The organism is Agrobacterium sp. Azo12 (assembly GCF_029193765.2).
GTDB lineage: Bacteria > Pseudomonadota > Alphaproteobacteria > Rhizobiales > Rhizobiaceae > Agrobacterium.
The window spans coordinates 1,765,533-1,880,875 of record NZ_JARFYO020000001.1 but is presented as its reverse complement, the minus strand read 5'-3'; the positions used below and the strand labels follow the sequence as shown (position 1 = coordinate 1,880,875).

Genomic DNA, 115,343 nt, shown 5'->3' with positions numbered 1-115,343 from the left:
GAAGCGCAGCGCAAATTGAGCATTCCGGTAATTACCTGGACGGTAAGGGATGAAAATGCCCGTGCGATTACCTATAAATATGCAGACCAGATGACATTCGAGGGATTTGACCCTCGCGGTTCTGACCCAAGAGAGAGCCAGTCGGCAAACGCATGAGCGAAGAATACTCCATCCGCATTGAACAATCCTTTGGCGATATCGACCCGGAAGACTGGAACAGGCTTTCCGGCGCGTCGAAAACAATGCGGATGGAACCTTATAATCCGTTCGTCTCCCATGCCTTTCTATCGGCCATGGAACAGTCCGGATCAGCCACCCCAGAAACCGGCTGGCTTGGCCACCATATGCTGCTGGAGCGCGGCGACGGCGTTCTCGTTGGCGCCATCCCCGCTTATCTCAAGAACCACAGCAAGGGCGAATATGTGTTCGACCATGGCTGGGCCGATGCTTTCGAGCGGGCTGGCGGCCACTATTATCCCAAGCTGCAATGTTCAGTGCCGTTCACGCCGGCAACCGGCCCGCGCCTGCTGACGGCAGGTGATGTCGATGCTGCCCGCTTCCGGCCGGTACTGGCCTCGGGTCTTCGTCAGGTTACGGAAAAGATTGGCGTTTCCTCCGCCCATGTCACCTTCACACCGGATGGTGACACACAGGCTCTGACGGATGCAGGTTTTCTGCATCGCACCGACCAGCAGTTCCATTTCATCAATAGTGGGTTCCGCGACCATGCGGATTTTCTGGATGCGCTGTCGTCGCGCAAGCGCAAGGATTTGAGGAAAGAACGCAAGGCAGCGCTGGATAACGGCATCAGCATCGACTGGCTAACCGGCAGCGACCTGACCGAGGAAATCTGGGACCAGTTCTATACCTTCTACATGGATACCGGCAGCCGCAAATGGGGACGCCCCTATCTAACCCGCAGCTTCTATTCGCTGATTGGCGAACGCATGGCCGATGACATTCTGCTTGTCATGGCCAAGCGTGACGGTCGTTATGTGGCTGGCGCCATCAACTTCATCGGCTCCGATGCGCTGTATGGCCGCCATTGGGGCTGCATTGAAGACCACCCCTATCTGCATTTTGAGGTCTGTTACCATCAGGCCATCGATTTTGCGCTGTCGCGCGGCCTGCAGCGGGTGGAGGCCGGTGCGCAAGGCGAACACAAGCTGGCGCGCGGTTATACGCCGGTTACCACCCATTCGGCGCATTTCATTGCCCATGCCGGTCTGCGCAACGCCATTTCCGCCTATCTCGAACGAGAGCGTGAGGAAGTAGAGCAGATCAGCGACTATCTTGACGTCCACAGCCCATTCCGCAAAGGCGAACGGCAGGAGTGAACCTTTAATCTCCAGACCGTCTATTGCCCTTTATTTCATGAGGAGAGCTTCCAATGACCACCGGTTATGACGACAACAACATCTTTGCAAAAATCCTGCGTGGCGAAATTCCCTGCCACAAGGTTTACGAGGATGACGACACGCTGGCCTTCATGGATGTGATGCCGCAGGCACCGGGTCACCTGCTGGTGATACCAAAGACCGGTTCGCGCAATCTGTTCGATGCTGACCCGGCCGTTCTGGCAAAGACCCTGCCTGTCGTGCAGAAGCTCGCCAATGCCGCAAAGGAAGCCTTTGATGCGGATGGCGTTTACGTCGCGCAGTTTAACGAGCCGGCGGCAGGCCAGACCGTGTTCCATCTGCATTTCCACGTCGTGCCACGCAAGGAAGGCATTCCATTAAAGCCGCATTCCGGCACGATGGAGGATGGCGCTGTATTGGCTGCCAATGCACAGAAGGTGCGCGACGCACTGTAATCATCTCGGCGCATATCAATGCGTCTGACAGAAAAACGAAAAGGCAGCTTCCCCCGGGGTAAGCTGCCTTTTTCATGCGCGGTATCAAATTCAGAAACCGATGAACAACAGCCCTGCGGTCAGCAGCAGGATCGACACTGCCACCCCCACCAGCACGCGCTGCCCCAAAAGCAGGAACGCTGCAAAACCGAGGCTGGCGGCACCAATGCGCAACCACATCGGCGTTTGCTCCAGCGTGCCGGTTGGAAACACGATCAGCTTGGCTGTCACGGCCATGACAAGAGCGGTGGCAACCGCCCTCACCCAGTACAGCGCCTCAGAGCCCTCTTTCAGCCTGTTGCCGGCAATCACGCCAAGCCAGCGCCAGATGTCGGTGGCAAGCCACCCGGCAACGGCAATCAACAGATAGGGCCACCAGCCTTCCAGGGCGATCATGGTTCGATCTCCCCGGGTTGCGACTGGATCTTGCGGCGAAACCACCGGCGGTCAATGAAATAAGCCAGCGTGCCGCCGCCTAGTCCAGCGTAGATGATGTCGAATTCCGGTTCGATCATCGCAAAGAGCGGGCCGGCGATCAGGCCGATGATAAAGGCGACCTTGACCACCGAATGGGTGGCAGACGCCCAGATGGAGGCCACGAAGTAGACCGGCGTCATGAAAAACAGCACGCCCGCCACCAGCGGCGGAAAGGACGCAACGATGCCGAAGGACACCGCCACGATTAGCGTATTGACCAGTGTCAGCGTGATGGCAAAACCGGCAAACCACGACGCACGAAACGGACGTGGCACGGAATTGATGTTCTGGGTGGTAAACACCCAGGCGGTAATTGCCACGAAATGCGACAGAAACAGCAAAAGCCAGGTGGGTGTGCGTGAGGTTTTCAGGTCCGGCACGATGGAGGCGACCATCGGCATCATGCGCACGGAAGACAATGTCACCGCCAGGAAACATGCCGCCAGATTGGCGCCACCCAACATCGAACCGATCAGGATCATCTTGGCTGGCAAGGCCCAGACGGTAAAGGTCATGAACACAGCCTGTTCACGGGTAAAACCGGATTCCAGGGCAAAGGCGCTAAAGCCAATGAAGGACGCCATGAGGATCATGGCGGGCAAGGAGAATATCCCCTTCATTCCCTTGGCAAACCACAGGGCATGCGTACCCTGATTTACTTCCGCAGACATTGTCACGCTTTCATGGATCACAACCTGCTGCGCGCAGGTCAAAAACGGTGGCCCGAATGTTTTGTGAACAGTGCCGGGCCCATATAAAAAGTGCCGGGTTTTACCCGGCACTTCGTTGATAACAAGCTGTCGCTTATTTCTTCTTTGGCACCTTCGGCACCGTATTGGCCTTGCGTGGTGCCTTGGTTTCAGACTTTGCCTTTTCCGGCTCGTCCACTACCAGAACCTCGGCTTCTGCCTGCTCGGCCTTGGCCGTTTTGCTGGCAGCCTTGACCTTTGTCTTGGCTGCCTTGGCAGCTTTCAACTCGGCTTCCGGCTTTGGCTTGACCGGTGCGGTTTCTGGATGAGATTCCAGAACCAGACCGTCCTTGCCATCGTCCTTCTTGCCGACGGTCACGGTAACGACACCGCCCTTTTTCAGCTTGCCGAACAGGATCTCATTGGCCAGAGGCTTCTTGATATGTTCCTGAATGACGCGGCTGAGCGGACGTGCGCCCATCTTTTCGTCGTAACCACGCTCTGCAAGCCAGGCAATCGCATCCTCATGCAGGTCGAAAGTAACGTTACGCTCGGAAAGCTGGCTTTCCAGCTGCATAACGAACTTCTGAACCACGCGGTGGATAACGGTGGTCGGCAGCGGCGAGAACGGAATGATCGCATCCAGACGGTTGCGGAATTCCGGTGTGAACAGGCGGTTCAACGCCTCTTCATCCTCACCCGAACGCTTGGACGAACCGAAACCGATTGCCGACTTGGCCATTTCCGATGCGCCCGCATTGGTCGTCATGATCAGAATGACGTTGCGGAAGTCGATCTTCTTGCCGTTGTGGTCGGTCAGCGAGCCGTGGTCCATAACCTGCAACAGGATGTTGTAGATATCTGGATGGGCCTTTTCGATTTCGTCCAACAGCACGACGCAATGCGGATGCTGATCGACGCCATCGGTCAACAGACCGCCTTGGTCGAAACCGACATAGCCGGGAGGTGCGCCAAGCAACCGCGAAACGGTGTGACGTTCCATATATTCCGACATGTCGAAGCGCAGCATCTCCACACCGAGCGACGCAGCAAGCTGCTTGGCAACCTCGGTCTTGCCCACGCCCGTCGGGCCGGAGAAGACATAGGAGCCGATCGGCTTGTTGGGTTCGCGCAAGCCCGCACGGGCCAGCTTGATGGCTGTGGACAGAGCTTCAATTGCCGTATCCTGACCGTAAACGACCGACAGCAGTTCCTTTTCAAGGTTGGCGAGAACCATCTCGTCGTCCTTGGAAACGGTTTTAGCCGGAATACGGGCCATGGTGGCAATCGTAACCTCAATCTCCTTTTCGGTGATCAGCTTGCGACGACGCGACGCTGGCAGCAACATCTGTGCGGCACCGGTTTCATCGATCACGTCAATTGCCTTATCTGGCAGCTTGCGGTCGGAAATGTAACGTGCCGACAGCTCAACCGCCGCCTTGATGGCTTCATTGGTATAACGAAGATGATGGTAATCTTCGAAATATGGCTTGAGGCCCTTCATGATCTCGATAGCATCATCGATCGATGGCTCATTGACGTCGATCTTCTGGAAGCGACGAACCAAGGCCCGGTCCTTTTCGAAGAACTGGCGATATTCCTTGTAGGTCGTCGAACCGATGCAGCGGATGGAACCGGAGGACAAGGCTGGCTTCAACAGGTTTGAAGCATCCATTGCGCCACCGGAGGTCGCACCAGCACCGATAACCGTGTGGATTTCGTCGATGAACAGCACCGCACCAGGAAACTCTTCGAGTTCCTTGACGACCTGCTTCAAACGTTCCTCAAAGTCACCGCGATAGCGTGTGCCCGCAAGAAGCGTGCCCATGTCGAGCGAGAAGATCGTGTCGTTGCGCAGTGCTTCCGGCACCTTGCCTTCCACGATACGCTTGGCCAGACCTTCGGCAATCGCCGTTTTACCGACGCCAGGATCACCCACATAAAGCGGGTTGTTCTTGGAGCGACGGCACAGGATCTGAATGGTCCTGTTGACCTCTTCGTGGCGGCCGATCAGCGGATCGATCTTGCCGACCTTGGCCTTTTCATTGAGGTTGACGCAGTAAGCCTTCAAGGCGTCCTGCTGCTTTTTCGGGCCGGCATCCTCGTCACTGCGCGGAGCCTTGTTTTCCGGTTCGCCGTCTTCGGACCCACGCGGTGTTCTGGTCTGGGACGTACCCGGACGTTTGCCGATACCGTGGGAGATGTAGTTGACCGCATCGTAACGGGTCATCTCCTGCTCCTGCAGGAAGTAAGCGGCGTGGCTTTCACGCTCGGCAAAGATCGCAACAAGCACGTTGGCGCCTGTTACCTCTTCCCGGCCAGACGACTGGACGTGAATGACCGCACGCTGGATGACGCGCTGGAAACCGGATGTCGGTTTGGAATCCTCATCATAACCGGTGACGAGGTTGGACAGTTCATTATCGATATAGTCGCCGACGGTCTTGCGCAGAACGTCCAGATTGACGTTGCACGCACCCATAACGGCTGCTGCGTCTGCATCGTCGATCAGTGCCAGAAGCAGGTGTTCAAGAGTTGCATATTCATGATGACGCTCGTTGGCAAAGGTCAATGCCTGATGCAGCGCCTTCTCAAGACTTGGGGAAAAAGTTGGCACGTTGCGATCCTCATTTCTTTTCCATGACGCATTGCAGCGGATGCTGATGCTGTCGGGCGAAATCCATGACCTGACTTACTTTCGTCTCGGCGACTTCATATGTAAAGACACCACATTCACCGACCCCATGCTGATGGACGTGCAACATGATACGCGTTGCCGCTTCGCGGTCTTTCTGGAAAAAGCGCTCCAGAATATGGATCACGAATTCCATTGGCGTATAGTCGTCGTTCAAAAGCAAAACCCGGTAGAGATTTGGTTTTTTGGTTTTGGGCTTAGTGCGGGTGATAACCGATGTTCCGCGGTTGGTACCGCCTTCACCATCATTGTCACCTTCACCCTGCATGTAGATCGGCATAGCGATCATGTTTCATCATTCTCCAAATCAATTCCGGTGGGGAGATCATATCGGAAATCAAATCCCTTCCCCACTTATTTAAGTGTTCAGATTGCGATTTTAAGCCCCTTTGACGCAACCGTAAAATCAAATGAATTTACTTGCAGTTTTACGAACACCATCGCAAAGGGCATAAAGTTCAGTATTTCAGTAGATAAGCCCCTGTCGCAAGGCACTGGCAACGGCATGTTCTACCGAAGAAGCATCCAGCTTTCGGCAAATGGAATTCATCAGATATTGAACTGTGCGTGTGGAAAGACCAAGATTTCCGGCCACATGCGCCACACGATTTCCTTCCGAAACGGCGTGCAGCACCTGCTTTTCGAGAGATGTCATCGTGGTTTCAGTGTTGTCCTGCGGCTTGAACACCAAAGACAGGCGTTCATGCATCTGGATCATCAACAAATTAAGTTGATCAAGCTCGTCACGTTCCGGCCTTTTTCGAGCGCCAGCAAAACCGACGATACGAATCTTGTCCCACAGCCCAAAGCCTGGAAAATTCACGCCCATGATCAGCCGTGATTCCGTAAACAGCTTAACCGCCGCATCGCTCAACATGGCGCGCTTGCTGTATTCCTCCATAAACCACGGCACAGGCATGAGCCGCGACAGGGAATCAATGAAGATCTTGTCTTCGAAGTCAGGCACGCTTGCCTTCAACCGTGACAGAAACAGATCCGTCAAATTGGAAAACTGGTGCGATTCTTCAAAGCCCAAGCTGCTCGCCTTCGGTCGGTCGAACACATAATAGGCGCGGAAACCAAACAGCCACTGTACGTCGGAAAGCACCTTCGCGGCCTGTTCAACTGACGATACCCGGTTGGTTCTCAGTACGATATCTGCCCAGTCAGTGCTGCCTATCGTCAAGACATCACGCGGCCTGTCGCCGTGAATGCGCCCGGCCTTGTCCGGACGCCAAGAGAGAGAAGGAGGAGATCACCCTTCATTATCAAGCATTTCACGAACCGCAACGGCCAGCTGTTTCAAGGAGAACGGTTTGGGCAGGAAGCCGAACTTGGCATCCTCAGGCAGGTTCTTGGCAAAGGCGTCTTCTGCGTAACCGGATACAAAAATGAACTTCATGTCTGGATAGTTCTTGCGCAGTTCGCGCAGCAGCGACGGGCCATCCATTTCCGGCATGACAACGTCGGAGACAACGATATCAACCTTGCCTTCCAGCTCTTCCATCACATCCAGCGCCTCGATGCCGGAACCGGCCTCGTGCACCGTGTAACCACGGGTTTCCAGCATACGCTTTCCACCACGGCGAACAGCCTCTTCGTCTTCCACCAGAAGAACGACGGCAGACTTGCCGGTCAGGTCGACATCGTCATTCTTGGCAGCTGCGGCTGGTGCTGCGCCGAGTAGCTTTTTATCGCCAGCGGCAGCGGCGACTTCAGGATCAACGGCAACAACCTCGACGATGTGGCGTGGCAGGAAGATACGGAATGCCGTGCCCTTGCCCACTTCCGATTCGGGGTAGATGTAACCGCCGGATTGTTTGACGATGCCATAGACCATCGACAGGCCAAGACCGGTGCCCTTACCAACATCCTTGGTGGTGAAGAACGGCTCGAAAATCTTGTCCATGATTTCAGGCGCAATACCGGTGCCGGTATCGGACACTTCAATCATCACCAGTTCTTCGATTGGAATGTCTGGCCTGTTCAGCGCGGCAGCGTCTTCAGTGCTGATGTTGCGCGTCTTGATACGAATGGTACCACCGTTTGGCATGGCATCACGCGCATTGACGCACAGATTGATCAGCACCTGTTCGAACTGCGACAGATCGGTTTTGACCGACCACAGGTCACGGCCGTAATCGACCTCCAGCTTGACATTGGTGCCGGAAATCAGCCGGTCGACCAACATGCGCAGGTCACCGACGACATCGGTCATGTTCAACACGGCTGGACGCATGGTCTGCTTACGCGAGAAGGCCAGCAACTGGCGCACCAGCACGGCCGCACGGTTGGCGTTGCGCTTGATTTCCATCAGGTCGGCAAAGGAGGCGTCGGCTGGACGCGCCTGCAACAAAAGATGGTCAGACGACAGCAGGATGGCGGTCAGCACGTTGTTGAAGTCGTGCGCGATGCCACCGGCCAGCGTGCCGACTGCGTTCATCTTCTGGGTCTGTGCCATCTGGGTTTCGAGCGCCTTCTGCTCTGTCACCTCGATGGCATAAACGATGGCGACCTCTTCAGGCGCCTCCTCATTCTGGTCGATAACCGCATTCACGTAATAGCGGAAATGGCGGCCTTCTTCGCCCGGATGACGGGAATCGAAGGGTGCAATATCGCCCTGACGGTCACGGGCTGCTTCCAGCGCATGCGCCAGATGACCCTTTTCATTGTCGTGGATGACCTTTTCAAACGGAATGCCGCGATCAACATCATCACGACTAACCACCGACGAGAACAGTTTGAGGAACGGCGCATTGGTGCGCAGAATGCGGCCCTGCCCGTCCAGCGAGGCAATAGCCATTGGCGTGTTGTTGAAAAAGCGGGTGAAGCGCATGGCCGAGGCCGACCGATCATCGCTTTCGACATTGGTGCGCATCAGCACGATGGTGCGGCTTTCGCCGATAGAACCATCGCGGGCGGCGGCAACCTTGTGCACGAGGCGAACCGGCACGCTCTGGCCATTGGCCTTGCGCATGTCCAGATCAACCGTTTCGGTGCGTGACTGGCCAGCCGACGGCTTGACCGATTGCAGCAAAGCCATGCCCTCGCCCGCCACAATATCGGACACTGTCATTGAACCCGGCGCAAACTGGGCAAGGTCGATCCCCAGCCATTCGGCCAGCGTGGCGTTCAAATAGATAATCTCACCCTTCTTACCGGCCGAGAAGAAACCTGATGGTGCGTGGTCGAGATAATCGATGGCATTTTGCAGCTCGCGGAAAAATCTCTCCTGATCTTCACGCTCGGCGGTGATGTCGATGATCTGGAACACGTGCAACGCATCGCCGCTGGCCTCGATCAACAGACGGGCTTTCAGGCGGTACCAATGCGGGCCGGATGACGTCGTGCCATCACCGATCGATTTCAGCAGCCGGAATTCTTCGTGGCCGCTCTGGCCTTCGCGCAGTTTGTTGATCAGCCGGTACAGTGCTTCGGTCGATTCGCGATTGCGCGACAGCAGCGTCTCAAGGCTCTGGATATCCATGGCCTTGACCGCGCCGGTCATCTGGCAATAGGCGCTGTTGGCATAAACGATGCGGCCCTTGGGATCGGTGACGATGATCCCATCGGGATGGCTTGCCAGAAAGCGTCTCGCCAGCACGTCGGAGCGCGACTGCGGCATGACCTCGATAAAACCGATGATCGACGACACCAGAAAAAATATGCCGACCATGGCGAGCACGCCAAGAATGCCCAGCACGATCTCGTTTTCGAGAGAATCCTTGAAATAGACGAAGGCCACGGCAGCGGCCACCAGAATGACCGCAAGGAAAAGTATTCGTACAACCGTTCCTGAACGGGCTTGCCTGTCCATCAATGGCAGGTCGTCATTTTCGCTGGCCTGGCCCACCCGTGTCATCTCAACCTCGTATTCTTGCAGCTCATTTCCGTGAAACACACGGAATCGCCCACCTCTTGCCCTTGTAGCAAGTTAACCAGCCAGCCAAAAGCTATGCTGCGACATAACCACCATCAAACCATCAAGAAATTGAAGGAAATCACCACAGATTAGTGCGTGTATACGGAATGATTTGCTCCGCAGGTTAGATATAATCCGGGACAACAGCGATAAAATCTTGTCAGCGACTTAAAAAAATCGTCTTTTTGAGCAACTTAGCGGATAATGTAACATCCGTTTATAAGGATTTGTCCGCTTTCGAATTTTAGAAAGACGCAACTATCATGGATATGGTGAACGAGGCCCTCGGCTCGTACGGAAACAATCTCATTATTGCTGTCGTCGGTGTTGGCGTTGCATTAATCGGTCTTGCTATCGTCCTGTGGCTGATAAAGCGGCGCGGCGGCTCTTCCCCCTTCATTCGTGGCGGCAGAAATCGCCAGCCGCGCTTGCAGGTGCTGGATGCGGCAGCTGTCGATGCGCGCCGCCGGCTGGTTCTGGTGCGCCGGGACAATGTCGAACATCTTGTGATGATTGGCGGCCCGACCGATATCGTCATTGAAAGCGGCATTGGCGCCATTCCGGTTCTGACGCCGGTCGATCAGCGTGACAACCTTCTGTCCAGCTCACCTTATGATGATGAGCGGCAAGAGCAGGTTGAGAAGCGCGAGACCCCGCGCACGATTTCGCAGACCCGTGAAGTGACCCATGAGCAGCCGGTCAACGCCGCGCCAATCGTGACCCCTGCCCCTGTGGCCGCACCGGTCGTGCCGCCTGCGCCTACTCCGGCTCCGGCACCCGTGATCACGCCACCACCGGTCGTTTCCTCTGCGCCGGCTTCAGCGCCTGCACCTGTCATCACACCACCACCTGTGGTGCCACCAATCATCACGCCGGCCGCCCCTGCTGTTGCTCCGACAGTGGCAACGCCATCCGTGACCAGGGAACCCTCTGTCGCAAGACCGGCACCATCGGTTGAACCTGCGTCCGAGGCGCCACGCCCACTGCGCCAGGAGCCACCCGTTGTAGCGCCTGCCAGCGCGCCAGCTGCTTCTGCAGTCCAGTCGCCTATTACCCAGCCTACCACCCAAGCTGCGCCATCTCCGGCTGCTCCACCGGTTGCTGGCCCTATTGCACCGTCGGTCATCGACAGACCGCCAGTCGTAGTTGCCGCAGCCCCCGTGCCTGCCGCCGTTGCAACACCACCCGATGTCGTGCCACCCATCAAACCAGCAGCTGTGACAACAGCGGTCGAGCCTCCACCGATCCTGCAGACGTCGCCCTATACGCTTGATGAGATCAATGCCGGCGACATCCTGGAATCGGCGCGCAACCGTGTTCTGCCAAACCGCGACACTGTTGAACCGCCAATCAAGCCGGTCGCACCCGCCCCTGAGCCAACTTTGTCGAACGAGGCTCTGAGCAGCGACTTTGAAAAGTTCCTGGAAGCGGAAATCGCCAAGAGCGCTCCTGCTGCTGAGCAAGGTTTTGCGCAGGTTACCAGCACACAGCAGCAACCACGCCGTGACCCTTCTGCCCCGCCCATTTCCGGCGCCTCGACCGAAAACGAGATCCAGAAGGAAATGGCGCGCATCTTCGGCGAAATGTCCGTGACACGCGATCGGTAATAACGGGCCACAATCTGCCATCAGCAGACATGAAAAAAGGCGCGTAAAACGCGCCTTTTTTATTGGTCAGTTGAAACTCATCGGCGTTCACCGTTTGAGATCACTCGTCGCGATAAACTTTCTCGCGACGTTCATGGCGTTCCTGAGCTTCGATGGAAAGCGTTGCGATTGGGCGGGCATCAAGCCGTTTCAAGCCAATAGGCTCACCGGTTTCTTCACAGTAACCGTAGGTTCCCTCGTCAATACGCTGCAAGGCAGCATCGATTTTGGAAATAAGCTTGCGCTGCCTGTCTCTTGCTCTCAGTTCGATGGCGCGGTCTGTTTCCGAAGAGGCGCGATCAGCAATGTCAGGATGGTTTGCACTTTCTTCCGCGAGATGACCAAGGGTCTCTTTTGCTTCGCGAAGGATGTCATTTTTCCAACCAATCAGTTTCGCACGAAAGTACGCGCGCTGATTGGCATTCATGAACTCATCATTCTCAGAGAGCACATAGTCACTAAGATCGATCTTCTCACTCAACGCGATTCTCCTCGAAGAACATCTCTTATGCGGCGGTGTATACTCCAAGGACCTATAGAGATTCAAGCCTTCTGAGAGGTTTTAAGGCATTTTTAAAGTTGTCACAAAAATCAGCTAAATGTCCATTTTTTAATCCCTTTTACAATCCGTGAATAGCCAGCGTCAAAACACTGATTGCATTCGCGTATTCCTTGAGGACACTTGAGGCAAAGCAGTCTATTCTTCAAGAACCGGAATTTTACAGAATGGAATCTCAACAGATGGCGCTGCACTCTACTTCCCTCAACCGTGTCTATCTGCTTCGTCATGCCCATTCCGGCATGGCAAATCCGGGTCAGGGAGATTTCGACAGAACACTTGATGACAGAGGTTATGCGGAAGCGGAAATCATTGCGGACAAGGCCGCTGACAAGGGCTATCGCCCGCAGGTCATCCTGTGCTCAACGGCTGTACGCTGCCGCCAGACAAGCGATGCGATCCGCCGTTCGCTGCCAGGTCAGCCGGAGATTACCTTCATTGATGAAATGTATAATGCCAGCGAACAAACGTATCTCGACCTGATTTCCTCACAAAGCGAAAGTCAATCGGTGATGTTGATCGGCCATAATCCAACTATTGCCGACCTCTTGGAATCACTGGTTGGCGAAGATGATTTCCACAGCCATTTACCGTCAGGTTTCCCTACCGCCGGCCTTGCGGTGCTCAGTTGTGATGCCAGCGACGACGCATCGCCGCTGAAGTGGAAAGTTGTAGATTTCATTGCGCCATAAAAGCCGCGGCCGCCGTCGGCCCGGTATATTTCTGTTTTCCAGCCACTTTTTTAAGCACCAATCCTTCTTATATTTGTGGAGAAATTTCTAATTTTAATGGGATAATTGCTCTTGCCCCCATCGCTTTCATCGATAACAGACGGCGCGCTGATCGCATTTGACAATCTTTATGACCGGGCAAGTTCCTTGACGCATCCCACATTGCGGCTCGGCGTGACCGGCCTTTCGCGTGCCGGCAAGACGGTTTTTATCTCCTCGCTGGTGCATAATCTGCTGAATGGCGGCCGCTTGCCGCTGTTTGAACCGGTGCGATCCGGCCGTGTGTCCTCCATCCGGCTGGAACCACAGCCTGACGACGCCATTCCACGCTTTCAGTACGAAGACCACATCCAGGCGCTGGTGCGCGACCGCAGCTGGCCTGATTCGACCCGCGCCATTTCCGAGCTTCGCATTACCATTGATTACCAGAGCGCCAGCGGCTGGGGTCGCTGGTTGTCGCCCGGCCAGTTGTCGATCGACATTATCGACTATCCCGGCGAATGGCTGCTGGACCTGCCGTTGCTAGAACGCGACTACAACACGTTCAGCAATGAGACTGTCGAATTGGCCAGAACTGGCGTGCGGGCAGAGCTGGCCCGTGACTGGCTGGAGTATGCCGCCACTCTCGACGTGAATGCACCGGCCGATGAAATGACAGCCAAGAAACTGGCAGAACATTTCAGCGGCTATCTGCGCGCCTGCAAATCCGATGAGCGGTCGCTATCTACCCTGCCACCGGGCCGTTTCCTGATGCCAGGCGATCTTGAAGGATCACCTGCCCTGACTTTTGCGCCGCTGCCGGGCCTGACAGATGAAAAAGCCCCCAAGGGCTCACTGCGCGCCATGATGGAGCGGCGTTACGACGCTTATAAAAACATCGTGGTGAAACCGTTCTTCCGTGAACACTTTGCCCGCCTTGACCGCCAGATCGTGCTGATCGATGCGCTGCAGGCCGTCAATCGCGGTCAGGAAGCGTTGCACGACCTGGAACGGGCGCTGGGCGACGTGCTGGCCTGCTTCCGTCCCGGCACCAATACGCTGCTGTCGTCGCTTCTGGGGCGGCGCATCGACAAGGTTCTGGTGGCTGCCACCAAGGCCGACCATCTGCACCATGAAAGCCATGACCGGCTGGAAAGCCTGACGCGCCGACTGGTGGACCGCGCCATTACCCGCATTGGCATGAGCGGTGCCGGCATTGACGTGATGGCGCTGGCCTCGGTGCGTGCAACGCGTGAGGCAACGGTCAAACAGGATGGCCACACCCTGCCGGTGATCGTCGGCACGCCGATATCAGGTGAAAGCATCAATGGCGAAATATTCGACGGCAACCGCGCCACGGCAATCTTTCCCGGCGACCTGCCGGAAAATCCCGAACCGCTATTTGCCGCTGATAATAGTGACGGCATGCCCGACATTAATTTTGTGCGGTTCCGGCCGCCGCAGATCGAAGAAACTGGCGGTGGCATCAAGCTCTCGGTTCCCCATATCCGGCTTGACCGTGCCATGCAGTTCCTTTTCGGAGACAGGCTCGCATGACCAATTTCAACAATGATGGCCCGACACCAGGCAAAAGACGCCCCGAGGCATTTTCTCTCGACTCAGAAAAACAGCAGCCACCGCCAGTGCGTCGTCTACCGCAGGCCTTTGCCGGCGAAGTTGCCATAACGCCTGACGAGGATGATCCGTTTCTGGGCGGCGTGGATGCGGGCCTTGCGCCGCCGGTTGCCGAACCGCGCCCGCACCGGTTTTCCTTCGGCAAGCTGGCAATCGGTGCTTTCGGTTTCCTGTTGTCGCTGGCGCTTGGCCTGTGGGCCGACCAGCTGATCCGTGATCTGTTCACCCGCGCCGACTGGCTGGGTTACACTGCCATAACCGCCGTGGCGATTGCCGTTCTGGCGCTGCTGGTGATCGTGGCCCGCGAGGTGGCTGGCATATGGCGGCTTAACGCCGTGCAATCGCTCAAGGTCGAAGCTGAACAGGCCGCGCTGGAGCGCAAGGCAACCGCTGCGAAATCCGTTGTTGCCAAGCTTGAAAACATCCTGTCGCACCGCGCTGAAACCGCCAAGGGCCGCGCAGCATTGAAGGCAACGCAGGACGATATTATCGACGGCCCGCATCTGCTGGATTTTGCCGAGCGTGAATTGCTGACACCTATCGACCGGCAGGCGCGTGCGCTTATTCTCAACGCCTCCAAGCGCGTGTCGATCGTTACCGCCGTCAGTCCGCGCGCCATTGTCGACCTGGCCTATGTGTTGTTTGAAGTGGTGCGGCTTGTCCGTTCCATGGCCGAACTTTATGGCGGCCGCCCGGGCTCGATTGGCATGATGCGCCTGCTGCGCGATGTCATTGCACATCTGGCTGTCACCGGTTCAATTGCGGTCGGTGACGGGCTGGCACAGCAGGTTCTGGGCCATGGTCTGGCCTCCAAACTCTCGGCCCGGCTCGGTGAAGGCATGATCAACGGGCTGATGACTGCCCGCATCGGTATTGCCGCCATGGATCTGTGCCGCCCGCTGCCATTCCGCGCCTTGAAACGGCCTGGCATCAGCGATTTCATCTCGGATTTGCGGCCTGATCTGAAGGGTCAGGCCTGAGGCAAAAGGTGTAAATTCCACCCCTGCCTACACAGGGTTGAAGCCGCGAAAAGGCGCTTCAAAACTTACCAACCTGTCAATTCCTCACCCGAAATAAACCAAACATTAACCATTCCCGCAATACATTAGCCCCATCAAATCGAGGCATTTTCGCCAAGGAAAGTATCATGTATTCGCGCTTCTTTTCGGTCGTGTGCGGATTTGCCGCTGTTGTGCCGCTTGCATTTTCAATGACGCCGAGCGCTGCCAATGCAGCCTCCGCTGACGACGTTTTTTTCTCGTCGGTTGCCGGCTCCTGGAAGGGTCCGGGCGAGATTGTTGCCGGTAAATACAAAGGCACCAAGTTTACCTGTGACCTGGTGGGCGAACCTGCTGACGGCAAGGAAACCGGCATCAAGCTGGGTGGCACCTGCCGCGTTGGCGTGTTCAAGCAGCCGATGTCGGCCACCATTACCCGCAGCGGCAATGGTTACACCGGCAAGTTCCTTGACGGCGCTGAAGGCAAGGGTCTGGACATCGTGTCCGGTCAGGTTTCCGGCGACAAGGTTGTGGTTGGCATCAACCGCTCAAAGCTGAACGGTGCCATGGTTGCCCGCGTACAGAACGGCAATTCCATGAACATCACCATTTCGGTGAAAGTAGCAGACCAGATGGTTCCGGTTATCGGCCTGACACTGGCACGCGACATTGACCAGATTGCTGTCGGCTCTATTAAGAAATAAGCCGAACCAATTCTGACGACCCCTTTAAACCCGCCACCAGAGCGGGTTTTTATTTGCCTCGAAAATGCCCTCAGCACTGAGACCGGACAGCCACTGCGACACGGCCCTGCCCTTTATCACCATACCAGCGGCAATATCGGCAAGCGGCACCATAACGAAGGCGCGCTCGGTCATGCGTGGATGTGGAATTTCAATCCGCTCCGATTGCAGCGTCACATCGCCATAGGTCAACACATCGATATCGATGGTGCGCGGCCCCCAGCGCTCAATACGCACACGTTTCATGCCGCGCTCTATCTCAAGACAACGATCAAGAAGCGCCAGCGGCTGCAAGCGTGTTTTGACCAGCGCACAACAATTGTAAAAATCGGCCTGATCGGTTTTGCCCCATGGCGGTGTGCGATAAAGTTTCGACACGGCCAGCACGCCACAATCGGCGTCCTCGTCAATCAGTTTCAGCGCCTGTGCCATACTGGCTTGCGGGTCACCGATATTGCCGCCTAGCCCAAGGGCTGCAATGGTCCATTCCATGTCAGGCATGTTGTTCTACACTGACCTGCGCATAGTCGAGAATGCCGGGAACCGGCGCTGACGGTTTGCGCACCGTGATGTTGACGCGCACGATCTGCGGGTAACGCTGGCGTAGCGCAGACGCGATATCATTGGCCAGTGCCTCGATGAGATAACGGCGCTTGCCAATGACGATCTTTTCGATGACGGCAAAGGCCACGCCATAATCGACGGTGTTGTCGATATTGTCGGTCTCCAGCGCATCGCCAGCCTCGACCTCCATTTCCGCATCGACGAAGAACCGCTGACCCAGCGCCTCTTCCTGATCAAGCACACCATGGCGCGCAAAGAAGGAGCAGTTTTTCAAAAGGATTGTGTAGCGGCTCATTCTTCTTCTCCTGATTGGACCTTGCGCGCGGCAAGCATGGCATCTGCCATCGCCAGCGCATCACGGTTGACGGCAACATTGTGAACGCGAAACACCACCGCACCTGCCATGCGCAACAAGGCGGTGGTGGCGGCGGTACCGGCGTCGCGGTCGCTGGCGACCTCCCGCCCGGTGACAGCGCCAATAAAACGTTTGCGCGATGTGCCGGCCAGAATCGGCAGGCCAAGCGCCTGCAACTCACCAAACCTTGCCATCAGCGCCATATTCTCCTGCGTGTCCTTGGCAAAACCAAAACCGGGGTCCAGCATGATGGCATCGCGTTTTATGCCTGCCTTTTCAGCGGATTGTAGCGATTGTTTCAGAAAATGAATCTGGTCATCGATCACGTCAGCCAGCTTCTGGCGCTCACGTCCGGTGTGCATGATGCAGACGCCGGCGCCGGTCTCTGCGACCACTGAGGCCATATCCGGATCCTTCTGCAGCCCCCAGACATCATTGATGATATGGGCACCGGCCGCAACGGCAAGGCGAGCCGTTTCAGCCCGGTAGGTATCGATGGACAGCAGTGCATCAGTTTCTTGTGACAGCTTTTCAATCAGTGGCAGCACCCTGTCCTGCTCTTCTGCAGCACCAACGACACTGGCATCAGGACGGGTGGATTCGCCGCCGATATCGATGATGTCGGCCCCCTGCGACAGGCAGGTCATGGCATAACTGAAGGCGGCATCCACTGTGTTGAATTGGCCACCATCGGAGAAGGAATCCGGCGTAGCATTGACGATGGCCATAATACGGCCACGCCTATCCAGTTTCAGGCTTCGGCCATGAGCGGCTTGCCACACCTTGTTGTTGGCTGTTATCACCACAGTCAGGACCTTTCGATATTACAAAGAGTCACGCCAATTTGTATTGTATCACCTCCGCCTATGCAGCAATCGTTTCACGAGTTCAACCGGCAGTCTGGCACATGAATTTTATACCCGGTCTCATGCGTGCAGTTGCCGCATCTGCTTTTCTGTTTGCATTCACGCATTCAACACAGGCGGAAACCCAGTTTCAGAAATCGATCTCCTACTTCCAGATCGGGGGCAAAACTGCGGCAGATCTCGACCGTGAACTGTCCAATCGCGGCCCACTGACACAATCCACAGGTGCCAGACATCCCGGTGCCACCGAAATCAAGTTCGGCGGTGAGCTGACCTATGTGGAAAAGGACGGCCGCTGCAATATTGGCGAAGTGAAGGTCACCCTACACACCAAGATATTGCTGCCGCGCTGGAAAAACCGTGCACGCACCAGCGCCGATCTGGCGCTGATCTGGGACACGCTGTCGGCCGATATCAAACGGCATGAAGAACGCCACGCCGAGATTTCGCGCAGCTATGGCCGGATACTGGAAAAAAGATTGAAAGGTCTTCGCCCGCAAAAGACCTGTGAAGCACTGCAAGCGCAAGTGGCTGACACAACGCAGAAGGTCATGGCCGAACATGACAGCGATCAGCAGCGTTTTGACCGTATCGAAAGCAAGAACTTCGATGCACGCATGATGCGCCTGCTCAGCCACCGTCTCAAGGCACGTGAGAACTAAAGCGACGGTTTGCCCTTGAACGGTTGGGCTGTTTTTCCGCGGGCCGCGCCTCATCCATCCCTAATACCTGTGCCCTGTCCAGTCAGCCCAAGACCTTTGGCCGAACAGACTCTTTTGTCGCGCAGACGCGCTCCGCTGGCTGCCCACAGCAAGCACAAGGCATGAGGAGCGTTTGTGGAGGACGCTTTCGTCCATTGTTCGACCTCACACATTCCCGAACATCCGAACGCGCAGCGCATGTGCAAATGGCCTGGATCCCCGCCTCAAGGGCGAGGATGACGCTGGCGAGGTTTGGCCCTGCCATGCCAAAACATTGCTTATGACGCCTCCCTTGGCGCTTTGACAGCCCAACTAACCGCTGGCACCGCGCGGCTGCATCAATGTGCGCTCGGCAACAAACTTCCGTTACGTGATGTTTTCTCGTGATTTGGCCGGGCGATGGCCGTCAAGGCCGCCCGGCCAACCCTGCTCACCTAAGGTTGATCCCACGCTTTTATGATTGATTTCTTGGCGTGGCGAATCAGTGTTTTTAATTATAAAAAACTTAAATACGGAGTGGGAAAGACTTCAGATTTCAATGGATTAGGGTCGCGCCAACATGTGGTTATGCGATACCCATCCGTTCGGCAAATTTCCAAGTTGTTAGCAGCGTTCGAGTTCCCTGGCGTGTCCACAGAACCACAGGTGTCATCCTCCCTCGCCTCGTGGCGGCATGCCCGCCTGGCCTCGCTCTTCATGCGGAGAGCGAGGCTTTTTTTGACCGAAACCGAATTCGGAAAATGACCGGCGCGTTTGTTGGCAGATGGTGCCTGTAACAGGTGCCGGCAGCCGGCAATATCAGCCCTGACGCTCAGGCACGTGTACGATGAGGCCATCCAGCTCGGCGCTCATCTTGATCTGACAGGACAGACGCGAGGTTGGACGCACGTCGAATGCAAAGTCCAGCATGTCCTCTTCCATCGCTTCTGGCGGGCCGACACGTTCGGCCCATTCATCATCGACATAGACATGACAGGTAGCACAGGCACAGGCACCGCCACATTCGGCGTCAATGCCAGGAACAGAATTGCGCACGGCATTTTCCATAACGGTGGAACCGTCTGCAACATCAAGGTCAATGGTCGCGCCGTCGAAAGCAACGATTGTCAGTTTTGTCATGTCAGAAATCCAGAAATTGCGGGTTATCGTTTGTTCCACACATAGAAAGCCAAGACCCAAATGGCAACATCGATGGGGCATTCCTTTGCGTTGGAACGCCCAAGGCTTGAGGATTTTACCCCCTGCACAAACAAAAACCGCCCCGGATGGGGCGGTTTTCAAAGTACGTAAGTGCTTGCTGACTTTTCAGATCAGTTGAAACGACCGGCGGCGTGGGCCAGCATCGTGTAGACCTTGCCGGTGTCAGACGTGAGGTAGGACTGGGTTACAGTGCGGTCACGGTCTGTCTTGGCAACGTCGGCCAGCAGCTTTTCGAAGTCAGCGATGTAACGGTCAACCGCAGTTCTGAACTCCGATTCACGCTCATACTTGCGCTTGATTTCATCAAAGGTCTGTTGACCCTTCAGCGTGTAGAGGCGTCTGGTGAACACGTCGCGCTCACCGCGCTGGTAACGGCGCCACAGGTCTACCGATGCATCGTGGTCAATCGCACGGGCGATATCGACCGACAGGGAATTCAGAGATTCCACCATGTGACGCGGATTGCGGTTGTCGGTGTTGCGCGATGCCTGGCTTGGTGCTGTTTCAGCAGCCGGACGGGTTGCCGGCTGACGGACAGCAGCTGTTGCCTGCTGCGCATTCGGGTCACGTGATGCACCACGCAGCAGATCGCTGATCCAGCCACTGCCCTCACCACGCTGTACGGCCTGGTCAGAGATGGTTGTTGTCTGGACCTGCGGCTTTGCGGTTTCCAGTGGCAGGCTGCCACGCAGACCAGCAGAGGTGCCCAGCACCTGGGCCGGGGTCTGTGGCTGAGGTGCACGCGCTACAGGAGCCGCGACAGCTGGCTGTGGTGCAGGTTCTGCAACACGACGCTCAACCTGTGGGGCGGCCTGCTGTGGCGCCTGTGGAGCCGGCTGCGGGGCTGCAGGGCGTGCGTGGGAGATTTCCATCTGGGTGGCCGAGCGGCCTACCAGCTGCGAAATGTCCTGCAGCGCCTTGATCTGTTCTGCCACGGCGCGACGCATGGCGGCCGCACTTTCCTTGGCTTCTTCCGGCAGATCGAAAGCACCACGCTTCAGTTCTGCACGGGTCGAATCCAGTTCCTTGCGAATGTCCTGGCTGGAGCGACGAATTTCGTCGGTTGCGCCGGAGAAGCGGGTTACCGCCTCTTCGACTGCCAGACGCAGCGTTTCACGGACGTTTGCAGCGGCAGCCGTGGACTTCTCCGTGGCGCTGCCAAGGATGCTGTCGACGTCGGCCAGCGAGGACTGGACGCCAGTGCGAACACGGTCGGCCAGTTCGTCCGAGTACTTGCGAGCGTCCGCAAGTGTCGTTTCGATGGAACGGTTTGCTTCCTGACCGGCAGAGAGCAGCGCGTTGCGCATATTGGCAGCGGCAGACTGGGCACGCTGTTCGGTCTCGTCCAGAGCCTTGCCAACTTCAGAGAACGAAGACGACAGGTTTTCTTTCAGCGTACCGGCAACATTGGCTGCACGTTCTTCCGCATGGCCCATTGTTCCTTCAACGGACGAAACAACGTTGCGCATTGTGGCTTCAATGTCTTCAGAACGCTTGACCAGACTTACGGCCAGGCTGCGCAGGGTATCCTGACGCTCTTCCAATGTGCCAACCAAGCTGGACTGGGCCGCGCCGAGCAGATCGGATGCCTGCGACAGCATCTTGGAGTGCTCTTCGAAGCGACCAACGATACCGGCGACCTGCGACAGTGTCTGGCCGGAAATGTTCGACAGACGGTCGATCTTTCCTTCCAGCAGACGGCTGGAGCTGGACACCATGTCGGCAGCCTGCGAGGCGGTTTCGGCAAAACGGTTTGCCGTCTGACCGAGCGACTGGTCGGCCGCGTTGAAGTCTACCGAGGCCTTGCTGACCGCAGCATTGAGATCACCAACCGTCTGTTCAACGCGGTTGACGATTTCTGCATTGGTGGCCGACAGGGTTTCAACACCCTCACGGGCAGCCGTTGCGATGCGGTGGGCAGCTTCCTGACCGATATTGGCATATTGGTCGACGACCGGACGGGCCTTTTCTTCGATCAGGCGCGACAGTTCTGCCGAACGGCTGGCCAGCATCGAGTTCAGTTCGCGGGTGCGCTCATCCAGCGTCGTGCGGATGGAGTCGCCACGGGCACCAAGTGCTGCCTCAACCTGCGACAGGCTCTGGGCAATGGTGTCGGCCTGCGAACGGACCACGGTTTCTGCTTCGGCAACCTTGTTGACGATGACATTGCCAGCTTCGGAGAAGGTCTGGGCAACGGCAGCAGCCTGCGAGGACAAGCGGTTCTGCGCATCCGAAATACGGTTGATGATATCGCCGGACCGGTTTTCGATGGCCTGTGTGAACTCAGCATTACGAGCCTGCACCTGCTGGGCAAAGTCGCTGCTGGTTCTGGCCAGCAGTTCTGCCGAGCGCTGCGCTTCGCCGTCGATGTTCTGCGTGGCGGCAGAGACCGTGTCACGCAGGGTCGAGGCAAACTCGCTACCGGTTCTGGCCAGAAGTTCTGCCGAGCGCTGGGCTTCGCCATCGATGTTCTGGGTGGCTGTCGAGACCGTGTCACGCAGGGTCGAGGCAAACTCGCTACCGGTTCTGGCCAACAGTTTTGCCGAGCGCTGGGCTTCGCCACCGATGTCCTGGGTGGCGGTCGAGACCGTGTCACGCAGGGTCGAGGCAAACTCGCTACCGGTTCTGGCCAGCAGTTCTGCCGAGCGCTGGGCTTCGCCATCCATGTTCTGGGTGGTGGTGGAAACCGTGTCACGCAGGGTCGAGGCAAACTCGCTGCCGGTTCTGGCCAGAAGTTCAGCAGAACGCAGTGCTTCACCGTCCATGCTCTGGGTGGCCGAGGTCACGGCTTCACGCAGTGTCATGGCAAGACCGGTGGCCTTTTCGCCGATGGTGCGGTTGACGTTTTCAAGACCGATGTTCAGCGCGCGGTCCATGGTGCCAAGGCGCTCGTCGATGGTCGACGAAATGCGATCGGCAACCTCGCTGCCGGCGCTGACAAATTCCTGCGACCGAGTGCCGAGCGTCTCGGAGATGCGGGCATTGGCCTCATCAATCGTTGCGCTGACATTGTGCAGGTCTGTCTTGATGCGGTGCTGGAAGCCGTCAAGCGACTGGCCAAGACGGGCTTCGGTTTCACCGAGCTGGCCAGCAACGCCGCTGACCGACTGGTCGATGCGCGAGGACAGGCTGTCTGCTGCAGTGCTGATGTCCCCTGCCGCATCGCTGATCTTGCCGGCGATCTCACCAATGCCGTTGCGCAGTCTTGCTTCAAGATCGGCGCTGCTAGAGGCGATAACGCGCTGCAGGGCTTCCTGCTGACCTTCCAGAGACATTTCCAGCATGCCGGTGCTCGACGCAACGCTGGTGCCGATGGATACGGCCTGATCGGACAACATCTCGTTCAGCTTGTCGCCGGCAGAGGTCAACGTCTGCTCGATATCGGCGTGACGCTTCTCGAAGGTGTTCTTGATCTGCTCGTGCGACGCGGTCAGGCTGTGCTCGAGACGAGACACACCAGTTTCCAGCGTGCCGGCAAACTTGTCGGTGCCGCCGTCGATGGCGTTTTCGATACGGTTGGCTGCACCCGTCACGCTGTTTTCGATCAGGTAGGCAGCATCGCTGACCTTGCTGTCGATGAGGTGGGCCGCAGAACCGACGGTGTTTTCGATATGGGCAGCGTTACGGCCGAGTGTTTCAGCAATAACAGCCGACTTGTCGTCGAGCGTGTTGACCAGGCGATGTTCGATGCCGGTGACAACATTGCTGATCTCGTTGACCTTGCCGGACAGCATGCCGGAAATATTGGCCGAAGATCCCTCAAGCGTGTCGGCAAGACGCTGCTCGACGTTGATGACCGAACCGGAGATGACAGCGGCGCGCTCTTCCAGAGAACCGAGGATTGCCGAAGACGTCTGCTCGAGAGACGACGTCAGGCGGTGTTCGACACCGGCAACCGCGTTTTCGAGGTAGGTCGTCTTGTTATCCAGCGCCGTGGAAATCGACGACGACGCGCCGTCCAGCGTGCTGGCAATGCGCTGTTCAGCGTCAGATACCGTCTCTGCAAAGATCGATGTGCGGGTTTCCAGCGACATGGCGATCGACATGGAGGCGTCATCAAGCTTGTTGGCCAAGCGCTGTTCGACATCCGAAACGGCGTCGGTCAGGTAAGCCGCGCGGCTTTCCAGCGTGTTGGTGATCGAAGTCGATGCACCCTCAAGCGTGCTGGCCAGACGCTGTTCAACATCCGTGACTGCATCCGTAAGGTGAGCCGTGCGGCTTTCCAACGCGCTGGTGATCGAAGTCGAGGCGCCATCCAGTGTCGAGGCAAGGCGCTGCTCGGCATCCGAGACGGCGTCGGCCAGGAAGGATGTGCGGTTTTCCAGCGACAGCTGCATCGACATGGATGCGTCGTCCAGCTTGTTGGACAGGCGCTGTTCGGCGTCGGCAACCGCTTCGGTCAGGTAGGCCGTGCGGCTTTCCAGAGCATTGGTCATCGAAGACGAAGCACCATCCAGTGTCGAGGCAATACGCTGCTGGGCATCAGACACGGTATCCGCAAGGAAGGAGGTGCGGCTTTCCAGCGACAGCGAAATCGCCATGGAAGCATCATCCAGCGTGTTGGACAGGCGCTCTTCAACACCGGCAACTGCGCTGGTGATGTAGTTGGCCTTCTCTTCCAGTGTCTCGGCAATGGCTGTGGAGCGACCTTCGAGAGCAGCAGCAAGGCGCTGTTCGATATCGGCAACAGCATTGGTAATTTCTGCGGCCTTGGCATCGAGAATTTCAGCCATGCGCTCTGGAGCGCCAGACAGCGAGTTGGTGATGGATTCGGAGCGGTGTGCAAGCGTTTCATCAAAACGGTTCTGGCTGGCAGACAGGGCATTGAACAATGCACCGCTGCGCTCTGCCATGATGCTGTCGATACGTTCATGCGTATCGCCAAGCGCCGTGGTGATTTCCTGGGTGCGCGATGCAACGGCATTGGTCAGTTCGCGGCTACGCTCATCAAGAGCGTTTTCGAGCATTTCCTGACCGGTGCCGAGTGCTGTCGCCAGAGCGAAGGACTGGTCTGTCAGGGCAGAGCCGAGACGATCAATGCTGGAGCTCAAGATACCGTCGATGGCATCGGAACCGCCGGCAACAGCCTCGTTGATCCGGGCAAGGCTTTCCATAAGCTTGCTGTCGAGCGAACCGGCGCGACGATCAAAGGCGCTGGCAAATTCTGCAACGCGCTCGTCAAAGGCCGAGTTGACCTGACCAACTGTTGCCTGAAGGCGCTCTTCAAACAGACCCGAACGCAGGTCGAGATCCATGATCGCGTCGTCAGCCGTGGACTGCAGGCTCTTGCGGAACGACAGGCCGCGCTCGTCAAGGGTTTCACCCAGCTTGTTGAGAACGGTATCCAGCGAACCGGCAATCGCCTCTTCGCCACGGTTGAGATTATCGGACAATTCCTTGGTGCGCGATGTCAGCACTTCGTTGAGAAGACGTGTGCGCTCTTCAATTGCGGAATTGAGCTTTTCAGCGCCGGCATCCAGTGTCGAAGCCTGCGTCGCAAACTGCTCCAGCAACACACCGCCCCGGTCCGACATGGTCGAGGTGAGGTTGTGCAGGCGCATGTCGAATTCATTGGCAAGGCTGGTGCCGGATGTGTGCAGCGCCTTGAGCAGATTGTCGGTCTTGGCGGCAATCAGGCTGCCCATGGCTTCGGTCGTCACACGCGACTTCTCAAGCAGAGCAGCCGAACGGGTGTCGATCATCGAAGCAAAGGCTTCACCGGTTGTTGCCAGACGGATGGACAGCTCTTCGCCAGCCAGCGATAGTTCTTCCTTGATCTCGTCCTGCGCACCGATGATCGATGCACGGATGCGCTCGGCGTGGTTGACGATGGCGTCACGCTCCGACGACAATTCGCTGACCAGGCTGCGAACACGCAGTTCATTGTCGGCATAGCTGCGCTCAAGTGCATTCACTTCGGAATGAACGAGCGTTTCCAGCTCTGTCGCACGGGCAATGGTGCGCTCGATGCCCTCATTCATGGCGGAGACTTCGCGGCGAACCGCCTGCCCTACCGACATGATGCGGTCAGCGGCAACGGTTTCCGGCTCTGCCAGACGAAGGGCAACTTCTGCCATCGAACGGGCCGCGTTACGCAGGTCGCGGGCACGCGCCATCATGATGGCAAAGGCATAGAAAAGAATGACAGGAACAACAATGCCGACAAACACGGCCATGATGCCCGGAATGGCAAACAGTTCGGCCAATGAGCCGGCTTCCCAGATCAGGTTGCCGTAGATGGCCTGACCGAGTGCCAGGCCGCACAGCGCCCAGACAATCGAGAGGATTGTGGCGTTGCGGATGGCAGATGTGATGGATGTGCTTTCCAGCGACTTCAAAAGAGCAACCGGATTGCGCTTGGAACCGTCATTGGCGGCTTCAAGCCCCGATGCTCTGTTCTGTTCAGCGGCAGTACGCGGCGCAGGGTCTGCTACCGGCTTTCTGGACGTGTCGGGCACTTTAGCCTCCGAGGACTTTGGCGTCGATCGTCTCCGAGGCTGTGCATCTGCTTCAGATTTGCCACTCTGGAGGGCATCCTCCAGCGCCTGAAAAGCAGTCTCGTCGATCGAGTCACTGAACTTGTTATTCGCCATGCGGTTACGCCTCGTTACTAATACGCCCGGCCAGATATAACCTCGATCAGTCAGCCGCCTAAGACCGTCCGAGGCATCATGCCTACAGGAAACCCTACCCTTACACAGTAGAATATGTCCCGCTCATTACTATGCACCCCCTATGGCGCACCCCTCATTCACGGAACGAAAATAACATCATTGTGTCATTTCATAAAGTTCCGGCCTGAGCGCACGCACCATAGCAGTATCGTAGTGGCACATTTACGCCCTTGAAACAATTAACGCATTTGCCGCCATCAGGGAATGACCGCCCTTGTTAACAGTTTTTAAATCACATCTTAATCAGCAAGCTCTTGTTTCATATCGATTTAACATAAATTAACCATATCTAAAAAAATCAGCCCGCTTTGTGCCGCATTTTAGGAAGATACCACACTGTCATGTGCGTAAATCCGGCACAGAATATAACAAAATGGGAAACCCATCATGGCAGCGGCAAGTATGGCATTTAGTATGCCGGATAATTTTTCATCCAGTTTTGCAGCCAATTCCAAACCCGTCGACCTCGCCCACCTGGCAAAACAGACCATGGGTGACAAAGATCTCGAAATCGAAATCCTCCAGCTTTTTGCCCGCAACACGCGTGTTATCCTGCATGAACTGGCTGACGCCGATCATGCCAATATCGTCGCATTGGCCCACCGCCTGAAAGGTTCGGCGGATGCGGTCGGTGCATTTCGTGTATCGGCAGCGGCGAGAGATCTGGAAAGTAATCCTGCAGACAGCAATCTGTTTGCGCAGGTGACAAGCTCGGTCATTGAAGCGGAAAACTTCATTCTCAAGCTCTGCCGCTCTTAACCGAGAGACAGAGCCTGATCGTTTTGTCAGAGAGACTTCAGCGTCCAGTCAACGATCTGTCGCGATACGGCGGCAAATGCGCCATCCAGTGATTTTACGAAGGCAGCATTTGTCGTGCCGGAAGACCGGGTTTCAGCCCTGAAAGACTCCTGCGCCTTAATGGTGCCGTTACGGTCGTTGAGGATTTTGACCGAAATTTCCACCACCGCGACATTGCCGCCCTTGGTATCGATTTCAAACGAACGGATATCGGTCACGACCTGATAGTCGATGGCCAGGCCCTGCCCCGGACGGCCAACGCCGCCCAGCTTGCCGGTGTTTTCAAAGGCTTCAACCAGCTTGGACTGCACCAGCTTTGGCAGGCGATCGCTCCACTGCGAGCTTGCCAGATACTGAACCTCAGATGAGGACAGGCGAACAACGATATTTTCGCTGTCGAGCGTTTTCAGCGCGGTTGGCTCCGGCACCAGAATCTGGCGGTTCTTTAGCGAACGGCCTTCGGTCGATGCCAAAGATGACGCGGAAAGGTCGAATGTATCGTTCTTGGCAGCAGTGCCGCAAGCGCTCAACGACATAAGAACAAAGGGAAATGCCAGTACCGCACGGATAGTCGCAGGGCGTATTGCAACAGCCATATTCACATTACCCCTTTGCCACCTTGTACGGAATCATTATCAACGCCGTGTTCTTCCATCATACTGCTTGACGGTTTCACCGCCAAAAAGCAACCTTTGCGGATTACGGTCGAAGTTCATAATCGTATTATTCAACTGATCGACCGTCCGACGGGTGTCTCCAATGAGCGCTTGAACGTCTCGCAGACCTGCACCGGAAAACCGTGCCAGATTATCGGCGATAGGACCAACACGCGCATTCAGGTTATCCGCCACGGCTTTAAACGATGCCAGAGTTTCACGCGCCTTCACAAACAGCGAATTGGCGTCATCGGTTCCAAGCAAGTTGTCGACTTTTATAAGAATTCCGTCAACGCGGTTGGAGGCGGCATTCAGCTTGCCGGCCATTTCCTGGAAGTCAGCAATGGTGCGATCAATCTGGTCACGGCGCTTGTCAACATCGTCAGCCACGCCCTTGAAGGAGGCAATCGCGCTGCGTGCATCCTTGGTCGCCACAGAAATATCATCAACCGCAGTACCAACCTTGGCCGGATCCACCGCAGCCAGCAGCGTGTCTGCCCGTTTCAACACGACCTGCGCGTCATCACCGGTTTTCTCAAAGCTTTCGGCGGTACGTTTCACACTCGCCATGAGATCATCGACGTTGCCTGAAGCTCTGGCGACATCGCCGCTAACCTTTTCAGCATTGGCGAGAATCGTATCGACCTTCTTGGCATCAACGGCACGCACCAGATCTTCCACGGCGGCAAGCGTGCTTTCCAGGCGTCCCGACACCGACTTTACGGTGACGGACAGCGAACTCATGCTTTCCAGGAATTTGTCGATACCATCGGAGTTATCAGCCAGCGCAGTGGAGAATTTCTCGGCATTGCGAACGGTCTGGGTCAACGGACCCCGCGCGTCCTGCACGAAACCCTGCAATTCACCGATCGCATTGTCGGCGCGTGTCAATATCTTGTCGGCGGTTGCCAGAAGGTTGGTCACACTTGACAGATCGGCCGTCAGTTCGGCCGGAAGTCCGGTTTCAAACGCCTTTTGCAAGATACGTTCGTCAGTTTTGCGACCGCCGGACAGTTCGATATAGGCGGCGCCCGTCAGGCCCTGAATTTCCAGAACAGCGCGGGTGCTGGTGAACACAGGTGCCTGTGCCTGAATTTCAGTGAAAGCGATGGAATATTGCGGGTCGTCGGAATCAATCGACAGGCCACGCACCGTACCGACGGGAATACCGTTAAAGCGCACAGGAGAGCCGACGGACAGACCGTTGGCGGAACCGGGAATGCGCACGATCAGCTGGGCCATCGGGCCGCCGCGTCCAAACTCGGCCATCCAGTAGACAAAGCCGAAGGCTGCCGCGACAACGATCAGCGTGAAAATACCGACGATGGTGTAATTTGCCTTGGTTTCCATAGCTTTTGTTACTCCATCGAATTTTCATGCACGTTATTCGGAGACACAACCGCTCTGGCTCTCTTGCCCTTGAAGTATGATTGAACCCAAGGATCGTCGCAGGCGAACATATCCTCAAGTGTACCTTCAACCAAGACCTTCTTGTTGCCGAGAACGGCAATACGGTCACAGACGGAAAACAGACTGTCGAGGTCGTGGGTCACCATGTAAACGGTCAAACCCAACGTATCACGCAGTTTTGCAATAAGGTTATCGAATTCTGCAGCACCGATCGGATCAAGACCCGAGGTCGGTTCATCCAGAAACACCAGATCAGGATCAAGCGCCAGTGCCCGAGCAAGAGCCGCACGTTTGATCATGCCGCCCGACAATTCAGACGGATATTTATCAGCAGCATCTGGCTTCAGACCGACCATATCGATCTTCAGGCGTGCGAGCTCATCCATCAGCGACTTGGGCAGATCGAGATATTCGCGCATCGGCAGCTGGATGTTTTCCTTGACCGTCAGGCCGGAAAACAGCGCGCCCTGCTGGAACAGCACACCAAGTCGTGTGTCGAGCGCCATGCGCTCTTCTTCATTGGCCGTGTCGTAATCGGTGCCCAAAATCTTGATGCTGCCGGAACGGCGCGGCAAAAGCCGCAGCACGGTGCGCATCAGCACCGACTTGCCGGCACCGGACGCGCCAACGAAACCGAGAATTTCGCCTCTGTAGACATCAAGGTCGAGATTATCGAGGATCAACTTATCGCCAAAACCAACCGTCAGTCCCTCCACGGAGAGAACGACTTCGCGGTCCTGTTTTTTGCTGTCGTTTTTCTGGATGTCGATTTTCTCGACGTCGGTGTTGTCTGCCACGGCCATCCCCTTAAAAATCAATCGCCGCGTAGAAGATGGCAAAAAGCCCGTCTACGAGGATGACGACGAAGATGGATTTAACAACCGAAGACGTGACGTGCTGGCCAAGCGATTCCGCGCTGCCCCCCACCTTCATGCCTTCGACTGCGGCGACAATACCGATGATCAGCGCCATGAACGGCGCCTTGATCATGCCCGACGCGATGGTCGACATCTCAACAGCCGCGTGCAAACGCGACAGGAACACTTCAAACGTGATGCCGGAATAGATCAATGCCACGACGGCTGCACCAAACAGCGCGGCGAAGTTGGCAAGAATGGTCAAAAGCGGCAGGGCAATCGTCAGCGCAACAAGGCGCGGGAAAACCAGCACGCCAACCGGGTTGAGACCGATGACCTTCAGCGCGTCGATTTCTTCACGCATCTTCATCGAGCCGATTTCGGCGGTAATCGCACTACCGGAGCGGCCGGCAATCATGATCGCCGTCAACAGCACGCCGATTTCGCGCAGTTGCAAAATGCCGACGAGATCGACCACGAACACTTCCGCGCCAAAATAACGAAGCTGGAACGCGCCCTGCTGCGCAATGATCGCACCAATCAGAAACGACATCAGCACAATGATTGGCACGGCGCGCACGCCCATGTGATCAATCTGGTTGATGATGGCGGCTGGAGACACACCAGTCCCCCGTCCGAGCTTCATCTGCGCGCCACGCACGGCCGAGCCGAGAATATACATGCCAGCCAGAAAATCGCCGCCCGCCTGTACAACATTGCGGCCAACAGGCTCAAAAACGCGTTGAACAAGACTTTTGCGCGGCGCGGCATCGGCTGGCGGCCCCGCCTCGCTCGGCAGCGCTTCGACCAGTTCCTCGACGCGGGTGTTGCCACCGGTAAAGCTGACCTCGGCGCCGTTGGCGTTCAGTTCATTGCGAAACTTCTGGATGATCCAGGCGCCAGCCGTATCGACACGGCCAATACCGGACAGGTCGATCTCGACACTGCCGGACTGTTTGTTTTGGCCGGGCTGGGAAATTTCTTTGAGAACGCCAGTGATCGTGTCGTTGCGCCAATCACCGCTCAGCGAAAAACGCACAGGCCCGCCTGCGGAGCTTTCATCCGAAGCAATGCTCGCCTGATGGGCGTCCGTGTTGTTATCGCGAGCTTGCATCTTTTCCTATACGCGTGCAGCTTTGCCATCGAATCTATCGATTCATATCTTTTCACAAGATGACAAGCCATCGCAACAGGCCGGATTTCGCGAGTTTTTTGATTTTACGCACGATTTCCGCACAATATCGAAGTGTAACTCATGTCCGCGCAACTTCAGGTGATAGCAGAATCCTTTCCCATAGCCGGCAGCTTCACGATTTCACGCGGTAGCAAAACCGAGGCGGACGTCGTGACATGCACCATTGGCGACGGCGCCTTTTCCGGTGTTGGCGAATGTGTGCCCTATAAGCGCTACGGCGAAAGCATCGAGGGCGTGATTGCCGATATCGAGAAGATGGCTGACGCTGTCTCTCAAGGGCTGGATCGGCTGGAGCTGCAACATGTGATGAAGCCGGGTGCCGCCCGCAACGCCGTCGATTGCGCGCTCTGGGACTATGAGGCAAAACGCTCCGGTCTGAGTGTTGCCTCACAGATCCTGCATGAACCGGCCGTGCCGCTGGTCACCGCCTATACAATTTCACTGGGTGATGCCGAGACCATGGCGCGCAATTCGGCCGCCAATGCACACCGCCCACTGCTCAAGATCAAACTTGGCACCGATGACGACGAAAGCCGCATGCGAGCCGTGCGAAAGGCCGCCCCAGACAGTCGGATCATTGTCGATGCCAATGAAGGTTGGACCGACGACAATATTGAGCACCATCTTGCTGTTGCAGCAGCGCTCAATGTGTCGCTGATCGAACAGCCTCTGCCTGCAGGCAAGGACGAAATCCTGGCGCGCATCCACCGGCAGGTGCAGATCTGCGCCGATGAAAGCGTTCACTCGACCGCCGATCTCGAAACCCTGCGCAACCGCTATGACGCCATCAACATCAAGCTGGATAAGACTGGCGGCTTGACGGAAGCGCTTGTGATGAAGCAGGAAGCCATCCGGTTGGGTTACACCATCATGGTCGGCTGCATGGTTGGAACGTCACTGGCCATGGCACCTGCCGTGCTGTTGGCACAGGGTACCGAATATGCCGATCTCGACGGCCCGTTGTTGCTGGCCAGAGATCGTGACCCTGCTCTCACCTATGAAGGTTCGCTGGTGCATCCACCAGAACGGTCGCTGTGGGGCTGATAGAAATTGGCGTGCTGTCGATACAGCACGCCAACGTGTCTTATCTTGCGCTATCGATGATTTGACCGCCGTCCGGCGTCAGACTTGAACCGGTAATGAATTTCGAATCGCTGCTGGCAAGGAACAACGCAACGGGCGCGATATCATTTTCCGGCGAGCCGTGACGACCAAGTGCATTGGTTGGCGCTGGAGCATTCTGTGCAGCACCCCAGGTGTCGGCGACAGGAAGAAGGTTGTTGACCGTAATATTGTCCGGTCCCCATTCGCGCGCCGCAGACCTGGTGAGTGCACGAACGGCCTCCTTGGCCATGTTATACGGCCCGTAAGGCGACATGCCCAAAACACCAGCCAGCGATGCGAAATTTATCACACGTCCCTCGCCCGATCGTTTCAGATGTGGGTAACAGGCCTGCATGGTACGCAGATACGCTATCGGTCCCATATCGAAATTGCGTTGCAACTGGTCGACTTGCAAATCGAGGATCGGCGAGTGCACCGCAGATGGGTCGAAGGCCACATTCACGAGAATGTCGATGCCGCCAAATGTCTGCACGACTTTGGCGACGGCTTCAGTAATCTGTTCGCCGTCACTCAAGTCGCACGTCACGCCGAGCGCCGTGCCACCCTTGGCTTGAATACTGTCGACCACCGCATTTACATTTGCAGGCGTAAGCGACAGCACAGCTACTTTTGCACCCTCAGCAGCAAATAGTTCTGCCGTCGCTCGACCTATTCCTCTGCCAGCGCCTGCAACGATGGCAATTTTTCCAGTCAGTTTTCCCATTTTGATTTCCTTTCCAGGTGGGGGATTAGTGCGCCTGCGCCAGGGCATAGGATGATGGAACATCGCGCCCGGCGTTCTGGGTGGTGAAGGATGCGGCAAGCAGCGCCAGTCCTATGATGGCAGGCAGAGCACCTGCGGGCTTTCGAACCCCGATATGGGCCAGCCCGGACAGAAGAAGGTGAAACAGCATCCCGGCATAGGCCAGATCGCTCACGCCAACATTGAAGCGGGACAGGATGGCCACGACAGCGGCGAGCTTCACGACCGTTAAAATATGGACGAGGTAGGTTGGGTAACCGAACCCGGCAATTGTCTGCCGGACCCATTCTGTCTTTGCGACATAGGTTATGACAGAGGCTATATAGAGCGCGACCAGCAGGGTCGTTGCGGCCCAGTAAATATAGAATTCAGACATGAGATATCCCTTGCCGCCGAATGACTTCGGCAGATTGCTCCATTCAAGATTTTCAGTGTTCCGGATTAGCGACTGCTGATTATCCGGTGTTCGCATTGAAAATGTGGTATTAGATGAATCTTCGCAAGTAGGATGAATTTCGCGTGGTAAGTATGGAAAACCAGACTAATGAGCTGGACGGCGCAAATATGCACGAAGAAATGCGGCGTGCATTCGCGTTGCTTTCGGGGAAATGGAAACTCGAAATCATGTGGCTTCTCAACCAGCGCATTTATCGGTTCAACGAACTGCGCAAAGCCATTCCTGGCATCACCCAGCATATGTTGACCGCCCAATTGCGGGAACTTGAGTTGGACGGGTTGGTTTCCCGCACAGTCTATGCCGAGGTCCCGCCTCGCGTGGAGTACGAGATAACTGCGAAAGCCAGAGGCCTCGGTCCGACAATGGAAGCGTTGACGGCCTGGTGGAATGAATATGGAAAAAGCGTCCCGGAAAAAGTGGCACGTGGACGCAAAGTAACGCCGAAAAAGTAGTTGGGTTGCCGCCAAACACTGGAGGCAACCGCTATTTTCGGGTGACAGCCTGAGATGAAATGCACGCCCCAGAGAGGCGCTTGTCACCCTGTCACGTCAGGCGGCGCGCATCGGGAAAGGTGGCAGAGCGATCTGCTCTTCCTGCTCGATGTTTTCAGGGTTTTCTTCTGCCTGCATCCAGGTGATCAATTCAAAACTGCCATCTTCATTTTCGGCAATTGCCGTGCAGCTTTCCACCCAGTCACCAGTATTGATGTAACGGATACCGTCCATCTCGCTGATCACGGCGTGGTGGATATGACCACAGATAACGCCGTCCACATCGTTACGCTTGGCTTCGTCCACCACAACGCGCTGGAACTCGCCAATGAAGTTGACGGCATGTTTGACCTGCAGCTTTGCCCAGGCCGAGAACGACCAGTATGGCAGACCGATACGGCGACGAACGGCTGCCAATATCACATTGATGGCAATTGCTGCGTCATAGGCCCAGTCACCGAGGTAAGCGAGCAGACGGGCATTACGCACGACCACGTCAAACTCATCGCCGTGGATGATCAGGTATTTCTTGCCGTCTGCCGCTTCATGCACCATGCGTTCGGCGACTTCGATACCGCCGAAGTGCGAACCGGGAAACTCTCTGAGGAACTCATCATGGTTGCCGGGAATATAGATGATCCGGGCACCCTTGCGCGCCTTGCGCAGCAGTTTCTGTACAACATCGTTGCAGCCTTGCGGCCAGTACCAGTTGCGGCGCAAACGCCAGCCGTCAATGATGTCTCCCACCAGAATAATCGTGTCAGCATCATGATGACGCAAGAAATCTAGGAGGTAGTCGGTTTTGGCAGCCTTGGAGCCAAGGTGCACGTCCGAGATAAATAAGGTTCTGAAATGTCTGGTTTCCATTTGCCGGGCCACGGAATTCATCCCCCTGTCTTGGCAATCAAACTACATACTCCAGAACCAGAGTCGTGTTTCAGCATCATGACAAAGGACTATTTTCTGCCGCAAAACCCTCTTCACCCACACTCATTTTGACACGAATCAATCAAATAACGGCTGTACCATGGGGCTGATTGATGTATTCAGAAGCCCAACGAAAACATTTGAAAAAAGCGGTGCAGGAATGAATTCGCAGGATAAAAACAAAACTCAACCAAAACCAGCAAGTGCTGACCTGGACGAACAGGCGCTGTTTTTCCACCGCTATCCGCGCCCCGGCAAACTTGAAATTCAACCCACCAAGCCGCTCGGCAACCAGCGCGACCTGGCACTGGCCTATTCGCCGGGTGTTGCAGCACCTTGCCTTGCCATTCACGAAAACCCCGAAACGGCCGCCGAATATACGGCACGCGCCAATCTGGTGGCGGTTATCTCCAACGGTACGGCCGTACTTGGCCTTGGCAATATCGGTCCGCTGGCCTCCAAGCCAGTGATGGAAGGCAAGGCCGTCCTGTTCAAGAAATTCGCCGGCATCGACGTTTTCGACATCGAAATCGACGCGCCCGGCATCAACGACATGGTCTCGACCATCTCGGCGCTGGAGCCGACCTTTGGCGGCATCAACCTTGAAGACATCAAGGCACCTGAATGTTTCGAAGTCGAGCGCCAGTTGCGCGAAAAGATGAACATTCCAGTGTTCCATGACGACCAGCATGGCACCGCGATCATCGTGGCTGCCGCCGTAATGAACGGCCTGGAACTGGCCGGCAAGTCGCTTGGCAATGTCAAGATCGTCACGTCAGGCGCCGGCGCGGCTGCCCTTGCCTGCCTTAACCTGCTGGTGTCGCTGGGCGCCAAGAAGGAAAACATCTGGGTTCACGACATTGAAGGCCTCGTTTATGACGGCCGCAACACCCTGATGGACGAGTGGAAAGAAATCTACGCCCAGAAGAGCGACAAGCGCGTTCTGGCCGAATCCATCGATGGCGCAGATGTCTTCCTCGGTCTCTCGGCGGCTGGCGTTCTGAAGCCTGAGCTGCTGGTACAGATGGCTGAAAAGCCGCTTATTCTGGCGCTTGCCAACCCGAACCCGGAAATCATGCCGGAAGTTGCGCGTGCAGCCCGTCCGGATGCGATGATCTGCACCGGCCGTTCCGACTTCCCGAACCAGGTGAACAACGTTCTCTGCTTCCCATACATTTTCCGCGGCGCGCTGGATTGTGGTGCAACCACCATCAACGAAGAAATGAAGATGGCGGCCGTCAAGGCAATTGCCGAACTGGCGCGTGAAGAAATCTCGGAAGTGGCTGCGAAAGCCTATTCCGGTGACACGCCGCTGTTCGGACCGACCTACCTCATTCCGTCGCCATTCGACCCGCGCCTTATCCTGCGCATTGCACCGGCCGTTGCCCGTGCAGCGGCGGCCAGCGGCGTTGCATCGCGTCCGATCACCGATTTCGACGCCTATCTCGACCAGCTGAACCGTTTCGTCTGGCGCTCCGGCTTTGTGATGAAGCCAATCTTTGCCGCTGCGAAATCGGCTGAGAAGAAGCGCATCATCTTCTCGGAAGGTGAAGACGAGCGCGTGCTGCGTGCGGCCCAGGTTCTGCTGGAAGAAGGCACTGGCGTACCGATCCTGATCGGTCGTCCGCAGATCATTGAATCCCGCCTCAAGCGTTTCGGTCTGCGCATTCGTCCGCATGCGGACTTTGCCGTGGTCAATCCGGAAGACGATCCACGTTACCGCGAATATGTCGATGACTATTTCGCGCTGGTTGGACGCATGGGTATCAACCCGGAAGCTGCCCGCACCATCGTTCGTACCAACACCACCGTTATTGGTGCGCTGTCGGTCAAGCGTGGTGAAGCAGACGCCCTGATCTGCGGTCTTGAAGGCCGTTTTGACCGGCACCTGCGTGACGTCAACCAGATCATTGGCAAGAAAAAGGACGTGCGTGCATTCTCGGGCCTCAGCCTGATCATCTCGCAGCGTGGCGCAACCTTCTTCACCGATACGTTTGTGACCTACAATCCAACCGCAGAAGAAGTTGCTGAAAGCACCATTCTGGCCGCTCAGGAAATCCGCCGCTTCGGCATTACGCCAAAGGCAGCGCTGATCAGCCACTCCAACTTTGGTTCGCGTGATTCGGAGAGCGCCCGCAAGATGCGTGACGCCTTGCAGATCGTGCGTGACACCGCACCGGATCTCGAAGTCGATGGCGAAATGCAGGGTGGTTCTGCCCTGACGGAAAGCCTGCGCAAGCGTGCGATGCCTGACAGCACGCTGTCTGGCGAAGCAAACCTGCTGGTGTTCCCGAACCTTGACGCAGCGAATATTTCGCTCGGTCTGGTTCGCACCATGACGGATGCGCTCCACGTTGGCCCGATCCTGCTCGGTACCGCCCTGCCCGCACATATTCTGTCGCCAACCGTGACATCGCGCGGCGTGGTCAACATGGCAGCCCTGGCTGTCGTGGAAGCCTCGCATCCGTAATGGTGCCCTAAAGCTGCGTTAACGCAGTTTTGAATTGCCGATTGCCGCAACTGCCTCATTTATATGATAACAATCTGATGAATGAGGCGCTTGCGGCATATCTTTTTCCATCCTTTTTGTTTGGATGTCCGCAGACGCGAAGCCGAAAACGCAACCACACCGGAAGCGGAACATACAGGTGACAGCTTTGAAACTGCGCAATTTTACAATGCTGTTTTTGCCGGTATTGATCGGTAGCTTTCCTGCCGTGTCCTTTGCCGCCTCTGTGTGTGATGACCTGCGTCAGGAATTGCGCGCACCGGCCCAGATTATTGGCAACACTGCCGAAGTGCGCCATTTTGCCAGCGCCTTGACCCGCCAGAACATCATCATCCGCAAAATCCGCAATGATCTGAGGGCCTATGGCTGCTCGAGCGGCAGCATTGTCGTTTACGGTGGTGAAAATGCCCAGCTGTGCGACCAGATTGAAGATGCGCTTTATGACGCCGAGGCGGAGCGTGACGACCTGCTTGTCAGCCGCGACCAGATGATAGCGCAGCAACGTAATCGCGGCGTTGACCGCGACCGTGTCATGGCAGCACTTGATGCCAATGGCTGCTTTGACGAGCGCCCGCAGTCTGCGGCTGCTAGCCCGAATGATCAGACCCAGGAATTTGCCCCACCCGGCATGATCGAGGTGGACCCAAACCGCCAGCCGGTGTTCACACCGCCAATGCAGGGCGGCCTTAGAACCCTGTGTGTACGCACCTGCGACGGCGCGTTCTTCCCGATTTCGTCCAATGCCTCACCGCTTGATTTTCGCCGTCAGGCCGCGACCTGTGAGCAAATGTGCCCCGGTTCTGAGACCGAGCTTTATTACCACTCCCTGCAAGGTCAGGAGAGTGCGGACATGGTTTCTGCCGAGACCGGCAAACCATACAAGGACCTGCCGACCGCCTTTGCCTATCGCAACACGTCAGCAGACACCCGCTCGCCGTCCTGCGGCTGCAACATGGCGTCCTATTTCGACCAGATGAAAAAGCAGGAAGAGGCCAACCAGTCCAAACCGGCAGAACCCTATTCCGGCATTACCGATATCAAGACGCCGAATGGCGAAAAGAAGCAGGCAGAACAACCCGTTGCCGCAGCTCCTGCGGAGCGCGACTATGACCCCAAAGACAGTAAAGTCCGGGTCGTTGGACCACAATTTCTGCCCGAGGAAACCAGCCGGATCGATCTGCACAATCCGGCTCTGCAAGGTGCACAACCGCAGCAGCAGTGATGCACGACGCCTTTCCTCACACGCGCCAATAGATTTAGCGACGGCCCCACCGATCGTGGAACACCAGATCTTCCAGCGGCAGCCTTTTGGCCCAGCCCTTCACGGCCAGTTCCGGCTCTCGGTAGAGTTCGGTCACATAACCCAGACATAACCAGGCAACGATTTCGATATGGTCGGGTATGCCGAGAATGCGGCGTATGTCTGCATCATGGAAGATACTGACCCAACCGACGCCCACCCCTTCGGCACGGGCAGCAAGCCACAGGTTCTGGATGGCGCAGACCGTGGAATAGACATCCATGCGCGGGTTGTGGGTGCGGCCCAGAACGACGGTACCACCACGGGTCGGATCGCAGGTCACGCAGATGCTGAGGGGCGCGCTGAGAATGCCCTCGAGCTTGAGGCTACGATAAAGGCTCTGCCTGTCATTTTCGAACAGCAGCGCCGCCTCCTCATTGGCACGGGCGAAAGCCTGCCAGGCGGCATCACGCACCGTCTGATCCCTGATCAGTGTGAAGTTCCACGGCTGCATGAAACCGACCGAAGGTGCGGCGTGAGCGGCGGCCAGCAGCCGCTGCACCAGATCATCCGGCAATGGATGGCTTTCAAACTCATTGCGCACATCACGGCGCGTCTCAATGGCCCTGTAAACGGCTGCCTTGTCATCACAGGAAAAAGCGCCGGCCGCGTGGCGGGCTTCAGAAAACGGATCATCCTGCATCGTTAATCCCCAACAATGCCTATCGCCGGCAGATCCCGCAGAACCCATCCGGCAAACAACCATTCCCGCCGTCCATACGGGCTGGTCTATGATGTCGGGCCGGTCTTCTGGCTTGGCATCGTCCTTCCGCTGCCGCCTTCCCGGAACATCCAGTGGCGATTGGTGCAGCAGATGTCCGCCTTACAGCGTTGGGCACGCTCCGGTCTTGCACCGGATTCCCGATTCTCCCGCACGTCGTGCAGGCACCTGACGGCAGTGCTTATGTCCGCTACATCGCGCAAATGCAAGCACGCGTGCGTGTTGCGTCAGGTCGCCGGGAAATACCTGACATAGGCGAACTCATCGCCATCAGGAGACCAGTTGGGCGAGTTCATGGTGCCCTGCCCGCCAAACAGTTCAAACAGCGTCTCGACATTGCCGCCATCGGTATCCATCAACCGCACCCGCACATCGAGGTCACGGGGATGGTCAAAGACATCGGCGTCGTAGGACACGAACACCACCTTGTCGCCTGATGGCGACGGATGTGGAAACCAGTCTCCAAAATTACTGTCGGTTACGCGCTCGACGGATGAGCCATCAGTCTTCACACGCCATATCTGCATCAGCCCGGTGCGGCTGGAATTGAAATAGATCCACTGGCCATCGGCGGAGTAATCCGGCCCGTCATTACGGCCCTCACCATGCGTAAGACGTGATTCAACTTCGTTCTCTATGTCCATGGAATATATATCAAAAACCTGATCGCGAATGCCGCAGTAAGTGAATGATTTTCCATCCGGTGACCAGCCATGCCAATAGGATGGCAAATTGTGTGTCATCAGCCTTGGCGTGCCGCCGGACGACGGCAGCAGGTAGATTGCGCTCTTGCCAAACTCCACCTTGTCGGAAATGGCATAAAGCGAACCGTCAGGCGAAATGCCGTGGTCGTTATTGCACAGGGTCGCAAAACCGGTGTCCACCTTGAGCGGTGTCGGATCACCCGAAAGCGACAGGCTATAGATCAGCCCATCGGCATTGAGCAGCAGATATTGACCATCCGGCGACCAGTTGGGCGCTTCAAACAGCGCCTCGGTCTGCCAGACCACACGCATCTGACGGGTGCGGATGTTGTAGATTTCAATGGAACTGCGCACGCATCCTCCCGGGGTTGCTCATCAACAGCAGTGAGCCGACATTTCATTTGCCTCGCTCGACACCTTTACATAATGATCCTATTGCCGCAGGCACCGTCCTGCAAATTCAAATAAGGAGAACAGCAGCGTTTCGGCACCGTCCGTTTACCCTGCCCCGTTTCTCCCAGGTTCGAGGTTCCGCGATGAATTCCATCGCCGATCAAGGCATCCGTTTTGGCCGGATTGCCGCCATGCTTCCCGTCAAGGACATTCAAAAGGCTCATGACTTCTATGTCGGTGTTCTCGGCTTCACCAAGGTCTTTGAAAACGGCAATCCCGTCGGTTTCATGATCCTGAAACAGGGCAATGCCGAGCTGCATCTGACCCTGCAACCGTCACACAAGGCAGCCCCCTTCAACGTGACCCATATGATGGTGAGTGACGTCGATGCCCTGCATAGGCTGTGCAAACAACATGGCCTACGCATCATCAAAGGTCTGCAAGACAAGGATTACGGCCTGCGCGCCTTTGTGTTTGAAGACCCGGATGGCAACCGCATCGATGTCGGCCAGGTGATTTAGGTACGGGAATGGTGTCGCGCCGACGCGCTCCGCTGGATCTCCGTGACAAGCATAGAGACGACGAGAGTCGTGTTGCAGCCATACACGGCAACACAGCATACAAAAACGGCGCGGTTTGATCCGCGCCGTTCTTATCTCTACCGGTCTCTGAACCGGTTGGTGATCGGGTAACGGCGATCACGCCCGAAGTTCTTTTTGGTGATCTTCACACCCGGTGCAGACTGGCGGCGTTTGTATTCCGCAAGATAAAGCAGATGCTCGATGCGATGTACGGTCGTGACGTCATGGCCGCGCGCCACAATGTCATCCACCGACATTTCCTGCTCCACCAGGCATTCCAGAATATCATCCAGCACCGGATAAGGCGGCAACGAATCCTGGTCGGTCTGGTTTGGACGCAGTTCGGCCGATGGCGCCTTGGACAGGATGTTCGCCGGTATGACCTCACCGGACGGACCAAGCGCGGTTGGCGGCACATGTTCGTTACGCCATTTCGAAATGGCGTAGACCTGCATCTTATAGAGATCCTTGATCGGGTTGAAGCCGCCATTCATGTCGCCGTAGAGCGTGGCGTAACCCACCGACATCTCGGACTTGTTGCCGGTCGTCACCACCATAGAGCCAAACTTGTTGGACACCGCCATCAGGATGGTGCCACGGGTACGGCTTTGCAGGTTTTCTTCGGTAATGCCCTCTTCGGTACCTTCAAACAGTTCGGCAAGCGACGACAGGAAACCTTCCACCGGTTCGACAATCGGCACGATGTCGTAACGGCAGCCCAGCGCCTTGGCGCAATCGGCAGCGTCTTTCAGCGATTCATCCGAGGTATAGCGGTATGGCAGCATGATGCAGCGAACACGCTCTTCCCCCAGCGCATCGACTGCGATGGCTGCGCAAATGGCGGAATCGATACCACCCGACAGGCCAAGCACGACGCTCTTGAAGCCGTTCTTGTTGACGTAGTCGCGGAAGCCCAACAGGCAGGCGCGGTAATCCGCTTCCTCGCCCTCGGGGATTTTCGACATCGGGCCGCTGTGGCAGTGCCAGCCGTTCTCAGTGCGCTTCCAGTCCGTGACCGCAAGTGTCGCCTCAAACTGGCTCATCTGAAATGCCAGACTCTTGTCGGCATTCAGTGCAAAACTTGCGCCGTCGAATACCAGTTCGTCCTGCCCACCAAGCTGGTTTGCAAAAATCAGCGGCAGATTGGTTTCGATAACCTGACGTAGTGCCACCTGATGGCGCACTTCCACCTTGCCGCGATAGTAGGGCGAACCGTTGGGCACCAGCAGCAATTCGGCACCGGTTTCAGCCAGCGTTTCGCACACGCCCATGTCGTTCCAGATTTCTTCGCAAATCGGGATACCGAGCCTGACACCACGGAAATTGACGGGACCGGGCATTTCACCGGCCACGAACACGCGCTTTTCGTCAAACTCGCCGTAGTTCGGCAGGTCGATCTTGTCGCGCAGCATCAAGATCTTGCCGCCGTCCAGCACGGCGACCGAGTTGTGGCGGCCAAGTTCACCCTGTCTTGGGAAACCGACAATGACGCCGGGACCGCCATCGGCGGTGTCTGCCGCCAGATCTTCAACCGCCTTCAGGCAGGCGTTGAGAAACGCCGGCTTCAAGACCAGATCTTCCGGCGGATAACCTGAAATAAACAGCTCGGTCAGAAGCAGAAGGTCAGCACCCTGGCTGGCCGCATCTGCCCTTGCCTCACGCGCCTTGGCGAGGTTGCCCGCCACGTCGCCAACCGTTGGATTGAACTGCCCGATAGCAATTCGAAGAGTATTCGGTGTGGTGTGTAAGTCGCTCATACATAACCATTTAACGTGTGGCGTCTTACTCCGCAATCAGTGATGAGAAGCACAGGCGCGGTCACGTAAATTTCATCCCGAAACACTGTGCATTTTCAACAGTTCATGTCGCGTTCATGAAACTTATGTGACAGTTACATGACACATTGACGACAGATCTTTTCATGATTCTGTGACCATACTGCCGGAGTGACGACATTGAGTAAATCGGTTCCCGAGATCGAGGAAACCGAGAGGGCTGCTTTTGCCCTTTCAACAAGAAGTATCAAGCGCATAACAATGCTGCTGGGCGAAGCGGTTTTCGTGGTGAATACGCTGCTGGGCGCGCTGCTTCTGGTTGTTCTCCTGGAATGGATTGCCCGCGGCACGCTGACCGATGTCGGCACATTTTTGACCTCGACTGCCCGCCCCGGCATGACCACGGTTGCTGCGGTCTTTTTGGCGATGATTGCACTCGATGCGCTGTTTGGCCGTCACTACCAGTCGTTTATCATTGCGGTACCGGCACTGCTCATCCCGGCCCTCATTTCCAGCCAGAAGCAGTTTTATCTGTCTGACCCGCTCTACCCGTCCGACATGCTGTTTGGCCGGCAGATTTTCCAGTTGCTGCCCGCCATGTTGCAGGCACGGCCGCTGGCAGCGGTCGGTGTGTTTGCCGGTCTGGCCATTGCCATTGTTGCCATCGTTTTTGCAGCCCGCTTCATCTACAAGGCGTCGCCTGCGCTGCCACTCACCGGCCGTCTGTGGCGCCTGGCGCTTGCCGTTCCGGTTCTGGCCGGTCTCGGTTCCCTGATGGAATATTCGCAATATTCCTGGATCCGCGATCGCCTGAACATTATTCCGATGATGTGGGACCAGAAGGAAAACTATCGCCATAACGGTTTTGTCATGGCCTTTACCTTCAACATTCCGATGGCCAATGTCTCGGCACCAGACACCTATAATGCTGACAATATTGCCGATATCTATGCCGACGGTTCGGCCTTTGCCATCAACAACAGCAAAAGGCCTGACGTTATAGTCATCATGAACGAGTCGCTGTGGGACCCGCGCAAGCTCTCCAACGTCTCGCTGACGCCAGACCCGATGCCGACCATTCGCGCCACCCAGTCCGGCAATGTGTTTTCGCCGGAATTTGGCGGCATGACGGCCAATGTGGAATTTGAAGCGCTGACCGGCTTCTCCAACGCCTTCCTGCCCTATGGCAGCATTCCATACCAGCAATATATACGTGGGCCTGTTCCTTCGCTGGCGACCTTCTTCCGCGCTGAGGGTTATTCGGCCATTGCCATGCACCCGTTCCAGGAATGGTTCTGGAACCGCAAGGAGGTCTATAAGTCGTTTGGCTTTGAAGAGTTCCGCTCGGAAGAAAACATGCCGGCCATGGAAAAGCGCGGCATCTTCGCCTCTGACGAGGCGCTGTTCGAGCAGATCATGAGCACGGCCGATAACGCGCAGAACCCGCTGTTCCTGTTTGCGGTGACGCTGCAGGGCCATGGCCCCTATGAGGCTAACCGTTACGCCAACAATTCCATTCGCGTTGATGGCAAGGGCAACCTTTCGCCCGGTGCCGAAGACGCGCTGGCGACGTATGCGCAGGGCGTGAACGAGTCCGACAAGAGCATTGCGCGCCTGATCGACTGGGCCAAGAAACGCAACCGCGAAACCATCATCGTGACTTTTGGCGATCACCTGCCACCGATGGGTCAGGTCTATGTCGAAAGCGGTTATATGCCGGGCATGGTGGCGACACGCCGTGCACCTCTTGAGGTGATGAAGCGCGAACATGAAACACCTCTGGTAGTGTGGTCGTCCAAGTCAGGTACACGCAAAAACATCGGCTCGATCAGCCCTGCCATGTTGCCGTACCACGTGCTGAAAACTGCCGGCATGGATGATCCTTTCTACACCGGCATGCTTGGCCGTGTGCAGAATCAATACCCGGTTGTGGACCGTCACATGCTGGTGGATGCCAAGGATAACGGTATTGCCGACTGGTCGATTTCCTCCCAGTCGATACCCGACATCATCAGGGACTACCGTCTGTTGCAATACGACATGATGTTTGGCGAGAAATACGGCAAATCGCGTTTCTTCCCCGGCTTTGACTGGCTGAACAATGCAGATAGCTGGGGCGAAACGCGGACATCTGCCGAAAGCAGTTGAACGAACACCCGGCAAACGCTTATCTCTTCGTCAGCCTCCAGCAGGTTCCCATGACGGAGAGATACTGTGTCCCATATTCATGAAGCCATTGTTTCGCGTTTCAAAAGCTCCAAAAAAGACATTGGAGATGTCGAGAAGCGTGTTCTCGAAATCGCGAAAAACCGGGAATTTGTCAGTACGGACACCAATGCGGCCTTCTCAGCCGAAACATCCTTCGGGGAACGTCTGGCCGACTCGATCGCTCGAGTGGGCGGATCATGGGGCTTCATCCTCACATTTCTAGCCTTCCTGATTGCCTGGGCTGTGATCAACGTCATCGTATTGACCTCGGATGCCTTTGACCCCTACCCCTTCGTGTTCCTCAATCTCATCCTGTCGATGCTGGCGGCCATTCAGGCACCGATCATCATGATGTCGCAAAACCGCCAGACGACCCGTGACCGGTTTGAAGCGGCCAAGGATTATGAGGTCAACCTGAAGGCGGAGCTGGAAGTGTTTGCCCTGCACCAGAAGATCGACATGAAGGTGCTAGCGGAACTGGCAGCATTGCGTGAAGACATGGCGGGCATTCGTGAACAGCTTTCAAACCTGCAGAAACCGTAAGTGAGCGTAAGCGGGCAGTTCGCAAGTGTCTCAGGATGACGCCGTCCGTCTCCCTAGCGGTTTGTAACGCCACGATATTTATTTTCACAAAGCAGCCATTCAGTTACGAATCCGTCAGACTCGTACGCTACAGATTGACGCAGGCAATTGTTGCAGTGCACTGTTGGCGCAGCAATGGCAGGCGGATTCGGTTTATCGCCTGACGCGGATGGCATCATGACATCTCCACCGGAAGCCATTCATTAAACGGGAATACCGTTATCTTTAGAAGTTCATCGTTTCGAGGCTTTGCATGAATCAATACGATCTCATCGTTGTCGGTAGTGGCCCGGCAGGACGTCGCGCCGCCATTCAGGCAGCAAAACTGGAAAAGAAAGTTCTGGTTATCGAAAAAGGTTCACGCGTTGGCGGCGTTTCGGTGCACACTGGCACCATTCCTTCCAAGACGCTTCGTGAGACAGCCTTGAACCTGACAGGCTGGCGTGAGCGCGGTTTTTACGGCCGCTCATACCGTGTCAAACAGGAAATCAACGCCGAAGATCTTCGCCGCCGTCTTCTCATCACACTCGACCATGAAGTCGAAGTCCTGGAGCATCAGTTTGCCAGAAACCGTGTGCAGCATCTGCGCGGCATGGCAACCTTCATTGATGCCAACACGCTTGAGGTCGTGAAAAGTGATGGCGAAGTGCAGAAAGTCACTGGCACCTCTATTCTGCTGGCCATCGGCACTCGGCCCTACCGTCCGCCACATGTGCCCTTTGACCATGATGCCATTCTCGACAGCGACGAAATCCTTGAAATCAAGGAATTGCCCCGCTCGATGATCGTGATTGGTGCCGGCGTTATCGGCATTGAATATGCCACGATCTTCAGCGCGCTCGACACCCAGGTAACCGTGGTTGAACCGCGTGACACCATGCTTGAATTCATCGACAAGGAAATTGTCGAAGACTTCGCCTACCAGTTGCGCGACCGCAACATGAAGCTGATCTTCGGCCAGAAGGCGGAAAAGATCGAGCGCGAAGAAAACGGCAAGTGCAAGGTCACACTGGGCAGCGGCCGTGTTCTGCAGGCGGAAACCGTGCTGTTTGCTGCGGGTCGTGTTGGCGCAACGGACACGTTGAACCTTGCCGCGTGCGGCCTTGAGGCTGACAGTCGCGGCCGCCTGAAGGTGGACCCTGAGACATTCCAGACCTCGGTTCCTAACATCTATGCGGCCGGTGACGTGATCGGTTTCCCAAGCCTCGCATCAACCTCAATGGAACAGGGTCGTATTGCCGCGCGCCACGCGGTTGGTGCACCGACCAGCGAACCACCGCAGTTTTTCCCTTACGGCATCTACGCCGTTCCAGAAATTTCCACCTGCGGCCTGACCGAAGAGGAAGTCACAGAACGTGGCATTCCCTATGAATGCGGCATTGCGCATTTCCGCGAAACATCGCGCGGCCATATCATGGGTCTCGATACCGGCCTGTTGAAAATGATCTTCTCGCTGAAGACACGCCGCCTGCTTGGCGTTCATATTGTCGGTGAAGGTGCAACCGAGCTGGTGCATATCGGCCAGGCGGTTCTCAACCTCAAAGGCACAGTCGAATATTTCGTCGAAAATACCTTCAACTACCCTACCCTTGCCGAAGCCTACAAGATTGCTGGCCTCGACGCATGGAACCGTATGGGCGAACTGAAAAAAGAAACGTAAGACGCTCTCGCCTTACGTCACTACCAACTGATTTTGTAACGGGCGCTGATGGCCGGGCGGAAGTGATCTTCATAACCCTGCCTCAGCGTTCCGGTTACGGTGATATTGTCACCCAGACGCTGCTCAAGCGCCACATCCGAACTGAATTCAGAAAACGTATCCTTGCTGTTGCCGGTCAGCACGAAGCTGGTCCCGGTTTCCGAACGCGTCAATCGCAGCGATTGCGACACATTCACTCCACCCCATTGGCGGGCAGAACCATCATACCGCACAGTAAAGTTCCTGTTGGTTTCAACGTCCAACTCTGGCGTGACGATGCGCTTTTGCGAGGATGTCATGGTAACGCTGCCCGAACCGGTCAGCGCATTCATCAACACGCCGATATCACGCGCCATCGACACACCAGGCAGATTCTCTGACAACAGCGTGAGATTGCCCCACAGGCGCACCGGGGAATCAACGATCGCGCCACCCTTGGACGCGTTCACGCCCATTTCCAGCCCGCCACGAATGGGCGTGTCGGTCGGCAACCTGGCACCAATCCGTGTCGTGTAGGACCGGTCGGAGTTTTTCACCGGGTTCCAGATCAATCCCCGCTCATCTGCCAATGACAGGGACGGAGAAAGAACCAGCATGACAATTGCCAGAAACATACGCTGGCTGCTTTTTGCAAACATCAGTCTGCCCTCATCACCTCAGGGCGCCAGACATGCGTCTTCACGCAGTGCCATGACGCAAAACCCGTTGAATATTGGCATCGACCCACAACGAACCATATCTGGTTCACATCGACGCTACTGAGTGCGGAACGCATCCGGCACCACACGCAAAAGCCATGCTGCGACCAGCAGACCTTCGCCAACTGCCGACTATCGGCAGTACGTCATCCCTCACCCACATCTCTCAGACGTGACTCGATAACGATGACCCAAGGGTGCCAGATGAACGGGAGATGAACAAGAGTGAAAGGCGTTCACATTTTTGTTTGCTATGCAGCGTGATATTTTTGCAATTGCGAATAGTCGAAATTACAGGTGAAAGTGGCAATTTTCCTGTTATGGCAAAAGAAAAAGGCCGCAGCGGGTGCTACGGCCTTTTTAAATTCGTCATCCGATGGATGAAAAGGATTACTCGGCGTCGCCTTCAGCTGCCTTCTTCTTAGGAGCAGCCTTCTTCTTTGCCGGAGCCTTCTTCTTGGTCTCAGATGCTTCTTCAGCATCGTCAGCCAGCAGCTCTTCCTTGGAAACGGTCTTGTCCGTTACCGAGATTTCGCCGAGCAGCTTGTCGATAACCTTCTCTTCGAAGATCGGAGCGCGCAGCGAAGCGGAAGCGCCTGGGGTATTGCGGAAGAAATCAAGGATTTCCTTCTGCTGGCCAGGGAACTGCTGCAGCTGCTGGAACAGCGCGCGCTGCATTTCTTCTTCGCTCACTTCAACATTTGCCTTCTCGCCGATTTCGGAGAGAACGAGGCCGAGACGAACGCGGCGCTCAGCAAGCTTGCGGTATTCTTCGCGTGCTTCTTCTTCCGTGGTGTCTTCGTCAGCAAAGGTCTTGCCGGACTGTGCAAGATCGGTGTTGATCTGGCGCCAGATGTTGTCGAACTCGGCATCAACCAGGCCAGCTGGTGTGTCGAACTTGTACATTTCGTCCAGCTGGTCAAGGATCTGACGCTTTACCTTCTGGCGGGTTACGTTGCTGTACTGGCTTTCGATCTGGCCACGAACGATTTCCTTCAGCTTTTCAGCCGATTCGAGGCCGAGCTTGGAAGCCAGTTCGTCGTTGATTTCAACAGCAGCAGCGGCAGCAACTTCCTTGACGGTGATGTCAAAGGCAGCTTCCTTGCCAGCAAGGTTTGCAGCTGGGTAATCAGCAGGGAACGTAACGGTGATGGTCTTTTCGTCGCCAGCCTTGACGCCAACGAGCTGGTCTTCGAAGCCAGGAATGAAACGGCCAGAACCGAGAACCAGTTCAGCATCTTCAGCAGCGCCGCCGTCAAAAGCAACGCCGTCGACCTTGCCGAGGTAGTTCATGGTCACGCGGTCGCCGTCAGCAGCCTTGCCCTTCTTGGTTTCGTAAGAGCGGGCACTCTCAGCAACCTTGAGGATCTGCTCGTTGACTTCGTCTTCAGAGACTTCAACAACTTCGCGGGTAACCTTGATGCCGTCGTTGGACTTCAGCTCAATGGCAGGAATGACTTCGTAGGTCAGTGTGAATTCGAGATCAGCTTCGCCGTTCAGGATCTTGTCGGCTTCTGCTTCGTCCTCGGTCATCGCGATGGAAGGCTGCGTTGCAGACTTTTCACCACGGCCGGTCAGGATTTCAGAAGGCTTCTGACGGATCAGGTCGTTGACCAGCTCAGCCATGATCGACTTGCCGTATACCTTCTTCAGGTGTGCAGCAGGAACCTTGCCCGGACGGAAGCCGTTCAGACGGACCTTGTCCTTGGCGTCAGCAAGACGCTCATTGAGGCGAGACTTCATGTCGTCAGCCGGAATAACTACTTTGATTTCGCGCTTCAGCCCTTCAGCGAGCGTTTCGATAACCTGCATTTTCGTACCTTCACATCATGGCGGCAGTGCTCAGACAGCCGTTGGTTACTTTGAGCACGACGCCGGAAACTAAAACCGGACGTGGCTATATATACTTCATGCACAAACTTTTTGCCGAGCAAAAACTGCGCTTGAGCCAAAGAAGCGGCGAAGCAAGAAGCTTCACACATTCTTCTTAAGCGATTCAGATGGTGCGGGTAGAGGGACTCGAACCCCCACAACTCTCGTCGCCAGAACCTAAATCTGGTGCGTCTACCAATTCCGCCATACCCGCGCTCTTGAATCCTGCATAAACAACATCTGGCACATGAGGCCTTCCGGAGCGCGCGTCTCTATATCATCCGTTTTCAGGAGTTCAAAGGAAAAATGACAGTTATTCGTCGTCATCCAGCAGCTATCTGCAATATCCCGCCATTCCCGGCATAAATAGAGAATGATCACGGCAGGGTCATACATCTTTTAAGCCAGCTAAGGGACATTTCCAGCAGATTGCGACACATGGAGCATCCTGTTGGCCCTCGCATGACAAGACGTGTGGCGACTCATTATATATACGCCGACACAGACAAAGACGTCCCACCACCCGCAGCCGCCCCTACCCGCATCTCAAAGCAGCCAGACCCTCGCAAACTACACAACTCAAGCCATCAGGCTGTACTATACGCAACGATGCATTGCGGATATCTGCCGCATCCCAAAAGGCATGCACTCGACACATGTCTGCCATCTGTTTGCCCGGTACCCGCCATTAGTTGATTAAACAGCTGTATCGGCGCTTCCAGATCGATTTAAATTTACGTTTTGCTAAGCATTCACGGCGCACCGCTGGTGAAAATCACCCCAAAATGCCGCTTCAAATCGCTTCTGCATCAAAAATAAGCTTTTTATTTCACCAAAACGGGTCGCAATACGCCCGAGCTGTGCATTTGGTGCATAGGTGTCATCTATTCTTGTTTCTGTTTGTTTTCGCTGAAATCGCTATATTCAGCTTCAGAAAACGGGTGCAGCAAAAAACACTGCAGAGCACCACAACAGAGATCAAGAGGATCACGATCATGAACATCACTCGTTCGCTTAACAACTGGCGCAAGTACAGACAGACCGTTACAGAACTCGCTCGCATGACCGACCGCGAACTGAACGACCTGGGCATTGGCCGTGGCGACATCCGCCGCGTAGCACGCACAGCAGTTGGCTACTAATACTAGCCACTGACTTCGCTAGTCGGCAAACCATCCCAAGAGGTTCTGTCGAATAGCACCTAAAAAGGCCGAAGCTTGAAAAAGCTTGCGGCCTTTTTCTTTTGTCTGCATCATGCCCAATAGGCAGACATTACAGCCTAAATAACAGGCACGGCCGCTTTATTAGCCAACTCACTGCACATTTGCATGGCAGTCGCCTATTTAATGCACTCCACAACATAGCAAGTTGTATATATAAGACCCTCAACACCGAGAGAGCAGAAACCTCTGCCCCGGTCACAAGATCAAAAGTTTGAGGAAACACCCATGAACCCGATTCGCATTGCAAAAAACTGGATCAGCTACCGTCGTACACTTAACGAACTTGGTGGTCTTTCCAACCAGGCACTGAATGACATTGGCCTTACCCGCCACGACATTCGCAACGTTGCTGCACGCTCTTTCCGTTAATCAAAGCGCGCTCGCTGGATGACCTCCCCAGCGGACCCTTGACGGAAAACCTAAAGGATACGGCGCCGTCTGGCGCCGTTTTCTTTTTGTGCTTCCTATTGGAAGCCTGCCCTCCCCATGATAGTGCAATGGGCAAATGCTCATCAAACAAGGTTGCTGGATAAGCGCACTGTCAAAAGAGAGATGCGATACTCAAAAACTCTTGGGAGCTTTTTCAAATAATCCCCCAATGAAGGCTTTACCCGCGACAATGTTTGAGCGGTGTTTTGTGAGTATGTGATGCAAGATAACAAATATTCTCCCATTCACGTCATCGGTGGCGGACTTGCCGGTTCGGAAGCTGCTTGGCAGATCGCCCAGAGCGGAGTTCCTGTTATCCTGCATGAGATGCGCGGCGTGCGCGGCACGGATGCTCACAAGGGTGACAGCCTTGCAGAACTGGTTTGCTCAAATTCCTTCCGTTCCGATGATGCGACAGCCAATGCGGTTGGCGTCATCCATGCGGAAATGCGCCTGGCCGGCTCGCTCATCATGTCCTGCGCTGACAAGAATCAGGTTCCGGCCGGTGGCGCACTGGCGGTTGACCGCGATGGCTTTGCCGAAGCGGTCACCAAGGAGCTTGAGGCGCATCCGCTGATCACCATCGTGCGCGAGGAAATTAGTGGCCTGCCGCCGAAGGAATGGGATCTGGCGATCATTGCCACCGGTCCGCTGACCTCGCCCGATCTGGCCGCTGCCATTCAGGCTGAAACAGGCGAAGACGCCCTTGCCTTCTTTGACGCCATTGCACCGATCGTGCACCGCGACAGCATCAACATGGATATCTGCTGGTACCAGTCACGTTACGACAAGGTGGGCCCCGGCGGCACGGGCAAGGACTATATCAACTGCCCGATGAATGAAGAGCAGTACCATGCCTTCATCGATGCATTGATTGCTGGCGACACGGTTGGTTTCAAGGAATGGGAAGGCACGCCTTACTTCGATGGCTGCCTGCCAATTGAAATCATGGCTGAACGCGGCCGCGAGACCCTGCGTCATGGCCCGATGAAACCGATGGGCCTGACCAATGCCCACAACCCGACCGTCAAGGCCTATGCCGTTGTGCAGTTGCGTCAGGACAATGCGCTGGGCACGCTCTACAATATGGTCGGTTTCCAGACCAAGCTGAAATATGGCGCGCAGGCGGAAGTGTTCCGCATGATCCCCGGCCTTGAGAATGCCGAGTTTGCTCGTCTGGGCGGTCTGCACCGCAACACGTATATCGATTCCCCGCGCCTGCTCGACCCGTCTCTGACGCTTAAATCCCGTCCGGGCTTGCGTTTTGCCGGTCAGATCACCGGCTGCGAAGGGTATGTGGAAAGCGCCTCAATCGGTCTTCTGGTTGGCCGCTTTACTGCTGCGGAACGCAAGGGCGAGACCCCGAGCCTGCCACCGGCAACCACGGCACTTGGTTCGCTGCTCAACCATATCACCGGCGGCCATCTGGCATCCGACGATGAGCCGGGCAAGCGCTCATTCCAGCCAATGAATGTCAATTTCGGCCTTTTCCCGGAACTGGAACCGGGTTCGATCGTCAAGCCTGAGGGCGTCAAGCGCTTTAGAGGCAAGGACAAGACGATCATGAAGCGTCAGTTGATGGCCGCAAGAGCACTGCGCGACTGCGCCGAGTGGCTGGGCGTCGAACCGCCGGTGTTTGCACCAGCGCCGGAAGTGGACGCGGCAGAGTAACCACGTCTCAAAACAGCTAAATTATACGGATGGAGAAGGTTCTGCCGTGTCGTGCCTGATGGCCGGTGCGGCATCCTCTTCAATCGGATGTTTCTTTTCCTCTTCGACAAAGCTGCCGAGCAGCCACAAGGAAACATCAGCCGCTTCACTGGCCGACGGGAAGCGGAACTCGCCGCTATGCTTAGGAGCATCGGCAAACTGGATGGCAAAACCATCGCCTGTCGGCAAATGTTCAATGCGCAATGAACCCGGTGCAATCAGCATGCAGGCATAGTGCGAACCCATGTTGCGCATGAAGCCGGCCTTGTTGTCATGAAGTCGGACGAAAACAGCTTTGCCGTTTTTCGTCATGTGCAGACTTCTGATTGCTTCGGTGGGGAATGCCCGCGAGAAATCAATGATCGCTTGGCCCGTATCATGACTGTTGTCATCATCCGTGGCACGACGCATCCGGGTGATGTAGTACCCCAGAACGACAAGCACAGCGCCAAGTATGGCCCCGACGATCAAATTCATTCTATTTCTCCTTTTCAGGACAAACGCCCGACTGCAGCGAGATGTTCCTACACTGCGAGGCTTGTGCGAATTTTACCGTCTGTCAAAAACGCTTCAGGAAAACAGATTTGGTCATCAGCCATTGGCGACGCACCAGAGACGGCTGAATGTCATCCTCAAAGAGAGAGGCGCCAGCCTTCTTTGCCTTCTTCAATACAGTCTCGGTCATGGCCATTGGCAGGTAGGCGGGGAAACAGGCCGCATCGACTTTGGTCTTGCGGGCATGGCCGAGATGATCAAGCGCAATTGCACAGAAGATATCAATGGCCGCAGTAATGCGGTCCTTGTCTTCACCAGCAAGGAATGCCTCGCGGTTAAGACCGGTGGCTGAGAGAATATCAACGGGGATATAGACCTGCCCGCGACGGCGATGCAGTGGTGCCAGCAGCATCATGCCAGCCATGGCCTGCGCCACACCTGCATGGCCTGCAGCATCGGCACTGCCAGCAGCGGCCTGCGGATCGAGAATGAGGCTTGCCAGCTGAATGATCGCGGACGCCGTTTCACCGGCATATCCCTCAAGCGCATTGCGGTCTTCAAACGGGTCGTCGTAGAGATCAAAGATACGCGCTTCGAGCAGGTTGATCAGCGTTGGACGCGGCAGGCGGTATTTCTCCACGCAGTCCATAAGGCCGGCGGCAACCGGGTTTGCCTGGCTGTCGCCATGCGCGTTGCCTTCCAGGAGATCGCGCCACCACTGCATGCGCACCTCGCCCGGCAGCGGCTCTCTTACAGCATCACGGATACGGGCAATTTCGGCATTGAAGGCATAAAGGGCGGCCAGTGCCGGGCGCTTGTCTTCGGGCGACAACAGACATGCCAGATATCTGTCACGGTCGAGATCCCGCAACATGTTAAGGCAGATTGCGCCTGTATCCTGAGTGCTCACGCCAGAATGCTCCCCATTGCCGGACAGTCTCGTTGTCAGTCCACCGCGATGAATGCGGCAGCGACAGCCCGGTCTTCGGACAACATGATATTATAGGTTCTGACGGCAGCGCCTGTGCTCATGCTGTCAACGGAAATGCCGGCTTCACGAAATGCTGCTCTCAGCTCTTTCGGCAGAAGCAGCATCCCCTCACCGGTTCCCAAAAGCAGGAACTCGATTTCGGCGGCCTGCTCGAAAACTTTTTCGAACAGGTCCACCGTCAGGTTTTTCGGGTCGGTGGCATTCCACCCGTGGATGCCGGATGGCAGGCACAGCAGCGAACCGCGGTGTGACATCTCGGCAAAGCGGAAACCGCCATTGCCATAAGCATCTATCGGGGCCCGGCCGGGAAAATGGGCCGGGCGTATTTCAATGCCACCTGCCATGGTTCAGCCCCTAGGCCTTGCCAGTGACGGCGGTTGCCTTGCCATCGCTCTCCTCGTCGGCCTTCGAATCTGGGCGAAGGTTGAAGAGGATGAGGATCGGTGCAGCAATGTAAACCGATGAGAACACACCGATAAGAACACCGAACAACATGGCGAAGGTGAAGGAGCGGATAACCTCACCACCGAACAGGTAGAGCGAAGCCAGTGCCAGAAGAACAGTCAGACCGGTCAGGATCGTTCTGGACAATGTCTGGTTCAGCGACGCATCGATCAGCACCGGCAGCGGCATCTTTTTATAACGCCTGAGGTTTTCGCGAATTCGGTCATAGATAACCACCGTATCGTTCAGTGAGTAACCCATGATGGTCAACACCGCCGCGATACTGGTGAGGTTGAATTCCAGCCCGAAGTACACGAACATGCCGATGGTCAATATCACGTCGTGGGCCATCGATATGATGGCGCCCAGCGCGAACTGCCATTCGAACCGCACCCAGATATAGATCATGGTTGCGAACATGGCGATCAGGATACCGATCGTTGAGGTGAAGGTCAGGTCGCCAGAGACGGCAGGTCCCACCACTTCAACACGACGGAAGTCGTAATTGTCCTCAAGCGCACCACGAACCAGGGTGATGGCAGACTGTTCGGCATTTTCGCCGCCTTCCTGCGCCTGGATACGAATGAGAGCGTCCTGTGGCGAGCCGAAGCCCTGCGCCTGGATTTCACCGAGGTTAAGCTCGTTCAGGCGGTCACGGATATCAGCGAGATCTGCCTCACCCTGCTTGGCCTTGATTTCGATGATCGAGCCGCCCTGGAAGTCGATGCCGAGGTTCAGACCCTTGGTCACGAAGCCGCCAACGCAGACGATGAGCAAAACGGTCGTAAACATGAAAATGTAGCGACGAATGGCCATGAACGGATAGTCACGTCCGTCGAAGATGCCCGTACGCACACCCTTTGGCAGGTGTTTTGGACGCGAACGACGGACCCACACGCCAAACATCCATGCGGTCAGGGTGTAGGCGGTGAAGACGGTGGTGATGATACCGATACCGAGCGTGACGGCAAAGCCGCGAACCGGGCCGGTACCCATGTAGAACAGAACGCCAGCAACAATCAGGGTCGTCAGGTTGGCGTCGATAATGGTCGCGAAAGCGCGCGTAAAGCCTTGGTCGAGAGACTGGATAAGCGGTTTTCCGCTTCTGACTTCTTCTCTTATTCGCTCATAGATCAGAACGTTGGAGTCCACCGCCATACCGATGGTCAACACGATACCCGCTATACCCGGTAGGGTTAGGGTCGATCCGATGATACTGAGAAGGGCCAGCAGCATGACAACGTTGACGATCAGAGCAATGTTGGCGAGCAGACCAAAGAAGCCGTAGAACACCACCATGAAGATCAGAACGCCGACGGCACCGATGGCACTGGCGTAAAGACCGGCATTGATGGAGTCTGCACCGAGGCTTGGACCAACGGTACGCTCTTCCACAACCGTCAGCGTTGCAGGCAAGGCACCGGCGCGCAGCAGCACGGCAAGATCGTTGGCACCCTGTACCGAGAAGTTACCCGAAATCTGGCCGGAGCCACCGATGATCGGTTCGCGGATCACAGGTGCGGAAATGACCTGATCGTCAAGCACGATGGCAAACGGACGGCCAACATTCTGCTGGGTTGCCTGCGCGAAACGCTGTGCGCCACGGCTGTCAAAACGGAAGGTTACGACAGGCTCATTGTTCTGCTGGTTAAAGCTGGCCTGCGCATCGACAAGGTTTTCACCCGAAACAAGCGCACGACGTTCAATGAGATACGGAACTGGCGGATCATCATTCGAATACATGACCTGCGATGTTGCAGGCGGACGGCCGTTCATCGCTTCCTGGATTGGCATGGTTGTATCAACCATGTGGAAGGAGAGCTTGGCGGTCTGGTTGAGCAGCGACTTCAAACGCTGCGGATCCTGGAGACCAGGAACCTGAACGATAATGCGGTCATCGCCCTGACGCTGGATCAGAGGCTCTGTGGTGCCCAGTTCGTCAACGCGGCGACGGACCACTTCGATCGACTGCGACACAGCCGACGACAGACGGTAGTTGATGCCGTCATCCGTCAGGTTCAGGCGCAGCAGGCCGTTGCCATCATCGCTCATGCTGACTTCGGTGACGGAGCCACCGACCAGCGTGCCGGCAGACACAGGCAAGGTCAGGTCACGCAAGGCTTCCTTTGCGGCGTCAATCTGCGCCGGATCGGTGATGCGTACCTGAACAATCTGGCCAGTGCCGGAAAGGCCGGAATAACGAACGTTCTTGTCACGCAGCTGCGTGCGAACATCCCCCACAATCGTCTCAAGACGTTCCTTGACAATGTCGGAACGCTCGATCTTGAGCATGATGTGAGAACCACCCTGCAAATCGAGACCAAGTGTAACCTTGTTGTGCGAATACCATGAGGGCATGCCCTGCAGCTGTTCTTCGGAAAACAGGTTAGAGGAAGCAATAAACGCGCTTATCGCGACTGAAAGCCAGATAAAAACGGTTTTCCAACGGGAAAAATAAAGCATAGAGGTCTCGACCAGGTTGGTGTCGGGAGGCGGTATCGCCTTCCCTCTGCGTCAAAAATCAGGAAGCGGTTTCGGTTTTAACCGGCTCGCCCTTGACCCGAACTTCAGCGATGTAGGTGCGCAGTGCACGGATCTTCACGCCTTCAGCGATTTCGACTTCAATTTCAGCATCGTCGATAACCTTGGTCACCTTGCCGGTGATGCCGCCACCGAGAACAACCTGGTCGCCACGACGAATAGCAGTCAGTGTTTCCTGACGCTTTTTCATCTGCGCGCGCTGCGGGCGGATGAGGAAGAAATACCAGACGACCATCAGCGGTGCGAACAGGAACAGCATTTCGAGGCCGGAACCGAACCCCGTAGCAGCAGCAGCTCCATCCTGGGCAAAGGCTTCAGTAACTAACATATAAAACTCCTCATATTCACGGGCAAACAATTCCGCCCACCCGGCTTCAAGCCGCCGGAATATAGTTGTGATCGCCACGAATGCAACAGACATGGGTCATGCTGCGTACCGATTCAGCACCTCATAACCTTTCGAGCATCGAAACGCCATGCTACCGAACCTTAATATCCCCTTAAAACGCCTGCATTAAACAGCGTGAGACCTATAATGACCCAAGATCAGACGACTGCTCTCCTCCTCAACGAAATTCGCCGGCTTACCGATGCTGTCGAGCGGCTGGCGGGCCCAGCACCCGCCAAGAACGACTGGAGTGCGGCAGACTGTTTCGTATGGTCTGCAGAAAACAAGTCGTTGCAGCCAGTACCGCGCCCCAACCGCATTGCCTTGCAGCTGATACGCGGTGTCGACCATGTGCGCGACATTCTGCATGAAAATACACTGCGCTTTGCCGAAGGTTTTCCCGCCAACAACGTACTTTTGTGGGGTGCGCGCGGCATGGGCAAGTCCTCGCTGGTCAAAGCTGTTCACGAAGATGTGCGCAACGCAACCGGCGTTTCCCTGAAGCTGGTTGAGGTGCACAGGGAAGACATTTCTACCCTGCCCGCGCTGATGAGCCTGATGAAGGATCAGGATCACCGCATCATCGTGTTCTGTGACGACCTGTCCTTTGACCATGACGACACCGCCTACAAGTCGCTGAAGGCAGCGCTGGATGGTGGCATTGAGGGCCGTCCGGACAATGTGCTGTTCTACGCCACATCCAACCGCCGCCACCTGTTGCCACGCAACATGATGGAAAACGAGCAGTCCACGGCCATCAATCCGGGCGAAGCGGTTGAGGAAAAGGTGTCGCTGTCGGACCGTTTTGGCCTTTGGCTTGGTTTCCACAAGTGCAGTCAGGAAGACTATCTGACGATGATCAATTCCTACGCCGAACATTTCGAACTTGGCATCGACGAGGACACATTGAAGGCAGAAGCACTGGAATGGGCAACCACCCGTGGCGGTCGTTCCGGCCGTGTTGCCTGGCAATATATTCAGGATCTGGCCGGACGGTTGAGAAAACCGCTCACGAAATAATCCGATCTCGCAGCAGCCATACCCCGAAACGAAAAAACCTCCGGCATGACCGGAGGTTTTTTATTGGGCACCCAACAGATGGTGCAAATCTCAATCAGAGATCGACGTCGAGAATGGCCATCGAGAAGTTATAGGACAGATCGCCATCTTCATCGTCGACATAGACAACGCCCAGAAACTCTTCGCCGAGATAGACTTCAGCCGAGTCATCCTTACGAGGACGGGCCTTGACCGCCATCTCCGGATTGAAGGTGCGCTTGAAATAAGCGTCGAGCTTTTTGATCTCTTCGGTTTTCACACTCTATCTCCTGTGCAGTTCGCTTTGCGCCGCTTGTGGCATGGGACAAAGGTCAAAGTAAAGTCCGCAAAAAGTGTTCTTGCGCATCAAAAATGCACGTCAGTTGCACCTGTGATGGCAGACACGCGGATCAGATATCCGCGCCGATGACCTGGTCCATTATACGCGATGGCTCGGTACACCCGGCCTCTCCTATCACCCTGGCTGGCACGCCTGCCACGGTGCTTTTTGGCGGCACCGGCTTCAGCACAACAGAACCGGCAGCAATGCGTGAGCAGCTGCCAATTTCGATATTGCCGAGGATTTTTGCGCCAGCGCCGATCATCACGCCGCTGCGGATTTTCGGGTGGCGGTCTGCGCCTTCCTTGCCGGTACCACCCAGCGTGACACCATGCAGAATGGAGACATTATCACCGATGACGGCGGTTTCACCGACCACCAGACCGGTGGCATGGTCAAGGAATATCCCACGGCCAATTTGTGCGGCCGGGTTGATGTCGGTCTGGAAGACCACGGAGGCACGGCTTTGCAGATAAAGCGCAAAATCCTTGCGGCCCTTCTTCAGCAGCCAGTGGGCCAGACGGTGCGTCTGGATGGCGTGGAAACCCTTGAAATATAGCACCGGCTCCATGAAGCGCGTGCAAGCCGGATCGCGGTCATAAACCGCCTGAATATCAACGCGCAGAATGGTGCCCCACTCCGGCCAGTCCTTCAACATTTCATCAAAGGTCTGGCGCAGCAAAACAGCCTGCATGTCAGGGTGATCAAGGAGCTCACATATGCGGTAAATGACGGACGCTTCGAGCGAAGGATGGTTGAGAACTGTCGAATAGAAAAATGCAGCCAGCAATGGATCCTGCGAAGCGGCACTGCGTGCTTCGTTCAGAAGGCTACCCCAAATGGGATCGACAACGGCCACCTGTTCAAGTTGGCGAACTTCATTGCGCACGACCATAATGGTCTCCTTTTACCTTAGAACATTTCTTATACCGAAAAATGTTTCGGATAGAAATGGGTGAGCGCAATGGCATATCAAGCCATCGACGCGTCTCCAGCATAACATTTCTACTTTTAAGGCGCGACGCGTCCGGCAAGCGGCATCACGGCGCCTTAAAGTCGTTTCATCTGACCATAAACCCGGGACAATATCAGGATCATGACCAATCAGGCATTGTTAGAAAGGCCGGCGTAAAACTCCAGCACCGCCGCCTTGAACACCCTGTCACCCACCGCCAGCATATGATCGCGACCGGGAATGTCGAGTGCGGTGGCATTGGGCATGATGTCGGCCAGTTCCTGTGGTGAACCGGCAATATCATCCTTGGTTCCCACAGCTATCAGACAGGGCATGTCGATCCGGGCAGCATCTTCGCGGCTGACCAGAATGCGATTGGTGGCAATACAGGCGGCGAGCGCAAGGCGATCGCTCTTGGTCTGGTCGGCAAACATGCGGAACATGCGGCCACGCTCGTGGGTAATGCCGTCAAGCGAAGGGGCCAGAAGCGCCTCGGCAATCGGGTCCCAATCGCCAACACCATTACAGAGATTGATGCCAAGGCCACCAAACACCAGCGAGCGCACGCGCTCCGGGTGGGCCAGCGCGAGAAAGGCGGAGATACGCGCGCCCATGGAGTACCCCATGACATGCGCTTCGGAAATGCCGAGATGGTTTAGCAGGCCAATGGCGTCTTCCGCCATGATCGGCGGGTAATAGGCCTCGGAATCATGCGGTTTATCGCTTTGGCCGTGGCCGCGATTATCAATCGCAATCACCCGGTAACCGGCGGTTCCCAATGTCTTCAACCAGCCGGGATGCACCCAGTTCACACTGGCTGTCGATGCAAAGCCGTGGATGAGCAGAACCGGCTCGCCCGCCGGGTCGCCCTCATCGAAATAGGCCAGCTTCAGGCCATCGCGCTGATAAAAAGAAAAATCGGGGGTATTGAGATTCATCAAAGACATCCTTTTTGGCCGACCTTATGTCATGAATCCTGAAGGTTGAACCCTGATATGTTTCGATTTCTGTGGAGGTTGACTTCATTTATCGCTAGATGTCATGCCAAAGCAGTCAAGGTTTCAATCTACATAAAGCATTTGGAGATCCGCATGGCCGGTCATCACACTATTCCTCACTTCCAGAACGATGGCGGTCACCCGATGATCGAAATCGGTGTCAAGGAATTCATGTGCACGGGCGCTTCCGTTCCTTTCGATCATCCGCATATTTTCATCGATATGGGCGATGACAACGAGAAGGTCTGTTCCTATTGCTCGACCCTTTTCCGTTACAACCCAACGCTCAAGGCCGAGCAGACAAATCCACCGGGCTGTGTTTTTCATGTGAAGGCAGCCTGACCGCTTTCCTCTCTTTCTGATCGGTGCATTTATGCCCGTAAAATCTGTCGCTATTGTCGGTGCCGGCATTGCCGGTTTGACCGCCGCTCTCTCTTTTGCCCGGCACGGCGTAAGTTCGCATATCATCGAACAGGCCCATCACCTGACGGAGGTGGGCGCCGGACTGCAAATATCCCCCAATGCGTCTCGCATTTTGTCCGAGCTGGATGTGCTGGCCAATATCGAGCCGCTGTGGATCGAACCTGAAACCATCGACCTGACCTCCGGCCAATGCCTGAAAACACTGATGTCATTGCCCATGCGGCAGTTGGCGCGTGCGCGCTGGGGGGCACCTTACGGAGTTCTGCACCGCTCCACCCTGCAGCAGGCGCTTCTGGGTGCCGTTTTGAAAAATCCGCTTTGTCATCTGCATCTGGGCAAACGCATTGAAACCGTGCGCAAGGCAGATATCTCCGCCATCACGTTTGCCGATCATGATCTGATCATCGGCGCAGATGGCGTCTGGTCGAGCGCCCGCTACTCCGTGCCAGAAAGCCCCTCACCCAGCTTTTCGGGCAATGTGGCATGGCGGTTTACAATCCATGACGATGTCGCGCCGTCATTCCTGCAAAAGCAGTCGGTCAAGGCGTTCCTCGGTCCCAAGGGGCACATTGTCGCCTATCCGCTAAAAGAGGTTTCCGCCTTCAACGTGGTGGCGATTTCGATCGGTGCCGATCCGGGCCAGACATGGAAGGCAGAATCAACCGGTCACCAGAAAGAAATGCTTTTTGAACAGTTCCGCGACTGGCACCCGTCCATTCGTGAATTGCTGACCAAGACCGAGAACGGCAATTTCTGGCCTCTCTATCAGTTGAGCGAAGGTTGCTGGCACAATGGCCAGAACACCGTGCTGATTGGTGATTCCGCCCATGCGATGATGCCATTTGCGGCGCAGGGCGCAGCGATGGCCATAGAGGATGCCTTTGAACTTGCCGGTCAGGTGATGTCAGCGGCAACGCTGCCTCAGGGATTGGCGGCGTTTGAAAGCCTGCGTGTGCCGCGCATCAACAAGGCACGCAAGCGCGCGCAGATGAACCGGTTTGCCTACCATGCCAGCGGCCCGTTCAAAGTGGGACGTGACCTGCTGTTTGCCGTCCGTCCCGCGCAATCTTTTGCGGCAGACCTCGACTGGCTCTATGGCTACCACGCCAAGGGGTGATTGAGGCGGCGGGGCGTTGCCTCTGGTGTATTGCTGCGGCCCTCAGAATAAAAAAGCGCCACCAGTGATAGCGGCGCTTTTTAAAACTTACGAAGGTCGTCAATTCAGACGGCGCTTGCCGCCTTGAACCCGGCTTCGAGATCCTTGCGGATATCAGCCACGTCTTCAAGGCCGATCTGCAGACGGATAACCGGACCGCCTTCAGGTGCCTTGGCCACAACGCGGTCCGACAGACCGACCGGAACGGCGAGGCTTTCATAACCGCCCCAGGAATAACCGAGACCGAACAGTTTCAACGCATTGAGGAATGCGTGTGACTTGGCCTTGAATTCATCGGCACCAGCCTTCAGCACGAAGGAGAACACGCCGCTTGCGCCCTTGAAGTCACGTTTCCAGATGTCGTGGCCGGGGAAGCTTGGCAAGGCCGGATGCAGCACACGGCCCACATCGTCCCTGCCCTCAAGCCACTCAGCAATGGCAAGTGCGCTCTGCTGGTGGCGCTCAAGGCGCACGCCCATGGTGCGCAGGCCGCGTAGCATCTGGTAGGAATCATCCGGTGCCGCACAAAGGCCAAGCAACATGTTGGCTTCGTTGAGCGTATCCCAATGCTCCTTGTTGGCCGACACGAAGCCCATCAGCAGGTCGGAATGGCCAGACGGATATTTGGTCGCCGCCTGCATGGTGATATCAACGCCGTGGTCGAGCGGCTTGAAATACAGCGGCGTCGCCCAGGTATTGTCCATGGTAACGACGCAGCCATGCTTGTGGGCAATGGCCGAAATGACCGACACTTCCTGCATTTCAAAGGTGTTGGAACCTGGCGCTTCCAAATGCACCAGCTTGGTATTTGGCTTGATCAGGGCTTCGATGCCAGCGCCAACCAGCGGATCGTAATATTCGACTTCGACACCCATGCGCTTGAGCATGGTGTTGCAGAACCGACGGGTCGGGAAATAGACCGAATCAACGATCAGCGCGTGGTCGCCGGGCGACAGATAGGCAAGAAACGGGATGGTGATCGCAGCCAGCCCCGATGGCAGAAGGATAGTCCCTGCTGCGCCATCCAGCTCGTTGATTGCTTCACAAAGCGCATCCGTGGTCGGTGTGCCATGTGTACCGTACGTGTATTTCTGCTTGCCGTCTGCCATGGCCTGCGCGTCAGGGAAAAGCACGGTCGAAGCGCGTACGACAGGCGGATTTACGAAGCCATAATAATCGGTTGGGTCATTTCCCAGATGAGCAAGACGCGTATTGTCGCCCGCACCGGAAAGCAGAAGATCTTTGTTTTTCATTTCGGGATAAACACTCACTGATAGATGTGAAGTGAACATGCTAGGCCGCAGCGAACAGGTCAACCCTCAGAAGAAACGTTTTAAAGATGGCGGTTGCAACGCGATATTTTTGCCCACTCGCCGCCTATAATTTATACAATTGCTTCATTCACAGTCATCAAACTGAAAAATCTCTTTTTTAGGCAATTTTATTTCTCCCAAGACTTGACCATGAAGGCAATAATGATTGTGATGCATGTGCGCACCGGGAGGTGATGCGGAAGGGGAGAAATATAAAGAAATAATTGTATTCGCCCTTTCTAAATCGATTAAATAATAAACAAAGGTTGGGAAAATATGAAAAAGGCAATTCTGTCAGCCATTATCGGCACAGCTGCGCTGGGTGCAGGTTCGGTGGCTTCGGCCGCAACACTGGATGACGTAAAGGCAAAGGGCTTTGTACAATGCGTCGTGAACACAGGTCTTCCGGGTTTTGCTTCCCCGGATGCCAGCGGTAACTGGACAGGTTTCGACATTGATTTCTGCCGCGCTGTGGCAGTTGCGGTCTTTAACGACCCAACAAAGGTGAAGTTTACACCAACAACAGGTCAGACACGTTTCCCGGCTCTGCAGTCCGGTGAAGGCGACGTTCTGTTCCGTAACACCACCTGGACCATCAGCCGCGACACCGCACTTGGCTTCAACTTCCGTACCGTCAACTATTACGACGGCCAGGGCTTCATGGTTCCTAAGAGCCTCAACGTAAAATCGGCACTCGAACTTTCCGGTGCAGCCGTTTGCGTACAGTCCGGTACGACCACAGAACTTAACCTTGCCGACTACTTCAAGGCCAACAACCTCGAATACAAGCCAGTCGTGTTTGAAAAGTTCGAAGAAGTGAACGCTGCTTACGCCGCTGGCCGTTGCGACGTTTACACCACCGACCAGTCTGGTCTGTATTCCGTTCGTCTTGGCCTTCCAAACCCGGATGACCATCTTGTTCTGCCTGAAATCATTTCCAAGGAGCCACTTGGACCAGCCGTTCGTCAGGGTGACGACCAGTGGTTCGATATCGTTTCCTGGAGCCATTACGCACTGGTTCAGGCTGAAGAATTCGGCATCACAAAAGCCAATGTCGATGAAATCAAGGCAAGCACCACCAACCCGGATATCAAGCGTTTCCTTGGCACAGAAACCGATTCGAAGATTGGTACCGACCTTGGCCTGACCAATGACTGGGCCTACAACATCGTCAAAGCACTGGGTAACTACGGTGAAATCTTCGAGGCCAACCTCGGCGAATCTTCTCCGCTGAAAATCCAGCGTGGCCTGAATGCCCTTTGGACCAAGGGTGGCCTGCAGTACGCACCACCAATTCGCTAATCCTCGTCAACGGCAAGGCGGCTTAAACCCGCCTTGCCTTTTACAATAACAAGATGGCCAACATGGCCACATGGGGATAGGGCAAACATGGCAGATAACGCTACAATTGCGTCTTCCGGCAACAGATCCTCCGGTTCACTCCTTTATGATCCGTTCGTCCGTTCAATCTTCTTTCAAATCGTTACCATCATCATCTTCGTTGCCGTCGTGTGGTTTATTGCCAACAACGTGGCGACCAACCTCGCACGTTCCAACACGGCGTCTGGCTACGGCTTTCTGAATAGCCGCGCTGGTTTTGACATCGGTGACACGCTGATCGCTTATTCCAGCGATTCCACCTATGGCCGGGCGCTGGTCGTCGGCTTCCTCAACACCCTAGTCGTTGCGATAACCGGTATTATCACCGCAACAATCATTGGCTTCATCGTCGGTGTCGGGCGCCTGTCCAACAACTGGCTGATCGCCAAGATTTGCACGGTTTACGTCGAGGTGTTCCGCAATATCCCGCCGCTTCTGGTTATCTTCTTCTGGTACACGGGCGTCTTGCGCCTGCTTCCCAATGTCAGAGATTCCTACGATCTGCCGTTTGGCATCTTCCTCAACAACCGTGGTCTTTCTATTCCAAGACCTGTTTGGGGCGAAGGATCGCTGATCTTTGCAATCTGCATTCCGGTTGCGATCATTGCCGTTGTGGCCTTGTCCAAATGGGCGACAAAACGCCAGATGAAAACCGGTCAGACCTTCCCGATCTTCCGCGCGGGCCTCGGTATCCTGATTGGGCTGCCGCTATTGGCGTTTCTGGTTGCCGGTGCGCCGCTGACTTTCGACGTACCTGTTGCCGGTGGCTTCAACATAAGGGGTGGCAGCACTGTTCTGCCGGAGTTTTTCGCGCTTTATCTGGCCCTCTCCTTTTATACCGCCGCCTTCATTGCCGAAACCATCCGTTCCGGTATTCGCGGCGTTCCGAAGGGACAGACGGAAGCATCGACCGCGCTTGGCATGAAATCCAGCAAGACCACCCGTCTTATCGTTGTGCCGCAGGCCATGCGCATCATCATTCCGCCGCTTACAAGCCAATATCTCAACCTCACGAAGAACTCTTCGCTGGGTGTCGCCATCGGTTATCCCGATCTGGTGTCAACAGGCGGAACGACCCTGAACCAGACCGGTCAGGCCGTCGAAGTCGTGTCGATCTGGATGATTGTCTATCTGTCGATCAGCATCATCACATCGCTCTTCATGAACTGGTTCAACGCCAAGATGGCATTGGTGGAGAGATAAGCTGATGAGCACAAGAAACGTAGAATATGTCCGCACCGCCATGGTTGCTGCGGCACCTCCCCCAAAGGACGAAAAAAGCGCTGTTGCATGGCTGCGGAAAAATCTGTTCTCCGGCCCCAAAGACGTGATTTTGACGCTGATAGCGGTCGCCATCATCCTGGCTATCGTACCACCGGCCATCGACTGGTTGTTCATCAAGGCATCATGGGTCGGCTCTGACCGTTCCGTGTGTGCCACCGTCGTCCAGGGTGGCATTCAGCCAGAAGGCTGGACCGGTGCCTGCTGGGCATTCGTCGAGGACCGCTTTGCGCAGTTCATGTTTGGCCGTTATCCGCTCGATGAGAGATGGCGTCCGCTGCTGGTAACAGTCATGCTCATTGCATTGCTGGTGCCGCTGCTCATTCCAAAGATCCCTGGCAAGACACTGAACGCCGTCCTGATGTTCATCATCTTCCCAGTGGTTGCTTTCTACCTTCTGCATGGCGGTGCTTTCGGCCTGCAGCGCGTAGACACACCTCTTTGGGGTGGCCTGATGGTCACGCTCATTTTGTCGTTCGTCGGCATTGCGGTGTCACTGCCGCTCGGCATCCTGCTGGCACTTGGCAGAAAATCGAAAATGCCTGCCATCAAGACCTTGTGCGTCGGCTTCATCGAAATCATCCGTGGCGTGCCGCTGATCACCGTTCTGTTCATGGCAAACGTCATGCTGCCGCTGTTTTTGCCAACCGGATGGACAATCGACAACTTCCTGCGTGCACTCGTCGGCGTTGCGCTGTTTGCATCTGCCTACATGGCGGAAGTTATTCGCGGTGGTTTGCAGGCCATTCCAAAAGGCCAGTTTGAAGGTGCCGATTCACTCGGCCTCGGCTACTGGCAGACCACGCGGTTGATCATTCTGCCGCAGGCAATCAAGCTGGTTATTCCCGGCATCGTCAACACGTTCATTGGCCTGTTCAAGGACACCTCGCTGGTATCGATCATTGGCATGTTCGACCTGCTGGGTATTGTGCAGCTCAATTTCCGCGATGCGACGTGGATTACCCCGGTAACACCATTGACCGGCCTGATTTTCGCAGGCTTCATCTTCTGGATATTCTGCTTCGGCATGTCGCGTTACTCTGCCTTTATGGAAAGACACCTCGACACCGGACATAAAAGATAAGGGAAACACTCATGGCAGGACCCCAAACACAAAAAATGACGGTTTCCGATACCGATGTCGCTATCGAAATCGTTGGCATGAACAAGTGGTATGGCGATTTCCACGTGCTTCGCGATATCAACCTCAAGGTCATGCGCGGTGAGCGTATCGTCATTGCCGGGCCTTCGGGCTCGGGAAAGTCGACAATGATCCGCTGCATCAACCGTCTGGAAGAACACCAGTCGGGCAGCATTGTGGTGGATGGAATCGAACTGACCAACGATCTGAAGAAGATCGATGAGGTTCGTCGCGAAGTGGGGATGGTGTTCCAGCACTTCAACCTGTTCCCTCACCTGACAATCCTTGAAAACTGCACGCTGGCACCGATCTGGGTTCGCAAGACCCCAAAGAAGGAAGCTGAAGCGATTGCCATGCACTTCCTGGAGCGCGTGAAGATTCCTGAACAGGCTCACAAATATCCGGGCCAGCTTTCGGGCGGTCAGCAGCAGCGTGTAGCGATTGCCCGCTCGCTGTGCATGAAGCCAAAAATCCTGCTGTTCGATGAGCCGACATCGGCGCTCGACCCGGAAATGGTGAAGGAAGTTCTCGATACGATGGTGGGCCTTGCCGAAGAAGGCATGACCATGCTGTGCGTAACCCACGAAATGGGTTTTGCACGCCAGGTGGCAAACCGGGTTATCTTCATGGACCAGGGCCAGATCGTCGAAGAAAACTCCCCGCAGGAGTTTTTCGACAATCCGCAGCACGAGCGAACAAAATTGTTCCTCAGCCAGATTCTTCACTAGGAATCGAAAACGAAAAAATGGGGCTTCGGCCCCATTTTTTTGCGCAGATGGCCGTTATACATACCCGACTAAATGTCACCGCAGAGCGACAGAAAAACAACAAGCCACTGATTTAAAACAACAATTGCAAAACTCGCACAATAAAATCATCGGCATTGTCATTTTTTTGCAAAAAACGAAAATTGGCGCTTGCAGGAAATAAAACCTCTGATTATAAGGGCGCCAACACAGCGTATGCGCCCTTCGTCTATCGGTTAGGACGTCAGATTTTCATTCTGAAAAGAGGGGTTCGACTCCCCTAGGGCGTACCACTGTGATCCTCCCGAAAATTGAAAAACTGCATCATTTCCGCCTCGGGAAAGATCTTTATGCATGTCGATTTATGCCGACATTTTCAGATATTTACAGCAATCCCCTCACCTAAAAGGCCAACTGGAAAAAAATGCATTTTTCCACAGCCGAAACGCAAAAAAATGCAATTTGGTGCTTGCAGGAAATAAAACCTCTGATTATAAGGGCGCCAACACAGCGTACGCGCCCTTCGTCTATCGGTTAGGACGTCAGATTTTCATTCTGAAAAGAGGGGTTCGACTCCCCTAGGGCGTACCACTGTGCTTCTCTCCCCTACATCATGATAAAAAATGCCACAGCGACAACGTCGCTTGTTCGTTTTGCCATGCGCTGACATGCGCAAGCCATACCCTGCACTCCGCGTGGCTTTAACGGGTACACAACCTTGCGCTTTGTTGCTATTTCCCTTTGACACCATCGAACCATTTTCATCCAGAAGGTTTGGCCATGAACACCGGTTGGACGATGATTTGGAATTATACGCTGCCCAAGGAGCGCAATGTCTCGGCCCGCACGCCTGTTATTGGCAAGGACCAGGTTGTCGGCATTTTTCATTACGACAAAAAGAGTTTCTTCGAGAGCAGCGTAGTCGCCCTCTCGAAAACCGACGGGCGTGAGCTGTGGCGACACACGATCGAACATGTGGCGACGGAACCGCTGATTGATGAAAACGGCAATATCTATGTTGCCAGCTTCGCCGGCGCGGTTCATGCCTATGCGCCTGATGGCAGCACACTGTGGACCAGCGCCTTTGGCACACGCAATGTCAATGTGCCTGTTCTGAGCGGGGATCGTATCTTCATTGCCGAAACCGGTGGCGGCAGCCAGAAGACCTGGTGCCTTGATAAAGCGACTGGCGACGTCCTCTGGTCCCATGACACCGGAGGACACGCCTACCGGTTTCTGGCGCATGACGGCAAGATCTTCCATACGGCAATTGTCTCCGGTGCCAAGTTCGGACAATCGACCGTACATCTGCTGTGCATCGACCAGCAGTCAGGCAACAGGTTGTGGTCAACGACAGCGGATCAATATCACTTCAATGCCGCCATTGTGGACGGTCTGCTGGTCTGGGGCGCCCGCAATGCCATCCACCTCTACGACCCTGCCAATGGCAGCCTGAAGGCCTCTCTGGCCATTCCTGATGGCACGGCGATCACATCAGGTCCACTGGTTGTCGGCAATCGCATCATCGCTGGTGACGACAACAGCACGATCCGTGTTGCGTCGCTGGAAAAGAAGGGGTTGCTGTTCAAAAAGCCGCAACTCGAGGCGGCCTGGAGCCAACCGTTACAAGGCGAGATCGTCGGCCAGCCGCTGTATCATCAAGGACAAATTTTCGTTCTTGATGACAAAGGGCAGATTGTTGGCATGAATATTGACGGCACAATCACCACGCCGACTTTTGGTGTGGGTGATGGCAAATGCAAAGGCGGCGGATTGGCCGCAGAAAACAACCTGCTAGCGGTTGCTACCGGTCGCACCGTTGAACTCTACCAAAACTGAGCATTTTCAGAACTGCTGGGCGGTCGTTTGCGGCATCACAGGCTTGCTTAGCCTTCGAGCAGCTTGTTACATCAATTGGCGAGTGCTGCGTCCAGCACGCGGATCTGCACCCGGCGTTGACCCTGCCATTGTTCCGCGCCCAATGTGCCTGCAACATGCACGGAGCGGCCTCTGCCGTTCAGCAGCAGTTGGCCGAGCGGCGCATCTGCCGCCCTGAAGGCAATACCGTCCAGCCGGCTGCCATCCAGTGCTTCCAACGTTATCTTGACGTGATTGGCACCCACGGTGCGGGCATCTTTCAGGCGGTGGGCCGGAATGGCAAAAATCGGCTGTGAATGGCCCGAACCATAGGGGCCAGCAGCTTCCAGCCGGTCGATCAAATCCAGCGTCGCACCAGAGGCACCAATGGCACCATCGATCTTCAGGGCACTGTTTTCGACCAACGATGCGATGGCCTTGGAGGCGCTTTCTTCAAAGAAGGTTCTAAGCTTGCCAAGCGCGCTGCGCTCCACTGTCAGGCCGGCTGCCATGGCATGGCCGCCCCCCTTGACCAGAAGGCCATTGTCGACGGCAGCCCGCACCATGCGGCCAAGGTCAAAGCCATTGATCGAGCGGCCGGAACCGGTACCCTTGCCGTTTGCATCAAAGGCAATGGCAAAGGCCGGGCGGCGGAAGCGGTCTTTAAGGCGTGATGCCAGCAGGCCGACAATGCCGGGGTGCCAGTTCTGCCGGGCGGTGACGATAACCCCTGCCCCGGAGCCGTCACCATATTCGGCAAGCGCTTCGGCTTCCGCCTCGGCCAGCATCACGGTTTCCATCGCCTGACGTTCGCGGTTCAGTTCATCGAGCTTTGCCGCGATGACTTCAGCACCCGATGGGTCATCAATGGTCAACAGGCGGCTGCCGAGTGCGGCGTCGCCAATCCGGCCGCCAGCGTTGATGCGAGGACCAATCAGAAAACCGAAATGATAAGGTGTTACCGGCCCGCCGAGGCCTGCGATCTTAAACAGCGCGGCCAGACCGGCATTGTTCATGTGGCGGGCCGCAACCAGACCTTTGACCACATAGGCGCGGTTCAGCCCCTTCAATGGTACGACGTCACAAACTGTCGCCAGTGCCACGATATCGAGGAAGGACAGAAGGTCGAGCGTGAAAGCGCGGCGGTCCTTTTTGTCCTTTATCACCCGCAGCGTTGCCACCAGAACCAGAAACACCACACCGGCTGCGCAGAGATGGCCCTGACCTGAGAGATCGTCCTGGCGGTTGGGGTTTACCAGCGCCACGCAAGGCGGCAGCGTTTCACCGACCTGGTGGTGATCGATGACGACGACATCGGTGCCGGCCTGTTTGGCGGCCAGCAGCGATTCATGGCTGGTCGAGCCGCAATCCACTGTCACGATCAGCGTTGCGCCATTGGCGGCCAGTTGCTGCATGGCTGCGGGGTTTGGGCCATAACCTTCAAAAATACGGTCGGGAATATAGATTTCCGGCTCAAGCCCGAAATGATTGAGGAAGCGGTACATCAAGGCAGCCGACGATGCGCCATCAACGTCATAGTCACCGAAGATGGCTATCTTTTCGTTTTTCTCGATGGCGGCGGCCAGACGATTCGCGGCCAGTTCACAATCCGTCAGCGTGTGCGGATCGGGCATCAGGTTACGGATGGTTGGGTCGAGAAATTCCAATGCCTCATCAACTGCAACGCCACGTCCGGCCAGCACACGGGCGATCAGTTCCGGCATACCGTGAAGCTGCGCCATGGCGAGGGCGCGGTTCTGCCCGGCCTGATCAAGCCGTGACACCCAGCGCTGGTCGCTGACCGATCGCTCCACACCCAGAAACGCACGTGGCACGGTATCGACCGGTTCCGTCATTCACTATCCTGCTCTGCCAAACTCAACACATGATGAAAGCGGTTAAACAGCTTTCGTGTCTTAAAGACGAGCATTTATTCTGTCGTGCGGGAGTTTCAAGAGCAAGAGCGGCCGAAAACTTTGTTGGGACACATGACCTGCCCTAAAGCATGGCATCACCAAAATGCACGAACGGCCTTTACGGCAAGGCTTGCGCTGCAAAGCTGGTCACATTCAAAGCCGTGGCATGGCGTTTACGCCAGCCAAAACAACGCACATCATGGATGTGCGCCGCTTTAGGATAAGTCCGGAAAGCATGCAGTTTCCAGACCGTCACAACAGCCACCACCCTCAGACATGGTGGCTGTTATCGTGTCAAATCAGCCCAGAACAATCGGCAGAGCCAAGGCTCCGACGCTGCTGGCCACGACGGACAGCAGAATGGTCAGTACCGCCCAGTTACGTCGGGCGAAACTTTCTTCATTTTCACACAGGGCAAAATTGTCGTTCGAAAAGTTTGGCAGAGGATGAACCTCTGCCTTTTCGACAGGACCAATATCCTTGAACAGTACAATTGAACTCACGACGCGCCTCCCTCGCTTGGTGATTTCAGTTGATGTCATGGTACTGTCACTTAACGCCCTTGACCAGCCTTACTCCTTACTGAGTAAGCAAAATAGAGTACTCAAAGGCGGCTATCGGGGCTTATGGCAGTCACATTTTGTAAAAGCGAATGCCCCGCCGTGGTCATAACCAGCGGCAGGGCATCGATAATGTCAAAATGGAACCGAAATTCGGTGCGAAAACCGAAATGCGGCGCGAATCAGGCAGCCTTTGTGCGCTCGATTCGGATGACCTGCGGTTCATCCGTCAGGTAAGCCTGGCTCTTGATGGAGGCGACGGCCTTGCGAACGGCGTCTTCCATGGTTGCGTGGGTCACCAGCACGATTGTCTGCGGGGCATCCGGCGTCTGGGCGCGCGAGCGCTGCACGATCGATTCCAGCGAAATGCCATTTTCAGCCATGCTTGTCGCGATGCTGGCAAACACGCCGGCGCGGTCAGCGACAGTCAGGCGGATGAAGTAACCGCCTTCGTGTTTCTTCATCTTGGCGCGGCGATACTTTTCCAGTGACTTGGCCGGACGGCCAAGGACTGGAACCTGCTGAATGCCAGGACGGCTCTTGGCGATGTCGGCGATATCGCCGAGAACGGCAGATGCCGTTGCATTACCACCGGCGCCGGGGCCAACCATCAGCAATTCACCGAGGATGTCGGATTCGATGGCGACAGCGTTGGTCACGCCATCCACCTGCGCAATCACGGAATCCAGCGGCACCATGGTTGGGTGAACGCGCTGTTCAATGCCTGACTCAGTCATCTGTGCAACGCCGAGCAGCTTGATGCGGTAACCGAGATCGGCAGCGGCATGGATATCTTCAATCGAGATATTGGTGATACCTTCGAGATAGATGTCGTCAGCTGCAATCTTGTTGCCGAATGCCAGCGTCGTCAAAATGGCAAGCTTGTGAGCGGTGTCATTGCCCTCGATGTCAAAGGCTGGGTCCGCTTCAGCGTAACCAAGACGCTGCGCTTCCTTCAGGCACGTCTCAAAGGACAGGCCTTCCTTCTCCATCTTGGTCAGGATGTAATTGCAGGTACCGTTCATGATACCGTAGATCCGGGACACGTGGTTGCCGGTCAGGGATTCACGCAGTGCCTTGATAACGGGAATACCACCGGCCACCGCAGCTTCGAAGTTCAGGAGAACGCCCTTCTCTTCTGCCGTAGTTGCCAGTTCCACACCGTGCTTGGCAAGCAATGCCTTGTTGGCTGTCACCACATGCAGACCGCGAGCAAGCGCGGTTCTGACTGCTGCCTTGGCAGGGCCAGATGCACCGCCAACCAGTTCAACGAACACATCGATCTCAGCTTCGGCTGCCATCTGCTCGGGTGTGTCAAACCAGGTAATACCGGTGAGATCAATGCCACGGTCGCGCGAACGGTCGCGCGCGCTGACGGCAATAATCTCAATCGCGCGTCCGCAGGTAATTGCAAGCTCGTTGCTTCTCTGCTGGATGATGCGCACAAGCGACGAGCCGACAGTGCCGAGCCCCGCTATGCCGATTCTCAATGAATCTGCCATTGGTATAATCCTGATTTGTTTTGGTAATAACAGGTGGCCGGGACCGGCCACCCAGGGAGTTGCCCCCGCTATTAACGGTGAGCGTTCAGAGAAACGACGTTATGCATCGTTTCATCAGCTGTGGACAGGAAGCGCTTCAAGTTGCGCGCAGCCTGACGAATGCGGTGTTCGTTTTCAACGAGAGCCAGACGAACATAGTCATCACCCATTTCGCCGAAGCCAACACCCGGAGCAACCGCAATATCGGCCTTTTCTACGAGCAACTTGGAAAACTCGAGCGAACCCAGATGACGGAACTTTTCCGGAATTTTGGCCCAAGCAAACATGGTGGCGGCCGGTGGTGGCACTTCAAAGCCAGCCTTGCCGAATGTATCAACCATCACGTCACGGCGGCGGCGGTAAACGTTGCGCACTTCGGCAATATCGGAGCCATCGCCGTTCAGGGCGTGGGTAGCAGCAACCTGGATCGGCGTGAAGGCGCCGTAGTCCAGATAGGACTTTACGCGGGTCAAAGCCGAGATCAGACGCTCGTTACCGACCGCAAAGCCCATGCGCCAGCCGGGCATGGAGAAGGTCTTGGACATGGAGGTGAACTCAACGGCCACATCCATGGCACCTGGAACCTGCAGCACCGATGGCGGCGGGTTGTTTTCGTCGAAGTAGATTTCCGAATAGGCCAGATCCGACAGCACGATGATGTCATGCTTCTTGGCGAATGCGATGATATCCTTGTAGAAATCAAGCGATGCAACATGCGCCGTCGGGTTGGACGGGTAGTTGATGATCAGCGCCAATGGCTTTGGAATGGAGTGGCGCACAGCGCGCTCCAGCGGGCCAAAGAATGTCTCATCCGGCTCGACATTCATGGAGCGGATCACACCGCCAGCCATCAGGAAGCCGAAAGCATGGATCGGATAGGTCGGGTTCGGGCAGAGAATAACGTCGCCCGGCGCAGTGATTGCCTGCGCCATGTTGGCGAAGCCTTCCTTGGAGCCGAGTGTCGCAACAACCTGAGTATCGGGATTGAGCTTCACGCCAAAACGACGGGCGTAATAGGCGGCCTGCGCCTTGCGAAGACCGGGAATGCCCTTGGACGAGGAATAGCGGTGGGTGCGTGGGTCCTGAACGACTTCACACAGCTTGTCGACGATCGCTTTCGGGGTCGGAAGATCCGGGTTTCCCATGCCAAGGTCAATAATATCCGCGCCACCCGCTCGTGCGCTCGCTTTCAAACGGTTTACCTGTTCGAATACGTATTGCGGCAGACGCTTGACCTTGTGAAACTCTTCCATCTTCTTCCTCATGAAAATGCGCCAGCACTGCCCGGCGCATTTGCGAAAGTTCGTTTTTATTACAGTAACCTGCCGACACGAACACATCCTGCAGATTCTGGTATTGTAGCGCAAAGATCGGAAAATCCTAACGATTTAACCGGTCAATTGGCGCCAGCCTGATCACTCCATCCCATGTCGCCGGACATCGTCATCTGCATTGAGATGAAGTGGCGCATGGATGTGTCGGATATAAGCTTTTTTTACGGCAGCCGATCCGACGCAGTGATGCGTAAACACGTTTTTGCTTAACGCCAGTTTTGGTTTGAATGCAAGGCAACCATGGCCGGAAACCGGCCATTTTGCTGCAATCGGCCCGACAATCAGGCGTGCTTGCCGTGCACGATGACAGAACGGATGAGCGAAAGCACCGCATCCGGCTTGATATCGGTGCAAACGAGCTGGCATGGATGACCATCCCAGTTGCCTGGCGGGAAACCACGACCATCCGGTTTCTGGATGGTCGCACCATCGGCCAGACCACCGCACACCACGCGAACCGGACCGCTGCGTGTCTCGAACAGTTCCGGTGCCACCAGATAAACGCAGGCGCAGCTGTCATGCACAACCATGCCGTCGCCGGTGCGTACCTTGTAGAACTCGATATAGAACTGCGACAGGTCCGACAGCAGTTGCACCGGCTTGCCACCTGCTTTTGCCATGTCATCCATGAATTTCGAGGTCATCACGGTCTTGGTCGTGACATCCAGACCAACGATGGTGACGCGCCAAGGTGCGGTAAACACCAGATCGGCCGCTTCCGGGTCGCCATGAATATTGGCTTCGGCGGCTGGCGATACGTTGCCGTTAATGTCGAATGCGCCACCCATGATGATGACGTCCTTCACCAGTGCGGCAAAATCCGGATCTTCGCGCAATGCCAGTGCAAGGTTGGTCATGCGTCCAACAGCAATGATTGTCACCTCGCCCGGATTGGCCTTGACCGTTTCGATCAGGAAGTGGTGGGCCGGACGCGGATCGATGGGCAGGTCAATGGTCGCGGGGATATCGATGTCGCCCAGACCGTTTTCACCATGGATGAAGGTTGGCCAATGTCCCTCGGGACGGGACGGATCAAACGTCACATTGGCGCCCTTGGCGACCGGTGCGGAAATGCCCCATTGCTGCTTCAGGAAAAGCGCGTTGCGCGTTGTGATCTCAATCGGCGCATTCCCAAAAACAGTGGTGATGCCTATCAGATCGATCTCCGGGTGCCTGTGAAGGAAAAGCAGGGCCATTGCGTCATCGACGCCGGGATCCGTATCAAATATCACCTTATGCATTCAGTATGCTCCGCAAAATCTTTCTATGCCGGCTGATGTGCCGCCGGGTGCGGGCACATTAATCATAAGCGGCGCATCCGCAATCCCTAACGTGAACGGAAATAGCGTTTGCCAAGCATTGGCTTCAGTGACAATAACGCTGTCATCTTTTGCCCCTCCCGGAATTCGCCCCTTGACCGACGTCACGTTGCACCTGCTTTCCACCCTGTTTGTTGTCGCCATTGTTGCCGGCTTTATCGATTCCATTGCCGGCGGCGGCGGGCTGATTACCATTCCGGCCATGCTGATCATGGGCATTCCACCGCTTGAGGCGCTGGGCACCAACAAGCTGCAATCGCAGTTCGGTTCGGCGTCTGCCACTTACGCCTACACAAAGCGCGGTCTGGTGGACCTGAAAAGCCAATTGCCGATGGCACTTTTGTCAATGGTGGGCGGGGTATTCGGCGCCATTGCCGCAGCCTTTGTACCGGCCGAAGTGTTGCGTTTTATCATGCCGTTCCTGCTGGTTGGCATTGCGCTCTATTTCGCATTCAAACAGCAGCTGAGCGATCAGGACCGCCACAGACGCATTTCATCCTTTATGTTCGGCTGCACGGTCGTGCCGCTGATCGGTTTTTACGACGGTATATTCGGTCCCGGTACCGGATCGTTCTTCATGCTGGCCTTCGTGTCATTGGCCGGTTACGGCATGCTGAAAGCCACAGCTCACACCAAGCTTTTGAACTTCGGCTCCAATGTCGGCAGCTTCATCGTGTTCACGATCAGCGGTGCAGTGTTGTGGAAAATCGGTTTTGTCATGGGCATCGGCCAGTTCATTGGCGCGCAGCTTGGTTCACACTTCGCCATGAAAAATGGCGCAAAGCTGATCCGTCCCCTGCTGATCATCTCCTGCCTTGCCATGGCGGCACGGTTGATTATTGGTCAGGTCGACCCTGCCCTGTGGGCGCGGATGACGGCAGTCTTTGGTTTCTAAAAACAAGGTCCTGGTCGCGGGACCATCAACAACCAGACAATGGCACGGCGCAATGCCGTGCCTCAGGCCTCATGCAAGTCTTGCATGACCACGATGGCACCGGCAATGCGGTGGTCAGCACAACGAAGCGGCGTCATGCGGTAACGGGCCATCCGTTCGCCCTGCCCCCACGGCTCGTGGGTATAATCAAGGCTTTCCCCTTCAAAACAACGATCAAGGCGCGGCTTGATCTTCATTTCAAAATATTCGCTGCCAACCAGCTCTGAAATCGATGAGCCGATCAGAGATAGTGGCGTTCTGTTGAAATATTTCGAATAACGCTTGTTGGCGTAGAGAAAACGGCAGTCGGTGGTGATCACCACCACCCGGTCTGGCAGCAGATCCAGCACCACTTCACTGAACAGCATATCAGGATAGGTCTGCTGTTTTGCTCTTGTCTCGACAGTGGCGGGGCGAGCGTCTTCAGCCTGCATGGTGCTGTCGGCGAAATAACGGTCGATCAGCATCGACATGGCAGCCGAATGGCGCAGCACGCTTGACGGATCATCCGCATCTTCACGGATCAGCGCCGCCAGAAACTGCATCTGCATATGCATTTCATAGGCATTTTGCGCTTTATAGGACAAGATAATGCCGATGAGCGGGTCCAACTCACGATCGAGAGCCCGGACCAGTTCGTCATGTCCGGCAGATACGGCCTGCTGCAACTGCAAACATTTTGTCGAAAACGCTTCGAAAAGCCCCAACATGCCAGTCTCCAAAATGGTCTGCCAGATATCCGCGCTGCGGTAAAAAATTGCGACGGGTGTCCGTGTGCGAGAATGGTCAAATGCCCGCACATCCTTTGCTGGAAGGCACTAACATGACGACCCCTCACATTCAATCAGTCAAATGACGGCTGAATTAGAAATTCTGAATTTAGAAAAAGCAAAAATACAGAAAACACTATGAATTCTTAAATATATTCCGGAAACTCACTCTGGATAATTCAGAAAAATCGAAAACAATACGTTAGGAAAATCAAAATCAGATGAAACAGGCATCAACAGAAAAAATGATATTTGTTTTCTACTTTATTTCAAAATACAGGACATGAATTACGTGAAAATTTTAAATAAATAAATTTCCGATACTTCGAAAAAAAAATCATCACGAACTGCAAAGCACGCAAAGTGTCGCAATTTTGAAACAGATTTTAGACAAATCAATATGCGGGAATTTGTACGAATTGGGGATTGCATATCGGCGCACAGCGGCCCTCACCTGTCTCATAATGAAACAGCTGTGTCAGATTGTGAATCAGTTCAATGTCCGGAATTAACACGCTGACCGAACGGCAACCGGTGTCGGTTGCAGCACATGCGGTCAGGAATAATCAAAGGAATGTTTCAGGCAGCGCCCGAACGTCTGCGGCGGTCAGCTGCTTCCTGCAGAACAATCATCGCACCGAGAAGCGTGCCTGATGACGAGTAGCAAGGTGTGAGACCAAGCGAAACGACGATGGTGCGACCATCATTATCTTCCGCGTAGGTAAACTGCGTTGCCTCACCCTGGAAGCACTGAACCAGCTTTTCCTTCAGGCCATGCTGGAAGCGGTGCAGACCGACAAACTCCGCGATGTGCTTGCCGAGCATATCGGCGACAGACAGCGAATAGCGGCTGGCATTGGCAGCGTTGCAATAGAAGATACGGTAATCCGTAGACACCACGATGATGCGGTCGGACTGCTCGTCAAACCATGCCTCATCCAGCACGGTGTGCTCTTTGCCGTCCTTGTCGTTGGGGGAATAACCCTTGCCGATGTAGCGGTTTACCAGGGTTTCCAGCAACTCTGTGTTGCGCTGGACGCCAGCAAAATCCTCAGCCTCCTCGTTCAGCAAATCAATTGCGAACTGGAACTGGATCCGGATCTCATCAGGGTTTCGGGTTTCCTTGTGGATGATCGCCTCAAGGATCGGATCAAGTTCCCGATCAAGCGCCTCCACAGCGACCGCGTCGTTGGTTTCGACCGCATGTCTCAGCCGTGCATATTGTTGCCAGAACCGCTCAACCAAAGTCTTCAAAGCAATTCTCCCGAGAAGATTATCGCAATCCGCATGCAATTACAGATGAACCTCCGAAATTATCCCTTCAACTAAGGCCGGGATACGCTGAGACCGATCAACCAAAATTCAATTCATGGTGGACTAATATCACAAAAACAGAAGCGTTTACAAACCGCTACTCTTGGTGTGGTTAACCGCCGAAATCCACGTGTTTTATAAATTCTGAAGCTGGTGCCAGGGTTTCGTGATTTTCGAGACCCGAAAGCTGTTTCAAAGCTTGGATTTGATGTTCCAGCGGTCATGGTACCAGAGCCACTGCCCCGGATGTTCCCGCACCCAGCTTTCAACCTTGTCGTTCAACAACTGGGCCGTGCCGGCCACATCGACATTGCCCTTCTCATCGACCGGAATCGTGATCTTTGGCTCGATTTCCAGGCGGTAACGGTTGTCGGGCAAACGGATGCAACGGGCTGGATAGACCTCACAATTGAACTGGCGAACCAGCTTGGCAACCAGCGGGTTGGTTTTCACGTCAAGGTCGAAGAACTGCGTCAACAGACCCTTGTTGAACTTCTGGTCGACAAGCACGCCAACGCCACCGCCCCGTTCCAACTGGCGCGCTAGCGCGAAAGATGAACCGGCATGCGAGGGAACAAGATCGCCCATGCGCGCACGACGGAAGTTGAATACTTTGTCAGCAATATAAGGGTTGTTCGGTGGGCGAAACAGCACAGTGACCATCAGGCCAAAGGCAGAGCCTGCCACCGGCAGAAGTTCGAAGTTGCCGGTATGGGCAGTAAACACGATGAAAGGTCGTGGATTATCACGCAGGTCGAGGAAGATCGGGATACCTTCGACCTCAATGCGTCCTGGCGTGGCGTTTTCCGGATCAAAGTCGAACAACCGGTCCAGAAATACATATTCCGCTGCCAGACGCCCCATATTCGCCCAACTGTCCATGGCGATATCGAGACGTTCCTGCTGCGACTTCTCGGGGAATGCGCGCTCCAGATTATAGAGCATCAGCTTGTGACGCTTGGTCTTGGGGCCAACCCACCGGGCAAAACGTTCCGCAAAACGCATGGCCGGATCAGCCGGGAACAGCTTCAGGACATTCAGCAGGCCAAACGCAAATTGCGCAATCAGCCATTGCCGAAAATGCATCAGCGCCAAGACGATGCGCGTCACAAGCATCTTCACGGGCATCAATCCATTCTGAGAACGATTTTACCGAATACCTGACGGGTCTCCATGCGCTCCAACGCACGGTCAATATCATCAAAGGTCACTTCGGTGTCGATAACTGGATGTACGATGCCACGCGCCATCTTCTGCATGGCATTGGCCATGTTTTCCATCCGGCAACCGAAGGAGCCGAGCAGCTTAAGCTGCTGCTGGAACAGCATCATCAGGTTGATGTCGGTCGAAACACCCGACGTCGAACCACAGGTCACCAGACGGCCGCCACGCTTCAGCGAGAACATGGAACCGGCCCATGTGTCCTTGCCAACGTGTTCGAACACAACGTCAACGCCTTTTTTCTTGGTCAGCTTGCGCACAACGCCTTCGAAGCGGTCGGTGCGGTAGTTGATGACGTGGTCGGCACCCAGGGCCTTGGCACGTTCGATCTTGTCGTCGGAACCAACGGTGGTGATGACGGTGCAACCCATCTTCTTGGCCAGCTGAATGGCAGCCGAACCAATGCCGGAACCGCCGGCATGGATCAGGATCGTTTCGCCCGGCTCAAGCTTGGCATTGTCAAACAGCATGTGTTCAACCGTACCGAAGGTCACCGGTGCGAGTGCGGCAGCAACAGCGTCAACACCGTGTGGTGCTGGCACCAGCTGGCGGGCTGGAATGTTGATCTTTTCCTGCGCAAAACCATCGAGGTGGAAACCGTGCACGCCAGCCACGTGTTCGCACAGATTGTCCCTGCCCTCACGGCATGGCTTGCACAGACCACAGATGCGTGCGCCATAGATCGAGACCAGCTGGCCTGGCAGAACGTTGGATACGCCAGGGCCGATGACCTCAACAACACCGGAGGCTTCCGCGCCGATCGTCAGTGGCATCTTGCGCTTGGCAAATGCCATGCCGCGCCAGCCCCAGACGTCGATGTGGTTCAGCGCAACAGCCTTGACCCGAAGCGTTACTTCACCTGGTGCTGGTGCTTCCGGTTCCGGCAGTTCCACTCTTTCAAGTTTACGGTCATCAACGAGTTGCAAGGCGCGCATGATAAAGTCCTTCGCCCGGAGGCGTTTTGTTTGGTTGAGAGCGCCCGCGCGTCTGACATGACACACAAGGGACGCTCACCCTTTTGAATTTCTGCATCCGGCCCCATAAACCTGTTCAGTCATGCGGGCCGGTGCCGTTGGGAAACCGATTAAGCCGGTTCCCGTGTCATGACAAGGCTTGCGTTCTGTCCGCCGAAGCCGAAGGAGTTGGACAGCACGGCACTGACCTGCGCTTCCCGCTTCACATTTGGCACGACGTCAAGCGCGATGGCCGGGTCGGGATTGGTGTAGTTGATGGTCGGCGGCAAGGTGCCGGTCAGCATGGTTTGCAGCGAGAACACCGCCTCAACTGCACCCGCTGCCGTCAGCGTGTGGCCGATCATCGACTTGTTGGACGACAATGGAATGTCCTTCAGGCCTTCACCGAACACGGCCAGCATCGCGCCATATTCCATCTTGTCATTTTCCGGCGTCGAGGTGCCGTGTGCATTGATGTAACCAATGCCCTCTGGCGCGATACCGGCATCCGAGAGAGCCGCACGGATGGTTGCAATGGCAGGTGCGCCATCTGGCGAGGAGCGTGTGCGGTGGAAGCTGTCGGCCTTTTCGCCAGCACCCTTGATGATGCCGAGAACCTTGGCACCGCGTGCAACGGCAGATTCGAGCGATTCCAGCACCAGCGTTGCCGCACCTTCGGCAATCACGAAACCATCACGGTCCTTGCTGAATGGCTTGGACGCTTTTTCCGGCGGGTCGTTCTGCGTGGAAAGGGCCGACAGCAGCGAGAAGCGGATCAGCGCCTCGGCGCTGACCGAACCATCGGTCGCAACCGTCAGTGCACGGTCTGTACGACCCTGACGAATGGCTTCAACGCCCAACTGAATGGCGGTGGCGCCGGATGCACAGGCCGTGGACAGCGTTACCGGCAGACCGCGTGTGCCAAACCGGTCGGCCAGACGCTCGGAAATGGCACCGAACAGTGCTGCTTCCTGAAACGCGGCATCCGGGCGCTGGCGCATGGCCGCGAGGAAGCGGTTATAGGCATCGCCCGGCTGGTCAGCCGGTGGCGAACGATCGGCCAGTTCGAAGCGCGCGCTCCATTCCGGCTCGATTGGCGGTGCAGCCAAAAACAGCGGGCCACCGAAATCACCCGACAGACCGGCCTGTGCCAGCGCCTCAATGGTGGTTTCGCGGGCAAAGGCGTAGGAACGCTCGACCGAGTTCGGCGCCGGAATTTCGATAAAATCAACGGTTCCGCTGATCTTGGTCGACAGGCCGTCGGTTGGGAAACGTGTGATGTTGTGAATGCCTGATTTGCCTGATGTCAGTGCAGACCAGTTGTCCTCAAGCCCTTGTCCGAGCGAGGTGATGATGCCCATGCCGGTCACGGCAACGATTGGACGTCCGAGATGATCCTTGAAGCTGGATGATGCCATCTTTTTTACTCCTCAAACATCACGGGACAAAACGGCGACGCCTTCGCCACGCACGTGGCCGACGGTGGTGACCACTGCCGTGTTGGCGCTTGTCGACATCGGCTTTTCCTGTGCGCCATCAAAGGCTGGCAGCTTTGCGCCGCTTTCAATGGCAAGCGCACCCAGTGCCAGACCGAGCGGGAACTGCGCTTCCAGCGCATGGCCGGTAACACCGCTGTAACCGCGGATAACAGCGTTTGGCAGCGCCTTTTCCAGCAGAGCCTTTTCGCGCTTCGTCACGTCATGGAAGCCGCTGGCGCCCGACAGGACAAGCGTGTCACCCGCGTCACCAGCCGGAGACAGCAGGCGCTCGAGGCGCTTTTCCATCTTGGCGTCGTCGCGGTTGCCGCGGTCACCTTCGATCGCGTCGATGCGGGCATAAATCTTTGCACCACGGTCAACGGCGTGTTTGCGTGATTCCAGTACGAGGAATGCGCCGACAGAACCGGTGATCATGCCACCGCCATTATCAGTGCCGCGCGACCACAATGGCTGCCAGTCACCCTGGGCGTGGGCATTGATGGCTTCAAACAGCAAAATCATGTCAGGACGTTCGGCCGAGAAAGCACCACCAACCAGCGCATGGCTCGATTCACCCGAACGGATGCGGTGGAAGGCTGTTTCGACGGCAGAAATACCGGCTGCTTCTTCGCCCATGAAGGTACGCGACGAACCGGTGACCTTGTGCACGATGGAAATGTTGCCAGCCATCAGGTTGGAAAGCTGGGCAAGGAACAGCGTCGGGCGCAGTTCCGTCGTCAGCTTTTCATTGAGAAGAATTTCGCGGTCGTTGCGCTTCAAGGCTTCATCGACGATCAGCGTATCAACGTTGATGTCACGTTCCCCGCCCCCGGCAGCAACGATCATGTCCATGGTGGCGCATGCGTCGGCATCTTCCTTGAAACCGGAATCATCCAGCGCAAGACCCGCGGCAAACACGCCAAGGCGCTGCCAGTTTTCCATCTGGCGCTGATCCTTGCGGCCGATCTGCGTAGACCAGTCGATCTCGGGCAGAGGGTGAACCGGGTAAGGTTTGAACTTCTCGCTCTCGACAATCGTTTCCGGCGCAACACTTGCGGAAAGCAAAGCGATATGCGCTTCAGTGCCGACACCGTGACAGGTCACGATACCAACACCTGTTATCACCACATCATTGTCAGATTTGCTCATACGTCATCCTCTGCGGTTGCAGGACCCACCGTGGTTCGCGTCCGCTGTTCATGCGTTTGCGCCAGCTTGCGGCATTACATGCTTGCCGAATAATCCGCACAAAACGACTTGGCAATGGCGAAGGCCCGAACGAGGCCTTCAAAACCTTGTTTATTCACCGGTCGAACCGGCTGATAGCGCGTTTTTCAACCTTCAGAGGCGGCCAGAGCAGCCATCAGGCCCACTTCTTCTGCGCGTTTCTTGACGATTGGACCAAGCGGAATATCGCTGAACGGCATGGTGCGCAGTTTCAGCTGCGCGTCACAGACCTTCTTGCCACCAGAGGTGATCTTAGCCTTGGTCACAGCAAAACCGGAACCTTCATGTTCCAGAAACGCTTCGATATCCAGAACCGCTTCCGGCTCCACGAAAGTGCGCATTTTGGCGCCGTCAACCGTCATCAAAAACGGCATGGCGGCAAAATCGGTCAGGCTGAGAACCAGCATGCCGGAGGCTTGCGCCATGGTTTCAATCAGCAAAACACCGGGAACAAGCGGCATTCCGGGAAAATGACCTTCAAAAACCGGGCTTTTTGCCGGCACAACTGAGCGTGCCTTCAATATGCGCGCCGTTTTATCGACAGACTCGATGTGGTCGATCATCTGGAAATATTCGAGAAGCATTTGCCCTCCGCTTAATAAAACAATCCCTCCCGCCGGTTCCGGCGTGAGGGATATAAACCAATATTCAACTCACTCAGCGGTCCACAAAATTGCGGATGCCGGAACAGATCAGCCCTTGGCGGCCTTCAGTTCGTCGATCTTGGCGCAGAGGTTTTTCAACACGAAGTATTCTTCTGTCGTTACCTTGCCTTCGTTGACTTCCTGGGTCCACTGCTCGAGCGGGATCTTGATGCCGAATTCCTTGTCGATCGCAAATACGATGTCGAGGAAATCAAGGCTGTCGATGCCCAGATCGTCGATTGTGTGGCTCTCCGGCGTAATGGTTTCCCGGTCAATTTCGCTGGTGTCGGCGATGATGTCGGCAACCTTGTCAAATGTAGCTGTCACGCCCATAATCCTTGTCTGTCTTTTGTCTTCAAATAACGCTTATCAGACGCACCACATAGGCAAATCAAGTTGAAAAGCCAATGGGTACCAGCAAAGAACGTGTAATTTGCTGTCAATGTGTTGCTTAAACAGCAACCGAATGGCGACCTTTTCCAGTGGATAAGTAACTATCGAACACCGCAGCGACCGTGCGCGCAAAGGGTTTTCCCGCCTCTGTGAGCGAAAAGACCTGACCTTTTATTTGCGCAATACCATCGCTGTTTTGTGCCGCAAACAGTTTTGCTTCGGCAATGATGCCAGATGGATCCCGGCCAAATTCACGCTCCAGTTCGGCAAAGTCGAAGGCGAAATCGCACATGATGCGCTCAATGACCCAGGCGCGGGGCCGGTCATCGTCACTGAGTTCAATTCCGCGCACCACGCACAGGCCGTCGGTTTCAGCCATGCGTTGATATTCGCCGGTCGCTGGCATGTTCTGCACATATCCCTGTGGCAGCTTGCCAATCGAAGATGCACCAAGACCGATCAGCGCCGTGGCACAATCATCAGTATAACCTTGGAAATTGCGTTTGAGATCGCCATTCGAACAGGCAACGGCCAGACTATCGACCGGCTTTGCAAAATGGTCGATGCCGATTGCCTCGTAACCAGCCGCCACCAGCATGTCACCAGCCAGTGTCATTTGCCGGTAACGCTCGACAATATCAGGCAGTGCTTCGTCAGGGATCATGGTCTGGTGTTTTTTCATCCATGGAACATGGGCATAACCAAACAGTGCAATGCGGTCCGGATCCAGCGAAATAATCGACCTGACGGTTTCCGCCAGCGTGTCCAGCGACTGGTAGGGCAAGCCGTAAAGGATATCGCAATTGACTGAACGTACGCCCCTCGCCCGCACCGCCTCCACCACCGACCGTGTCTGCTCGAAGGTCTGAATGCGGTTGATGGTTTTCTGCACCTTAGGGTCGAAGTCCTGCACACCAAGACTTGCTCTGGTCATGCCGATGGTGGCCAGCGCATCATATCGCGGCTCATCGAGATCGTTGGGGTCCATCTCCACGCTGATTTCGGCGTTCTCGGCAAAATTGAACGCCGCGCGAAGACAGTCCATCAGATCAATCATGTCCTCAGGCTTCAACATGGTTGGCGAACCGCCACCAAAATGCACGGCCGTTACCCTGGCATCGCGTGATATGCGCTGACCGACAGCTGCGATTTCAAGCTTCAGTGACGTGAGGTAGCTGGCAATCGGCTCATATTTCAGCGTGTGCTTGGTGTGACAGGCGCAGAACCAGCACAGGCGATCGCAATAAGGTATGTGCAAATACAATGACAAATTGTCGCTATCGCCCAATTTGCCCAGCCATTGCGCATAAATGCCGCAGCTGACCCCCTCGTGGAAGTGGGGTGCAGTAGGGTAACTCGTGTAACGCGGAACCGCGCCGGAATATTTTTCGAGAAGCTTTTCCGACATGCAATTTCTACCTTGGCCATTCTAAACATAACCCGAAAGTAGCGTCTGCGACAGTTTGCAACTTTGACTTCGATCAAATCAAGGCGTACATTCCTCAAAGATAGTCGTAGGGGGACATTCGGCTTCGTCAAGAAACTGGGAAGGGTAAATTTGTGCCGATTTTTCGGCACTTTACCGCAACTATCGGATATTGCCTCATGGATACGCTGCTTAAGAACATTCATAACTCGGAAGAGCCAGTCGTCTGTCGCTCCTGCGAGGCCCGCCATGGCGGGGTGTGCAGCTCCCTGAGCCCTGCGCAGCTGATGGAACTCAGCAAACATTCCAGCCGACGCAAGCTTGAGGCGGGCAATGAGCTGATTGGCCAGGGCGAATCTATTTCCACTTACGCCAATATTCTCAACGGCGTGGTGAAGCTGTCCAAGATGATGTCTGACGGTCGTCAGCAGATTGTCGGATTGCAATTTGCACCGGACTTCCTTGGCCGGCCCTTTGTCGGTGAAAGCAACACAACGGTTGAGGCGGCGACGGATGTCAACATCTGTATCTTCCCGCGCAATGTGGTGGACCGCATTCTCAACCAGTCACCGCAGATGGAGCACAAGCTATACGACCAGTCCCTGAAGGAACTGGATGAAGCGCGTGACTGGATGCTGACGCTTGGTCGCAAGTCTGCGCAGGAGAAGGTCGCAAGCTTCCTCTACCTGATTGCCACCCATATCGATCCGGAAAATGAGGACAAGTCCAGTTTCGACCTGCCCTTGTCACGCGCCGATATCGCCGATTTCCTCGGTCTTACCATAGAGACCGTCAGCCGTCAGATGACCAAGCTGCGCAAGGAAGGTGTCATTCACATCGAGAACAATCGTCACGTCACCGTGGGCGATCTCGACCGCCTGAACTACGCGGCAGGCAACGACTGAGCAATCCGGCCGGGAATTTGCCAACTCGAAACTCCGGCCGAATCATGCATCATAAATAAAGAAGGTGCCTTTGCTTCGCTTGCGGAAAACAGGATTCCGTAAGCCAGCACCACCGCGATAACGAATTTCATTCCCCAGTCCCCAAGAAACCGCAGCCACTGATCCGGCGGCGACAAGCGCCCTTCAAGCCTTGCTGAAAGGCCTGATTGACGTGGGAGAACTGTAACGTGCAAACCATGATTTGCCGTTAAAAAACCAAGTAATTCAACGATTAAGCCAAAACATAAAAACGCAAATGACGTTTTAAACCCCGGTTAAGCATAAAAAATGGCGCCCCGGAGAATTCCGTGAAGGCGCCATCATATCAAGGAAATTTGGGCAGGGATTACTGCGCGATCTGCGCCTGTGCATCCTCACCGTGATGCGTGGCAAGGTTTTGCAGTTCCTGCAACTGGCGGCGATAGTCAGCCTCACTGACCCGCCCGGCCTTGCGGGCAGACGCCAGCGACGAAAGACGCTTTTGCAGTTCCATGGCCTCAGTGTCGGACATCTGATCGGCAGCCGAAGTCAGTGGCTTTGAGAAGGTTGGGTACGTGCCGGTGTCTTGCTTGACCGCAGGCTGGGAACTCACCGGCTGCGGGCCAACAACCTGCGCCACCGGGCGAGTATTAAAAGAGGCAGTGGTATCGACCGGCTGCGGCGTCGTGCAACCTGCCAGCAACACAGCAACAAAAGCACCGGGGACCAGTCGCGTTCCTGCTTTGACAATCATCAAACTGTTTTTCATCGATCTTGTCCCGGCAATTATCCCGCAGGATAAAACTTCTTCACTTTGCCAGCCAGCTCATCATTCAGGCTCTGCGGCTCAACTTGTATTCGTTTTCGCCCGGCATGTGCAAATACAAAGATTATAAATATTGTGGAGCAATTCTTCATCGCTGCTTTGGCCACAGCTGGGTCACGCATCGGCTTGTAACCTCATGTCCAAACGCCCAGATATGCCGCATGATTTTCAGCACACCCCTTGTTCCCGCCCGTCTTGTCAGCCGCTACAAACGCTTCCTGTTCGACGCGGAACTCGAAGATGGTACATTTATCACCGGCTCCTGCCCCAATACCGGTTCGATGCGCGGCCTGACCGAGCCCGGATCACGCATATGGCTGTCGCAACACAACGTCAGTCCCACCCGGAAATACACCTATATGCTGGAACTGGTGGAAGCGGACGGCACAATCGTCGGCATTAACACCGGTATGCCGAATCGGCTGGCGGAAGAAGCAATCCGCAATAGCGTGATTGCCCCCCTCTCCGGTTACGACACATTGCGGCGCGAGCAGAAATACGGCCAGAACTCACGAATCGACTTTCTCCTGTCAGCGGATGGCCGGGCGGATGCCTATGTCGAGGTGAAGAACGTGCATTTCATGCGTCAGCCCGGTCTGGCGGAGTTTCCAGATACCGCCACACTGCGCGGCACCAAACACCTTCAGGAGCTTGGCAACATGGTAATGGCCGGTCACCGTGCCGTCATGCTCTACCTGATCCAGCGCGACGACTGCGACCAGTTTCGGATTTGCTCTGACCTAGATCCGGTTTACGCTGCGGCTTTCAACCTCGCCATTCGGCAGGGTGTTGAAGCCTATGCGGTAAAATGTCGTGTTTCACCGCTGGAAATTGCAGTCGATGGGGTGGTTGCGATAGACGAACACTGCCTTGCTGTTTTATGAACAGTATAGAAAACGACAGGAAAAGCGGACAATGGTGACCTATATCGACGCAGCCTCTGCGCCACTCAAGAATACTGGGGCGATCCGGCTGTATAATGCAGAGGATTTTGCGGGCATGCGAAAGGCCTGCCAGCTGACTGCACGCTGCCTCGATGAACTTGCCAGTATCGTCAAACCGGGTGTTGCCACCGATACGATCGACCGTTTTGTGTTCGAGTTCGGCATGGACCATGGTGCCCTGCCCGCGACGCTCAATTATCGCGGTTACACCAAGTCGGTCTGCACATCGATCAACCATGTCGTCTGTCACGGCATTCCCAATGAAAAGCCGCTGCGCGATGGCGACATCGTCAATATCGACGTCACCTATATCGTCGATGGCTGGCACGGCGATTCCAGCCGCATGTACCCGGTGGGTGAAATCAAGCGCGCTGCCGAGCGCCTGCTGGAAGTGACCCATGAATGCCTAATGCTGGGCATCGCTGCCGTCCGTCCGGGCGCGCGCACCGGCGCAATCGGCGCCGCCATTCAGGCCCATGCGGAAGCCGCACGTTGCTCCGTCGTCCGCGATTTCTGCGGCCATGGGGTTGGCAAGCTGTTCCATGACACGCCGAACATCCTGCATTATGGCGAAGCGCATGAAGGTCCGGAAATGCGTGAAGGCATGATCTTCACCATCGAGCCGATGATCAATCTCGGCAAGCCACATGTCAAAGTCTTGGCCGATGGCTGGACGGCCGTCACCCGCGACCGCTCCTTGACCGCGCAATATGAACATGCCGTTGGCGTGACCGCGACCGGCTGTGAAATCTTCACGCTGTCGCCTGGTGGCCTTGACCGCCCAGGCCTTGCTCCGCTCAAGGCTTGATCCATGGCCAGAGACCCTGCCCGAACAGCAGAACATGAAGCACTTGCCTCAACCTCTGCCGGGCAGGAAAGTCTTGACCTTTCCCTGACGGAAGCCGACGAACGTGTTTTCTTCGGCATACCCGAAGCGACAGGGAGAACACCGAAAGCACCAGCCAAGGCCGACCCATCTGTCGACCATCATTATCACGGCCACCGAGACCGGCTGCGCAGCCGCTACCGGGACAATGGCGACACCTCACTTGCCGATTATGAAATCCTTGAACTGCTGCTGTTTAGGCTCATCCCGCGCAAGGACACCAAACCGATTGCCAAGGCATTGCTTGCCCGGTTTGGCACATTGAGCGGCGTGTTTGGCGCACCTGCGGCACTGCTGCAGGAGGTCAATGGCATTGGCGAAACCGTGGCGCTGGATATCAAGCTGATCTCGACCATTGGCCACCGCACGCTGAAAAGCGAAATCCGCAACAAGCAGATTTTAAGCTCCTGGTCGGCAGTGGTCGAATATTGCCATGCCGCCATGGCGCACGAGACACGCGAGCAGTTCCGTATTCTGTTTCTCGACAAACGCAATGTGCTGATTGCTGATGAGGTACAGGGAACAGGCACGGTCGACCATACGCCCGTCTATACGCGTGAGGTCATCAAACGGGCGTTGGAACTGTCGGCAACCGCCTTGATCCTCGCTCATAATCACCCCAGTGGTGACCCCGCACCGTCCCGCGCCGACATCGACATGACCCGCACAATCATCGAAGCTGCAAAGCCGCTCGGCATCACCGTGCATGACCACATCATCATCGGCAAGGATGGTCATGTCAGCTTCAAGGGCATGGGCCTTATCTAACGTCAGCGTTTGTTCGCTGCCCTTTTCCAAGACACTGTAAAAACAAAACTATTCAGCGCTTCCCGCGCAGGTTGCTGCCCGCTCGCGCATCAACGATTCTTTAACACATAAGCGTCAGTATATTCGAATATAATAATAAAACGAAAAACAGGACGCATCATGCATTCAATACGTAGTGTGCTGCGCGATAAATCAGGCGCATCGGCAGTCGAGTTTGCAATCATCGCCCCGATGTTCATCCTCATCCTGCTAAGTTTGATCGCATACGGCATTTACCTGACGGCAGCCTACGCCGTTCAGCAAGTGGCGGCGGATGCTGCACGCACCGCTGTTGCAGGGCTCAATACAAAAGAACGGGAAACACTGGCAACGGATTTCGTCAAGAAAAGCACGTTGAACTACGCTTTCCTCGACAAGAACGCCTTTACCGTTGCCGTTGCAAGCGATCCGTCCAATCCCAACCAGTTCACTGTGACCATCGAGTATGACGCCCGGGGTCTGCCGATCTGGAACCTTTATACCTATGCCCTGCCGGAAAAAAGCATCAAGCGATTTTCCACGATCCGGATCGGAGGAGTCTGAATGTGGTATCTTGAGAAGCTCGTCCGTCGCTTCGGCGGCGACACATCCGGCAATATTGCGCTGACGGCAGCACTGACTTCCCCTATTCTCATCGGCATTCTGGCGCTGGGCGTGGACTATGGTTATCTGACCGTCCAGAAACGTCAAGCCCAGCAGGCCGCCGATCTCGCGGCGATATCCGGTGTCGCAGATATCAACAATCCGGAGCAATCCGTCGCCCAATATTTCAAGCTGAACAACCTTAATCTTGGCGTCGTCAGCCCGGCGGGCCTGATCACCGCCAATGGCGTTGTGCCCTTTGATCCGCAAAAGCCATTTACCAGTGCCAATGGTTATGCCGAAGTGATCAAAGGTCGCTACGAGCCTGATCCCAATATCGCGGTTGGCCAGCGTTTTGTGCCCAATGCGACACCGACCAATGCGCTGAAGGTGACGATTACCGAAAAAGGCGAGATCTTTTTTGCCGGTGCCTTTGCCAGTGCTCCAACCATTTCGGCAAGCGGCACGGCGTCAGGCAACCAGTTGGCAGCCTTTTCGATCGGTTCACGGTTGACCAGCGTCAATAACGGTCTGCTCAATGCGATTCTCGGCGGATTGCTCGGCACGACCGTCAATCTGAATGTCATGGATTACAACGCGCTGATCGATGCAGACATCAATGCGTTGCAGGTTCTCAATGCCCTGGCGCTCGACCTTAACCTAACGGCAGGTACCTATAAGGACCTGCTGAACACCGACATTACCTACGGTAAACTATTGAGTGTGCTGGGCAAGACCACCGGCGTCAAACCGGCAGTTGCCACGGTGTTGAAGACACTGGAACGTGCCACCAACAAAACCCAGCTGACCCTGAAACTGGCACAAGTCCTCAATCTAGGCCCCGTGCAGGAGCAGCTGATTGGTGCCGGCGACAATCTGAAGGTCATGGCCAGCGTGTTTGACCTTCTCAACGCCTCGGCCATCGCCGCCAATGGTGGCCAGCAGATTGCCGTCGACCTCGGCGCCGGCATTCCCGGTCTTGCCTCCACCAAGATCAAGCTGGCCATCGGCGAGGCGCCGGTTGGCACCCCTGCTCTGGCAGTGGGTGGACAGGGAACCATCGTTCGTACTGCGCAGACACGTCTGGCCGTCGAAGTGGCGGTGGATGGCTTGAGCGCTATTGCCGGTCTTCGGGTGCGCGTGCCAATCTATATTGATCTAGCTCAGTCCGAAGCACGTCTTGCTGCCATTCGCTGCACCGGTGGCGGTCAGGGCACGGTTGATGTCGACGTGGTGCCGGGTGCCGCCGATATTGCGCTTGGCGATGTCGATACATCGGCCTTCAACAATTTTGGCAAGACGCCGCGCGTCGTGCAGGCTGCGGTGGTGGATTCAGCATTGTTGAAAATCCTTGGCAAGGCGCAGATCACCGCCTCCAACATGACCAAAACCAAAGTCACCTTCTCGCAGGCGGACATAACACAAGGCACCGTCAAGAATGTCTCGACCAAGGATACGGCGACGTCGCTGATCCAGTCGCTGCTTAAAAATCTCGATCTTGATATCAAGGTTCTGTTCCTGACACTGGGAACACCGACCCTTGTCACATCAGCGTTGGCAGACACCCTGTCACTGGTTACCAAACCACTCGACACCGTGCTCTACAACACGCTGCTGGTCCTCGGTATCAAGATCGGTGAAGCTGATGTACGCGTCACGGATGTGCGCTGCATGCAACCTGCCCTCGTGCAGTAATTCTCCTCCTCTGCTGAACTCTCCTACAGCCAACTAAAAAGCCGCCGGATTTCTCCGACGGCTTTCTTTATGTCAGACCTTACAGTCCAGATCAGGCGTTTGCGACAGCGAGACGCTTTTCGTCGCGGCCACCCTTCATGCGCTCGGCAAGAAGGAAAGCCAGTTCCAGGGCCTGGTCTGCGTTCAGGCGCGGGTCGCAATGGGTGTGGTAACGGTCAGACAGCGAGTCTGCCGTTACGGCACGTGCGCCGCCTGTGCATTCCGTTACGTCATTGCCGGTCATTTCAACGTGGATGCCGCCCGGATGCGTGCCTTCTGCACGGTGGATCTGGAAGAAGCTTTCCACTTCCGACAGAACACGCTCGAATGGACGCGTCTTGTAGCTGTTGAGTGTGATCGTGTTGCCGTGCATCGGATCGCACGACCATACAACCTTGCGGCCTTCCCGCTCTACTGCGCGGATGAGGCGCGGCAGATGGTCGGCAACCTTGTCATAGCCGAAGCGGCAGATCAGCGTCAGGCGACCGGCTTCATTGGCAGGGTTCAGAATGTCGATCAGTTCCAGAAGGCCGTCTGCCGTCATGGACGGACCGCACTTCAGGCCGATCGGGTTCTTGATGCCACGGCAGTATTCAACATGCGCATGGTCCGGCTGGCGCGTACGGTCGCCAATCCAGATCATGTGGCCGGATGTTGCATACCAGTCGCCCGATGTGGAATCGACGCGTGTCAACGCTTCTTCGTAACCGAGAAGCAGAGCTTCGTGGCTGGTGAAGAAATCTGTTTCGCGCAGGCTTGGATTGTTTTCTGCCGAAATGCCGATGGCCTTCATGAAGTCCATGGTTTCAGAGATACGATCCGCCAGCTTGCGGTAACGGTCGCCCTGCGGGCTGTCCTTGATGAAGCCGAGCATCCACTGATGCACGTTTTCCAGGTTGGCATAACCACCCATGGCGAAGGCGCGCAGCAGGTTGAGCGTTGCAGCCGACTGGCGGTATGCCATGACCTGACGCTCAGGGTCCGGAACGCGGGACTCTTCATTGAATTCGATACCGTTGATGATGTCACCGCGGTAGCTTGGCAGCGTCACGCCATCCAGCACTTCGACATTCGAAGAGCGTGGCTTGGCAAACTGACCGGCAATACGGCCAACCTTTACGACAGGCAGCTGCGCGCCATAGGTCAGCACAACGGCCATCTGCAGGAAGGCGCGGAAGAAGTCGCGGATGGTATCAGCGCCATGCTCGGCAAAGCTTTCCGCACAGTCACCGCCCTGAAGCAGGAAGCCGTCGCCATTGGCAACATTGGCCAGCGAGCGCGTCAAACGGCGTGCTTCACCAGCAAAAACGAGTGGCGGATACTTTGCGAGTTTGGCTTCGGTTGCATGCAATGCGTCCTGATCCGGATAATCAGGCACCTGCTGTATAGGCTTGTGTCGCCAGCTCGCCGGGTTCCAATTCTGTGCCATTTTACTCACCTGTTTCCTTTCCCGCACAATGCGGGAAGCCGTCCTCGCCAAAATAGAGGCGGCTTATAAACCTGTCGGACGCCCTTGCATAGGTCGCCATTGCATCAATCAGTACCATTTCGGCCCCGGATGGGGCCGTAAATCGATTATATCAGAAAAACCGAATTCAGACGCGTTCGCCGTTCCGGATCCTGTAGCTCGGTGAATACATCGTCACCAGCTCTTCGGCCGCAGTTGGATGCACCGCCATGGTGTTGTCGAAGTCATCCTTCGTGCAACCGGCCTTGAGGGTGATGCCAAGCAGCTGCGCCATTTCACCAGCTTCGTGGCCAAGAATGTGAACGCCAACAACCTTGCGGTCCTCAGCATTGACAATCAGCTTCATGATCGTCTTCTCGGAGCGACCGGACAATGTAGCCTTCATCGGGCGGAACTGCGCGCGGTAGACTTCCAGTTCCTGATAGCGGGAGGCCGCCTCTTCTTCCGAAAGACCAACCGTACCGATTTCCGGCTGCGAGAACACGGCGGTGGCAATGAGATCATGATCCGGCTTGGTCGGATTGTTCTTGAACTCGGTTTCGATGAAGCACATCGCTTCATGAATAGCCACTGGCGTCAGCTGTACCCGGTCGGTGACGTCGCCCAGTGCAAAGATGCTTGGCACGTTGGTACGCGAATATTCGTCCACGACAATCGCACCGCGCTTGTCCAACGCCACGCCTGCCGCCTCAAGGCCAAGACCCTTGGTATTGGGGTCACGTCCCAGTGCCAGCATGACGGTATCGACCGACAGCGTACCGTTGTTGAGGGTGCGGGCGATAAGACCACCATCCGGTGCCTTGGAGACTTCCTCGATAACGTCAGAGCAAATGATACGGATGCCCTTGGCTTCCATGGCCTCATGCAGACCACGGCGCATGTCGAGATCGAAGCGCGACAGGATTTCCTTGCCGCGATAGATCAGCGTCGTTTCCACACCAAGACCGTGGAAGATATTGGCAAATTCAACAGCAATGTAACCGCCACCGGCAATCAGGATGGAACGCGGCAGCGTTTCAAGATCGAAAGCCTCGTTGGAGGAAATCGTCAGCTCATGGCCTTTGAGTGCCTTGTGCTCATTGGGTGTACCACCCACGGCAATGACAATGCGTTCAGCCGTGAAGGTCTGACCGGTCTTCACCAGCTTGACGGTATGGGCATCCACCAGCTCAGCACGGCTGTCGTAAATGTCAGCCTTGGCGTTTTCCAGACCCTTGCGATACAGGCCTTCGAGACGGGTGATTTCCTGATCCTTGGCAGCAACGAGCTTTTTCCAGTCAAAGCTACGCTCGCCGACCGTCCAGCCGAAACCGGCGGCATCTTCAAAATGCTCAGGGAATTGCGAGGCATAAACAAACAGCTTCTTGGGAACACAGCCTCTGATGACGCAGGTTCCGCCGTAACGATATTCTTCGGCAATAGCGACACGTTTACCAAGCGAAGAGGCTACGCGCGCGCTGCGCACGCCACCGGAACCACCACCGATAACGAAAAGGTCATAGTCATAAGCTGTCATAATATACCCCTTTGAAGATACCCGATAAACGGCCCCGGTATCCTTGCGTCTGTGTGCTGCTGATATAGGTATTCAACACACCAAATGAAAAGCCCGGCCATGAGGCCGGGCTAATGAATTCACGAAAAACTGAAGATCAAGGTTTCGGTGCTTCAGCCGGGGCAGCGCCTTCGGCTGGCAGTGGTGCGAGATCGGCACCGGCAACCTTCTGAAGTTCAGCCATGCTCTTTTCGCTGAGGTCACGGTTGATGCCGGATGCCCAGATATCGGCAGCCTTCAACAGTTCGCGTGTCGCAATCGGTCCGTCTTTCAGGAGCTTCTTGCCAGCTTCGCTGTTGTAGAACGCGCTGATAGCCTTCAACTCGTCAATCGAGAAGGTCTTTGCGTAGGTCGCAGCAGCTTCACGCTCGAGGTCGGCACGGCGTGGCGCCAGCGCCAGTGCAGTTTCATCAACCGTCTGGCTGATCGCGTCCTGAACATTTGGCGAAGCCTGGATGAGCTGAGCCTTCAAACGCTCGGCAAGACCCGGCAGAATGGCATCGAAGCGCTCGGTAACGCCAAGCGTGGCAATGGCTTGCTTAGCCGCAGCGATGTGCTCTTCCGAAATTTCCTGCGCCCGTACGGCAGAGCCGAAAACGAGACCTGAAAAAAGGATCGAAGCAGCGGCAGCGCGGCCCAGTCCCGCTATTCTGATCATGAAATATTTGCTCCTGTTATATTCTTGCTTGCATTGCACGTGCCCCGCCAGGGCCGGCAATAATGGCAAGCGACGCCATATTGATGAAAAGTCCGTGTTCCACAACACCGGGAATCGCATTGAGTTGGTTCGCCAGCGTTTCTGAATCAGGAATACGCCCAAATGATGCGTCAAAAATAAGGTGGCCGCCGTCAGTCGTGAACGGACCATCCTCTGTTCCACGCAATTTCAGCTCGCCCGTCAGACCGAGGCGCGATGCCAGTGCCTCAATCGCAATGCGTGTAGAGGCAAGTCCAAAGGCATTGATCTCGATTGGCAACGGGAATGCGCCAAGCGTTTCGACAACCTTGCTTTCGTCAGCAATGACGATCATGCGCGACGATGCCGCTGCAACGATCTTTTCACGCAGCAATGCGCCGCCGCCGCCCTTGATCAGGCTAAGGTTGCCATCCACCTCATCCGCACCATCAATGGTCAGATCAAGCTGCGGCAATTCTTCAAGCGATTTCAATGGAATGCCAAGTTCTACACACAGACGCGCGGTCCGCTCGGAGGTTGGGACCCCCTGCACTTTCAAACCGCCTGCGACCTTTTCGGCCAGCAAACGGACAAATTCTTCGGCTGTCGAACCAGTGCCAATACCGAGCCGCATACCATCCTCAACATAGGACAAGGCAGCCTCGGCGGCTTTAATCTTCATCTGGCGGGCATCCATATGCCAAAATCTCCAGTCGTTTTCTTCGCGTGCTGTTTACACGCCTCGCTTGCCAAACGAAAGCCCTTATGCGCGAACAGACCACGGATGACAGCAGTTTATTGCAAATGCCCATGGCATTGCTTAGGCTGCCGCACAGAATTGTGAGCCCCATGACATTCAATCCCAGCCATAGAGAACGCCTTTGACTGCGCCACTTGCCATTTTCGACCTCGACGGAACCCTGATCGATACTGCACCCGATCTCGTCACCAGCCTCAACAGCACAATCGCCGAAGACAATCTTGCCCCTGTGACCTACGAAGATCTCATGCATCTTGTTGGCCAGGGCGCTAAAACCATGATCAAGCGCGCTTATGCGCTGCGCGAACAGCCGCTGTCCGACGAACGGCTGGAAGAGCTGTTTTTGCGCTTCATCGATTATTACAAGCAGAACATTCCCGGTGACAGCAAACCCTACCCCGGCATTATCGAGGCGCTGCTGCGTCTGAAGGACGCCGGTTTCGAGCTCGCCGTCTGCACCAACAAAACGGCCGTGCTGACACTGCCACTGCTGGAACAGTTGAATCTGACCCAGTATTTCCCGACCATCACCTGCGGTGACACCTTTGCGGTGCGCAAGCCCGATGCCGCCCATATCATCGGCACCGTCGAACTTGCCAAGGGTCGTCTGGACAATTGCGTCATGATCGGTGACAGCGTCAACGATATCATGGCCGCCAAAAACGCTGGCGTTCCTTCCATCGGCGTGACCTTCGGTTACACCGACATACCGGTTGAACAGCTGGACCCATCCTACGTGATCAGCTCGTTTGACGAACTGACACCGGAACTGTTGCTACAGTTGATTTCCGACCGCGCAAAGGCAGCCTGATCTCGAGCCGAGCCTTAGAATTTATCGCATAAAAAAAGCGCCCTTTCGGGTGCTTTTGTTTTTGGGTGATGTCGTCTCAGACTGACGATCCGCGTGCCTTGCTGGTTACGCCGAAAGCCTTCATGACATAGCTGTCACGGTCATAGACGTCGTCGAAGAACTCGACCTTTCCATCCTTGTTCGGCCATGCAGTGAAATAGGAGACATAAACCGGGATCTTCACCGGCACCTGAACCGCACGGTTCTTGCCGGATGCAATCTGCTGGTCGATCTCGCTGATGCCAACACCCATCACGGCCGCAGCCATGCGGCGCGGATCAACCAGACGAATACAGCCGTGGCTGAGCGCACGCATGTCACGCGAGAAGAAGCTCTTGGCAGGCGTGTCATGCATGTAGATGGCGTGCGCATTCGGGAACAGGATCTTCAGGTCACCCAACGCATTGTCACTGCTTGGCGGCTGGCGAACCGCAATGGCATTGGTCGAGCCGTACCAGTTGACGCTGGAAGACGAAACCGGCTTGCCGCCCACCTCAACCTGATAACCGAGGCGGTCCAGGTAGGATGGGTCATTGCGCAGCTTCGGCAGCATTTCGTTGACGATGATCGACTGCGGAACGCCCCAATAAGGGTTGAATTCTACCGTCTGGATCTGGTCCTGGAAGAAATAGGTCTGGTTGGCCTTGGAGCCAACAACCACCTTCATGCCGAACTCTTCCTTACCTTCATTGTGGTAATAGGCCATGAAGGCAGGCTGGTTGATGAAGACGTAACGCTGGCCGAGGTCTGCTGGCAGCCAACGCACCTGCTCCATCGCCACCACGACCTTGTTGATCTTGGCTTCATTGCTGTCGCCGATCATGGCGCGAACCGTTGCGCGGCCGATAACACCGTCAGCCTTCAGGCCATGTTCGCCCTGGAAGGCCTTGACCAGCTCCACCAGTTCCGGCGTGTATTCCGGGGTCTGCTGGTAGGTGGTGAAGGTTTCGGAATGCTGCTGTATCAGGCTTTCCGACGAACGGTGCTGGATTGCCTTCACGACATTGGCGAGCTCAGCATTGGTGTTGCCGGGCTTGAGAAGCAGGTTGTCGGAGAGAACGATACGCTCATGCTCGTTGCCATCCTGCTCACGCAGCGCAGCCAGTTCGGCCTTCAGCGACAGGTATTCCGGGTTTGATGGTTCGCGGCTGCGCAGATAGGCCGTAATGTCGGTGCTGAGACGTGACAGCTTCAGAACCGGCGCCAGATTGACGGTTTTGCGCTTAAAATCATGGTAGCCGGACAGTTTGTTCGGATCGACGCGGCCACGCATATTGTCCTGCACGTAGGTCAGGACTTTTGCAGATAGCGACAGTTCAAACTGCATCAAGGCGCGCTGGTAAGCGTCGTTTGTGCTGCTCACCTGCTGCTGCACCGGCTCTTCCGGTGCTGTTGCCGGTGTTTCGCTGATGCTGGCGGTGACGTCGCTGGCAGGAACGGAAATGATGTAGTCGGCCGGATCAAGACCGCTTGCCGAAACGCCTGCGAAGAACTCGAGAACGGCATTGGCCTTTTCATTGACTTCGCCATTGGTGACCCAAAGCGTTTTGCCGCCAGTACCGTAATAGGCTTCCAGCGCCTTGGCGACATCAACCGGTGCGCTGACCTTGGCATTATCAAGGAAACGCGCCTCATTGTCAGCCTCGCCGAAACCGGTGGTTTTCACCGTCTGGGTCGCGTCTGCCTTGTAGGTATAATAGCGAGGGCCGGCGATACGCGGCAGAGGCTCAGGGTCAGCATCATTTGTGACGCGGGCACTGCTGCCGTTACCGGTCACGACGCCTGGCAGTGGCTGCTGTTCACGTGCGCCCTGCTTGCCCGGACCACCGCGCAAGAGATCAAGCAGCGTGACAGCGCCAGCAGATGAAGGCATGGCTACCGAGAACGCAAGCCCGGCTGCCAGCATGAACGCAGCCGATGTTTTTCCAGATCCTGTATGCAATTTCGTCCTCACACCATAAGGCGGGAATGCAGCTGATTCCGCCTGTATTTATTTAATGACTGTCTAACCGATTACCGGTTTTTTGAAAAGAAAACGGACGACAGTGCGGGGCATCGAGCACCTCAACTTTCCGTTACGGAAGCACCATCGTCAGCACTCCATGCAGGGTTGGATTAAATGGTTAAATTTTCCTTTATTTTTGATGGCTTATACATAAAATAACAAACATCATGAACTCAGCACTGCTGCGATTTTTACGCGAAAACGCCATGTGACGGATATGCCACGGCGCGGAATATTCGATTTTCGACAAACCCCATTGTTACACTCAAGATAGGGTCATATGGGCTTTCCATGCTGGGCGGATGGCTCTATATGTCTGCGCGCGCAAGGCGTGCAAAAGTGCCGTTTTGCCGGAGGATTTGAGCATTAAGAGGCAGGACCGATGACAGCCACCCGCACGGAAACCGATACATTTGGCCCGATCGACGTCGCAAGCGACAGATATTGGGGCGCACAGGCACAGCGTTCGCTTGGAAACTTCAAGATTGGCTGGGAAAAGCAGCCACTTTCGGTTGTTCGTGCACTGGGCATCGTCAAGCAGGCCGCGGCCCGCGCCAACATGGCACTTGGCCGCCTGGACAGCTCCGTTGGCGACACCATCGTCAAGGCAGCGCAGGAAGTTATCGACGGCAAGCTGAACGACCACTTCCCGCTGGTTGTCTGGCAGACCGGTTCCGGCACCCAGTCCAACATGAATGCCAATGAAGTGATCTCCAACCGCGCCATCGAAATGCTGGGCGGAGAGATGGGCTCCAAGAAGCCTGTTCACCCGAACGATCACGTCAATATGAGCCAGTCGTCCAACGACACCTACCCGACGGCCATGCACATTGCCTGCGCCGAAGAGATCGTTCACCACCTTCTGCCAAGCCTCAAGCACCTGCATGCAGCACTGGACAAGAAGGCGAAGGATTTCGCCCACATCATCAAGATTGGCCGCACGCACACGCAGGACGCCACCCCGCTGACGCTTGGCCAGGAATTTTCCGGTTACGCCGCACAGGTTGCTTCTGCCATCAAGCGCATTGAACTGACCCTGCCCGGCCTTTGCGAACTGGCACAGGGCGGCACCGCCGTCGGCACCGGCCTTAACGCACCAGTCGGCTTTGCTGAAAAGGTTGCCGAAGAAATCGCTTCCATCACCGGTCTCGACTTCGTCACCGCCCCTAACAAGTTCGAAGCGCTTGCAGCGCACGACTCCATGGTCTTCTCGCACGGCGCCATCAATGCTGCCGCTGCTGCCCTGTTCAAGATTGCCAATGACATCCGTTTCCTCGGCTCTGGCCCACGCGCCGGCCTTGGCGAGTTGTCGCTGCCAGAAAACGAGCCTGGCTCGTCGATCATGCCAGGCAAGGTCAACCCGACACAGTCTGAAGCATTGACGCAGGTTTGCGCGCATATCTTCGGCAACCAGGCCGCCATTACGTTCGCAGGCAGCCAGGGCCACTTCGAACTGAACGTCTACAACCCGATGATGGCTTACAACTTCCTGCAGTCCGTCCAGCTTCTGGGCGACGCTGCCGTGTCCTTCACCGACAACTGCGTTGTTGGCATCGAAGCGCGCGAAGACAACATCCGCAAGGGCGTTGAAAACTCCCTGATGCTGGTCACGGCTCTCAACAGCAAGCTGGGTTACGACGCCTGCGCCAAGATTGCCAAGACCGCACACAAGAACGGCACGACGCTGCGTGAAGAGGCTGTCGGAGGCGGTTACCTGACCAACGAAGAGTTTGATCAGTATGTTCGTCCAGAAGAGATGATCGGCCCGAAGTAAGTCGATTGAAAGATATACATCGAACGGCTCCGGAAACGGGGCCGTTTTTTATTTGGCAATTTTCGTCAACGTATTAGAGTTATTGCACAAACCATTGATGCCCAAAACTAACCCAAGAAAAATCAATGGCAAAAAATTATACAAGCAAAACGCTAAAGCAAAAACAATCTTCGGTTGATGACCTCAAAAACAATATAAAAACAGCAACTTAAATTGCGACTATACTTACATCATCATTTTCGAAATAATAGAACACATCACCAAAATTAAATATTCCAAAAGAAATTGGGTGCTAATATTTAGCATGATTTAAGCCTAGAATTATTTGGAGACTTTGATGAGCACAGTAACCACGCCCAAGGCGCAGGTTCCTGATATTGCCGGTCAGATTACCTATGCCATGCGCAGCATGGGCGTGGCACCTATACCCCGCAATTACAGTCTATTTTATGAAGCCTATATTGGCTCTAACCCTGCCCTCACCCGCGAGCTGGCTGCCCTTGGCAGCAAGGCGACGCAGGAGGAACTCGACGCGCTGGGCGACCAGTATTTTGACCATAATCACGGCCGTATCATTGAAACTGCGCATGACAAGGTTCGCTCTGAGCTGGAATCCCTGCTGTCGCTTTTGCAGCATGAACAGAATTCAATGGAAAACTACAGCAAGCTGCTGGTTGAGACAGTTGCGCGGATTTCCAACAAGAATATCACGAGCAACAATATTGTCGGCAGCGTGATCAAAGTATTGCAGGATGCAACCGGCAATACTGCGGCCCATGGTGAAAAGACTGCACAGAGCGTCAGCCGCCATTCCGAAGAGATGAACCAGGTTCGTCAGGAACTGGACGAATACAAGCGTATCGCCAATACGGATTCGCTGACCCGTCTTTCCAACCGCCGCGCTTTTGATGAAAAGCTGTCTTCCCTGTTCGACAGTTCCATTGGCCTTCATCTGACATCGCTCGTGTTGCTCGACATCGACCACTTCAAGCGCATCAACGATACCTATGGCCATCCGGTTGGCGACAAGATTCTCGCGACCGTCGGCAATCTTATCCGCTCCAACGTTCGCAAGGACGTGTTTGTGGCCCGCACCGGCGGTGAAGAATTCGCAATCATCCTTGAAGGCAACAATGTCGATGAAGTGATGACGATCTGCGAACGCATTCGCTTGTCGCTGGAAAATACACCGTTCCGCAACTCGCGCTCGGGCACGGATTACGGCCCTGTGAATATCTCGATCGGTTACGCCATGGGGTCACAAGCCTCTGGTCCTGGCGAGCTTTACGCACAGTCTGACACCGCACTTTACCATGCCAAGGAAACCGGCCGCAACCGCAGCGTTTTCTTTGAAGAAGGCATGCAGAAGAATTACGTTGGCAAGAACTGGTTGATCTACAAGTAGTAACCAGCGCCAACATCCAGAATAAAAAGAGCCTGTCATGTCCCAAGCATGACAGGCTCTTTTTTATTGGTCGTCGTCTTATTGATCAGGCTGTTGTCCTGTCCGCCGCAAACGGCGCATCACCACATGGTGACGGCGGCACGAGCAGCCCATGTGCTGTCATAGGTGTCCTTGTCAAAGTCTGCCTTTGCAGCCTTCAGCAAGGTACCGGGTGTCGGCAATGTCGCCGGGTCTACAAAGTGCTCCGGGTTCCACAGTTCCGAGCGCATCAAGGCTCTGGCGCACTGGAAATACACCTCATCAATGCTCACGACCAAAACGGTGCGTGGATGTTTGCCATCCATCACGAAGCTTTCCAGCAAAGCCGGATCAATCGACACCTGTCCCTTGCCATTGATGCGCATGGTGGTGTTGGAGCCGGGGATCAGGAACATCAGCGCGACGCGCGGGTCACGAACCACATTGAGAAGGGAATCGATACGGTTGTTACCGCGCCAGTCGGGCAACAGCACCGTCTTGTCATCGGCAACCCGCACGACACCGCCGCGGTCGCCACGCGGCGAACAGTCCATGCCCTCAGGACCAACGGTTGCCAGGGCGACAAAGGGCGAGGTTTCGATCATCAGCCAGTATTCGGCGGTCAATCGTTCCGTGACCTTGGCGACCGACGCTTCTGAAACGCCATTGTAAATGGCCTGCAATTCTTCAACCGACTGTATGATACTCATCTGTCCTCACCTTTTCATGCATGTGTGAAAGCACCGTCACATGACAGGAGAATGACGGTAAACCGTCATCTCCTCGCCTCTGCACTGGCGCTTTCCTGCTGCGCACGTTTCTTCGCCGTTCTTGCCGCAACAAGGTCAGCCGGCTGGGCATTGCCACGCACCAGCGAGCGGCCAGCGTAGATGCCGCCGACAACTTCAAGCGCGAAGCGTTCCTGGTCAACATCGCGGAATTCCTCGACCAGCCGCGCTGCGACCTCCATGTCTTCACCAAGCACGTTCAGCACTTCTTCACTGAAGTTCAGTGCCGATTCCAGTGTCTCGCGGATCTGGTAATCAACACCGGCATTCAACAGATCGATAGCGTGGGCGCGGTCAAAGGCGCGCGCCAGCACCGGCACCAGCGGGAATTCGTGCTTGACGATCTCGGCAATGCGGATGGCCGCTTCCTTGTCGTCCACGCAGATCAGTACAGCCTTGGCGGTGGCAGCACCGCCGGCATGCAGGATTTCAGAGCGTGAACCATCGCCGTAATAGACCTTGAAACCGAACTCGGCGGCTTCCCGGATAAATTCCGGGTCACGGTCAATCAGCGACAGCGTGTAACCGCGCGCCAGCAAGGGCTGGCTGACAATCTGGCCAAAACGGCCAAAACCGATCAACAACACCGTGCCTTCGACATTTTCCGGCAGGTCCAGATCATGGGTATCTGGCACGGCAGCTGGAACCAGACGATCATGCAAGATCACCATCAGCGGTGTCAGGATCATCGAAATGATGATGGTTGCGGTCAACAGCGCATTTTCTTCGCGGTTGAAGATGCCGGCCGCAATGGCGGCGGCGTAGAGCACAAAGGCAAATTCGCCGCCCTGCGCCATCAGCACCGCACGCTCGAGGCTTTCACGTTTGCAGGTGCCGAGAATACGCGCCACGCCGTAGATGATGACAGACTTCAGCACCATGTAGCCGATCACGCTGGCAACGACGATCTTCCAATTCTGGGCAATGACGGTCAGGTCAATTGCCATGCCGACAGCCAGGAAGAACAGGCCAAGCAGGATACCACGGAAGGGTTCGATATCGGCCTCCAGCTGGTGGCGGAATGACGATTCCGACAGCAGCACACCGGCCAGAAATGCACCCATGGCCATGGAAAGCCCGCTCATCTGCATTAACAAAGCAGATCCCAGCACCACCAGAAGGGCAGCGGCAGTCATGACTTCCCGTGCACCGGAGGCGGCGAGTAGGCGGAAAAACGGATTGAGCAGATAACGACCGGCAACAATCAATGCTGCGATGGCAGCAAGGCCAATTCCAATCGACAGCCATCTCTGCGATGCCGTCACTTCTTCGCCGCCGCTGCCGAGAAACACCACCAGCGCCAAAAGTGGCACAATCGCCAGATCTTCAAACAGCAGGATGGAGATGATGCGCTGGCCTTTCAGCGTCGACATGCTTCCGCGTTCCTGCAGCATCTGCATCACAATGGCAGTAGAGGTCAGCACGAAGCCGGTCCCGGCCACGAACGACGGAATGGCGGGATAACCAAGGCTGACGCCAATGACCGTCAGGCCGGCCATACAGGCCAGCACCTGAAATGCCCCGAGACCAAAAATGTCCTTGCGCATCGACCACAGCCGCGACGGCTGCATTTCAAGCCCGATGACGAACAGGAACATTACGACGCCAAGTTCGGCGATATGCAGGATGGCCTGCGAATCCGAAAAGAACCCAAACCCAAAGGGACCAACGACAAGACCGGCGGCCAGATAACCAAGCACGGAGCCCAAACCGATTTTTTTGAACAACGGGGCGGCAACGACGCCTGCGCTCAACAGCACCACCACCTGCAACAAATCATTGCCGTTTGCTTCAACCGCCAAAGTTCACCTCACCTGTGCGTATATGTATAAATCACGTCTGGAGCGCTTCTGATCAGAACCGATCGGTTCAAGCGCCCTCGTATGAAAGGAATAAATTAGTATCTGCCGTTTGCCACCTGCAGCCTAACGGCGGCGCGGCTCGCGGCTCAGTCCTTTTTCTGCCAGTTCAGCCTCGTAAGCCGCAAACAGCTTGTCGCCATCACGCCCGAGTTCCAGCAGATATTTCCACGTAAAGATACCGCTGTCATGGCCATCGTCAAAAACGACGCGAACGGCATAGTTTCCAGCAGCGACCATGTTGCGGATGGCAACATTGCGTTTGCCGGGCACAGTTACCTTCTGGCCGGGACCATGCCCCTGCACTTCTGCCGAAGGCGACAGAACCCGCATCACTTCCGCCGGGATTTTATACTGCGCACCGTCATCGAAGGTAACAGACAACAGATGGCGATCCTGTGAGACCTTCAATTCGGTGGGCCAAGGATCACTCATTGTTCATTTCCCTAATGTCTTGTAGTGTTTCACAGTTATGGTCTTGTTTCGTTATAAGCAAGTCTCTAGATAAAACACGCGCAACGAACACCTTGGCTTGGCCTGAAACAGTATCACATTGAACATGTGTTCGAAGCAGGAGTTGGCACGTTGAACAGCTTTTTGGGACCTGTCGGAAAAACCGAAGCCCTGACACCAAATTCAGAACCCATGATCGATCCTTTTGGGCGTGCGGTCACCTATTTGCGTGTGTCGGTGACAGATCGCTGTGATTTCCGATGCACCTATTGCATGTCGGAACACATGACCTTCCTGCCCAAGAAAGACCTATTAACGCTGGAGGAGCTGAACCGGCTCTGTTCCGCCTTCATTCAAAAGGGTGTGCGTAAGCTGCGCCTGACCGGCGGCGAACCGCTTGTGCGCAAGAACATCATGGAACTGGTGCGCAATCTCGGCCGCCATGTCTATGCCGGCACGCTTGACGAGCTGACGCTGACCACCAACGGGTCGCAGCTGGCACGCAATGCCGAAGAACTTTACGACTGTGGCGTGCGCCGCATCAATGTGTCGCTTGATACGCTGGATCCGGTCAAGTTCAAGCAGATCACTCGCTGGGGTGATTTCTCCAAGGTCATGGAAGGCATTGATGCCGCCCAGAAGGCTGGTCTGCAGATCAAGCTCAATGCGGTTGCGCTGAAGGATTTCAACGAGTTTGAAATTCCCGAGATGATGCGTTTTGCGCATGGACGCGGCATGGACCTCACCGTGATTGAAACCATGCCGATGGGTGAGATCGAGGAAGATCGCACCGACCGTTATCTGCCGCTGTCGCAACTGCGCACGCAGCTGGAAGAACAGTTCACGCTATCGGACATTCCCTACAAGACCGGCGGCCCTGCCCGGTATTTCAAGGTTACAGAGACAGGCGGCCGTCTGGGGTTCATCACGCCGCTTACCCATAATTTCTGTGAAAGCTGCAACCGCGTGCGCCTGACCTGCACCGGCACGCTTTACATGTGCCTTGGCCAGAACGATGCCGCAGACCTGCGCACCGCACTTCGAGCCAGCGAGGATGATGGCCTGTTGTCCAATGCCATTGACGAGGCAATCCTGCGCAAACCGAAGGGTCATGACTTCATCATTGACCGCACACACAAGCGGCCAGCTGTCGCCCGCCACATGAGTGTTACCGGCGGCTGAGCACGTCGCTCGCGCATTGTATATTGCTTATTTAATTCGTCACCACAACCAGACGTTTTCCCGCCTCGCTGACCTCGCACAGCCATGATCGATTGGCTACTACTGGCCCGTGTCCGAGGGGATTCGGGCGGGAGAGGCTCTACTGTAATGGCAATGACGGAAAATACCCGGGGCGCGATGTTCATGGCACTTGCCATGGCCAGCTTCACCATCAACGACGCATTGGTGAAATCCGTCACCCCATTCATGAATACCGGCCAGATCATGTTCGTACGCGGCGTGATGACCACAGTGATGATTATCGCGCTCGCCAAATATTTTGGCGCCCTGAGGCCCATCAAAACACTGTTTCGACCACTAGTGCTGTTGCGGACAGTTAGTGAGATTACCGCCACGGTCCTGTTTCTGACCGCACTCGGCCAAGTGGAATTTGCCAGCATTTCCTCAATCATGCAGTCCTTGCCACTGGTGGTGACGCTGGGGGCTGCACTTTTTCTGGGCGAGCCGGTGGGCTGGCGGCGCTGGGTGGCGATTGGTATCGGTTTTGCCGGTGTATTGACTATCATTCGGCCGGGGTCGGAAGGTTTTACCACCGGTGCATTGCTGGCAATTGCATCGGTGTTCGTCACGGCCTGTCGTGATCTGGTGACGCGGCGCATGTATGCCGACGTACCGTCGCTGACCATCAGCATGTTTACCGCAACTGCCAATACGGCGTTTGGCGCATTGCTGATCGTGCCGATGGGTGGCTGGCAGCCGATGGAATGGAGTGTCATCGGCCATCTTGCCGTCGCGTCCATCCTGGTGCTCTCCGGCTACCAGACGGTGATCTTCGCCATGCGCTCGGGCGAAATCTCCTTCGTCGCGCCGTTCCGCTACACCAGCCTGCTGTGGGCGCTGATGATTGGCATTCTGGTTTTTCAGGAAAAACCCGACATCTGGACCTTGATCGGTGCAGCGATTGTCATTGCATCCGGCATTTACACGTTCTATCGCGAGAGACGACGCTATCTGATGAAATCGGCCAAGGATTCCTGAAAATCCCCGTTATGCCGGAATGACGCAAACCAGCCCTATCCGCAACCGTTAAGGGCGGTGACGCGTCAGGAGTAATGAATTGACTGACGTAGGTTTTCTGAACAGAAAAACACCGCCACATATTTTCACGCTGGTTATGGTGGCCGGGCTTTCTGCCCTCAGCATGAACGTGTTTCTGCCCTCGCTGCCGGCCATGACCGCGCATTTCGAGACACAATATGCCGTCATGCAGCTGTCGATCTCGGGTTATCTCGCTGCCACCGCCTGCGTGCAGCTGGTTGTTGGCCCGCTGTCTGACCTGTTTGGCAGACGGCCGGTGATGCTGGTCAGCCTGTGCATCATGTGCATTGCAACGCTGGTCTGTTTTCTGGCGCCCAATGTCGGTGTGTTCATGGTGGCGCGTTTTGCGCAGGCCAGTGTCGCGACATGTTTCGTGCTGGCCAGAGCCGTGGTGCGCGACATGGTGCCGGCCAATCAGGCCGCCTCGATGATCGGTTACGTGACGATGGGCATGTCTGTCGTGCCGATGGTTGGCCCGATGATTGGTGGTGTCCTGAATGATATCGGCGGCTGGCAGGCAAGTTTCCTGCTGTTGATGGGCCTGACGATGCTGGTGATCGTGCTTGTCTATTTTGATCTTGGTGAAACCAACCGCCAGAAGTCGACCAGTTTTTCGGCACAGTTCAAGGCCTGGCCTGAACTTCTCAAATCACGGCTGTTTTGGGGATACGCGCTGACCTCGACATTTTCGTCCGGTCTGTTCTTTTCGTTTCTCGGTGGTGCGCCATTCATTGGCAGCACACTTTACGGCCTGACACCGGCGATGCTGGGTGTGCAATTCTTCTTCATGGCGGCGGGCTATATGCTCGGCAACTTCATCTCCGGCCGTTATGCCAGTGACATCGGTATCATCCGCATGATGGTGTCCGGCAATCTCATCGCCATGACCGGAATTGTCATCGCCATCGTCCTTGCCAATACGGGCCTGCACAGCCCTTACGCCTTCTTCATGCCGCTGGCGCTGATCGGTGTTGGCAATGGCGTGACCTTGCCAAGTTCCAATGCCGGCATGGTCAGCGTAAAACCACATCTGGCGGGTTCTGCCTCCGGTCTCGGTGGTGCGCTAACGATTGGCGGTGGTGCTGCGCTGTCTGTTATCGCAACCTCGCTGCTATCGCCAACCTCCGGCACACAGCCGCTGCTGTTCATGATGGTTGCAACCGGGCTTCTCGCCCTTTACGCAACATACTTCACGCGCAAAGCCGAACGGCAGGAAGCCAGCCGGTCACAACGAGACGACAATGCATAAAAATCTTCCCGGCCTCATTCTCGCTGGCGGCCTTTCCCGCCGCATGGGCAGCAACAAGGCGCTCAAGCAACTAGGCGACAGCGCCCTGCTCTCGCATGTCATCGAGCGTATCCGCCCGCAAGTCTCATACCTTGCGCTAAACGCACCCCATGAGTGGGCAGACGAGTTTGGCCTTCCTGTGGTGCCTGACACAAAACTCGGCCATGCCGGGCCGCTGGCAGGCATTCTGGCTGGACTACGTCACATGGCGACAGTGGCACCGGACGCCAGCCACATGCTGACAGTCCCGGCCGACAGTCCGTTCTTTCCCGACACTCTGGAAGACCAGCTGCGGTCTTACATGACTGACGACAGCACGGTCATCATTGCCGCATCTGCCGGTCAGGTGCATCCGGTGTTCGGTCTGTGGCCAGTCGCCATTGCCGATGATCTGGAGCAATGGCTTGCGGTGGATGAAAACCGTCGTATCCGTAACTTCCTTGGCCGGCATTCGACCCTTGGCATTTCATTCCCCAAGATTGAAAGCGTCACCTCGTCCATTGATCCGTTTTTCAACATCAACACGCCGGACGAGCTTTCCATTGCGCAGGCATTTCTGGATACGCTGGATTGAAGTAGAAGCGCCTAAATCGGCGCCAAAAAACATGCCTATAAACACAAAAAAGCCGGGCTCAAGCCCGGCTTTTTCTTCCCTGAGACGCACTACCTACTCAAGGTATCCTGATGGGTTCACCGGCGTCGCATCCTTGCGCACTTCGAAGTGAACCTGTGGGCGTTTCGCGCTGCCGCTCATGCCCGATGTCGCAATTGTATCGCCGCGCTGCACCTTCTGGCCGCGCTGTACGTTGAGGGCGGAAGCGTGGCCGTAAACGGTCACCTTGCCATCGTCGTGACGAACCAGAACCGTGTTGCCGAGCTGCTTCAGACCGTTACCGGAGTAGATAACCACGCCGTTTTCAGCAGCCTTGATCGCCGTACCCTCGGGAACCGAGATATCGATACCGTCGTTACGATTGCCATCGACGTTCTCACCGAAACCGGAGATCACGGCGCCACGAACCGGCCAGCGGTATTTGCCGATGCCTGTTGCGGCCGGAGCAATCGATGCCACGTCGGACTTCTTCTCGATCTCGCCGACTGTCGAAGTGGCGACCGGTGCCTTGTAAGGCTCAGGCGACTTCACAGCGGTTTCAGTCTTCGCAGGCGCTGCCGGCTGTACCGGTGTTTCCTTCGGCGTGATCGACGCAGTTTTTACATTGTCGGTGTTGGCAGAAGGCATCTGCAGCGTCTGGCCGATACGAATGTTTTCGTTCGACAGGCCATTTGCAGCCTTCAAAGCAGCAACGCTAACACCATTTGCCTTGGCAATCTTGGCAAGGCTGTCACCTGGCTGCACCTTGTAACCACCGGTTGGCGGCAGAGGCTTGCCACCTGGAGGTGTCAGCTTTGCAGCTTCGCCGGATGCCTTGTCGCGGGCAGCAGCAGCGGACGGCAGAACAGCAAGGTTCTGGTCGTTCTGGCGGGTTGGTGCCGGCAGGTTGCCGTCATTGGCGAGATTTACGTTGTCCGCAGCGGCCTTGGCAGCGTTACGTGGCGTGCCGAAGGTCGGAATGGTGATCGATTGGCCAGGTGCCGCAGCCGAAGCCGTCGTCAGTCCATTGGCCTTGAGGATTTCCTTTTCAGGAACACCGTAACGCTTGGACAGCGTCGCAATGGTTTCACCCTGGCGCAGCGTCACACTTGGGCCACCCTGCGCATTCCAGCCATTTGAAGACGGCTTGGTTGACGCGGTGGAAAGCTGGTCAACAGCACGCGGTGCAGCCGGAGCCTGCGCAACAACCGCCGGTGCGGCAGGCTGCAGGTTGGCCGACGGGAATGGCTGTGCCATCGCCTGATTACGCGACTGCGGTTCGCGAAGCGTGTTGCCTGCGGATGGAGCTGTCAGTTCCGAGCGCTGGATCGTCGATGGCGAAGAGGCCACCCGTGCGCTGGAACTTTGCACCGAGCCGTAATTACCAGAGTTGTTCTGGTATGGCTGGTTATAATTCTGATTGTTGTTACCGTAGGCAGGCTGAGCTGATGCCATCGATGAACCATTGACATCGCCCATCGGGATCGGTGCCTGACCATAGGCACCTGCACCGTTTCTGGAAGGGATTGATGCAGTGGTCATCGTATCCGTTTCATTGGAAAACAGACCGCTGAACCGGGTGGCATCCGAGCTACAGCCCGTAACCACGCCTGCCAGCGAGATTGCAACCAAAACTCTTGCGACTGATTTTCCGATTTTGGGCGAATTCTTCATACGCATGACTCGATCTACACTGACGCCAACCCGCCGAAACTGACTGCCTCGGCGCAAACTCATTTCTTGCAAGGCCCATTTCCCGAGAACGGAAAAACCATGCGTCTATGGATATGATTAAAGCGCGTTAGTATTACTACGCGGTTAAGACGCTTAAATTCCGCGCAGTTTTTTTGACAATTCGATAACCATGACAATTAAGACATGGCAAAAAGCAAGGCGAAGTCTGAATTCCTTGTTTGAATTCAAAGCCTTAAAAAACAGCAATTGCGACAGAAAAAATCAGATATGGCGCGCCATATGCGGGATAAGCGGCAAATAAGGCGCTTCGAACATATCCTCGCGCTCAAAACGGCTGCCGGTTTTTGACAAACGCATCATCACGCAACGCTCGTCATCCACCATCAGCGGCGCAATCAAAACGCCGCCGGAAACGAGCTGTTCGGCCATGAAGCGTGGAAAGGTGGTAAAGGCTGCCGTAATCAGAATACGGTCAAAGGTGCCCTCGCCTGTCAGACCATTGCTGCCATCGGCAAGGCGGGTCACGACATTACGAAGGCCAAGGCCTTCCATACGCTTCTGCGCGCTCTGAACCAGGGTCCTGTAACGATCAATGGAAACGACACGTTCTGCCATGCGGCCAAGAACAGCGGCGGTAAAACCGCTGCCCGTTCCGATTTCCAGTACACGCTGCCCCGGCTTGACCTGAAGCCGGGCCAGCATTTTAACCGCCATATCGGCGCCTTCCATGAACGACCCGCAATCAATCGGGATGGTTCGGGTGGAATAGGCATCGTCGGCAAATTGCGATGGTACGAATTGCGAGCGTGGTGTCTGCTCGACTGCCGTCAACAGATCGATATCGGAGATGCCCTCGGCCCGAAGACGCAGGACCAGAGCAGCAAACCCCTCTTTTTCGATCATTGGCGATTTCAATCTGCAACTCCAAAACCAAGCGCCTGGGCAACACGATCCTTGACCGTATAATCTGTCAGGTCGAGTTTCAGAGGCGTTACAGAGATCTTGCCGTTCTTGACGGCATGAATATCGGTGCCTTCGCGGAACGTGCCCAGACGCTCGCCAAAACGCAGCCAGTAATAAGGAAGGCCACGGCCATCCTTGCGCTCTTCAACCGTCAGACCGAAGTCCAGCTTGCCCTGATCGGTCACGGTCACGCCCTGCACGTCATTCGGCGCGCAGTTGGGGAAGTTGAGATTAAGGAACGTGCCATCCGGCAGGTCGACATCGATCAGCTTCTTGATCAGGTCCGGTGCATAGGTTTCTGCAACTTCCCACGGCACGATGCGGTCACCGTCATCGGTGTGAGCATA

103 protein-coding genes, 3 tRNA genes and 1 riboswitch (2 of these 107 cut by a window edge) are annotated in these 115,343 nt (G+C 55.8%); of the genes, 45 read left to right on the top strand and 61 right to left on the bottom strand.

What is annotated here, in order from left to right:
* The 3 genes in view from PYL13_RS08760 to PYL13_RS08750 are tightly spaced (at most 53 nt apart) and all read left to right on the top strand, a layout consistent with a single transcriptional unit that may run on beyond the window.
* Positions 1-156: the 3' portion of a glycerophosphodiester phosphodiesterase gene (locus tag PYL13_RS08760; protein WP_192487769.1), read on the top strand. The gene continues 600 nt to the left of window position 1, outside the view; 156 of the gene's 756 nt are visible here — the last part of the coding sequence; its start codon lies off the left edge, out of view; the stop codon is at positions 154-156.
* Positions 153-1,337: a GNAT family N-acetyltransferase gene (locus PYL13_RS08755; RefSeq protein WP_275641034.1), complete on the top strand. Its 1,185-nt coding sequence runs from the start codon at positions 153-155 to the stop codon at positions 1,335-1,337. Before PYL13_RS08760 ends, PYL13_RS08755 begins: the two co-directional genes overlap by 4 nt.
* Before the next feature lie 53 nt (positions 1,338-1,390).
* Complete coding sequence (locus PYL13_RS08750; protein ID WP_275641033.1) at positions 1,391-1,813, top strand: HIT family protein; 423 nt, start codon at positions 1,391-1,393, stop codon at positions 1,811-1,813.
* Between the two features lie 90 nt (positions 1,814-1,903).
* Here PYL13_RS08750 and PYL13_RS08745 read toward each other — a convergent pair whose 3' ends face one another.
* From PYL13_RS08745 to cckA, 6 genes are all read right to left on the bottom strand, one after another.
* On the bottom strand, positions 1,904-2,245 hold the full coding sequence (locus PYL13_RS08745) for an AzlD domain-containing protein (protein ID WP_192487904.1): 342 nt from the start codon (positions 2,243-2,245) through the stop codon (positions 1,904-1,906).
* Positions 2,245-3,000: an AzlC family ABC transporter permease gene (locus PYL13_RS08740; protein ID WP_275641032.1), complete on the bottom strand. Its 756-nt coding sequence runs from the start codon at positions 2,998-3,000 to the stop codon at positions 2,245-2,247. The genes PYL13_RS08745 and PYL13_RS08740 overlap by 1 nt, the downstream gene beginning before the upstream one ends.
* A 133-nt stretch (positions 3,001-3,133) precedes the next feature.
* Positions 3,134-5,635, bottom strand: a complete 2,502-nt coding sequence (gene clpA / locus PYL13_RS08735) for an ATP-dependent Clp protease ATP-binding subunit ClpA (RefSeq protein WP_275641031.1) — start codon at positions 5,633-5,635, stop codon at positions 3,134-3,136.
* Between the two features lie 10 nt (positions 5,636-5,645).
* Positions 5,646-6,002, bottom strand: a complete 357-nt coding sequence (clpS, locus tag PYL13_RS08730) for an ATP-dependent Clp protease adapter ClpS (RefSeq protein ID WP_275641030.1) — start codon at positions 6,000-6,002, stop codon at positions 5,646-5,648.
* A 177-nt stretch (positions 6,003-6,179) separates the two neighbouring features.
* Positions 6,180-6,899: a helix-turn-helix transcriptional regulator gene (locus tag PYL13_RS08725; RefSeq protein WP_275641029.1), complete on the bottom strand. Its 720-nt coding sequence runs from the start codon at positions 6,897-6,899 to the stop codon at positions 6,180-6,182.
* A gap of 69 nt (positions 6,900-6,968) precedes the next feature.
* Positions 6,969-9,575, bottom strand: a complete 2,607-nt coding sequence (gene cckA, locus PYL13_RS08720) for a cell cycle histidine kinase CckA (RefSeq protein WP_275641028.1) — start codon at positions 9,573-9,575, stop codon at positions 6,969-6,971.
* Between the two features lie 323 nt (positions 9,576-9,898).
* On the opposite strand from cckA, the gene PYL13_RS08715 reads away from it, so the two are divergent.
* Positions 9,899-11,242: a flagellar biosynthetic protein FliO gene (locus PYL13_RS08715; protein WP_368077677.1), complete on the top strand. Its 1,344-nt coding sequence runs from the start codon at positions 9,899-9,901 to the stop codon at positions 11,240-11,242.
* Positions 11,243-11,342: 100 nt separating this feature from the next.
* Here the strand turns inward: PYL13_RS08715 and dksA are convergent, their stop codons facing one another.
* Positions 11,343-11,762, bottom strand: a complete 420-nt coding sequence (gene dksA / locus PYL13_RS08710; protein WP_192487762.1) for an RNA polymerase-binding protein DksA — start codon at positions 11,760-11,762, stop codon at positions 11,343-11,345.
* 245 nt (positions 11,763-12,007) lie between these two features.
* On the opposite strand from dksA, the gene PYL13_RS08705 reads away from it, so the two are divergent.
* From PYL13_RS08705 to PYL13_RS08690, 4 genes are all read left to right on the top strand, one after another.
* On the top strand, positions 12,008-12,532 hold the full coding sequence (locus PYL13_RS08705) for a SixA phosphatase family protein (protein ID WP_275641027.1): 525 nt from the start codon (positions 12,008-12,010) through the stop codon (positions 12,530-12,532).
* Between the two features lie 111 nt (positions 12,533-12,643).
* Positions 12,644-14,107, top strand: coding sequence for a YcjX family protein (locus PYL13_RS08700; RefSeq protein WP_275641026.1), 1,464 nt, complete (start codon positions 12,644-12,646; stop codon positions 14,105-14,107).
* On the top strand, positions 14,104-15,165 hold the full coding sequence (locus tag PYL13_RS08695; RefSeq protein ID WP_275641025.1) for a YcjF family protein: 1,062 nt from the start codon (positions 14,104-14,106) through the stop codon (positions 15,163-15,165). Before PYL13_RS08700 ends, PYL13_RS08695 begins: the two co-directional genes overlap by 4 nt.
* 167 nt (positions 15,166-15,332) lie before the next feature.
* Positions 15,333-15,887, top strand: coding sequence for a hypothetical protein (locus tag PYL13_RS08690; RefSeq protein WP_192487759.1), 555 nt, complete (start codon positions 15,333-15,335; stop codon positions 15,885-15,887).
* A 24-nt stretch (positions 15,888-15,911) separates the two neighbouring features.
* On the opposite strand, the gene folK is transcribed toward PYL13_RS08690, so the two are convergent.
* From folK to folP, 3 genes are read right to left on the bottom strand one after another with little or no spacing between them, the layout of a single operon-like run.
* The gene (gene folK, locus PYL13_RS08685; protein ID WP_275641024.1) at positions 15,912-16,427 is read right to left on the bottom strand and encodes a 2-amino-4-hydroxy-6-hydroxymethyldihydropteridine diphosphokinase; all 516 of its coding nucleotides are present in this window, start codon (positions 16,425-16,427) and stop codon (positions 15,912-15,914) included.
* Positions 16,420-16,785 (bottom strand): dihydroneopterin aldolase, encoded by a 366-nt coding sequence (gene folB / locus PYL13_RS08680; protein WP_192487757.1) that lies wholly within the window; start codon positions 16,783-16,785, stop codon positions 16,420-16,422. The genes folK and folB overlap by 8 nt, the downstream gene beginning before the upstream one ends.
* Entirely contained in the window at positions 16,782-17,648 is an 867-nt protein-coding gene (gene folP, locus PYL13_RS08675; RefSeq protein WP_441296661.1) for a dihydropteroate synthase, read from the bottom strand. The genes folB and folP overlap by 4 nt, the downstream gene beginning before the upstream one ends.
* Before the next feature lie 104 nt (positions 17,649-17,752).
* On the opposite strand from folP, the gene PYL13_RS08670 reads away from it, so the two are divergent.
* Positions 17,753-18,373, top strand: coding sequence for a DUF922 domain-containing Zn-dependent protease (locus PYL13_RS08670; RefSeq protein WP_441296634.1), 621 nt, complete (start codon positions 17,753-17,755; stop codon positions 18,371-18,373).
* 837 nt (positions 18,374-19,210) lie between these two features.
* Here the strand turns inward: PYL13_RS08670 and PYL13_RS08665 are convergent.
* On the bottom strand, positions 19,211-19,531 hold the full coding sequence (locus PYL13_RS08665) for a (2Fe-2S)-binding protein (protein WP_259146619.1): 321 nt from the start codon (positions 19,529-19,531) through the stop codon (positions 19,211-19,213).
* A 191-nt stretch (positions 19,532-19,722) separates the two neighbouring features.
* On the bottom strand, positions 19,723-26,205 hold the full coding sequence (locus PYL13_RS08660; protein ID WP_275641022.1) for a hypothetical protein: 6,483 nt from the start codon (positions 26,203-26,205) through the stop codon (positions 19,723-19,725).
* Between the two features lie 468 nt (positions 26,206-26,673).
* Here PYL13_RS08660 and PYL13_RS08655 point away from each other — a divergent pair, with 468 nt between their 5' ends.
* On the top strand, positions 26,674-27,045 hold the full coding sequence (locus PYL13_RS08655; RefSeq protein WP_275641021.1) for an Hpt domain-containing protein: 372 nt from the start codon (positions 26,674-26,676) through the stop codon (positions 27,043-27,045).
* A 26-nt stretch (positions 27,046-27,071) separates the two neighbouring features.
* On the opposite strand, the gene PYL13_RS08650 is transcribed toward PYL13_RS08655, so the two are convergent.
* The 4 genes from PYL13_RS08650 to PYL13_RS08635 all read right to left on the bottom strand — a co-directional run bounded on the left by PYL13_RS08650 (position 27,072) and on the right by PYL13_RS08635 (position 31,121).
* A complete protein-coding gene (locus PYL13_RS08650; RefSeq protein WP_250983226.1) occupies positions 27,072-27,620 on the bottom strand; it encodes an ABC-type transport auxiliary lipoprotein family protein in 549 nt (182 codons plus the stop codon).
* A 99-nt stretch (positions 27,621-27,719) separates the two neighbouring features.
* A complete protein-coding gene (locus PYL13_RS08645; RefSeq protein ID WP_250982646.1) occupies positions 27,720-29,090 on the bottom strand; it encodes an MlaD family protein in 1,371 nt (456 codons plus the stop codon).
* Between the two features lie 8 nt (positions 29,091-29,098).
* Complete coding sequence (locus PYL13_RS08640; protein WP_250983227.1) at positions 29,099-29,920, bottom strand: ABC transporter ATP-binding protein; 822 nt, start codon at positions 29,918-29,920, stop codon at positions 29,099-29,101.
* A 37-nt stretch (positions 29,921-29,957) separates the two neighbouring features.
* Positions 29,958-31,121 (bottom strand): ABC transporter permease, encoded by a 1,164-nt coding sequence (locus tag PYL13_RS08635; RefSeq protein ID WP_275641020.1) that lies wholly within the window; start codon positions 31,119-31,121, stop codon positions 29,958-29,960.
* Positions 31,122-31,262: 141 nt separating this feature from the next.
* Here PYL13_RS08635 and dgcA point away from each other — a divergent pair, with 141 nt between their 5' ends.
* The gene (dgcA, locus tag PYL13_RS08630; protein WP_275641019.1) at positions 31,263-32,246 is read left to right on the top strand and encodes an N-acetyl-D-Glu racemase DgcA; all 984 of its coding nucleotides are present in this window, start codon (positions 31,263-31,265) and stop codon (positions 32,244-32,246) included.
* 40 nt (positions 32,247-32,286) lie between these two features.
* Here the strand turns inward: dgcA and PYL13_RS08625 are convergent, their stop codons facing one another.
* Together PYL13_RS08625 and PYL13_RS08620 are read right to left on the bottom strand one after the other, a co-directional pair.
* On the bottom strand, positions 32,287-33,030 hold the full coding sequence (locus PYL13_RS08625; protein ID WP_275641018.1) for an SDR family NAD(P)-dependent oxidoreductase: 744 nt from the start codon (positions 33,028-33,030) through the stop codon (positions 32,287-32,289).
* A 25-nt stretch (positions 33,031-33,055) separates the two neighbouring features.
* The gene (locus PYL13_RS08620; RefSeq protein WP_275641017.1) at positions 33,056-33,445 is read right to left on the bottom strand and encodes a DoxX family protein; all 390 of its coding nucleotides are present in this window, start codon (positions 33,443-33,445) and stop codon (positions 33,056-33,058) included.
* Between the two features lie 152 nt (positions 33,446-33,597).
* Here PYL13_RS08620 and PYL13_RS08615 point away from each other — a divergent pair, with 152 nt between their 5' ends.
* Entirely contained in the window at positions 33,598-33,978 is a 381-nt protein-coding gene (locus PYL13_RS08615) for a winged helix-turn-helix transcriptional regulator (RefSeq protein WP_275641393.1), read from the top strand.
* Between the two features lie 96 nt (positions 33,979-34,074).
* On the opposite strand, the gene PYL13_RS08610 is transcribed toward PYL13_RS08615, so the two are convergent.
* Positions 34,075-34,905 carry a UDP-2,3-diacylglucosamine diphosphatase gene (locus PYL13_RS08610; protein ID WP_192487745.1) on the bottom strand — a complete coding sequence of 277 codons (831 nt, stop codon included), beginning with the start codon at positions 34,903-34,905 and terminating at the stop codon, positions 34,075-34,077.
* Between the two features lie 199 nt (positions 34,906-35,104).
* On the opposite strand from PYL13_RS08610, the gene PYL13_RS08605 reads away from it, so the two are divergent.
* Both PYL13_RS08605 and PYL13_RS08600 read left to right on the top strand, forming a co-directional pair.
* The gene (locus PYL13_RS08605) at positions 35,105-37,414 is read left to right on the top strand and encodes an NADP-dependent malic enzyme (RefSeq protein WP_192487744.1); all 2,310 of its coding nucleotides are present in this window, start codon (positions 35,105-35,107) and stop codon (positions 37,412-37,414) included.
* Between the two features lie 178 nt (positions 37,415-37,592).
* On the top strand, positions 37,593-38,675 hold the full coding sequence (locus PYL13_RS08600) for a DUF2865 domain-containing protein (protein ID WP_368077676.1): 1,083 nt from the start codon (positions 37,593-37,595) through the stop codon (positions 38,673-38,675).
* A gap of 34 nt (positions 38,676-38,709) precedes the next feature.
* Here PYL13_RS08600 and bluB read toward each other — a convergent pair whose 3' ends face one another.
* A complete protein-coding gene (gene bluB, locus PYL13_RS08595; protein ID WP_275641016.1) occupies positions 38,710-39,396 on the bottom strand; it encodes a 5,6-dimethylbenzimidazole synthase in 687 nt (228 codons plus the stop codon).
* An 80-nt stretch (positions 39,397-39,476) separates the two neighbouring features.
* Positions 39,477-39,661: riboswitch (cobalamin riboswitch) on the bottom strand.
* 40 nt (positions 39,662-39,701) lie between these two features.
* Positions 39,702-40,532 carry a TolB family protein gene (locus PYL13_RS08590; RefSeq protein ID WP_275641015.1) on the bottom strand — a complete coding sequence of 277 codons (831 nt, stop codon included), beginning with the start codon at positions 40,530-40,532 and terminating at the stop codon, positions 39,702-39,704.
* Positions 40,533-40,714: 182 nt separating this feature from the next.
* On the opposite strand from PYL13_RS08590, the gene PYL13_RS08585 reads away from it, so the two are divergent.
* Positions 40,715-41,092: a glyoxalase superfamily protein gene (locus tag PYL13_RS08585; protein WP_275641014.1), complete on the top strand. Its 378-nt coding sequence runs from the start codon at positions 40,715-40,717 to the stop codon at positions 41,090-41,092.
* Between the two features lie 137 nt (positions 41,093-41,229).
* Here the strand turns inward: PYL13_RS08585 and PYL13_RS08580 are convergent, their stop codons facing one another.
* Positions 41,230-42,909, bottom strand: a complete 1,680-nt coding sequence (locus tag PYL13_RS08580) for an NAD+ synthase (protein WP_259144947.1) — start codon at positions 42,907-42,909, stop codon at positions 41,230-41,232.
* Positions 42,910-43,107: 198 nt separating this feature from the next.
* Here PYL13_RS08580 and PYL13_RS08575 point away from each other — a divergent pair, with 198 nt between their 5' ends.
* From PYL13_RS08575 to sthA, 3 genes are all read left to right on the top strand, one after another.
* Positions 43,108-45,075: an LTA synthase family protein gene (locus PYL13_RS08575; RefSeq protein WP_441296633.1), complete on the top strand. Its 1,968-nt coding sequence runs from the start codon at positions 43,108-43,110 to the stop codon at positions 45,073-45,075.
* A 66-nt stretch (positions 45,076-45,141) separates the two neighbouring features.
* Positions 45,142-45,678: a DUF1003 domain-containing protein gene (locus PYL13_RS08570; RefSeq protein ID WP_250982655.1), complete on the top strand. Its 537-nt coding sequence runs from the start codon at positions 45,142-45,144 to the stop codon at positions 45,676-45,678.
* A 292-nt stretch (positions 45,679-45,970) separates the two neighbouring features.
* On the top strand, positions 45,971-47,377 hold the full coding sequence (gene sthA / locus PYL13_RS08565) for a Si-specific NAD(P)(+) transhydrogenase (RefSeq protein WP_250982656.1): 1,407 nt from the start codon (positions 45,971-45,973) through the stop codon (positions 47,375-47,377).
* A 20-nt stretch (positions 47,378-47,397) separates the two neighbouring features.
* On the opposite strand, the gene PYL13_RS08560 is transcribed toward sthA, so the two are convergent.
* From PYL13_RS08560 to PYL13_RS08550, 3 genes are all read right to left on the bottom strand, one after another.
* Complete coding sequence (locus tag PYL13_RS08560; RefSeq protein WP_441296660.1) at positions 47,398-48,030, bottom strand: hypothetical protein; 633 nt, start codon at positions 48,028-48,030, stop codon at positions 47,398-47,400.
* 474 nt (positions 48,031-48,504) lie between these two features.
* Positions 48,505-49,926, bottom strand: coding sequence for a trigger factor (gene tig, locus PYL13_RS08555; protein ID WP_192487736.1), 1,422 nt, complete (start codon positions 49,924-49,926; stop codon positions 48,505-48,507).
* 189 nt (positions 49,927-50,115) lie between these two features.
* Positions 50,116-50,200 (bottom strand) — tRNA-Leu (locus PYL13_RS08550).
* 781 nt (positions 50,201-50,981) lie between these two features.
* Between PYL13_RS08550 and PYL13_RS08545 the strand changes: the two genes are divergently transcribed.
* The 3 genes from PYL13_RS08545 (at position 50,982) to trmFO (ending at position 53,309) form a co-directional block, all read left to right on the top strand.
* Positions 50,982-51,128, top strand: a complete 147-nt coding sequence (locus tag PYL13_RS08545) for a DUF1127 domain-containing protein (protein WP_192487896.1) — start codon at positions 50,982-50,984, stop codon at positions 51,126-51,128.
* Between the two features lie 306 nt (positions 51,129-51,434).
* Positions 51,435-51,578: a DUF1127 domain-containing protein gene (locus tag PYL13_RS08540; protein ID WP_192487735.1), complete on the top strand. Its 144-nt coding sequence runs from the start codon at positions 51,435-51,437 to the stop codon at positions 51,576-51,578.
* A 279-nt stretch (positions 51,579-51,857) separates the two neighbouring features.
* Entirely contained in the window at positions 51,858-53,309 is a 1,452-nt protein-coding gene (trmFO, locus tag PYL13_RS08535; protein WP_275641012.1) for a methylenetetrahydrofolate--tRNA-(uracil(54)-C(5))-methyltransferase (FADH(2)-oxidizing) TrmFO, read from the top strand.
* Between the two features lie 21 nt (positions 53,310-53,330).
* Here trmFO and PYL13_RS08530 read toward each other — a convergent pair whose 3' ends face one another.
* From PYL13_RS08530 to yajC, 5 genes are all read right to left on the bottom strand, one after another.
* Positions 53,331-53,825, bottom strand: coding sequence for a hypothetical protein (locus PYL13_RS08530; RefSeq protein ID WP_246787657.1), 495 nt, complete (start codon positions 53,823-53,825; stop codon positions 53,331-53,333).
* Between the two features lie 82 nt (positions 53,826-53,907).
* A complete protein-coding gene (locus PYL13_RS08525) occupies positions 53,908-54,717 on the bottom strand; it encodes a phytoene/squalene synthase family protein (RefSeq protein ID WP_275641390.1) in 810 nt (269 codons plus the stop codon).
* A 71-nt stretch (positions 54,718-54,788) separates the two neighbouring features.
* The gene (locus PYL13_RS08520) at positions 54,789-55,178 is read right to left on the bottom strand and encodes an Mth938-like domain-containing protein (RefSeq protein WP_192487733.1); all 390 of its coding nucleotides are present in this window, start codon (positions 55,176-55,178) and stop codon (positions 54,789-54,791) included.
* Positions 55,179-55,188: 10 nt separating this feature from the next.
* Entirely contained in the window at positions 55,189-57,741 is a 2,553-nt protein-coding gene (gene secDF, locus PYL13_RS08515) for a protein translocase subunit SecDF (protein WP_250982660.1), read from the bottom strand.
* Between the two features lie 58 nt (positions 57,742-57,799).
* Complete coding sequence (gene yajC / locus PYL13_RS08510) at positions 57,800-58,147, bottom strand: preprotein translocase subunit YajC (protein ID WP_192487731.1); 348 nt, start codon at positions 58,145-58,147, stop codon at positions 57,800-57,802.
* A gap of 207 nt (positions 58,148-58,354) precedes the next feature.
* Between yajC and PYL13_RS08505 the strand changes: the two genes are divergently transcribed.
* Positions 58,355-59,227 carry an ATP-binding protein gene (locus PYL13_RS08505; protein WP_259144954.1) on the top strand — a complete coding sequence of 291 codons (873 nt, stop codon included), beginning with the start codon at positions 58,355-58,357 and terminating at the stop codon, positions 59,225-59,227.
* A 94-nt stretch (positions 59,228-59,321) separates the two neighbouring features.
* Here PYL13_RS08505 and PYL13_RS08500 read toward each other — a convergent pair whose 3' ends face one another.
* The 3 genes from PYL13_RS08500 to PYL13_RS08490 all read right to left on the bottom strand — a co-directional run bounded on the left by PYL13_RS08500 (position 59,322) and on the right by PYL13_RS08490 (position 61,478).
* Positions 59,322-59,525 (bottom strand): DUF3126 family protein, encoded by a 204-nt coding sequence (locus tag PYL13_RS08500; RefSeq protein WP_192487729.1) that lies wholly within the window; start codon positions 59,523-59,525, stop codon positions 59,322-59,324.
* Positions 59,526-59,655: 130 nt separating this feature from the next.
* The gene (gene cysE / locus PYL13_RS08495; protein WP_250982662.1) at positions 59,656-60,480 is read right to left on the bottom strand and encodes a serine O-acetyltransferase; all 825 of its coding nucleotides are present in this window, start codon (positions 60,478-60,480) and stop codon (positions 59,656-59,658) included.
* 209 nt (positions 60,481-60,689) lie between these two features.
* On the bottom strand, positions 60,690-61,478 hold the full coding sequence (locus PYL13_RS08490) for an alpha/beta fold hydrolase (protein ID WP_275641011.1): 789 nt from the start codon (positions 61,476-61,478) through the stop codon (positions 60,690-60,692).
* A 153-nt stretch (positions 61,479-61,631) separates the two neighbouring features.
* On the opposite strand from PYL13_RS08490, the gene PYL13_RS08485 reads away from it, so the two are divergent.
* Together PYL13_RS08485 and PYL13_RS08480 are read left to right on the top strand one after the other, a co-directional pair.
* Positions 61,632-61,880, top strand: coding sequence for a zinc-finger domain-containing protein (locus PYL13_RS08485; RefSeq protein WP_192487726.1), 249 nt, complete (start codon positions 61,632-61,634; stop codon positions 61,878-61,880).
* 31 nt (positions 61,881-61,911) lie between these two features.
* Complete coding sequence (locus tag PYL13_RS08480; protein ID WP_275641010.1) at positions 61,912-63,078, top strand: FAD-dependent monooxygenase; 1,167 nt, start codon at positions 61,912-61,914, stop codon at positions 63,076-63,078.
* Positions 63,079-63,182: 104 nt separating this feature from the next.
* Here the strand turns inward: PYL13_RS08480 and PYL13_RS08475 are convergent, their stop codons facing one another.
* On the bottom strand, positions 63,183-64,370 hold the full coding sequence (locus tag PYL13_RS08475; RefSeq protein WP_275641009.1) for a cystathionine beta-lyase: 1,188 nt from the start codon (positions 64,368-64,370) through the stop codon (positions 63,183-63,185).
* Positions 64,371-64,706: 336 nt separating this feature from the next.
* Here PYL13_RS08475 and PYL13_RS08470 point away from each other — a divergent pair, with 336 nt between their 5' ends.
* The 7 genes from PYL13_RS08470 to PYL13_RS08440 all read left to right on the top strand — a co-directional run bounded on the left by PYL13_RS08470 (position 64,707) and on the right by PYL13_RS08440 (position 70,817).
* Positions 64,707-65,732: an amino acid ABC transporter substrate-binding protein gene (locus tag PYL13_RS08470; RefSeq protein WP_250982666.1), complete on the top strand. Its 1,026-nt coding sequence runs from the start codon at positions 64,707-64,709 to the stop codon at positions 65,730-65,732.
* 87 nt (positions 65,733-65,819) lie between these two features.
* Positions 65,820-67,013: an amino acid ABC transporter permease gene (locus tag PYL13_RS08465; RefSeq protein WP_275641008.1), complete on the top strand. Its 1,194-nt coding sequence runs from the start codon at positions 65,820-65,822 to the stop codon at positions 67,011-67,013.
* Between the two features lie 4 nt (positions 67,014-67,017).
* Positions 67,018-68,175 (top strand): amino acid ABC transporter permease, encoded by a 1,158-nt coding sequence (locus PYL13_RS08460; protein WP_250982668.1) that lies wholly within the window; start codon positions 67,018-67,020, stop codon positions 68,173-68,175.
* Between the two features lie 11 nt (positions 68,176-68,186).
* Complete coding sequence (locus PYL13_RS08455; RefSeq protein ID WP_275641007.1) at positions 68,187-68,960, top strand: amino acid ABC transporter ATP-binding protein; 774 nt, start codon at positions 68,187-68,189, stop codon at positions 68,958-68,960.
* Between the two features lie 236 nt (positions 68,961-69,196).
* Positions 69,197-69,271 (top strand) — tRNA-Glu (locus PYL13_RS08450).
* A 223-nt stretch (positions 69,272-69,494) separates the two neighbouring features.
* Positions 69,495-69,569: transfer RNA gene (locus PYL13_RS08445), tRNA-Glu, on the top strand.
* A gap of 189 nt (positions 69,570-69,758) precedes the next feature.
* Positions 69,759-70,817, top strand: coding sequence for a PQQ-like beta-propeller repeat protein (locus tag PYL13_RS08440; protein ID WP_275641006.1), 1,059 nt, complete (start codon positions 69,759-69,761; stop codon positions 70,815-70,817).
* A gap of 71 nt (positions 70,818-70,888) precedes the next feature.
* On the opposite strand, the gene recJ is transcribed toward PYL13_RS08440, so the two are convergent.
* From recJ to PYL13_RS08415, 5 genes are all read right to left on the bottom strand, one after another.
* A complete protein-coding gene (gene recJ, locus PYL13_RS08435; protein WP_275641005.1) occupies positions 70,889-72,691 on the bottom strand; it encodes a single-stranded-DNA-specific exonuclease RecJ in 1,803 nt (600 codons plus the stop codon).
* Positions 72,692-73,050: 359 nt separating this feature from the next.
* Positions 73,051-73,254 (bottom strand): hypothetical protein, encoded by a 204-nt coding sequence (locus PYL13_RS08430; RefSeq protein ID WP_259144960.1) that lies wholly within the window; start codon positions 73,252-73,254, stop codon positions 73,051-73,053.
* A 239-nt stretch (positions 73,255-73,493) separates the two neighbouring features.
* Positions 73,494-74,813, bottom strand: a complete 1,320-nt coding sequence (locus PYL13_RS08425) for a homoserine dehydrogenase (protein ID WP_250982672.1) — start codon at positions 74,811-74,813, stop codon at positions 73,494-73,496.
* 71 nt (positions 74,814-74,884) lie between these two features.
* Complete coding sequence (locus tag PYL13_RS08420) at positions 74,885-76,105, bottom strand: LL-diaminopimelate aminotransferase (protein ID WP_192487893.1); 1,221 nt, start codon at positions 76,103-76,105, stop codon at positions 74,885-74,887.
* Positions 76,106-76,467: 362 nt separating this feature from the next.
* On the bottom strand, positions 76,468-77,427 hold the full coding sequence (locus PYL13_RS08415) for a nucleoside hydrolase (protein WP_275641004.1): 960 nt from the start codon (positions 77,425-77,427) through the stop codon (positions 76,468-76,470).
* Between the two features lie 172 nt (positions 77,428-77,599).
* Between PYL13_RS08415 and PYL13_RS08410 the strand changes: the two genes are divergently transcribed.
* Positions 77,600-78,400, top strand: coding sequence for a TSUP family transporter (locus PYL13_RS08410; RefSeq protein ID WP_275641003.1), 801 nt, complete (start codon positions 77,600-77,602; stop codon positions 78,398-78,400).
* Positions 78,401-78,462: 62 nt separating this feature from the next.
* Here PYL13_RS08410 and PYL13_RS08405 read toward each other — a convergent pair whose 3' ends face one another.
* The 9 genes from PYL13_RS08405 to hemN all read right to left on the bottom strand — a co-directional run bounded on the left by PYL13_RS08405 (position 78,463) and on the right by hemN (position 87,847).
* Positions 78,463-79,149 carry a PAS domain-containing protein gene (locus PYL13_RS08405; protein WP_275641002.1) on the bottom strand — a complete coding sequence of 229 codons (687 nt, stop codon included), beginning with the start codon at positions 79,147-79,149 and terminating at the stop codon, positions 78,463-78,465.
* A 639-nt stretch (positions 79,150-79,788) separates the two neighbouring features.
* A complete protein-coding gene (locus tag PYL13_RS08400) occupies positions 79,789-80,463 on the bottom strand; it encodes a PAS domain-containing protein (protein WP_192487713.1) in 675 nt (224 codons plus the stop codon).
* Positions 80,464-80,715: 252 nt separating this feature from the next.
* Positions 80,716-81,651, bottom strand: a complete 936-nt coding sequence (locus PYL13_RS08395; RefSeq protein WP_441296632.1) for a lipid A biosynthesis lauroyl acyltransferase — start codon at positions 81,649-81,651, stop codon at positions 80,716-80,718.
* Positions 81,651-82,679, bottom strand: a complete 1,029-nt coding sequence (locus tag PYL13_RS08390; RefSeq protein WP_275641000.1) for a zinc-binding dehydrogenase — start codon at positions 82,677-82,679, stop codon at positions 81,651-81,653. Before PYL13_RS08390 ends, PYL13_RS08395 begins: the two co-directional genes overlap by 1 nt.
* A gap of 149 nt (positions 82,680-82,828) precedes the next feature.
* The gene (locus PYL13_RS08385; protein WP_259144969.1) at positions 82,829-84,115 is read right to left on the bottom strand and encodes a beta-ketoacyl-ACP synthase; all 1,287 of its coding nucleotides are present in this window, start codon (positions 84,113-84,115) and stop codon (positions 82,829-82,831) included.
* 12 nt (positions 84,116-84,127) lie between these two features.
* The gene (locus tag PYL13_RS08380) at positions 84,128-85,324 is read right to left on the bottom strand and encodes a beta-ketoacyl-ACP synthase (protein WP_275640999.1); all 1,197 of its coding nucleotides are present in this window, start codon (positions 85,322-85,324) and stop codon (positions 84,128-84,130) included.
* A gap of 185 nt (positions 85,325-85,509) precedes the next feature.
* On the bottom strand, positions 85,510-85,986 hold the full coding sequence (locus PYL13_RS08375) for a 3-hydroxyacyl-ACP dehydratase FabZ family protein (RefSeq protein WP_192487708.1): 477 nt from the start codon (positions 85,984-85,986) through the stop codon (positions 85,510-85,512).
* 108 nt (positions 85,987-86,094) lie between these two features.
* On the bottom strand, positions 86,095-86,379 hold the full coding sequence (locus PYL13_RS08370; RefSeq protein WP_192487707.1) for an acyl carrier protein: 285 nt from the start codon (positions 86,377-86,379) through the stop codon (positions 86,095-86,097).
* Positions 86,380-86,497: 118 nt separating this feature from the next.
* Complete coding sequence (gene hemN, locus PYL13_RS08365; RefSeq protein WP_275640998.1) at positions 86,498-87,847, bottom strand: oxygen-independent coproporphyrinogen III oxidase; 1,350 nt, start codon at positions 87,845-87,847, stop codon at positions 86,498-86,500.
* A gap of 197 nt (positions 87,848-88,044) precedes the next feature.
* Between hemN and fnrN the strand changes: the two genes are divergently transcribed.
* Positions 88,045-88,770: a transcriptional regulator FnrN gene (fnrN, locus tag PYL13_RS08360; protein WP_192487705.1), complete on the top strand. Its 726-nt coding sequence runs from the start codon at positions 88,045-88,047 to the stop codon at positions 88,768-88,770.
* Here the strand turns inward: fnrN and PYL13_RS08355 are convergent.
* Together PYL13_RS08355 and PYL13_RS08350 are read right to left on the bottom strand one after the other, a co-directional pair.
* Entirely contained in the window at positions 88,749-88,901 is a 153-nt protein-coding gene (locus PYL13_RS08355) for a hypothetical protein (RefSeq protein ID WP_250982681.1), read from the bottom strand. The genes fnrN and PYL13_RS08355 overlap by 22 nt on opposite strands.
* Before the next feature lie 254 nt (positions 88,902-89,155).
* On the bottom strand, positions 89,156-89,557 hold the full coding sequence (locus tag PYL13_RS08350) for a hypothetical protein (protein WP_250982682.1): 402 nt from the start codon (positions 89,555-89,557) through the stop codon (positions 89,156-89,158).
* Positions 89,558-89,775: 218 nt separating this feature from the next.
* Between PYL13_RS08350 and sfsA the strand changes: the two genes are divergently transcribed.
* From sfsA to PYL13_RS08325, 5 genes are all read left to right on the top strand, one after another.
* Complete coding sequence (gene sfsA / locus PYL13_RS08345; protein ID WP_275640997.1) at positions 89,776-90,498, top strand: DNA/RNA nuclease SfsA; 723 nt, start codon at positions 89,776-89,778, stop codon at positions 90,496-90,498.
* 31 nt (positions 90,499-90,529) lie between these two features.
* The gene (gene map, locus PYL13_RS08340; protein ID WP_192487702.1) at positions 90,530-91,366 is read left to right on the top strand and encodes a type I methionyl aminopeptidase; all 837 of its coding nucleotides are present in this window, start codon (positions 90,530-90,532) and stop codon (positions 91,364-91,366) included.
* A 3-nt stretch (positions 91,367-91,369) separates the two neighbouring features.
* Positions 91,370-92,212, top strand: coding sequence for a RadC family protein (radC, locus tag PYL13_RS08335; RefSeq protein WP_275640996.1), 843 nt, complete (start codon positions 91,370-91,372; stop codon positions 92,210-92,212).
* A 159-nt stretch (positions 92,213-92,371) separates the two neighbouring features.
* The gene (locus tag PYL13_RS08330; protein WP_192487700.1) at positions 92,372-92,794 is read left to right on the top strand and encodes a TadE/TadG family type IV pilus assembly protein; all 423 of its coding nucleotides are present in this window, start codon (positions 92,372-92,374) and stop codon (positions 92,792-92,794) included.
* Positions 92,795-94,528, top strand: a complete 1,734-nt coding sequence (locus PYL13_RS08325; RefSeq protein ID WP_275640995.1) for a TadG family pilus assembly protein — start codon at positions 92,795-92,797, stop codon at positions 94,526-94,528.
* A 91-nt stretch (positions 94,529-94,619) separates the two neighbouring features.
* On the opposite strand, the gene PYL13_RS08320 is transcribed toward PYL13_RS08325, so the two are convergent.
* From PYL13_RS08320 to rpiA, 4 genes are all read right to left on the bottom strand, one after another.
* On the bottom strand, positions 94,620-95,996 hold the full coding sequence (locus PYL13_RS08320) for a class II 3-deoxy-7-phosphoheptulonate synthase (protein WP_192487698.1): 1,377 nt from the start codon (positions 95,994-95,996) through the stop codon (positions 94,620-94,622).
* Positions 95,997-96,162: 166 nt separating this feature from the next.
* Entirely contained in the window at positions 96,163-97,551 is a 1,389-nt protein-coding gene (gene gor, locus PYL13_RS08315) for a glutathione-disulfide reductase (protein WP_275640994.1), read from the bottom strand.
* A gap of 136 nt (positions 97,552-97,687) precedes the next feature.
* Positions 97,688-98,248, bottom strand: a complete 561-nt coding sequence (locus PYL13_RS08310) for a DUF2059 domain-containing protein (RefSeq protein WP_275640993.1) — start codon at positions 98,246-98,248, stop codon at positions 97,688-97,690.
* A gap of 16 nt (positions 98,249-98,264) precedes the next feature.
* Positions 98,265-98,963 carry a ribose-5-phosphate isomerase RpiA gene (gene rpiA, locus PYL13_RS08305; protein ID WP_192487695.1) on the bottom strand — a complete coding sequence of 233 codons (699 nt, stop codon included), beginning with the start codon at positions 98,961-98,963 and terminating at the stop codon, positions 98,265-98,267.
* 184 nt (positions 98,964-99,147) lie between these two features.
* Here rpiA and PYL13_RS08300 point away from each other — a divergent pair, with 184 nt between their 5' ends.
* Positions 99,148-99,837, top strand: coding sequence for an HAD family hydrolase (locus PYL13_RS08300; protein ID WP_250982690.1), 690 nt, complete (start codon positions 99,148-99,150; stop codon positions 99,835-99,837).
* A 76-nt stretch (positions 99,838-99,913) separates the two neighbouring features.
* On the opposite strand, the gene PYL13_RS08295 is transcribed toward PYL13_RS08300, so the two are convergent.
* Positions 99,914-101,782 (bottom strand): L,D-transpeptidase family protein, encoded by a 1,869-nt coding sequence (locus PYL13_RS08295; protein WP_275641389.1) that lies wholly within the window; start codon positions 101,780-101,782, stop codon positions 99,914-99,916.
* Between the two features lie 481 nt (positions 101,783-102,263).
* Here PYL13_RS08295 and fumC point away from each other — a divergent pair, with 481 nt between their 5' ends.
* Together fumC and PYL13_RS08285 are read left to right on the top strand one after the other, a co-directional pair.
* Entirely contained in the window at positions 102,264-103,655 is a 1,392-nt protein-coding gene (fumC, locus tag PYL13_RS08290) for a class II fumarate hydratase (RefSeq protein ID WP_250982691.1), read from the top strand.
* A 337-nt stretch (positions 103,656-103,992) separates the two neighbouring features.
* The gene (locus tag PYL13_RS08285; protein ID WP_250982692.1) at positions 103,993-105,060 is read left to right on the top strand and encodes a GGDEF domain-containing protein; all 1,068 of its coding nucleotides are present in this window, start codon (positions 103,993-103,995) and stop codon (positions 105,058-105,060) included.
* Positions 105,061-105,179: 119 nt separating this feature from the next.
* Here the strand turns inward: PYL13_RS08285 and PYL13_RS08280 are convergent, their stop codons facing one another.
* The 3 genes from PYL13_RS08280 to PYL13_RS08270 form a co-directional block, all read right to left on the bottom strand.
* The gene (locus PYL13_RS08280) at positions 105,180-105,788 is read right to left on the bottom strand and encodes a pyridoxamine 5'-phosphate oxidase family protein (RefSeq protein WP_275640992.1); all 609 of its coding nucleotides are present in this window, start codon (positions 105,786-105,788) and stop codon (positions 105,180-105,182) included.
* Positions 105,789-105,853: 65 nt separating this feature from the next.
* The gene (locus PYL13_RS08275) at positions 105,854-107,668 is read right to left on the bottom strand and encodes a monovalent cation:proton antiporter-2 (CPA2) family protein (protein WP_275640991.1); all 1,815 of its coding nucleotides are present in this window, start codon (positions 107,666-107,668) and stop codon (positions 105,854-105,856) included.
* A 123-nt stretch (positions 107,669-107,791) separates the two neighbouring features.
* Positions 107,792-108,160: a gamma-butyrobetaine hydroxylase-like domain-containing protein gene (locus PYL13_RS08270; protein WP_192487689.1), complete on the bottom strand. Its 369-nt coding sequence runs from the start codon at positions 108,158-108,160 to the stop codon at positions 107,792-107,794.
* A gap of 210 nt (positions 108,161-108,370) precedes the next feature.
* Between PYL13_RS08270 and moaA the strand changes: the two genes are divergently transcribed.
* The 4 genes from moaA to mobA all read left to right on the top strand — a co-directional run bounded on the left by moaA (position 108,371) and on the right by mobA (position 112,320).
* Positions 108,371-109,360 carry a GTP 3',8-cyclase MoaA gene (gene moaA, locus PYL13_RS08265; RefSeq protein WP_250983233.1) on the top strand — a complete coding sequence of 330 codons (990 nt, stop codon included), beginning with the start codon at positions 108,371-108,373 and terminating at the stop codon, positions 109,358-109,360.
* A 147-nt stretch (positions 109,361-109,507) separates the two neighbouring features.
* Positions 109,508-110,398: a DMT family transporter gene (locus PYL13_RS08260; protein ID WP_275640990.1), complete on the top strand. Its 891-nt coding sequence runs from the start codon at positions 109,508-109,510 to the stop codon at positions 110,396-110,398.
* A gap of 79 nt (positions 110,399-110,477) precedes the next feature.
* Complete coding sequence (locus PYL13_RS08255; protein WP_275640989.1) at positions 110,478-111,707, top strand: multidrug effflux MFS transporter; 1,230 nt, start codon at positions 110,478-110,480, stop codon at positions 111,705-111,707.
* A complete protein-coding gene (gene mobA / locus PYL13_RS08250) occupies positions 111,700-112,320 on the top strand; it encodes a molybdenum cofactor guanylyltransferase MobA (protein WP_275640988.1) in 621 nt (206 codons plus the stop codon). Before PYL13_RS08255 ends, mobA begins: the two co-directional genes overlap by 8 nt.
* A gap of 93 nt (positions 112,321-112,413) precedes the next feature.
* Here the strand turns inward: mobA and PYL13_RS08245 are convergent, their stop codons facing one another.
* From PYL13_RS08245 to surE, 3 genes are all read right to left on the bottom strand, one after another.
* Positions 112,414-114,018 (bottom strand): peptidoglycan DD-metalloendopeptidase family protein, encoded by a 1,605-nt coding sequence (locus PYL13_RS08245; protein WP_441296631.1) that lies wholly within the window; start codon positions 114,016-114,018, stop codon positions 112,414-112,416.
* Positions 114,019-114,294: 276 nt separating this feature from the next.
* Positions 114,295-114,936 carry a protein-L-isoaspartate(D-aspartate) O-methyltransferase gene (locus PYL13_RS08240; RefSeq protein ID WP_409515557.1) on the bottom strand — a complete coding sequence of 214 codons (642 nt, stop codon included), beginning with the start codon at positions 114,934-114,936 and terminating at the stop codon, positions 114,295-114,297.
* Between the two features lie 8 nt (positions 114,937-114,944).
* A protein-coding gene (surE, locus tag PYL13_RS08235) for a 5'/3'-nucleotidase SurE (protein ID WP_275640987.1) crosses the window boundary here: on the bottom strand, positions 114,945-115,343 show its 3' portion. The gene runs 378 nt beyond the window's last position; 399 of the gene's 777 nt are visible here — the last part of the coding sequence; the start codon falls outside the window, past its right edge — the gene reads right to left on this strand; the stop codon is at positions 114,945-114,947.

What these genes read in the sequence shown, in the direction of transcription:
- PYL13_RS08370 (WP_192487707.1), bottom strand. Translation starts at nt 86,379, where the DNA reads ATGGGCGTGACAGCTACATTTGACAAGGTTGCCGACATCATCGCCGAC.
- PYL13_RS08545 (WP_192487896.1), top strand. Translation starts at nt 50,982, where the DNA reads ATGAACATCACTCGTTCGCTTAACAACTGGCGCAAGTACAGACAGACC.
- PYL13_RS08355 (WP_250982681.1), bottom strand. Translation starts at nt 88,901, where the DNA reads ATGAAATTCGTTATCGCGGTGGTGCTGGCTTACGGAATCCTGTTTTCC.
- PYL13_RS08665 (WP_259146619.1), bottom strand. Translation starts at nt 19,531, where the DNA reads ATGACAAAACTGACAATCGTTGCTTTCGACGGCGCGACCATTGACCTT.
- PYL13_RS08380 (WP_275640999.1), bottom strand. Translation starts at nt 85,324, where the DNA reads ATGAGCAAATCTGACAATGATGTGGTGATAACAGGTGTTGGTATCGTG.
- PYL13_RS08695 (WP_275641025.1), top strand. Translation starts at nt 14,104, where the DNA reads ATGACCAATTTCAACAATGATGGCCCGACACCAGGCAAAAGACGCCCC.
- PYL13_RS08520 (WP_192487733.1), bottom strand. Translation starts at nt 55,178, where the DNA reads ATGGCAGGTGGCATTGAAATACGCCCGGCCCATTTTCCCGGCCGGGCC.
- mobA (WP_275640988.1), top strand. Translation starts at nt 111,700, where the DNA reads ATGCATAAAAATCTTCCCGGCCTCATTCTCGCTGGCGGCCTTTCCCGC.
- PYL13_RS08390 (WP_275641000.1), bottom strand. Translation starts at nt 82,679, where the DNA reads ATGCGCGCCTTGCAACTCGTTGATGACCGTAAACTTGAAAGAGTGGAA.
- cckA (WP_275641028.1), bottom strand. Translation starts at nt 9,575, where the DNA reads ATGACACGGGTGGGCCAGGCCAGCGAAAATGACGACCTGCCATTGATG.
- PYL13_RS08470 (WP_250982666.1), top strand. Translation starts at nt 64,707, where the DNA reads ATGAAAAAGGCAATTCTGTCAGCCATTATCGGCACAGCTGCGCTGGGT.
- recJ (WP_275641005.1), bottom strand. Translation starts at nt 72,691, where the DNA reads ATGACGGAACCGGTCGATACCGTGCCACGTGCGTTTCTGGGTGTGGAG.
- rpiA (WP_192487695.1), bottom strand. Translation starts at nt 98,963, where the DNA reads ATGGATGCCCGCCAGATGAAGATTAAAGCCGCCGAGGCTGCCTTGTCC.
- PYL13_RS08750 (WP_275641033.1), top strand. Translation starts at nt 1,391, where the DNA reads ATGACCACCGGTTATGACGACAACAACATCTTTGCAAAAATCCTGCGT.
- PYL13_RS08560 (WP_441296660.1), bottom strand. Translation starts at nt 48,030, where the DNA reads ATGTTTCTGGCAATTGTCATGCTGGTTCTTTCTCCGTCCCTGTCATTG.
- PYL13_RS08540 (WP_192487735.1), top strand. Translation starts at nt 51,435, where the DNA reads ATGAACCCGATTCGCATTGCAAAAAACTGGATCAGCTACCGTCGTACA.
- PYL13_RS08525 (WP_275641390.1), bottom strand. Translation starts at nt 54,717, where the DNA reads ATGTTGCGGGATCTCGACCGTGACAGATATCTGGCATGTCTGTTGTCG.
- PYL13_RS08405 (WP_275641002.1), bottom strand. Translation starts at nt 79,149, where the DNA reads ATGTTGGGGCTTTTCGAAGCGTTTTCGACAAAATGTTTGCAGTTGCAG.
- clpS (WP_275641030.1), bottom strand. Translation starts at nt 6,002, where the DNA reads ATGATCGCTATGCCGATCTACATGCAGGGTGAAGGTGACAATGATGGT.
- PYL13_RS08420 (WP_192487893.1), bottom strand. Translation starts at nt 76,105, where the DNA reads ATGGAAGAGTTTCACAAGGTCAAGCGTCTGCCGCAATACGTATTCGAA.
- moaA (WP_250983233.1), top strand. Translation starts at nt 108,371, where the DNA reads ATGATCGATCCTTTTGGGCGTGCGGTCACCTATTTGCGTGTGTCGGTG.
- PYL13_RS08395 (WP_441296632.1), bottom strand. Translation starts at nt 81,651, where the DNA reads ATGCCCGTGAAGATGCTTGTGACGCGCATCGTCTTGGCGCTGATGCAT.
- PYL13_RS08270 (WP_192487689.1), bottom strand. Translation starts at nt 108,160, where the DNA reads ATGAGTGATCCTTGGCCCACCGAATTGAAGGTCTCACAGGATCGCCAT.
- PYL13_RS08310 (WP_275640993.1), bottom strand. Translation starts at nt 98,248, where the DNA reads ATGATCAGAATAGCGGGACTGGGCCGCGCTGCCGCTGCTTCGATCCTT.
- fnrN (WP_192487705.1), top strand. Translation starts at nt 88,045, where the DNA reads ATGGATACGCTGCTTAAGAACATTCATAACTCGGAAGAGCCAGTCGTC.
- yajC (WP_192487731.1), bottom strand. Translation starts at nt 58,147, where the DNA reads ATGTTAGTTACTGAAGCCTTTGCCCAGGATGGAGCTGCTGCTGCTACG.
- PYL13_RS08505 (WP_259144954.1), top strand. Translation starts at nt 58,355, where the DNA reads ATGACCCAAGATCAGACGACTGCTCTCCTCCTCAACGAAATTCGCCGG.
- PYL13_RS08585 (WP_275641014.1), top strand. Translation starts at nt 40,715, where the DNA reads ATGAATTCCATCGCCGATCAAGGCATCCGTTTTGGCCGGATTGCCGCC.
- PYL13_RS08440 (WP_275641006.1), top strand. Translation starts at nt 69,759, where the DNA reads ATGAACACCGGTTGGACGATGATTTGGAATTATACGCTGCCCAAGGAG.
- gor (WP_275640994.1), bottom strand. Translation starts at nt 97,551, where the DNA reads ATGACAGCTTATGACTATGACCTTTTCGTTATCGGTGGTGGTTCCGGT.
- PYL13_RS08385 (WP_259144969.1), bottom strand. Translation starts at nt 84,115, where the DNA reads ATGGCATCATCCAGCTTCAAGGATCATCTCGGACGTCCAATCGTTGCC.
- trmFO (WP_275641012.1), top strand. Translation starts at nt 51,858, where the DNA reads ATGCAAGATAACAAATATTCTCCCATTCACGTCATCGGTGGCGGACTT.
- folK (WP_275641024.1), bottom strand. Translation starts at nt 16,427, where the DNA reads ATGCCTGACATGGAATGGACCATTGCAGCCCTTGGGCTAGGCGGCAAT.
- radC (WP_275640996.1), top strand. Translation starts at nt 91,370, where the DNA reads ATGGCCAGAGACCCTGCCCGAACAGCAGAACATGAAGCACTTGCCTCA.
- PYL13_RS08475 (WP_275641009.1), bottom strand. Translation starts at nt 64,370, where the DNA reads ATGAAAAACAAAGATCTTCTGCTTTCCGGTGCGGGCGACAATACGCGT.
- cysE (WP_250982662.1), bottom strand. Translation starts at nt 60,480, where the DNA reads ATGGTCGTGCGCAATGAAGTTCGCCAACTTGAACAGGTGGCCGTTGTC.
- PYL13_RS08605 (WP_192487744.1), top strand. Translation starts at nt 35,105, where the DNA reads ATGAATTCGCAGGATAAAAACAAAACTCAACCAAAACCAGCAAGTGCT.
- PYL13_RS08755 (WP_275641034.1), top strand. Translation starts at nt 153, where the DNA reads ATGAGCGAAGAATACTCCATCCGCATTGAACAATCCTTTGGCGATATC.
- PYL13_RS08650 (WP_250983226.1), bottom strand. Translation starts at nt 27,620, where the DNA reads ATGTCGTTGAGCGCTTGCGGCACTGCTGCCAAGAACGATACATTCGAC.
- PYL13_RS08330 (WP_192487700.1), top strand. Translation starts at nt 92,372, where the DNA reads ATGCATTCAATACGTAGTGTGCTGCGCGATAAATCAGGCGCATCGGCA.
- PYL13_RS08740 (WP_275641032.1), bottom strand. Translation starts at nt 3,000, where the DNA reads ATGTCTGCGGAAGTAAATCAGGGTACGCATGCCCTGTGGTTTGCCAAG.
- PYL13_RS08580 (WP_259144947.1), bottom strand. Translation starts at nt 42,909, where the DNA reads ATGAGCGACTTACACACCACACCGAATACTCTTCGAATTGCTATCGGG.
- PYL13_RS08715 (WP_368077677.1), top strand. Translation starts at nt 9,899, where the DNA reads ATGGATATGGTGAACGAGGCCCTCGGCTCGTACGGAAACAATCTCATT.
- tig (WP_192487736.1), bottom strand. Translation starts at nt 49,926, where the DNA reads ATGCAGGTTATCGAAACGCTCGCTGAAGGGCTGAAGCGCGAAATCAAA.
- PYL13_RS08480 (WP_275641010.1), top strand. Translation starts at nt 61,912, where the DNA reads ATGCCCGTAAAATCTGTCGCTATTGTCGGTGCCGGCATTGCCGGTTTG.
- fumC (WP_250982691.1), top strand. Translation starts at nt 102,264, where the DNA reads ATGACAGCCACCCGCACGGAAACCGATACATTTGGCCCGATCGACGTC.
- sfsA (WP_275640997.1), top strand. Translation starts at nt 89,776, where the DNA reads ATGATTTTCAGCACACCCCTTGTTCCCGCCCGTCTTGTCAGCCGCTAC.
- PYL13_RS08280 (WP_275640992.1), bottom strand. Translation starts at nt 105,788, where the DNA reads ATGAGTATCATACAGTCGGTTGAAGAATTGCAGGCCATTTACAATGGC.
- PYL13_RS08645 (WP_250982646.1), bottom strand. Translation starts at nt 29,090, where the DNA reads ATGGAAACCAAGGCAAATTACACCATCGTCGGTATTTTCACGCTGATC.
- PYL13_RS08460 (WP_250982668.1), top strand. Translation starts at nt 67,018, where the DNA reads ATGAGCACAAGAAACGTAGAATATGTCCGCACCGCCATGGTTGCTGCG.
- PYL13_RS08455 (WP_275641007.1), top strand. Translation starts at nt 68,187, where the DNA reads ATGGCAGGACCCCAAACACAAAAAATGACGGTTTCCGATACCGATGTC.
- PYL13_RS08635 (WP_275641020.1), bottom strand. Translation starts at nt 31,121, where the DNA reads ATGCAAGCTCGCGATAACAACACGGACGCCCATCAGGCGAGCATTGCT.
- sthA (WP_250982656.1), top strand. Translation starts at nt 45,971, where the DNA reads ATGAATCAATACGATCTCATCGTTGTCGGTAGTGGCCCGGCAGGACGT.
- hemN (WP_275640998.1), bottom strand. Translation starts at nt 87,847, where the DNA reads ATGTCGGAAAAGCTTCTCGAAAAATATTCCGGCGCGGTTCCGCGTTAC.
- PYL13_RS08670 (WP_441296634.1), top strand. Translation starts at nt 17,753, where the DNA reads ATGAATTTTATACCCGGTCTCATGCGTGCAGTTGCCGCATCTGCTTTT.
- PYL13_RS08375 (WP_192487708.1), bottom strand. Translation starts at nt 85,986, where the DNA reads ATGCTTCTCGAATATTTCCAGATGATCGACCACATCGAGTCTGTCGAT.
- PYL13_RS08655 (WP_275641021.1), top strand. Translation starts at nt 26,674, where the DNA reads ATGGCAGCGGCAAGTATGGCATTTAGTATGCCGGATAATTTTTCATCC.
- PYL13_RS08320 (WP_192487698.1), bottom strand. Translation starts at nt 95,996, where the DNA reads ATGGCACAGAATTGGAACCCGGCGAGCTGGCGACACAAGCCTATACAG.
- folB (WP_192487757.1), bottom strand. Translation starts at nt 16,785, where the DNA reads ATGAGCCGCTACACAATCCTTTTGAAAAACTGCTCCTTCTTTGCGCGC.
- PYL13_RS08690 (WP_192487759.1), top strand. Translation starts at nt 15,333, where the DNA reads ATGTATTCGCGCTTCTTTTCGGTCGTGTGCGGATTTGCCGCTGTTGTG.
- PYL13_RS08610 (WP_192487745.1), bottom strand. Translation starts at nt 34,905, where the DNA reads ATGAATTCCGTGGCCCGGCAAATGGAAACCAGACATTTCAGAACCTTA.
- PYL13_RS08625 (WP_275641018.1), bottom strand. Translation starts at nt 33,030, where the DNA reads ATGGGAAAACTGACTGGAAAAATTGCCATCGTTGCAGGCGCTGGCAGA.
- PYL13_RS08620 (WP_275641017.1), bottom strand. Translation starts at nt 33,445, where the DNA reads ATGTCTGAATTCTATATTTACTGGGCCGCAACGACCCTGCTGGTCGCG.
- map (WP_192487702.1), top strand. Translation starts at nt 90,530, where the DNA reads ATGGTGACCTATATCGACGCAGCCTCTGCGCCACTCAAGAATACTGGG.
- PYL13_RS08660 (WP_275641022.1), bottom strand. Translation starts at nt 26,205, where the DNA reads ATGGCGAATAACAAGTTCAGTGACTCGATCGACGAGACTGCTTTTCAG.
- secDF (WP_250982660.1), bottom strand. Translation starts at nt 57,741, where the DNA reads ATGCTTTATTTTTCCCGTTGGAAAACCGTTTTTATCTGGCTTTCAGTC.
- PYL13_RS08615 (WP_275641393.1), top strand. Translation starts at nt 33,598, where the DNA reads ATGGAAAACCAGACTAATGAGCTGGACGGCGCAAATATGCACGAAGAA.
- PYL13_RS08530 (WP_246787657.1), bottom strand. Translation starts at nt 53,825, where the DNA reads ATGAATTTGATCGTCGGGGCCATACTTGGCGCTGTGCTTGTCGTTCTG.
- PYL13_RS08465 (WP_275641008.1), top strand. Translation starts at nt 65,820, where the DNA reads ATGGCAGATAACGCTACAATTGCGTCTTCCGGCAACAGATCCTCCGGT.
- PYL13_RS08705 (WP_275641027.1), top strand. Translation starts at nt 12,008, where the DNA reads ATGGAATCTCAACAGATGGCGCTGCACTCTACTTCCCTCAACCGTGTC.
- PYL13_RS08415 (WP_275641004.1), bottom strand. Translation starts at nt 77,427, where the DNA reads ATGCATAAGGTGATATTTGATACGGATCCCGGCGTCGATGACGCAATG.
- PYL13_RS08485 (WP_192487726.1), top strand. Translation starts at nt 61,632, where the DNA reads ATGGCCGGTCATCACACTATTCCTCACTTCCAGAACGATGGCGGTCAC.
- PYL13_RS08260 (WP_275640990.1), top strand. Translation starts at nt 109,508, where the DNA reads ATGGCAATGACGGAAAATACCCGGGGCGCGATGTTCATGGCACTTGCC.
- PYL13_RS08240 (WP_409515557.1), bottom strand. Translation starts at nt 114,936, where the DNA reads ATGATCGAAAAAGAGGGGTTTGCTGCTCTGGTCCTGCGTCTTCGGGCC.
- PYL13_RS08490 (WP_275641011.1), bottom strand. Translation starts at nt 61,478, where the DNA reads ATGAATCTCAATACCCCCGATTTTTCTTTTTATCAGCGCGATGGCCTG.
- PYL13_RS08245 (WP_441296631.1), bottom strand. Translation starts at nt 114,018, where the DNA reads ATGCGTATGAAGAATTCGCCCAAAATCGGAAAATCAGTCGCAAGAGTT.
- PYL13_RS08325 (WP_275640995.1), top strand. Translation starts at nt 92,795, where the DNA reads ATGTGGTATCTTGAGAAGCTCGTCCGTCGCTTCGGCGGCGACACATCC.
- dgcA (WP_275641019.1), top strand. Translation starts at nt 31,263, where the DNA reads ATGTCCGCGCAACTTCAGGTGATAGCAGAATCCTTTCCCATAGCCGGC.
- PYL13_RS08425 (WP_250982672.1), bottom strand. Translation starts at nt 74,813, where the DNA reads ATGGCAGATTCATTGAGAATCGGCATAGCGGGGCTCGGCACTGTCGGC.
- bluB (WP_275641016.1), bottom strand. Translation starts at nt 39,396, where the DNA reads ATGCAGGATGATCCGTTTTCTGAAGCCCGCCACGCGGCCGGCGCTTTT.
- PYL13_RS08295 (WP_275641389.1), bottom strand. Translation starts at nt 101,782, where the DNA reads ATGCTGGCAGCCGGGCTTGCGTTCTCGGTAGCCATGCCTTCATCTGCT.
- PYL13_RS08350 (WP_250982682.1), bottom strand. Translation starts at nt 89,557, where the DNA reads ATGAAAAACAGTTTGATGATTGTCAAAGCAGGAACGCGACTGGTCCCC.
- PYL13_RS08285 (WP_250982692.1), top strand. Translation starts at nt 103,993, where the DNA reads ATGAGCACAGTAACCACGCCCAAGGCGCAGGTTCCTGATATTGCCGGT.